Annotated in this window: 68 protein-coding genes and 1 pseudogene; 35 read left to right on the forward strand and 34 right to left on the reverse strand. The window is 73.3% G+C overall.

Annotation, left to right across the window (positions count from 1 at the left end; all coding sequences use genetic code 11):
• Window positions 1-153: 153 nt before the first annotated feature.
• From ABD330_RS22585 to ligD (ABD330_RS22620), 8 genes are all read right to left on the reverse strand, one after another.
• Window positions 154-1,272 (reverse strand): acyl-CoA dehydrogenase family protein, encoded by a 1,119-nt coding sequence (locus tag ABD330_RS22585; RefSeq protein ID WP_344467760.1) that lies wholly within the window; start codon window positions 1,270-1,272, stop codon window positions 154-156.
• Window positions 1,269-2,438 carry an acyl-CoA dehydrogenase family protein gene (locus ABD330_RS22590; protein WP_344467761.1) on the reverse strand — a complete coding sequence of 390 codons (1,170 nt, stop codon included), beginning with the start codon at window positions 2,436-2,438 and terminating at the stop codon, window positions 1,269-1,271. The genes ABD330_RS22585 and ABD330_RS22590 overlap by 4 nt, the downstream gene beginning before the upstream one ends.
• Window position 2,439: 1 nt before the next feature.
• Entirely contained in the window at window positions 2,440-3,678 is a 1,239-nt protein-coding gene (locus ABD330_RS22595; protein ID WP_344467762.1) for an acyl-CoA dehydrogenase family protein, read from the reverse strand.
• Window positions 3,679-3,680: 2 nt separating this feature from the next.
• Window positions 3,681-4,712 (reverse strand): phosphotransferase family protein, encoded by a 1,032-nt coding sequence (locus ABD330_RS22600; protein ID WP_344467763.1) that lies wholly within the window; start codon window positions 4,710-4,712, stop codon window positions 3,681-3,683.
• A gap of 196 nt (window positions 4,713-4,908) precedes the next feature.
• Window positions 4,909-6,366 (reverse strand): catalase, encoded by a 1,458-nt coding sequence (locus ABD330_RS22605; RefSeq protein WP_344467765.1) that lies wholly within the window; start codon window positions 6,364-6,366, stop codon window positions 4,909-4,911.
• A 215-nt stretch (window positions 6,367-6,581) separates the two neighbouring features.
• Entirely contained in the window at window positions 6,582-8,240 is a 1,659-nt protein-coding gene (locus ABD330_RS22610) for an APC family permease (RefSeq protein ID WP_344467767.1), read from the reverse strand.
• Window positions 8,241-8,545: 305 nt separating this feature from the next.
• Window positions 8,546-8,791, reverse strand: a complete 246-nt coding sequence (locus ABD330_RS22615) for a hypothetical protein (RefSeq protein ID WP_344467769.1) — start codon at window positions 8,789-8,791, stop codon at window positions 8,546-8,548.
• 25 nt (window positions 8,792-8,816) lie between these two features.
• Window positions 8,817-9,731 carry a non-homologous end-joining DNA ligase gene (gene ligD / locus ABD330_RS22620; RefSeq protein WP_344467829.1) on the reverse strand — a complete coding sequence of 305 codons (915 nt, stop codon included), beginning with the start codon at window positions 9,729-9,731 and terminating at the stop codon, window positions 8,817-8,819.
• A gap of 157 nt (window positions 9,732-9,888) precedes the next feature.
• On the opposite strand from ligD (ABD330_RS22620), the gene ku reads away from it, so the two are divergent.
• Entirely contained in the window at window positions 9,889-10,878 is a 990-nt protein-coding gene (gene ku, locus ABD330_RS22625; RefSeq protein WP_344467771.1) for a non-homologous end joining protein Ku, read from the forward strand.
• A 46-nt stretch (window positions 10,879-10,924) separates the two neighbouring features.
• On the opposite strand, the gene ABD330_RS22630 is transcribed toward ku, so the two are convergent.
• Both ABD330_RS22630 and ABD330_RS22635 read right to left on the reverse strand, forming a co-directional pair.
• Entirely contained in the window at window positions 10,925-12,331 is a 1,407-nt protein-coding gene (locus tag ABD330_RS22630) for an NADP-dependent succinic semialdehyde dehydrogenase (protein ID WP_344467772.1), read from the reverse strand.
• Between the two features lie 36 nt (window positions 12,332-12,367).
• Window positions 12,368-12,667: a DUF6158 family protein gene (locus tag ABD330_RS22635; protein WP_344467773.1), complete on the reverse strand. Its 300-nt coding sequence runs from the start codon at window positions 12,665-12,667 to the stop codon at window positions 12,368-12,370.
• A 100-nt stretch (window positions 12,668-12,767) separates the two neighbouring features.
• Between ABD330_RS22635 and ABD330_RS22640 the strand changes: the two genes are divergently transcribed.
• Both ABD330_RS22640 and ligD (ABD330_RS22645) read left to right on the forward strand, forming a co-directional pair.
• Window positions 12,768-13,790, forward strand: a complete 1,023-nt coding sequence (locus ABD330_RS22640) for a PHP domain-containing protein (protein ID WP_344467774.1) — start codon at window positions 12,768-12,770, stop codon at window positions 13,788-13,790.
• A gap of 4 nt (window positions 13,791-13,794) precedes the next feature.
• Window positions 13,795-14,688, forward strand: a complete 894-nt coding sequence (gene ligD / locus ABD330_RS22645; RefSeq protein ID WP_425555611.1) for a non-homologous end-joining DNA ligase — start codon at window positions 13,795-13,797, stop codon at window positions 14,686-14,688.
• 8 nt (window positions 14,689-14,696) lie between these two features.
• Here ligD (ABD330_RS22645) and ABD330_RS22650 read toward each other — a convergent pair whose 3' ends face one another.
• The 6 genes from ABD330_RS22650 to ABD330_RS22675 form a co-directional block, all read right to left on the reverse strand.
• Window positions 14,697-15,185, reverse strand: a complete 489-nt coding sequence (locus ABD330_RS22650; protein ID WP_344467776.1) for a MarR family winged helix-turn-helix transcriptional regulator — start codon at window positions 15,183-15,185, stop codon at window positions 14,697-14,699.
• Window positions 15,186-15,264: 79 nt separating this feature from the next.
• Window positions 15,265-15,675 carry a nuclear transport factor 2 family protein gene (locus ABD330_RS22655; protein WP_344467777.1) on the reverse strand — a complete coding sequence of 137 codons (411 nt, stop codon included), beginning with the start codon at window positions 15,673-15,675 and terminating at the stop codon, window positions 15,265-15,267.
• Between the two features lie 5 nt (window positions 15,676-15,680).
• Window positions 15,681-16,487 carry an MBL fold metallo-hydrolase gene (locus tag ABD330_RS22660; protein ID WP_344467778.1) on the reverse strand — a complete coding sequence of 269 codons (807 nt, stop codon included), beginning with the start codon at window positions 16,485-16,487 and terminating at the stop codon, window positions 15,681-15,683.
• A 149-nt stretch (window positions 16,488-16,636) separates the two neighbouring features.
• Window positions 16,637-17,770, reverse strand: coding sequence for an ABC transporter permease subunit (locus tag ABD330_RS22665; protein ID WP_344467779.1), 1,134 nt, complete (start codon window positions 17,768-17,770; stop codon window positions 16,637-16,639).
• The gene (locus ABD330_RS22670; RefSeq protein WP_344467780.1) at window positions 17,767-18,738 is read right to left on the reverse strand and encodes an ABC transporter ATP-binding protein; all 972 of its coding nucleotides are present in this window, start codon (window positions 18,736-18,738) and stop codon (window positions 17,767-17,769) included. Before ABD330_RS22670 ends, ABD330_RS22665 begins: the two co-directional genes overlap by 4 nt.
• On the reverse strand, window positions 18,735-19,238 hold the full coding sequence (locus tag ABD330_RS22675; protein ID WP_344467781.1) for a GntR family transcriptional regulator: 504 nt from the start codon (window positions 19,236-19,238) through the stop codon (window positions 18,735-18,737). Before ABD330_RS22675 ends, ABD330_RS22670 begins: the two co-directional genes overlap by 4 nt.
• A gap of 118 nt (window positions 19,239-19,356) precedes the next feature.
• Here ABD330_RS22675 and ABD330_RS22680 point away from each other — a divergent pair, with 118 nt between their 5' ends.
• Complete coding sequence (locus ABD330_RS22680; RefSeq protein WP_344467782.1) at window positions 19,357-20,886, forward strand: DUF2079 domain-containing protein; 1,530 nt, start codon at window positions 19,357-19,359, stop codon at window positions 20,884-20,886.
• Here ABD330_RS22680 and ABD330_RS22685 read toward each other — a convergent pair.
• Window positions 20,869-21,462: a TetR/AcrR family transcriptional regulator gene (locus tag ABD330_RS22685; RefSeq protein WP_344467783.1), complete on the reverse strand. Its 594-nt coding sequence runs from the start codon at window positions 21,460-21,462 to the stop codon at window positions 20,869-20,871. The genes ABD330_RS22680 and ABD330_RS22685 overlap by 18 nt on opposite strands.
• Before the next feature lie 259 nt (window positions 21,463-21,721).
• Window positions 21,722-22,615: an AurF N-oxygenase family protein gene (locus ABD330_RS22690; protein ID WP_344467784.1), complete on the reverse strand. Its 894-nt coding sequence runs from the start codon at window positions 22,613-22,615 to the stop codon at window positions 21,722-21,724.
• Between the two features lie 391 nt (window positions 22,616-23,006).
• Between ABD330_RS22690 and ABD330_RS32520 the strand changes: the two are divergent.
• The 6 genes and pseudogenes from ABD330_RS32520 to ABD330_RS22715 all read left to right on the forward strand — a co-directional run.
• A pseudogene (locus ABD330_RS32520) lies at window positions 23,007-23,264 on the forward strand (AMP-binding protein); the annotation flags it as partial.
• A 60-nt stretch (window positions 23,265-23,324) separates the two neighbouring features.
• On the forward strand, window positions 23,325-24,458 hold the full coding sequence (locus tag ABD330_RS22695) for an AMP-binding protein (protein WP_425555612.1): 1,134 nt from the start codon (window positions 23,325-23,327) through the stop codon (window positions 24,456-24,458).
• A complete protein-coding gene (locus tag ABD330_RS22700) occupies window positions 24,448-24,669 on the forward strand; it encodes an acyl carrier protein (RefSeq protein ID WP_344467785.1) in 222 nt (73 codons plus the stop codon). The genes ABD330_RS22695 and ABD330_RS22700 overlap by 11 nt, the downstream gene beginning before the upstream one ends.
• Window positions 24,666-25,988 carry a flavin monoamine oxidase family protein gene (locus ABD330_RS22705; RefSeq protein WP_344467786.1) on the forward strand — a complete coding sequence of 441 codons (1,323 nt, stop codon included), beginning with the start codon at window positions 24,666-24,668 and terminating at the stop codon, window positions 25,986-25,988. Before ABD330_RS22700 ends, ABD330_RS22705 begins: the two co-directional genes overlap by 4 nt.
• Window positions 25,989-26,139: 151 nt before the next feature.
• Window positions 26,140-27,870 (forward strand): class I adenylate-forming enzyme family protein, encoded by a 1,731-nt coding sequence (locus ABD330_RS22710; RefSeq protein ID WP_344467787.1) that lies wholly within the window; start codon window positions 26,140-26,142, stop codon window positions 27,868-27,870.
• The gene (locus ABD330_RS22715) at window positions 27,867-29,237 is read left to right on the forward strand and encodes a KamA family radical SAM protein (protein ID WP_344467788.1); all 1,371 of its coding nucleotides are present in this window, start codon (window positions 27,867-27,869) and stop codon (window positions 29,235-29,237) included. Before ABD330_RS22710 ends, ABD330_RS22715 begins: the two co-directional genes overlap by 4 nt.
• A 155-nt stretch (window positions 29,238-29,392) precedes the next feature.
• Here ABD330_RS22715 and ABD330_RS22720 read toward each other — a convergent pair whose 3' ends face one another.
• From ABD330_RS22720 to ABD330_RS22745, 6 genes are all read right to left on the reverse strand, one after another.
• Window positions 29,393-29,869 carry a (2Fe-2S)-binding protein gene (locus ABD330_RS22720; protein ID WP_344467789.1) on the reverse strand — a complete coding sequence of 159 codons (477 nt, stop codon included), beginning with the start codon at window positions 29,867-29,869 and terminating at the stop codon, window positions 29,393-29,395.
• A gap of 20 nt (window positions 29,870-29,889) precedes the next feature.
• Window positions 29,890-32,217, reverse strand: coding sequence for a molybdopterin cofactor-binding domain-containing protein (locus tag ABD330_RS22725; RefSeq protein WP_344467790.1), 2,328 nt, complete (start codon window positions 32,215-32,217; stop codon window positions 29,890-29,892).
• Between the two features lie 98 nt (window positions 32,218-32,315).
• Window positions 32,316-32,747: a hydroxyphenylacetyl-CoA thioesterase PaaI gene (paaI, locus tag ABD330_RS22730; protein ID WP_344467791.1), complete on the reverse strand. Its 432-nt coding sequence runs from the start codon at window positions 32,745-32,747 to the stop codon at window positions 32,316-32,318.
• Window positions 32,748-32,751: 4 nt separating this feature from the next.
• Window positions 32,752-33,816, reverse strand: a complete 1,065-nt coding sequence (locus ABD330_RS22735; RefSeq protein ID WP_344467792.1) for a TolB family protein — start codon at window positions 33,814-33,816, stop codon at window positions 32,752-32,754.
• Entirely contained in the window at window positions 33,813-35,045 is a 1,233-nt protein-coding gene (locus ABD330_RS22740) for an MFS transporter (RefSeq protein ID WP_344467793.1), read from the reverse strand. The genes ABD330_RS22735 and ABD330_RS22740 overlap by 4 nt, the downstream gene beginning before the upstream one ends.
• Before the next feature lie 2 nt (window positions 35,046-35,047).
• Complete coding sequence (locus ABD330_RS22745; RefSeq protein WP_344467794.1) at window positions 35,048-35,965, reverse strand: glycosyltransferase; 918 nt, start codon at window positions 35,963-35,965, stop codon at window positions 35,048-35,050.
• 424 nt (window positions 35,966-36,389) lie between these two features.
• Between ABD330_RS22745 and ABD330_RS22750 the strand changes: the two genes are divergently transcribed.
• From ABD330_RS22750 to ABD330_RS22775, 6 genes are all read left to right on the forward strand, one after another.
• Complete coding sequence (locus ABD330_RS22750; protein WP_344467795.1) at window positions 36,390-37,787, forward strand: exopolysaccharide biosynthesis polyprenyl glycosylphosphotransferase; 1,398 nt, start codon at window positions 36,390-36,392, stop codon at window positions 37,785-37,787.
• 85 nt (window positions 37,788-37,872) lie between these two features.
• On the forward strand, window positions 37,873-38,931 hold the full coding sequence (locus ABD330_RS22755; RefSeq protein ID WP_344467796.1) for a Gfo/Idh/MocA family protein: 1,059 nt from the start codon (window positions 37,873-37,875) through the stop codon (window positions 38,929-38,931).
• Window positions 38,928-39,647, forward strand: coding sequence for an acetyltransferase (locus tag ABD330_RS22760; protein ID WP_344467797.1), 720 nt, complete (start codon window positions 38,928-38,930; stop codon window positions 39,645-39,647). Before ABD330_RS22755 ends, ABD330_RS22760 begins: the two co-directional genes overlap by 4 nt.
• Before the next feature lie 34 nt (window positions 39,648-39,681).
• Window positions 39,682-43,176, forward strand: a complete 3,495-nt coding sequence (locus ABD330_RS22765) for a DUF4082 domain-containing protein (protein WP_344467798.1) — start codon at window positions 39,682-39,684, stop codon at window positions 43,174-43,176.
• Window positions 43,177-43,274: 98 nt separating this feature from the next.
• Window positions 43,275-44,321 (forward strand): glycosyltransferase family 2 protein, encoded by a 1,047-nt coding sequence (locus ABD330_RS22770; protein ID WP_344467799.1) that lies wholly within the window; start codon window positions 43,275-43,277, stop codon window positions 44,319-44,321.
• A 43-nt stretch (window positions 44,322-44,364) separates the two neighbouring features.
• Complete coding sequence (locus tag ABD330_RS22775) at window positions 44,365-45,339, forward strand: class I SAM-dependent methyltransferase (RefSeq protein WP_344467800.1); 975 nt, start codon at window positions 44,365-44,367, stop codon at window positions 45,337-45,339.
• A 158-nt stretch (window positions 45,340-45,497) separates the two neighbouring features.
• Here the strand turns inward: ABD330_RS22775 and ABD330_RS22780 are convergent, their stop codons facing one another.
• The 4 genes from ABD330_RS22780 to ABD330_RS22795 are packed head-to-tail and all read right to left on the reverse strand — an operon-like array spanning window position 45,498 to window position 49,820.
• A complete protein-coding gene (locus tag ABD330_RS22780) occupies window positions 45,498-46,289 on the reverse strand; it encodes a glycosyltransferase family 2 protein (protein ID WP_344467801.1) in 792 nt (263 codons plus the stop codon).
• Window positions 46,286-47,743, reverse strand: coding sequence for an oligosaccharide flippase family protein (locus tag ABD330_RS22785; RefSeq protein WP_344467802.1), 1,458 nt, complete (start codon window positions 47,741-47,743; stop codon window positions 46,286-46,288). Before ABD330_RS22785 ends, ABD330_RS22780 begins: the two co-directional genes overlap by 4 nt.
• Window positions 47,740-49,113, reverse strand: a complete 1,374-nt coding sequence (locus ABD330_RS22790) for an O-antigen ligase family protein (protein ID WP_344467803.1) — start codon at window positions 49,111-49,113, stop codon at window positions 47,740-47,742. The genes ABD330_RS22785 and ABD330_RS22790 overlap by 4 nt, the downstream gene beginning before the upstream one ends.
• Window positions 49,110-49,820, reverse strand: coding sequence for a YveK family protein (locus tag ABD330_RS22795; protein WP_344467804.1), 711 nt, complete (start codon window positions 49,818-49,820; stop codon window positions 49,110-49,112). The genes ABD330_RS22790 and ABD330_RS22795 overlap by 4 nt, the downstream gene beginning before the upstream one ends.
• A 181-nt stretch (window positions 49,821-50,001) precedes the next feature.
• Here ABD330_RS22795 and ABD330_RS22800 point away from each other — a divergent pair, with 181 nt between their 5' ends.
• Together ABD330_RS22800 and ABD330_RS22805 are read left to right on the forward strand one after the other, a co-directional pair.
• Window positions 50,002-50,670, forward strand: a complete 669-nt coding sequence (locus ABD330_RS22800) for a hypothetical protein (protein ID WP_344467805.1) — start codon at window positions 50,002-50,004, stop codon at window positions 50,668-50,670.
• Window positions 50,667-51,476, forward strand: a complete 810-nt coding sequence (locus ABD330_RS22805; protein ID WP_344467806.1) for a WecB/TagA/CpsF family glycosyltransferase — start codon at window positions 50,667-50,669, stop codon at window positions 51,474-51,476. Before ABD330_RS22800 ends, ABD330_RS22805 begins: the two co-directional genes overlap by 4 nt.
• Window positions 51,477-51,692: 216 nt before the next feature.
• On the opposite strand, the gene ABD330_RS22810 is transcribed toward ABD330_RS22805, so the two are convergent.
• The 5 genes from ABD330_RS22810 to ABD330_RS22830 all read right to left on the reverse strand — a co-directional run bounded on the left by ABD330_RS22810 (window position 51,693) and on the right by ABD330_RS22830 (window position 58,983).
• Window positions 51,693-53,510: a DUF4082 domain-containing protein gene (locus ABD330_RS22810; protein ID WP_344467807.1), complete on the reverse strand. Its 1,818-nt coding sequence runs from the start codon at window positions 53,508-53,510 to the stop codon at window positions 51,693-51,695.
• 39 nt (window positions 53,511-53,549) lie between these two features.
• Window positions 53,550-54,809: a glycosyltransferase gene (locus ABD330_RS22815; RefSeq protein ID WP_344467808.1), complete on the reverse strand. Its 1,260-nt coding sequence runs from the start codon at window positions 54,807-54,809 to the stop codon at window positions 53,550-53,552.
• Between the two features lie 108 nt (window positions 54,810-54,917).
• Window positions 54,918-55,739 (reverse strand): alpha/beta fold hydrolase, encoded by an 822-nt coding sequence (locus tag ABD330_RS22820; RefSeq protein ID WP_344467809.1) that lies wholly within the window; start codon window positions 55,737-55,739, stop codon window positions 54,918-54,920.
• Window positions 55,740-55,855: 116 nt separating this feature from the next.
• Window positions 55,856-57,691 carry a cellulase family glycosylhydrolase gene (locus ABD330_RS22825; RefSeq protein WP_344467810.1) on the reverse strand — a complete coding sequence of 612 codons (1,836 nt, stop codon included), beginning with the start codon at window positions 57,689-57,691 and terminating at the stop codon, window positions 55,856-55,858.
• Window positions 57,691-58,983, reverse strand: a complete 1,293-nt coding sequence (locus tag ABD330_RS22830) for a hypothetical protein (protein WP_344467811.1) — start codon at window positions 58,981-58,983, stop codon at window positions 57,691-57,693. Before ABD330_RS22830 ends, ABD330_RS22825 begins: the two co-directional genes overlap by 1 nt.
• Before the next feature lie 248 nt (window positions 58,984-59,231).
• Here ABD330_RS22830 and ABD330_RS22835 point away from each other — a divergent pair, with 248 nt between their 5' ends.
• The gene (locus ABD330_RS22835) at window positions 59,232-60,023 is read left to right on the forward strand and encodes an aldolase (RefSeq protein ID WP_344467812.1); all 792 of its coding nucleotides are present in this window, start codon (window positions 59,232-59,234) and stop codon (window positions 60,021-60,023) included.
• A gap of 131 nt (window positions 60,024-60,154) precedes the next feature.
• Here ABD330_RS22835 and ABD330_RS22840 read toward each other — a convergent pair whose 3' ends face one another.
• Window positions 60,155-60,730 carry a helix-turn-helix domain-containing protein gene (locus ABD330_RS22840; RefSeq protein WP_344467813.1) on the reverse strand — a complete coding sequence of 192 codons (576 nt, stop codon included), beginning with the start codon at window positions 60,728-60,730 and terminating at the stop codon, window positions 60,155-60,157.
• Window positions 60,731-60,896: 166 nt separating this feature from the next.
• Here ABD330_RS22840 and ABD330_RS22845 point away from each other — a divergent pair, with 166 nt between their 5' ends.
• From ABD330_RS22845 to ABD330_RS22920, 16 genes are all read left to right on the forward strand, one after another.
• A complete protein-coding gene (locus tag ABD330_RS22845; RefSeq protein WP_425555613.1) occupies window positions 60,897-61,700 on the forward strand; it encodes a DUF4389 domain-containing protein in 804 nt (267 codons plus the stop codon).
• A 64-nt stretch (window positions 61,701-61,764) separates the two neighbouring features.
• Entirely contained in the window at window positions 61,765-62,292 is a 528-nt protein-coding gene (locus tag ABD330_RS22850; protein ID WP_344467815.1) for a CU044_2847 family protein, read from the forward strand.
• A 3-nt stretch (window positions 62,293-62,295) separates the two neighbouring features.
• Window positions 62,296-64,617: a VMAP-C domain-containing protein gene (locus ABD330_RS22855; protein WP_344467816.1), complete on the forward strand. Its 2,322-nt coding sequence runs from the start codon at window positions 62,296-62,298 to the stop codon at window positions 64,615-64,617.
• Complete coding sequence (locus ABD330_RS22860) at window positions 64,614-65,585, forward strand: AAA family ATPase (RefSeq protein ID WP_344467817.1); 972 nt, start codon at window positions 64,614-64,616, stop codon at window positions 65,583-65,585. The genes ABD330_RS22855 and ABD330_RS22860 overlap by 4 nt, the downstream gene beginning before the upstream one ends.
• 6 nt (window positions 65,586-65,591) lie before the next feature.
• Window positions 65,592-69,107, forward strand: coding sequence for an SAV_2336 N-terminal domain-related protein (locus ABD330_RS22865; protein WP_344467818.1), 3,516 nt, complete (start codon window positions 65,592-65,594; stop codon window positions 69,105-69,107).
• Between the two features lie 112 nt (window positions 69,108-69,219).
• On the forward strand, window positions 69,220-71,016 hold the full coding sequence (locus ABD330_RS22870) for a hypothetical protein (RefSeq protein WP_344467819.1): 1,797 nt from the start codon (window positions 69,220-69,222) through the stop codon (window positions 71,014-71,016).
• A 164-nt stretch (window positions 71,017-71,180) separates the two neighbouring features.
• Window positions 71,181-72,530, forward strand: a complete 1,350-nt coding sequence (locus tag ABD330_RS22875; protein WP_344467820.1) for an NAD(P)/FAD-dependent oxidoreductase — start codon at window positions 71,181-71,183, stop codon at window positions 72,528-72,530.
• 120 nt (window positions 72,531-72,650) lie between these two features.
• Window positions 72,651-73,898: a hypothetical protein gene (locus ABD330_RS22880; RefSeq protein ID WP_344467821.1), complete on the forward strand. Its 1,248-nt coding sequence runs from the start codon at window positions 72,651-72,653 to the stop codon at window positions 73,896-73,898.
• A gap of 437 nt (window positions 73,899-74,335) precedes the next feature.
• Window positions 74,336-76,366, forward strand: coding sequence for a galactose oxidase early set domain-containing protein (locus ABD330_RS22885; RefSeq protein ID WP_344467831.1), 2,031 nt, complete (start codon window positions 74,336-74,338; stop codon window positions 76,364-76,366).
• A gap of 37 nt (window positions 76,367-76,403) precedes the next feature.
• Window positions 76,404-76,934: a hypothetical protein gene (locus ABD330_RS22890; protein ID WP_344467822.1), complete on the forward strand. Its 531-nt coding sequence runs from the start codon at window positions 76,404-76,406 to the stop codon at window positions 76,932-76,934.
• 365 nt (window positions 76,935-77,299) lie between these two features.
• A complete protein-coding gene (locus tag ABD330_RS22895) occupies window positions 77,300-79,351 on the forward strand; it encodes a glycosyl hydrolase family 18 protein (RefSeq protein ID WP_344467823.1) in 2,052 nt (683 codons plus the stop codon).
• Between the two features lie 196 nt (window positions 79,352-79,547).
• Window positions 79,548-79,919 carry a hypothetical protein gene (locus tag ABD330_RS22900; RefSeq protein WP_344467824.1) on the forward strand — a complete coding sequence of 124 codons (372 nt, stop codon included), beginning with the start codon at window positions 79,548-79,550 and terminating at the stop codon, window positions 79,917-79,919.
• An 88-nt stretch (window positions 79,920-80,007) separates the two neighbouring features.
• Complete coding sequence (locus ABD330_RS22905; protein ID WP_344467825.1) at window positions 80,008-80,442, forward strand: PPOX class F420-dependent oxidoreductase; 435 nt, start codon at window positions 80,008-80,010, stop codon at window positions 80,440-80,442.
• Between the two features lie 138 nt (window positions 80,443-80,580).
• Window positions 80,581-83,688: an efflux RND transporter permease subunit gene (locus tag ABD330_RS22910; RefSeq protein ID WP_344467826.1), complete on the forward strand. Its 3,108-nt coding sequence runs from the start codon at window positions 80,581-80,583 to the stop codon at window positions 83,686-83,688.
• The gene (locus ABD330_RS22915; protein WP_344467827.1) at window positions 83,685-84,140 is read left to right on the forward strand and encodes a hypothetical protein; all 456 of its coding nucleotides are present in this window, start codon (window positions 83,685-83,687) and stop codon (window positions 84,138-84,140) included. Before ABD330_RS22910 ends, ABD330_RS22915 begins: the two co-directional genes overlap by 4 nt.
• A gap of 2 nt (window positions 84,141-84,142) precedes the next feature.
• A complete protein-coding gene (locus tag ABD330_RS22920) occupies window positions 84,143-87,271 on the forward strand; it encodes an efflux RND transporter permease subunit (protein ID WP_344467828.1) in 3,129 nt (1,042 codons plus the stop codon).
• The last annotated feature ends 222 nt before the right edge of the window (window positions 87,272-87,493 follow it).

Genomic DNA, 87,493 nt, shown 5'->3' on the forward strand with positions numbered 1-87,493 from the left:
GCCGGCCGGCGGGGTGACCCGCCGGCCGGCCGCTCAGGCGTGTCCCGGGCGACTACCGCGTGGTCGGCGCCGAGGCGTCCGTTCCGCCGCGCGTTCCGTCGGCCCGCCCGCCGCCGGGCTTCGCCCCCGGCGCCGCCGCCCGAGGTATGCCGTTCACTCCACCGGGCCCGGCAGGCCGACCAGGGCCGCCAGCGCGTTGCGGTGCCGGCCGGGGGTGCCCAGGGCGAGCTGGTCGGCCTTGGCGCGCTTGAGGTAGAGGTGGGCCGGGTGCTCCCAGGTCATCCCGATGCCGCCGTGCAGCTGGACGCACTCCTCGGCCGCCCGCACCGCCAGCGCCCCGCAGTGCGCCTGCGCGACCGCCACGGCCACCGCCGCGTCCGGGCTCCCGCCCGCCAGTGCGTCCGCCGCGTAACGCGCGGCCGCCCGCGCGCCGACCGTGTCCAGCCAGAGGTCGGCGAGCCGGTGCTTCAGGGCCTGGAAGGAGCCGAGCGGCCGGGCGAACTGGCGCCGCTCCTTCAGGTACGCCACGGTCGTGGCCAGGCACCACTCGGCGATGCCCAGTTGCTCGGAGGCCAGCAGTCCGGCCCCCGTCAGCAGGGCCCGGTCCAGCGCGGCGGGGGCGGTCTCGGGGCCCGCCAGCCTCCGTGCGGGGGCCGCCTCCAGTGTCACGTCGGAGAGCGGCCGGGTCAGGTCCAGCGAGGTCCGCCGGACGATCCGGGCGGCCGTCGACTCCACGGCGTACAGCCCGGGCCCGTCCGCGCCCACCGCCGGGACCAGCAGCAGACCGGCCGCCGAGGCGTCCGCCACGGAGGTGACCCGTCCGGTCAGCGTCCCGTCGGCGGCGGCCCGGACGCCGCCGGGGAAGGCGCCGCCGGGGGCGGTGGAGAGCGGCACCGCGAGTGCCGCCGTCGTCGTGCCGGCGGCCACGGACGGCAGCAACTCCACTGCGCCGCAAGCCAGTAGCACGGTGGTGGCCAGTACGGCGCTGCCGAGGAACGGCACCGGTGCCGCGCTGCGGCCCAGCTCCTCCAGCACCACCGCCGTCTCGCGCAGGCCGGCCCCGGCGCCGCCGTACTCCTCGGGCACCTGGAGACCGGCCGCGCCCAGGTCGGCGGCGAGGGCGCGCCAGAGCGCGAGGTCGTACGGCTCCGCGCTCTCGCAGCGGGCCAGGACGGCGCCCGGCGGGCAGTGGGCGGCCAGCAACGCCCTGACGCTGGAACGGAGTTCCTCTTCGATCTCGGAGTACAGCAGATCGGGCCCGGCGGTGCTCATCGCGGGACCTCCTTCCAGGGCAGGTCCTTGTCGGTGCGGGGTTCGGCCGGGAGGCCGAGCACCCGTTCGGCGATGATGTTGCGCAGGATCTCCGAGGTGCCGCCCTCGATCGAGTTGCCCTTGGCGCGCAGGTAGCGGTACCCGGCCTCGCGGCCGTTGAAGTCGACCAGCTCCGGCCGGGTCATCGTCCAGTCGTCGTACGCCAGGCCCTCCTCGCCGAGCAGTTCGACCTCCAGACCGCTCAACTCCTGGGCGAGCCGGGCGAACGCCAGCTTCATCGCCGCCCCCTCCGGGCCGGGCTGGCCCTGGGAGAGCTGCTGGCGCAGCCGCTCGCCGGTGAGCCGGGCCACCTCGGCGTCCGTCCAGCTCTTCAGCAGGCGCTGGTGGAGTTCGTGGGTGCGCAGCTCGGGCCGCTGCCGCCAGGTGGCGGCGACCACGCCGACCATGCCGCCCTCGCGCGGCATCGCCTGGCCGCCGATCGCCACCCGCTCGTTGTTCAGGGTGGTCTGGGCGACCTGCCAGCCTTCGCCGACGGCGCCGAGCCGGTGCGCGTCGGGGATCCGGACACCGGTCAGGAAGACCTCGTTGAACTCGGCCTCGCCGGTGATCTGCCGCAGCGGGCGGACGTCGACCCCGGGGTCGGTCATGTCGCAGACGAAGTAGCTGATGCCCCGGTGTTTGGGCACGTCCGGGTCGGTCCGGGCGATCAGGATGGCCCAGCGGGCGGTGTGCGCGCTGGACGTCCAGACCTTCTGCCCGTCCACCGTCCAGGTGTCGCCCTCAAGGACTGCCCGCGTGCCGAGCGCGGCCAGGTCGGAGCCCGCGCCGGGCTCGCTGAACAGCTGGCACCAGACCTCCTCGCCCGTCCAGAGCGGGCGCAGGAAGCGGGACTTCTGCTCCTCGGTGCCGTAGCGCAGGATGGTCGGGGCGGCCATGCCGAGCCCGATGCCGATCCGGCGCGGGTCGTTGTCGGGGGCTCCGGAGGCGGCCAACTCGGCATCCACCAGGGCCTGCTGGGCGCGCGGCGCGCCCAGCCCGCCGAGGCCGGCCGGGAAGTGCACCCAGGCCAGGCCCGCGTCGAAGCGGGCGCGCAGGAAGTCGAGACGGTCGGTGGTCGCGGGGTCGTGCTCGGCGAGCAGCGCGCGGACCCGGTCGAGGACGTCCATCTCAGCCTTCCTTCCGGGACGGCGTCTTCGCCTGGTAGCGCCCCAGCTCGCGGCGGGCCAGCGAGCGCTTGTGCACCTCGTCCGGGCCGTCGGCCAGCCGCAGCGTGCGGTTGCCCGCCCAGAGGTGGGCGAGCGGGGTGTCCTGGCTGACGCCGGCCGCGCCGTGTGCCTGGACGGCCTTGTCGAGGATCCACTCGACCGCCGCCGGGACGGCGATCTTGATGGCCTGGATCTCGGTGTGCGCCCCCCGGTTGCCGACGGTGTCCATCAGCCAGGCGGTCTTGAGCACCAGCAGCCGGGCCTGCTCGATCCGGACCCGGGACTCGGCGATCCAGTCCTGCACCACGCCCTGCTCGGCCAGCGGCTTGCCGAAGGCGACCCGCTCGGTGACCCGGCGGCACATCAACTCCAGGGCCCGCTCGGCCATTCCGATCGCGCGCATGCAGTGGTGGATCCGCCCGGGGCCGAGCCGGGCCTGCGCGACGGCGAAGCCGGAGCCCTCCTCGCCGATCAGGTTGGCGGCCGGGACGCGGACATCCTCGAAGACGATCTCGGCGTGGCCGCCGTGGTCGGTGTCCTCGTACCCGAACACCGTCATCCCGCGCTTCACCGTGACGCCCGGGGTGTCGCGGGGCACCAGGATCATGCTCTGCTGCCGGTGGGTGGCGGCCGTCGGGTCGGTCTTGCCCATCACGATGAAGATCCGGCAGGCGGGGTTCATCGCCCCGGTGATGTACCACTTGCGGCCGTTGACGACGTACTCGTCGCCGTCACGCTCGATCCGGGTGGTGATGTTGGTGGCGTCGGAGGAGGCCACCTCGGGCTCGGTCATCGCGAACGCCGAGCGGATCTCACCGGCGAGCAGCGGTTCCAGCCACTGCTTGCGCTGGGCCTCGTCGCCGAACTGGGCCAGCAGCTCCATGTTGCCGGTGTCCGGCGCGGCGCAGTTGAGCGCGGCGGGCGCGAGCAGGATCGACCGGCCGGTGATCTCGGCCAGCGGCGCGTACTGGAGGTTGGTCAGCCCGGCGCCCGACTCCCCCGGCAGGAAGAGGTTCCAGAGCCCGCGCTCGCGAGCAGCGGCCTGAAGCTCCCCGACGACCGGCGGGATGCTCCACGGTTCGCGCCCGGGGTCGGCGAGTTGGGCGGTGAGCACCGGCTCGGCCGGGTACACGTACTCGTCCATGAAGGCCAGCAGCTGCTCGCGCAGCTCCTCGGTCCGTCCGTCGTAGGCGAAGTCCACGGTCACCGCTCCTTGATCGAGGTGAGGCCGAACTGTACGAAGAGCGGCACGAGTTCGCCGACCCGGTCGAAGCCGCCGCCCACCGTGCCGCCCTGGGTGAAGCGGTAGTGGATGCCCTCCAGCACCACCGCGAGCTTGAACGAGGCGAAGCCGACGTACCAGCCGAGTGCCGAGACGTCCCGTCCGGAGCCGGCGGCGTAGCGGGCGACCAGTTCGGCGGTGGAGGGGAAGCCGGGAGCGAGGGCGGCGCCGGGCAGGATGCCGTCGTACCGGCGGGCCAGTTCGGTGTACATCACGAGCAGCCCGAGGTCGGTCAGCGGGTCGCCGAGGGTGGACATCTCCCAGTCCAGGACGGCCTTGATCCGGTCGTCCGGGCCGACCAGGACGTTGTCGAGCCGGTAGTCGCCGTGCACGAGGGTGGGCGCGGGGGAGTCGGGCAGGGTGTCGGCCAGCTGCTGGTGCAGCTCGTCGATGCCGGCCACCTCGCGGCTGCGCGAGGCGTCCAACTGCCGCCCCCACCTGCGGAGCTGGCGCTCCAGGAAGCCTTCGGGCCGCCCGAAGTCCGCGAGGCCGACGGCTGCGGGGTCGATGGCGTGCAGCTCGACCAGGGTGTCGGTCAGGTGCAGCCCGAGGGCGTGCACCCGCTGTTCGCCGAGGGCGCCGAGCGCGGCGGCGTCCCGGTGCGGGGTGCCCTCGACGTACTCCATCAGGTAGAACGGAGCGCCGGTCACCGCCGGGTCCTCGACCAGCAGCAGCGTCTCGGGCACCGGCACCCGGGTGGGGTGGAGGGCGGCCAGCACCCGGTGTTCGCGCGCCATGTCGTGCGCGGTGGCCAGGACGTGTCCGAGCGGGGGGCGGCGGAGCACCCAGCGGCTGTGGCCGTCCTCCAGCAGGTAGGTCAGGTTCGACCGGCCGCCCTCGAACAGCCGGGCCCGCAGCGGCCCGCGGACCGTGCCCGGCAGCTCGGCGTCCAGGTGCGCGCGCACCTTGGTGAGGTCGAGGCCGGGCGGGGCGTCGGGGTACTCATCGCTCATGGCGTCCTCGGGAGGTCGGAGTGGGTGACTAAGCGCTTGCTTAGCATCTCCGCGAGGCGTCCGTCCTGTCAACGGGGACGGGAGCGGGCAGCACAGAAGGGGCGCGGGGAACTGCGCGAGCTCGGAAGGCAACCGCCTGTACTCTTCCGGTTTCGCGCAGTTCCCCGCGCCCCTATTTTTTGGCCGGCCGGGTGCCTCAGTTTCCGTTGACCTTGGCGGCGATCCGGTCGCCGAGGTCCTTGTCGATGTTGCGCCAGTACTGCAGGGCCCGCTCCAGCACGGGTGCGGAGACCCCGCCGAGCAGGTGGCCGCTGACGTTCGACACCAGGCGGTCCCGCTGGGCGTCGTCCAGTACCTGGCGGACCATGGTGCCCGCCTGCCCCCAGTCGTCGTCCTCGTCGTGCAGCGGGTGCGTCTGGCGGATCATCGCGCCCTGGACGTCCCAGCCGAGCGGTGCGCCCCACAGCTCGGGCTGGGCGGTCGGCCCGCCGTAGGAGTTCGGCGCGTACGGCCGGGCGGTCCGGGCCGCGTCGAAGCGCATCGGGCCGTCCTTGGCGTACGAGTGCACCGGGACGTGCGGCCGGTTCGGGGGCAGCTGGGCGTAGTTGGGGCCGATCCGGTACCGGTGGGTGTCCGGGTAGGAGAAGATCCGGCCGAGCAGCATCTTGTCGGGGGAGACGCCGATGCCGGGCACCAGGTTGGCGGGCTCGAAGGCGGCCTGCTCGATGTGGACGAAGAAGTCCTCCGGGTTCCGGTCGAGGGTCATCCGGCCGACCTCGTGCAGCGGGTAGTCGCCGTGCGGCCAGACCTTGGTGAGGTCGAAGGGGTTGAAGCGGTAGTTCCACGCCTCGTCGAAGGGCATGATCTGGACGTACAGCGTCCAGGACGGCGGATTGCCGCCCTCGATCGACTCGTACAGGTCGCGCCGGTGGCAGTCCGGGTCCTCGCCGGCCAGCCGGTCGGCCTCGGCCTGGGTGAGGAAGTCGATGCCCTGGTCGGTCTTGAAGTGGTACTTGACCCAGAACCGCTCACCGGCCGCGTTGACCCAGCTGTAGGTGTGCGAGCCGTAGCCGTTCATGTGGCGGTAGGTCTTCGGGATGCCCCGGTCGCCCATCAGCCAGGTGACCTGGTGGGCGGACTCCGGGGAGAGGGTCCAGAAGTCCCACTGCATGTCGTTGTCGCGCAGCCCGTTGTCCGGGCGGCGCTTCTGCGAGCGGATGAAGTCCTGGAACTTGATGGTGTCCCGGACGAAGAAGACCGGGGTGTTGTTGCCGACCAGGTCGTAGTTGCCCTGCTCGGTGTAGAACTTGAGCGCGAAGCCGCGCGGGTCCCGCCAGGTGTCGGGGGAGCCCTGTTCGCCCGCGACGGTGGAGAACCGGGCCAGCATCTCGGTCCGCTTGCCCGGCTGGAACAGGTCGGCCTTGGTGAACCGGCTGACGTCCTCGGTGACTTGGAAGTGCCCGTAGGCGCCCGCGCCCTTGGCGTGCACCACCCGCTCGGGGACCCGTTCGCGGTTGAACTGGGCCATCTTCTCGATCAGGTAGTGGTCGTGGAGCAGGATCGGGCCGACCGGTCCGGCGGTCAGCGAGTCCGTGTCGCTCTCGACCGGGATACCGGCGTTGTTGGTGGTGTGCGGGACGGTGGGTTCGGACATGACGGCAAGGCCTCCTTGCGCGGTACGGGCATACCAGCGGGGCCGACGGCTGCTGCGCTGCGGCCTGTCTCCACTGGAACACCGTCCGGCGGGGCTCACAACCGCAGGAACCCGGCCGCAGGAGCCCCGGCCGGAGGCGCCGGGACCGGCGGGAGCCGCAAGGGCAGGAGCCCGGCCGGTGGGGACCGGACGGGCTCCTGCGGGTGGGGCGGGGGTCAGTGGCCGCCCGCGTCGACCACCTCGATGTCCTCCGCGTTCCGCTCGATCTCCTCGGCGGGCAGCGCGACCTTGATCGCCCAGTAGTAGATGCCGAGGGCGAAGACGGCGATCAGCGCCATGTCCCACCAGAGCGGGAGCGCGCCGGTGCCGCCGCCGAAGCCGCCCTGCCAGGAGATCAGGCCCATGCCGATCAGGTAGACCGGGAGCCACTGCGCGGCCTTGAAGTCCAGCCGGGGGGCGTTGGGCAGGCCCTTCTTGATGGCGTACACGGCGTAGCCGCCGAGCAGCACGTAGCCCAGGATGATGGCGTAGCCCAGCTTGGAGAGGGTCTCCCAGCCGGACCAGTAGATGATCAGGCTGGCGACCACGAAGGAGACCGGGGAGACGATGCCGCCGGCCGGCAGCCGGTAGGAGCGCTCGCGGTCCGGCAGGCGGTTGCGCAGCGCGCCGAAGGCGAGCGGGGCGCCGGCGTACATCAGGACGCTCGCCGAGGTGATGAAGCCGACCAGGGTCTGCCAGCTCGGGAAGGGCAGGAAGCAGATCACGCCGGTGGCGAAGGCCATGATCAGGCCGAACCACGGCACGCCGCGCTTGTCGGTGCGCTCGAAGACCTGCGGTGCGTAGCCGTTCTTGCTGAGGCCGTACGAGATGCGCGAGGTCGAGGTGGTGTAGATCAGGCCGGTGCCGCCGGGGGAGACGATGGCGTCGAAGTAGAGCACGATGGCGAGCCAGCCGAGCCCGACGACCGTGGCGAGACCGGCGAACGGGCCGCTGATGCCGGGGAAGTCCAGCTTGTCCCAGCCGCCGGCGAAGGCGGCGACGGGCAGTGCGCCGATGAAGACGACCTGCAGCAGGGTGTAGATCAGGGTGCCGATGGTGACGGAGCCGAGCACCGCGCGGGGGATGTCGCGCTTGGGGTTCTTGCTCTCGCCGGACAGCTGGATCGCCTGCTCGAAGCCGAGCAGGGCGAAGATGATGCCGCTGGTGCTGATCGCGCCCAGGATGCCCTTCACGCCGAACGGCGCGAAGCCGTGCGAGGTGAAGTTGGAGGGGTGGAAGTTGCTGATCGCCAGCACGAAGATGGTGAACAGCGGGACGAAGATCTTGAGCCAGGTGGCCACGTTGTTGGTGCGGGCCAGTACGCGGACGCCGAGGAAGTTCACCGCGACGAAGACGCCCATGAGCGCGACCGCGACGACGAAGCCGCTGACGGTGAGGGTGCCGTTCGCGTTGAGGAAGTGCTTGGCGAAGGACCAGTGGCCGGCGTAGCCGATCATGGCCTCGACCTCGATCGGCGCCACGGTCGCCGCCTGAAGCCAGGAGAACCAGCCGAAGGACATGCCGGCCAGGCCGCCGAAGGTGTAGTGCGGGTAGCGGGCGGTGCCGCCGGCCACGGCGAACAGGCCGCCGAGCTCGGCGTGGACGAACGCCAGCAGCGCGATGGCCACCGCGCCGATACACCAGGAGATGATGGCGGCCGGACCGGCGACGATCACGGCGTTCTTGGCGCCGAAGAGCCAGCCGGAGCCGATGATCGAGCCGACGGATGCCCAGAGCAGCCCGATCAGTCCAACCTCGCGCCGCAGCTTGTTGCTGCGGGTGGGCGTACCGGTCGGCGGGGTGGCTGCGGGGGCGAGTTGGTCAACAGATGCCATGGGGGAGATGACCTCTCGGGGGTGGCAGGGGTTGAGAGTTGCCCCAGGCTAGGCGGAGCATCTTGCTCCGCAACAGCCACCGAATCCGAATAGTTATATTCACTACGCCTTATTCACCATTGCCGCACAGGTAGTCATAAGCGCAGGTCAGAGGTCATTTGAGCATTCTTTGAGCTTTATGAGGGACGGGATTGTTCCGCGCGCCCCCGCATAGGGATGTGACGGATTGCCCGAAGTGCCCGAAGCGATGGTGAGAAGTTATACAGGATTGTCTCGATGGTTCAGTGGGTGCAGTAAACAGCGGTTTACGGCGCGGTCCACACCGTTTCGTCGCCGCCGTCCCAGCCAATGAGACCGGGATCGGTCAGATCGGGGTCCTCGACACCCGCGCGGCGCACGAACTCGGCGACATCCGCGGCGCTGGTGGCGCGTCCGACGGTCCGGCCGTAGATCTCGACCCGGCGGTACGGCCGCGCACCGTGGGTGGGCGGGCGCACCACCACGGGCGGGGTGAAGACGTCCCCGTCCACCGGCTCGTGGGACTCGTTCATGTCTCAAGTATCGCTCGGCGGGCCTTCACGGCTCCCGGACGACGTCCTGCGGGTCCTTGTCCGTCCGCAGCCCGAGGAAGCGCGGGTGGCGCAGCCGTCCCTCCCTGGTCCAGCCGCTGAAACCGACCTGGGCGATCAGCCGGGGCTCGACCCAGTGCGCCCCGCGCTCCGCCACCGGATCGGCGAACGGCGCTGTGGGCCGGGCCAGTTGCTCCAGTGCGGCGCCGAGCGCGCGCAGCGTCGCGGTGTCGAAGCCGGTGCCGACCTTGCCCGCGTAGCGCAGCCGGCCGTCCTCGAAGTGGCCCAGCAGCAGCGCGCCGAAGCCGATCCGGCTGCCCGCCGGGTCCGTCCAGCCGCCGACCACCAGCTCCTGAGCAGCCGAGCACTTGAGCTTGAGCCAGTCGGGTGAGCGGTGCTGCACGTACGGCGCGTCGGCCCGCTTGGCGACCAGGCCCTCCCAGCCCCGGGCGCAGGCGTCGGCCAGCGGAGCGGTGCCGTCGGCGTTGCGGTGGACGGTGAAGCGCAGCGGGCCGCCGTAGCGGACCGCGCGCCGCAGCAGCTGCTTGCGGAAGCGCAGCGGCAGGCCGGTGGTGTCGTACCCCTCCAGGTGCAGCAGGTCGAACAGGTAGTAGGCCACCGCGACCCCGGAGGCCCTGGCCCGGGCGGCGTCGCGCAGCTGCATCCGGCGCTGGAGCCGCTCGAAGCTGGTGGCGCCGTGGTCGAGCGCGACGATCTCGCCGTCCAGCACGAACCGGCGCACCGGCTGCCCGGCCAGCGCCTCGACCAGTTCGGGGTAGGCGGCGGACAGGTCCTTGCCGGTCCGGGAGACCAGCCGGACGAGGTCGCCGTCGCGGTGGGCGAGCGCCCGGATGCCGTCGAATTTGCGCTCCAGCACCCAGCCCGCCCCGAACTCCCGCCGCGTGCTGGGCGTGGCCAGCATCGGGCTCAGCGTCCACGGGTGCTGCTGCGTCGGAGTGGTCACCGTACGGGCCTCCGTCCTCCCTACCAGGGTGCCTCCGAACCGGGGGAGTGGCCCGACGCGGCGCGGGGGAGGAGCATGGACGGGGCTTGCGGAGGTCGCGCACGAGGAGGCCGAGATGGCCAGACCGATCTGGACCGGAACGCTGAGCTTCGGGCTGGTCACCGTCCCGGTGGGCCTGTACTCGGCGACCGAGGACCACTCCCCGCACTTCCGGCAGCTGGAGCGCGGCACCTCCGACCGGGTGCGCAACCTCCGGGTGAACGAGCGCACCGGCAAGGAGGTCGGCTACGGGGACATCGTCAAGGGGTACGAGGTCGCCGAGGGCGAGTACGTGGTGTTCGAGCCGTCCGAGCTGGAGGAGCTCTCGCCCGGCCGCTCCCGGACGATCGAGATCAGCGGCTTCGTCCAGCTGGAGCAGGTCGACCCGGTCTTCTTCGACAGGACCTACTACCTGGGCCCCAAGGGCAAGGAGTACGCGCACGTCTACGCGCTGCTGCTGCGGGCGCTCGCCGACACCGGGCGGGCCGGGCTGGCGAGCTTCTCGATGCGGGGCAAGCAGTACCTGGCGGCCGTCCGGGCCGAGCAGGACCTGCTGGTGCTCCAGACCATGCACTACGCGGAGGAGGTCCGTGACCCGCACCGCGAGGTCGGCAACCTCCCCGAGGCGGCCGAACCGCGGGAGAGGGAGCTGGCCGCCGCCCGGCAGCTGATCGAGGCGCTCAGCACCGACTGGGACCCGGAGGAGTACCACGACACCTACGGCCGCCAGATCCGCGAGCTGGCCGAGGCGAAGCTGACCGGCAGGGAGACGGTCGCGGCGGCGCCCGCTCCCGAGTCGACCAACGTGGTCGACCTGATGGACGTCCTGCAGCGCAGCCTCGCGGCGGCCGACGGGAGCGCAGGCCCGGGAGCCGCGGGGAAGCCGGTCGGCAAGTCGGCCAGGGACGAGCCGGCGGTGGACCTCTCGGCGCTCAGCAAGGCGGACCTGTACCGGCTGGCCACCGAACGGGAGATCCCCGGCCGGTCCTCGATGAACCGGGACGCCCTGCTGCACGCGCTGGAGAGCGCGGCCCGGCCCGGGCGGCGCCTGCGGGCGGTCTCCTGAGCGGCCTCCCGTCCGCCCCTCCCGTCCGCCCCTCGGCCCCGACGCTCTAGGGCTGCCCGACCCAGACGGTGGTCGCGTTGCAGAACTCGCGGATGCCGTGCCCGGCCAGCTCCCGGCCGTAGCCGGAGCGCTTCACGCCGCCGAACGGCAGGGCCGGGTGCGAGGCGGTCATCCCGTTGAAGAACACCCCGCCCGCCTCCAGGTCGCGGATGCACCTGTCCCGCTCGGCGGTGTCGTTCGTCCAGACGTTCGAACTCAGGCCGAACGGCGAGTCGTTGGCCAGCTCCAGTGCCTCGTCCAGGCTGTTCACCCGGTAGAGCGTGGCGACCGGGCCGAACGCCTCCTCGTGGTGGATCCGCATCTCGGGGGTGATCCCGGTGAGCACCGTCGGCGGGTAGTACCAGCCGGCCGCCGACTGGCCGGAGGACCCGTCGGCGTGCAGGCCGGCGGTCTCGGCGGTGGCGCCGTGCGCGAGCGCGTCGGTGACCAGGGACACCAGGTCGTCCCGGCCCTGCCGGGTCGCCAGCGGGCCGATCTCGGTGTCCGGGTCGAACGGGTCGCCGACCCGCAGGGACCGCATCCCCTGGGCGAAGGCGGCGGCGAACCACGGGTAGACGTCGTCGTGGACGATGAAGCGCTTCGCCGCGATGCAGGACTGGCCGTTGTTCTGGGTCCGGGCCCGGACCGCCGTGTGCACCGCCGCCTGGAGGTCGGCGCTCGGCATCACGACGAACGGGTCGCTGCCGCCCAGCTCCAGCACGCTCTTCTTCAACGCGTCACCGGCCACCGCCGCGACCGACCGCCCCGCGCCCTCGCTGCCGGTCAGTGTCACGGCGGCCACCCGGCGGTCGCGCAGTACGCCCTCGACGGCGGCCGACTCGATCAGCAGGGTCTGGAAACAGCCCTCGGGGGCCCCGGCCCGCCAGAACAGCTCCTCCAGTGCGAGCGCCGTCCGGGGCACGTTCGACGCGTGCTTGAGCAGACAGACGTTGCCCGCCATCAGCGCCGGCGCGGCGAACCGGATCACCTGCCAGAGCGGGAAGTTCCACGGCATCACCGCCAGCACCGCGCCGAGCGGCCGGTACCGGACCAGGGCCGCCGCCGCCCCGGCGTCCGCGACGTCCTCCTCGCGCGGCAGCTCGTCCGCGATCAGCGCGGCACCGTGGTCGGCGTACCAGCGCAGGGCCTTCGCGCACTTCGCGGCCTCGGCCCTGGCCTGCGCGAGCGGCTTGCCCATCTCGGTGGTCACCGTGCGGGCGAGCTGCTCCTGTTCGGTCTCGAACACTCCGGCGGCGCGTCTGAGCAGCTCCGAGCGGAACTCGAAGCCGACGGTCCGGTACTCGCGGTAGGCGGCCTCGGCGCGGGCCAGCCGCAGTTCGAGGCCGCCGTGCCCGAGCGGCTCGAAGGTCTCCAGGGTTTCGCCGGTGGCGGGGTTGACGGTTGCGATGGGCATCGGTGACTCCCAGAGGGACCTGCGCGGGCGGGGGCTCTACTCCGGTGCGGCCTCGGCCCGGGCGGCGTGCTCCCGGGAGCGGGAGCCCGACCTCGTCCGCCCGGCCGACACCTGCCGCAGCGGGAAGCGCCGGACGAACTCGGCCTCCAGCTGCCCGGTGCGCAGGGTGTGGCGGCGCAGCGCGTCCTCGGAGCCGTACAGGAAGGTCTCGTGCCGGGTGCGGTGCAGCTGCGCGAGCTCGCGCAGCAGCACGTCGCCCCGCAGCGCGTCGGGCGGGACGCCCTCCGTCCGCTCGGTCGGGTCGGCCGAGATCTCCGAGATGTCGGGGTGCGGCATGGGCGTACTCCTCCGGAATCTGCCCCCTCTGTACCGATTGCCCAGGTAGCGGCCGCCGTAATCGCGTTTCCCCATCCGTCACACCGGGCACGTGGGCCACATGGACCCCGTTCAGGCGCTCGAACGGATCGCGTTCCTGCTGGAGCGCGAGCAGGCCTCCACCTATCGGGTGCAGGCCTTCCGCCACGCCGTCGACGCCGTGCGCGTCCGGCTCGCCGACGACCCCGACCGGCAGACCCTGGCCGCACACGCCACCGCCCTGCCGGGAGTCGGCCCGACCACCGCGCGGGTCATCGCCGACGCCGTGGCCGGCCGGACCCCGGCCTACCTCGCCGACCTGGAGGAGCGGGCCCGCGAGCCGCTCGCCAGCGGCGGCGAGGAGCTGTACGCGGCGCTGCGCGGCGACTGCCACCTGCACTCCGACTGGTCCGACGGCGGCAGCCCGATCGAGACCATGGCCCGCACCGCGCAGGCGCTCGGCCACGAGTGGGCGGTGCTCACCGACCACTCGCCCCGGCTGACCGTCGCCCGGGGCCTGACCGCCGAGCGGCTGCGCCGGCAGCTGGCCGTGGTCGCCGAGCTGAACACCCGGCTCGCGCCCTTCCGCCTGCTCACCGGCATCGAGTGCGACATCCTGGACGACGGGAGCCTCGACCAGGAGGACGAGCTGCTCGGACAGCTCGATCTCGTGGTCGCCTCCGTCCACTCCAAGCTCCGGACGGAACCGATGCTGATGACCCGTCGGCTGCTCGCCGCCGTCCGCAACCCGCACACCGACGTGCTCGGCCACTGCACCGGACGGCTGATCGGCGACAGGCCGCGCCCGGAGTCCCGCTTCGACGCGGCGGAGGTCTTTGCCGCCTGCGCCGGAGCCGGCACCGCCGTCGAGATCAACTGCCGCCCCGAGCGCCGCGATCCGCCCACCCGGCTCCTCAAGGAAGCCGCCGCCGCAGGCTGCCTGTTCGCCGTCGACACCGACGGCCACGCACCCGGCCAGCTCGGCTGGCAACCGTACGGCTGCGCCCGGGCGGCCGAGGCGGGACTCGGGCCCGAACGGATCGTCAACACCTTCACGGCCCGTCAGCTGCACACCTGGACCACCACCCGGCGCACCCCCCGGTGACGCGATGCCCGCCGTGTCCGACCCCACCGCCACCGTCACCGAGATCGAGGGGCGGCGGCTGCGGCTCACCCACCTCGACCGGGTCCTCTACCCGGAGACCGGCTGGACGAAGGCCGCCGCACTCCGGTACTACGCGCTGGTCGCGCCCCGGCTGCTGCCGCACCTGGCCGGGCGTCCGGCCTCCTTCCTGCGGTTCCCCGCCGGGGTGGACGGGCCGCGGTTCTGGGCGAAGAACGTCCCGGGCGGCGCGCCGGACTGGCTGACCACGCTGGACGTCACCCACCGGGAGGGCGAGATGCGGCAGGTGGTGGTCGCCGACCTGCCGACCCTGCTCTGGGCCGCCAACCTCGGCGCCCTCGAACTGCACGTCCCGCAGTGGCGGCACACCCCCGCCGAGCACGACCGGCTGGTCATCGACCTCGACCCGGGGCCCGGCGCCACCCTGGTGGACTGCTGCGCCGTCGCCCTGCTGGCCCGCCGCGAACTGGCGGCCGACGGGCTGACGGCCTGGCCCAAGACCTCCGGCGCGAAGGGGCTGCACCTGCTGGTGCCGCTGCGCCCGGCGCCCGAACGGGCGGCCGCCGACTACGCGCGGGGGCTGGCCGCCCGGCTCCGGGCCGCCCACCCCGAGCTGGTCGTGGACCGGATGGACAAGGCCCTGCGGGCCGGGCGGGTCTTCGTCGACTGGTCCCAGAACAGCAGCGCCAAGACCACGGCGGCGCCCTACTCCCTCCGGGCCGGCCGCCGGCCCGGGGTCTCCGCACCGCTCACCTGGACGGAGGTCGCGGCCTGCCGCCGGCCGGACGACCTGGCCTTCACACCGGAACGGGCCGCCCGCCCCGGAGCCGACCCGATGGCGGGGCTGACCGACCCGGCGAACGCCGGAGCGCTCGGGTAGGGGGAAGGTCAGCCCAGCGGGGGGAGCTGGGCGCGCGCCTGGCGGCCCAGGCGGTCGAGGGCGGCGAGGAGGGCGGCGAGGTCGTCCGGGGGGAGGGCGGGGGAGAGGACCCGGTCGGTCTCGGCGGCGTGGGCCCGGGCGGCCGTGACGAGGGCGCGCTCGCCCTCCGCCGTCATGGTGACCAGCTGGACGCGGCGGTCGGCCGGGGACGGGTGGCGTTCGGCCAGCCCGGCGGTGACCATCCGGTCGATCAGGCGCGTCGCGCCGCCGCTGGTGAGGATCACCCGGTCGCAGAGTTCGCGGATCGGCGCGCCGTCCGGCCGTTCGGCCAGCAGCAGGAGGACCTCGAACATCGAGTGGCTGATGCCCGCCGCCCGCTGGATCGTGCCGGCCAGCAGGCGCTCCAGCAGTGCGGAGGTGTCCAGCAGCACCCCGACCGCCCGGATCCGGGCGTCGGCGGCGGCCTCCGCACCGCTGGTGATCTCCTTCTCCGCCACCGCTCGGACGTCCTTTCGAATAGTCGCTGTGAGCGCCTATCGTCCCGGCTGACCGCACCGGGCGTCCAACCGGGACGGGTCAGGGCGTCATGGCCGCACGGACCAGCGCGGTGTCGACGAACTGCTCGAACCGGACGATCCGGCCGCCGCGCACCACGAAGTGGTGCGCCACCCGGACGTCGACCGGCTTGCCGGTGGCCTTGTTGACGGCGGTGTAGCGGGCGAGCACGACGACGTTCTCGCCGTCCACCACGTAGCTGTCGTCGTGGGCCGTCCAGTCGTCCCAGTCCCGGCCGAGCACCTCCATCACGTGCGAGGTGACACCGGTCGGGGTGCGGTAGGTGCCGGCGAGCGGGAAGCCGGCCATCTCCGTCCACTCGACGTCGTCGGCGAGGGTCGCGCGCAGCGCGGCCAGGTCGCCGGCGGCCGAGGCCAGGTACTGGCGGCGGACGACGGCGGCGGGGGAGTCGTCGTTCAGGAAGTCGGTCATGGTGGTCAGCCCCAGGCCATTTCGCCCTTGGCGACCTTCGGACCGATCTGGGCCGCGATCAGCATGCCCGACCCCGGGTACTGCGCGACCAGCTCCGCGGTGGCCTCCGCGCCGTCGGCGGCGGCCGGGACGATGGTCTCGAAGGCGAGCAGGTAGTCCCGGGTGTAGCGGATCGCGCTCACATCGGCGGCCGTCCCGGGCAGCCGGTGGCCGGGGACGACCAGGGCCGGGTCGAGGAACTCCATCTCGTTCAGCACCTCGATCCACGCGGCGCGCTGCTCGGCCTTCGCGGTGTCGGCCGTCCAGACGTGCTCCTGCTGGAAGAGCAGGACGCCGCCGACGATCGTGCGCTGCTCGGCCTGCCAGAGGAAGTGCCGGTCGGGCAGGGTCGGGTGGCCGCCCTTGAGCTCGAAGAGGCGGCCCTCGAAGAGGAGGTCACCGGTCAGCGGCCGCAGCTCGACCAGCCGGGTCGGGCGGTTGACGCCGACCGGGGCCCAGGCCGCCAGCTTGCCCTCGAACGACTCCCGGATGTGCTCGATCACCAGCGGGGTGGCGAGCAGCTCGGCGTCCGGGAAGGCGTCCGCGACCACCTCGGCGCCCCAGTAGAAGTCCGGGTCGGCGTGGCTGATGACGATCTTGGTCAGCTCCTTGCCGGAGTCCAGGATCGCGGCGACCAGCCGGTGGCCGTCGGCCCGGGTGAAACCGGCGTCGACCAGCATGGCCTCCCGTTCGCCGGTGATCAGGGTCGCGGTCTTGTTCCTGCTGCCGACGGGGAAGTCGAGGTCGAGGATCTGGAAGTCGAGCGGGCTCATCGGAGTCTCCATCGCGGTAGCGGACGTCGTTCACCTGACACAACAGTAACTGAGCAGTCAGGTATTTCGCGGTCGTGCTGTGGCGTGGAGCACATCCGTGCCGGGTGTGCCCGTGTCGCGTGGACGGGGTTCGGGTGGGTCGGGGGCGGTCAGCGCACCCGGCGGATCCAGAGGAAGCAGAAGGCGACCAGCGCGGCGGCGAGCGCCAGGCAGAGCCCGGTCTCGGTCCACAGCATCGGCCACTCGGCGCCCGGCGGCTGGTAGTCGCTGTACGCCTGGACGATCTCGCCGTGGTGGGCGAGGCACGGGTTGTCCGAGCAGACCGTGGTGCCGTCGCGCAGCGTGTCGATCGAGTCGCTCGACAGCGGGATCCGCAGGCCGCTACCGGTGAGGAAGCCGTTCCCGAGGTTGTACGACTCCAGCGGCACACCGGTGTTGATCTGCCCGCCGAACAGCACCACGTGCGGGTCCGTGGGCGCCGCCGCCACGTGGATGCCGACCGCCGCGCGCTTCGCGGGCAGCAGGACGAACCGCAGGTTGTCCACCAGCAGGCGCAGGACGAGCGTCAGCGCGGCGGTCACCGCCATCGACGCGACCACCCGGCGGACCAGCAGGCCGACGGCCGCGCCGAGCGCGACCCCGAGCAGGCAGAACCCGACCGCGGCCGGGCCGGTGGTCGTCCGGGTCAGCCAGGTGAACCAGTGGTAGTAGCCGGGCACCGCGAACCGGCCCTCGACGACGTGCACCCACCAGGTCGAGACCACGGCGAGCACCGTGGAACCGGCCAGCGTCACGGCCAGCGGCACACCGAGCCGGGCGGCCAGCCAGCGGCGCCGCGAGATCGACTGGGTCCAGGCGAGCCGGTGGGTGCCGGTCTCCAACTCCCTTGCCAGCAGCGGTGCGCCGAGGAACAGCCCGAGGGCCGGCGGCAGCGCGAGCAGGATCCAGCCGGTGGTCTGCACCGACTGCTGCCAGCTCTGGTCGAGCCGCTGCACCACGGTGCTCACGCTCGTCGCGTTGCACTCGGGTGGGAAGTAGACGATGTTGCAGTGCTGGAGGTGGTGCGCCTCGACGAAGGAGCTGATCTGCAGGCCCAGGAACAGCATCCAGGCGCAGACGGCGGACAGCACACCGCCCGCGACCAGGAGGGCCGTGCGCTCCTGGCGGCCGCTGAGCCACACGGCGCCGCGCAGCCACCGGCGGGTGCGGGCCGGCGGGTGGCCGGAGCCGGTGGCGGCCGGGTCGGCGGAGGTCGGGTCGGTGGAGGTCGTCATGGTGGTCATCGCAGTGCCGCCTCAGGGGTGGGCCGGGCGCAGGGCGTCAGCAGGGCCGGAGCCTGCGGTGAGCGCAGGTAGCAGAGCAGGAGTTCTTCCAGGGTCGGCCGCAGTACGTCCCAGCCGTCGCCGATGCCCCAGCCGTCCTCGCCCGGGGGGATGCCGTCGCCCTCGGCCGGGCGGATCAGGGCGGTCGCCTGGCGGCTGGTGCGCCGGAGCTCGACCACCTGGTGGCCGGCGAGCGCGGGTACCGGGCCGTCGCCCTCGTGGGCGCCGACGACCAGCCGGTGCGAGGCGAGGAGTTCGTCCACGTCACCGGCGAGCCGGACCCGGCCGCCGCCCAGCACCAGGACGTAGTCGCAGACGCCGTCGAGTTCGGCGAGCACGTGGGAGGAGATCAGGACGGTGGTGCCGTTCTCGACGGCCTCGCCCAGCAGGGCGCCGGTCAGCTCCTGGCGGGAGACCGGGTCGACGTCCGAGAGCGGTTCGTCGAGCATCAGCAGGTCGGGCCGCTTGCCGAGCGCCAGGGCGAGTGCGACCCGGGTGCGCTGGCCGCCCGTCAGCCCGGCGACCCGGGCGGACATCGGCAGGTCGCCCTGCCGGACGATCCGCTCGGCGGCCTCCTGGTCCCAGCCCGGGTTGAGCTCGCGGCCCGCGCGCAGCGTCTCGGCGACGGTCAGCCGGGGGTAGAGCGGCTTGTCCTGCCCCAGGAAGGCGACCCGGCCGCGCGTCTGCGGACTGCCGGGGGCGCCGCCGAACACCCTGACCGACCCGGCGCCGGGAGGCAGCAGACCGGCGGCGAGTGCCATCAGGGTGCTCTTGCCCGCGCCGTTCGGGCCGACCAGCCCGCAGATCCGCCCGGCGGGCAGCCGGAAGTCGCAGTCGCGCAGGGCCCAGCCTCTGCGGTACTTCAGGCCGAGGCCGGTCGCCTCCAGGGCCGGGGCGTCGTCCGCCGGTACAGGTATCTGGTGGCTCACCCGGGCTCCTCGTCGGCCGTGCCGGCCGTGCTGGTGGTACTGGTGGTACTGGTGGTGCTTGTGGTGTCGTCGTGGTCGACGTCCGGACCGCTCGCGCCGGTTGCGGGCTCGCTGAAGACGCTGTCCAACGCGGTGGTGATCAGGGCGGCGGCGTCCTCGCGGTCCAGGCCCGCTGCGCGGGCCCGGCGGACCCAGGCGGCGAGCTCGGTGTGCAGCGCGGAGTCCGCGATCGTCCCCGGCTTGGCGAGCGAACGCCGGACGAAGGTGCCGACGCCCCGGCGGCTGTCGACCAGCCCCTCCCGCTCCAGCTCGCGGTAGGCCTTCAGCACGGTGTTCGGGTTGATCGCGGTGGCTTCCACCACCTCGCGTGCGGTGGGCAGTTGGTCGCCGGGCCGCAGTACGCCCAGCCGCAGGGCGCGCTTGGTCTGCTCCACGATCTGCAGGTACGGGGAGAGTCCGCTGTGCCGGTCGATGAGGTACTCGACCACGCTGGCCGCCATTTCACTAGTGAACTAGTTGAATCCTGCCCACTCCCGAGGTCCGCCGTCAAGCCGGGCCTTGACAGCGGGACGACGGCTGCACACCATTCCACTAGTTAACTAGTGGAATGGTGTGCAGATGATCGACAACCAGGTCGGCCGACCGGTCGCCGCCCGCCCGGCCGCCCGGACCGCGTTCCGCGCGCGGTCCGGTTCCGGCCCGGACCGCCGCCCGCGAACCTGGCCGCGAACCTGGCCGGGACCGCAGCGGATGGCCCTCGCCGTCACCGGGCTGTTCTTCGCGCTGTACACGCTGCTGTCGGTGCGCCGGCACGAACGGATGCTCAGCGCCGGGTACGACCTGGGCATCTTCGAGCAGGCCGTCCGCGCCTACGCGCACGGCCGGGCGCCGATCGCCGAACTGAAGGGCCCGGGCTACAACCTCCTCGGCGACCACTTCCACCCCGTGCTCGCCCTGCTGGCCCCCGCGTACCGGGTCTTCCCCACGCCGGTGACCCTGCTGGTGGCCCAGGCCGCGCTGATGGCACTGGCCTGCCTGCCGCTGACCCGCTGGGCCCACCGGACGGCCGGTCCGGTCGCCGGGCTGGTGATCGGCTGCGCGGCCGGCTGCTCCTGGGGGATCGTCTCGGCGGTCGCGTTCGACTTCCACGAGATCTGCTTCGCGGTGCCGCTGCTGGCCTTCGCCGTGGAGGCGCTGGCCGGGCGGCGCTGGCGGGCCGCCGTGCTCTGGGTGCTGCCGCTGCTGCTGGTGAAGGAGGACCTCGGGCTGACGGTGGCGGCCGTCGGCGCGTACGTGGCCTGGCACGGGCGGCGCAGCCGGCGCACCTGGCACCTGGGGCTGGCCGTGGCCGTCCTGGGACTGGCCGGGACGCTGCTGGAGATGGCCGTCCTGCTGCCCCTGGCCAATCCGCACGGGGTCTTCGACTACTGGCACCAACTGCCCGGCGCGGCCGGCTCGGCGCCGTCCACCGGCGCCGCCGTGCTGCTGCCGCTCAGGCTCGGCTGGCCGCCGGTGAAGTGGCTGCTGCTCGCCATGCTGGCCGCGCCGACCGCCTTCGTCGGGCTCCGCTCGCCGCTCACCCTGCTCTGCCTGCCCACCCTGTGCTGGCGGCTGCTCGCCGACAACGTCCATTACTGGCAGCCGAGTTACCACTACAGTGCGGTGCTGATGCCGATCATCTTCGCGGGTCTGGTCGAGGTGCTCGGACGCCGCCCGGAGCTCCGCTCGGCGGTCCGGCTGAAGCGGACCCTGGCGGGGTGCGCGGCCTTCGCCGTGCTCAGCACCGTCGTCTACCCGCTGCACGATCTGGTGCTGCCCTCGACCTGGCGGACCTCCGCCCACGTCCGGACGGCGCACGCCCTGCTGGACCGGATCCCGGACGGCGTCTCGGTCGCTTCGAGCAACCGGCTCGCGCCCCTGCTGGTCCACCGCACCACCGTGAGCCTGGTCTGCCGGGAGGACGGCCCGTACGCCGCCGCGCCGCCCGACTGGGTGGTCGCCGACCGCACCGACCCCACCGTCAAGACGCCGTGCGCCGCCGCGGTGACGGCCCGGATGCTCGACGCCTACCGGGCCGCCGGGTACCTGACGGTCGCCGAGCAGGACGGCATCACCGTGCTGCAACGGCCGTCAGACCCCCGGCGGTAGCGTGATCCGGGCGACGATCTCGGCGATCCGGCGGGCCGACTCCTCCGCCGGGGCGGCGGCCTGCACGATGCAACTGGCCGTCAGCCGGATGACGGCGTCGACCGCGAGGTCGCGGGAGTAGAGGTCGACGGCGGGCCAGACGTCCTCGATGTAGGCGTTGAGCATGCCGGTGGCGGTGCCGAAGGCGGTCTCGGAGCGGGTGGTCAGATAGGAGAGCAGCCCGTCCTCGTGGCTGCCCGCGCTGGTCAGCATCGCCTTGGCGAGCGGGTTGTCGGCGGCCAGCCGCAGGGTGAAGCCGACGGCCGCCTCGGTGGCGGCCCGCAGGTCGCCGCGGTGGGCGTCCAGGTTCTGCTGGATGCCCAACAGGCAGCGTTCGAGCTCCCGTTGGAACAGGGCCGCACCCACGGCGTCCTTGGACCCGAACTCGGTGTAGACGGTCTGCCTGCTCACCCCGGCCGCCGTCGCCAGCTGGGTCATCCGCAGCCGGTCGAACCCGTCCGCCGCGACCAGGTCGTACGCGGCATCGAGCAGCCGCTCCCGCAGGAGCGAGCGGACCGTCTCTCTGAACCTTGCCATCGCCCCAGCCTAGCCATCCCACGACCCTCCCCACCGCCTCCCCTCAACGCTTCGGGTCCACTTCAAGGGGCGCGGGGAACTGCGCGACCCCGGAAGCAACGGCGCCGCACGTACCCGCCTCCCGCCGTGGCAGCCCCCCTCAACGCTTCGGCTCCACTTCAAGGGCGCGGGGAACTGCGCGACCCTGGAAGCAACGGCGCCGCACGTACCCGCCTCCCGCCGTGGCAGCCCCCCGCTCGCGGACCCAGAGGCGGAGCCGCTAAAGCACGCCCGCCCCCCGCAGCAGCCACCGGTTGCTCCGGCCGACCAGCCCGGCCTGGTCGAGGACGCCGATCACCTTGGCCGCCATCTCCTTCTTGGTGGCGCGCCAGTGCGGGTTGGCGCGGGCGATCCGGCGGCCCTCGCGCGGGTCCACGCCGACGGCGGCGTAGAGGGCGGGGTGGATCAGGCGGGTGGTGGCGAAGTAGATGATCGTGCCGATCATCAGCCGCTCGTAGCGGCGCCGTAGCGGGCCGAGATCCCGCCTGACCAGTTCCTCGCGGGCGTAACGGATGTGCCGGGACTCCTCGATGACGTGGATCCGGGAGACCTGGCGGGTCAGTGCCTGGAGCGTCTCGTCCGCCATCGCCTCGCGCTGGAAGGCGTCGAGGATCTCCTCGACGTACATCGTGCCGCCGAAGGTCTGGCTGTGTGAGGAGGTGGCCTTGAACACCCGCCCGAGCTGGTGGGCCAGGCGTCCGGGGCCGTACGCGGGGACGCCCATCCAGGAGATCATCTTGGCGAACATCACCGAGTGCCGGCACTCGTCGGCGATCTCGGTGAGGGCGTACTGCACGTGGGCGCTGGTCGGGTCGCGGTCGAAGGCGTGCCGCAGCAGCATCTGCATCAGGATCTCCTCGAACCAGATGCCCACGCTGGCGATGCTCGCGATCTCGTGCTTGCTCAGCTCGATCCGCTGACTCTCCGTCAACTTGTCCCAGGCCGGGGTTCCGTAGAGCGAGAGGCGGTGCGGCGGGGAGTAGTACCGGCCCTCGTCCGGCAGTACGGACCAGTCGATGTCCTTGAGCGGGTCGAAGGACAGCTTCGCCGTGGATGCCAGCAGTCGCTCCGCCGTGCGCTGCCGGCTGCGGGCACGTTCCTCGGTCGTGGTCATGAGCCGCTCCTCTGACGCCTTACATAGTTTGAAGTTCTGTCCAGAAGCTAGACATGTTGACCTGTTCTGTCAAGGAGTTCGACAGGGCCTGGCCGGGCGCACGGAGCCGGGCCGGCGGGCCCCCGGGGGTATTCGGGCCGACGGCGGGGGGAGCCGGTTCCTGAAATCGGGAATTGTGTCGATGCCCATTCAATTCCGTGTGTTGACTTTGTGGACATGCTGAAAAGTCGCTGGAACTGCCACGGCAACTTCCGTTGTGGGCATGAACGTTCGAAGGGTAGAGTCCGGAATCGCCGCACAGGAGGACAGCCGGGGGACATCCTCACGAGCATTCTTGGAGGCGGGAATTTCAGGGAACAATGGCGTCGCCGCCGACTTGGTTGACGCGTTCATGGGAGTTGTCCGGCGATATCCGGACCGCCCGGCGGTCGTCCGCCACGGGCAGGTACTGACCTACGCCAGGCTCGGTGGGATGGTCGCCGAGGAGGCGCTCCGGCTCGGCCCCCGGCCGGGAGTGGTGGGGGTGTCCGTCACGCATACGCCGAGAGTCATTGTGTCGTTACTTGCCGTCCTGAAGGCGGGGGGCACGTATTGCCCGATCGACCCGGTATTTCCGGCGGCGCGGCAGCGGACGATGCTGGACGCCGCACAATGCCGGGCCGAGCCGGCCGGGGAATCCGGCCCGGCCGCGCCCGGAGAACTCGCCGGAATGCCGACGCCGTCGGGTGCGGAACCGGCCTACCTGCTGTTCACCTCAGGCTCCACCGGTGAGCCCAAGCCGGTGGTCACCCCGCGCCGGGCGGTCTCGGCCGCCGTGTGCTCGCTGCGCGACCTGTTCGGTCTCACCCCGGTCGACCGCGTGCTCCAGTTCGCCTCGCTCAACTGGGACACCTGCTTCGAGGAGATCCTGCCCGCGCTCACCACCGGCGCTGCGGTGGTCTTCGACGACGAGGCGCACTCGGGCTCGTTCCCCCGGTTCCTGCGGATGGTCGAGCGCGAGCGGATCACGGTACTGGACCTGCCGACGGCCTTCTGGCACGAACTCGTCCGCCACCTGACCGAGAGCCGGGCCGAACTGCCCTCCTGCGTCAGGCTGCTGGTCATCGGCGGCGAGGCCGTCGGCCCGGACCGGCTGGCCGACTGGTGCGCCCTGGACACCGGACGCGTCCGGCTGGTCAACACCTACGGCTGCACCGAGACGACGCTGGTCACCCACGCCGTCGACCTGCACGGCCCGCGGGCCCCGCACTGGGACCTGTCGGCCGGGGTGCCGATCGGCCGGCCGCTCCCGCACGTCCTGGAACGCATCGGCGGAGAGGGCGAGTTGCTCATCGGCGGACCGGCGGTGGCGCTCGGCTACCGGGGCCTGCCGACGGCGACCGAGGCACGGTTCGTCACCGTCGGCAGCGGGGACGGCGCCGCCCGGTACTTCCGCACCGGCGACCGCGTCGCCCGCTCCCCGGACGGGCTGCTCGTCCACCGGGGCAGGCTCGACCAGGAGGTCAAGGTACGGGGCGTCCGGGTCGACCCGGCCGAGGTCGAGGCGCAGATCCTGGGCCACCCCGGCGTCGGCGCCGTGGCGGTGGCCGCCGTCACCGTCGCGGACCGCACCACCCTGGTCGCGTACGTCGTGCCGCGACCGCACGCCGACCCAGGGACCCTGGCCGCCGACGTTCTCGCCCACCTGCGGACCCGGGTCCCCGGCCACCTCGTCCCCGGCCGGATCACCGTCGTCCCCGAGCTCGCCCACACCGCGAGCGGAAAAGTCGACCGGGCGGGGTCGCACCGGCGACACGCGACAACGGCCCGCGCCCGGGCCAAGGAGACCAACGATGAGCGTTGACGGTGTCACCGACATCTTCCGTCGGGTGCTGGAGACCGCGGAGGTCGCACCCGGCTCCGACTTCTTCGCGCTGGGCGGTGACTCGCTGCTCGCCACCCGGGTGCTGAGCGCCGTCGCCCGCGAGTACGGGCCTGAGCTGTCCTTCGAGGACTTCCTGCTCGCGCCGACGCCGGAGGCGCTGGCCGCGAGGATCGGGTGCTCGGCGTCATGAGGGCGGCCGTGGTGGGTGCCGGGCTGGCCGGGCTCACGGCAGCGACCGGGCTTGCGGCGCAGGGCGCCGAGGTCACGGTGTTCGAAGCCCGGGACCGGGTCGGCGGCCGGACCAGGGGCATCGAGGTCGCACCCGGCAGCTGGGTGGACGCCGGTGCGGCGTACCTGGGCGACCGGCACACCGAAGTGCACTCACTGGTCGCCGAGTTGGGGCTGAAGACCACCCCGGCCACGACGGCCGGGGCCAGCCGGTTCACGCTCGGCGGAGCGGGCGGCCGGACCAGGCCCGGACGCTTCCCGCCGCTGGACGCCGTCGCGCTGGGCCGGATGTTCGACCTGCTGGACGAGCTGACCGCCGCCGTCCGCCCCGAGGCCCCCTGGCTCACCCCCGACGCCGCCGCGCTGGACGCCGTCACCGCCGGGCAGTGGGCCGACCGGCACCTCACCCACCCGGACGCGCGGCTGTTCTTCCCGCTCTTCCTGGGCGAGATGATGGCTGCCGACCCCGCCGACGTGTCCGTCCTGCACATGGCCTTCTACCTGCGCTCGGGCGGCGGCCTCCGCTATCTCAACGCGTTCGAGGGCGGCGCGCAGCAGGACCGGATCGCCGGTGGCGCGCACCAGCTCTGCGAGCGGCTGGCCGCCGAACTGGGCGACCGGGTAAGGCTCTCGTCCCCGGTGCGGGCGATCCACCAGGACGAGGCCGGGGTCACCGTGCGGACGGCGGACGGCAGTGTCCGGGTCGACGCCGTGGTGGTCGCGGTGCCGCCGGCGCTCGCGGACGCCGTCGATCACCGGCCCTCTCCGTCGCACCGCCGGGCCGGTGAACGGACGGCGCGCGGCTGCGCGGTCAAGGTGCACCTGGTCTATCCGGCACCGCTCTGGCGTGCCGAGGGCCTGTCGGGGTGGTCGGTCAACTCCGAAGGGCCGCTGCTCTCCACGGTGGACGACTCGCCCGACGCGGGCGGGGTCGGCGTGCTCACCGGGTTCGTCACCGGCGGCGAGGCGCACCGGTTCGCCGCCCGCCCCGCTGCCGAGCAGCGTGCACTCGCCGTCGCCCAGGCCGGGCGGCTCTTCCCGCACCTGCCCGAGCCGATCGGCTTCCACGTCACGGACTGGGTCAACGAGGAGTACAGCAAGGGCTGTTACGCGGCGCTCCTCGGGCCCGGCGAGTGGCTGCGGCACGGACCCCGGCTGACCACCCCGCACCGGCGGGTGCACTGGGCCGGCACCGAGACCAGCACCGAGTACTTCGGGCTGATGGAGGGTGCGATCCGCTCGGGCCGCCGGGCCGTCGCGGAACTCCTCGCCACCTACTGAGCCGGGCTCACACCTTCCCCGGGCGCGCACCCGCCACAGCCGTACACCCGCAACAGCCGTACACCGGCAACAGCCGTACACCCGCAACAGCCGTACACCGGCGTTCCAGAGCCACCGATCCAGCCGTACCGATCCAGTCGGGAGACCCCCCATGAGTGACAGCACGCCCGGCGGGAGAACCCCGCTCGCGCCGCTCGCCGTCCGACAGCAGCTGATGACCGAACCCGACCTGGGTGCCGGCAACTTCCTCGACCACGCCATCGCGCTGAACCCGGGCCGCGCGGTGCCGTACCTGTACAGCCACCACCGCGACCACCGGGGTGCGGTGCTGCTGCGCGGTCACAGCCTGCTCGACCTGGCCGAACTGCGCGACAGGTACGCCAAGTGGTACCGGGCGCACGGTGTGCGCCCGGGCGAGCCGGTGGCCGTCGTGGTCCGCGAGGGGCTGGAACCGCTGCTGCACTTCCTGGCGCTGACCGCGCTCGGGGCGATCCCGGCGATGGTCAACGACGCGATGCGCACCGACACCATGGCCCGCTACCTGGACCACGTCGGGGTGGTCGGCATCGTCGCCGACGATCCCGTCCGGTTGGCCGCCGGCTACCGGGCCGACCCCGCGCTCCGCCCGCGCTTCATCGCGTCGGCCGCCGAGGTACAGGCGTACGACGCCGGTCCGGACGCGCTGCCGGAGGGGTACCCGTACCGGCACGCCCCCGAGGACCTGGTGGCTCTGATCCACTCCTCGGGGACGACCGGCACGCCCAAGGCGACCATGCTGGCGCACCGGCAGTTCTGGGACGGCAAGCAGCCGAGGATGGTCCGCTTCCCGGCGGAGCCGTACGACCGGCTGATGTCGCTGATGCCGCACACCCACGCGGGCGGGTTGAGCTACTTCCTGACCGCGACGCTGTTGGGCCTGCCGACCGTGGTGATGGGCGACTGGCGGCGCGCCGTGGTGGAGCCGGTGATGGAGGTCTTCCAGCCGACCATGGTGGCGTCCTTCCCGCGCACGCTGGTCGAGTTGGCGACCGGGGAGCTGCCGGTGACGGGGGCCGCGAAGGTGCACTCCTGGTTCAACACCGGCGACTCGGCGCACTACGGGCACATCAGGCGGCTGGTCCGGCTCGGTGAGCGGCCGGCCGGTCTGATCAGGCCCTGGCTGCTGCCGAAGCAGGCCGCCGGACAACCAGCCCTGCTGGGTTCGCAGTTCATCGACGGCCTGGGCTCCTCGGAGATGGGGATGGCGCTGTTCGGCCAGGTCACCACGCCGGAGAGCGAGCGCAACGACCGGTGCGTGGGCAAGCCGCTGGAGGTGGTGACCAAGGCCGCCGTGCTGGACGTGAACGGCGTGGAGCTGCCCGACGGCACGGTCGGCCTGCTGGGCGTCAAGTCCCCCTCCCGTACGCCCGGTTACTGGCAGGACCCGGAGCTGACCAGCTCCTTCGAACTGGCCGGTTACTGGCTCACCGGTGATATGGCCCGCCGGGACGCCCAGGGCAGCTTCTACCACCTCGACCGGACGGCCGACGTGATCGACACCGTGGCCGGGCCCGCCTACAGCCTGCCGATCGAGGAGGTGCTGCTCGCCGACTGCGCGGAGCTGGTGCAGGACTGCTCGGTGGTCGGCATCCCCGGCCCGGCCGGGGAGGGCCAGTGCCCGATCGCGGTGGTCCGGTTGCAGGCGGCCGCCCGGGGCCGGGCGGCGGAGGACGTCCGGGCGGCGGCCAACAAGGCACTGGCCGCCGCCGGCCTGGCCCAGCTCGCGGCGGTGAGCATCGCCGTCGAGCCGGAGGACCTCCCGCTCGGGCCGACCGGCAAGGTGCTGAAGCGGGAGCTGCGGGCCAGGTTCGCGACCCTGTTCACGGACAGCCCGGACCGATGACCGGGGACACCGAAGGGCAGCCGTACGTGTACGCCCGGACGGCTCTGGTCGAGCCGGACTGGCGGCGGCTGCCCGGCTGGCGGGACGTCACGGTGGCCCAGTGGCGCGACCCGCAGTGGCAGCGGGCGCACTCGGTGAAGAACGCCCGGCAGTTGAGGGTCGTGCTCGGGGACCGGCTGAGCGAGCACTTCTACGCCGAACTGGCCGCCGACCGCGTGCAGTTCGCCGGCATGTCGATGCTCGTCCCGCCGCAGATGCTGAACACCGTCGCCCCCGGTGCACCGGACGCCCCGGGGGCCTTCACCGAGGCGTTCCTCGCGGACCCGGTCCGGCGCTACCTGCTGCCGGTGCGGTCCGACCGCGATCCGCACTGGCCGAGCCACCCCCGGGCCGCGCGGGACTCGCTGCACGAGACCGAGATGTGGGTGGTGGAGGGCCTCACCCGGCGCTATCCGACCAAGGTGCTGGCCGAGCTGGTCGCCACCTGCCCGCAGTACTGCGGTCACTGCACCCGGATGGACCTGGTGGGCAACTCCACCCCGCAGGTCGCCAAGGCCCGGCTCACACTCCGCCCGCGCGAGCGGCAGGAGCAGATCCTCGACTACCTCAAACGCACGCCGGGCGTCCGGGACGTGGTGGTCTCCGGCGGCGACCTCGCCAACGTGCCCTGGCCGCAGTTGGAGTCGTTCCTGCTCCGGCTGCTGGAACTGCCTTCGGTGCGGGACATCCGGCTCGCCACCAAGGCGCTGGTCGGGCTGCCGCAGCACTGGCTGCAACCCGCGGTCCGGGCCGGGATGGCCCGGGTGGCGGGTGTCGCCTCCCGGCGGGCGGTGAACCTCTCGGTGCACACCCACGCCAACCACGTGCAGTCGGTGACGCCGCTGGTCGCGGAGGCGGCCCGGGCGATGCTGGACGTCGGGGTCCGGGACGTCCGCAACCAGGGCGTCCTGATGCGCGGGGTGAACGCGAGCGCCGCCGACCTGCTGGACCTCTGCTTCGCCCTCCAGGGGGAGGCCAACATCCTGCCGTACTACTTCTACCTGTGCGACATGATCCCCAACGCCGAGCACTGGCGGATCCCCGTCCACGAGGCCCAGCGGCTCCAGGAGGCGGTGATGGGGCAGCTGCCCGGGTACGCGACGCCGCGGATCGTCTGCGACGTGCCGTACGTCGGCAAGCGCTGGGTGCACCAGGCGGTCGACTACGACCGCGAACTCGGCATCTCCTACTGGACGAAGAACTCCCCGGTCGGCCCGGAGCTCGACGGCCCGGCCCGGGCGGCCGGGCTCGGCCGCCGCTACCCGTTCTACGACCCGATCCCCACCCTGCCGGAATCCGGCCGCGAGTGGTGGGAGCGGCACCGCTGACGGCACGGCGCCCAGGTACCCGCCCAGGAGCGGCCCACCCCGACAGGGGCGCGGGGACCTGCGCGCATCCGGGAGTGACGCTGCCGCGCCGACCGCCTCGCGCAGGTCCCCGGGCCCCTGGAGCAGTGTTCCCGGCGGAGCCCGTCGGCGGAGCCTCAGAAGTTCTTCGCTCCGGCCGTGATGGCCTCGCGGATGCGGAAGTACGTGCCGCAGCGGCAGATGTTGCGGATCTCGTCGAAGTCGGCGTCGCCGATCTCGTGGCCGGCGGCGCGGGCCTGGTGGACCTTGGCGACGGCGGCCATGATCTGGCCGGGCTGGCAGTAGCCGCACTGGGCGACGTCGTACGCCAGCCAGGCCTCCTGCATCGGGTGCAGGTCCTTGCCGACGGTGGCGGGCAGCCCCTCGATGGTGGTGACCTGGTCGGTGGGCTGGAGGGCGCCGACCGGGACCGAGCAGGGGTTGAACGCCTTGCCGTTGAGGTGGCTGGTGCAGGCCTGGCAGACGCCCAGCCCGCAGCCGTACTTGGGGCCGGTGACGCCGAGGACGTCGCGCAGCACCCACAGCAGCCGGACGTCGTCCTCGACGTCCACCGAGACCGGCGAGCCGTTGAGAATGAAGGTGTGGTGGGGCACGGTTCGGCTCCTGAGGGGTTCTAGTAGGCGCGGGTCAGGCCGTCGACGGGGGACTGCGGGACGGGCGGGGTGGTCGGCAGCGGGTCGAAGGCCAGCGGGGCCGCGTGGTTGATCGGGAAGTCGGTCGGCATTGTCCCGGTGGCCCGGCCGTAGGCGCAGGCCACCGCGGCCATCGCCGCGCCGACCGCCAGCTCTCCGGCGCCGCCGGGGGTGTCGCCGGTGGCCGGCAGCACCACGATCTGCACGTCCGGCGGGGTGTTCCACTGCCGGGTGTAGAAGTAGTTGTCCCAACTGCCTTCCTGGAAGACACCGTTGGCCAGGTGCAGGCCGGAGGTGAGGGCCAGCGCGATGCCGTCCGTGATGCCGCCCAGCATCTGTGCCTGGAGCCCGAGCGGGTTGACCACGAGGCCGGCGTCCACGGCGCAGACGACCTTGGTGACGCGCGGGCCGGTCCAGGCGTCGGGGATCCGCCGTCCGGTGGCCGCCGGGGTGCAGTCGATCTCGACGAGGACGGCGACCATGCTGTGGTACTCGGGGTGCAGGGCGATCCCCTGGGCGGTGCCGGCGGGCATCGGCCGCCCCCAGGAGCCGAGTTCGGCCACCTTGTCGAGGACCGCCCGCGCGCGCGGGTCCTTGAGGGACTGGCTGCGGAACCGGTACGGGTCCTGCCCCAGCGCGGCGGCCAGCTGGTCGACCACCAGCTCCTGCGCGCAGCGGACGTTGGGGGAGTAGATGCCGCGCATGCTGCCGGTGTTGAAGCCCTTGTCCACCTCGCTGAGCAGCTGGCTGGTGAGGCCGAAGTTGTACGGCGTCTGCTGCGTCAGCTCGAAGATCGTCTCGGAGAACCCGATGTCGCCGACCGGCAGTTTGGCGACCAGGGCGGTGATCACCTCGCCCAGGCCGTGGCTGAAGTCGGTGGCCACCGAGGCGTGCCGCTGCTCGAAGCTGAGCACCTGGCCCAGCGCGTGGGTCGCCCGCACCCGGGAGACGGACATCGGGTGGGTGCGGCCCTGGCGGAACTCGTCGGTGCGGTGCCACATCAGCTTGACCGGCTTGCCCATCAGCTGCGAGATCTCGGCGGCCTCCAGGGCCGCGTCGAAGAACAGCTTGCGGCCGAACGAGCCGCCGCCCTGGGTGACATGGACGGTGACGGCGCCGGGGAGCAGGCCCAGCTTGGCGGCGATCGCGCCCTGGGCGGCGATCGGCGTCTTCAGCGAGGCCCAGATCTCGGCCCGGCCGGGGCGGACGTCGGCGATGGCGCAGTTGGGCTCCAGCGCGCTGTTGCTGGCGAACGCGAAGGTGAAGGTGGAGTCGACGGTGTGCGCGAGCAGGTTCACCGGCGGGACGGCGAAGGGCAGTCCGGCCGCCTTCAGCTCCGCCAGCACGGTGGCGTCGGAGGAGCCGTCCTCGGTGCCCGGGCCCCAGGTCACCTGGAGCGCCCGGACGGCGTCGATGCACTGCCCGAAGGTGGCGGCGCGGACGGCGACGCCGGTGGAGACGGTGGCGATGTCGGTGACGCCGGGCATCGCCCGGACGGCCGCCAGGTTCTGGACGGACAGCGGCGTGCCGTTGATCGTCGGCGGCCGGCAGACCATGGTCGGCAGCGCGCCGGGTACCGAGAGGTCCATCGCGAACTGCTTGCGGCCGGTCACGATGTCCAGTGCGTCGACGCGCGGCTGCGCCGTCCCGATCACCTTGAAGTCGGCCGGCTGCTTCAGGGCCACGCCGACCTGGATCGTGGTCGTGCTGGCGGCGGCGGCCGCCAGCTCGCCGTAGCCGGCCCGCCGCCCGTCGGGTGTGCTGACCACCCCGGCGGCCGTGGTCAGCGTCGAGGCGGGGACGCCGAAGCGGGCGGCCGCCGCGGCCAGCAGGCGCTCGCGGGCGATGGCGGCGGCCACCCGGACCGGCGTGTAGGTGGAGACGGTGGTGCTGGACGCCCCGGTGAACTGGTTGAACAGCAGCTCCGGCCGGGCGTCGGCGAGGGTGACCCTGACCTGGGAGACCGGCAGGTCCAGCTCCTCGGCGATCAGCATCGCGGTGGAGGTGGTGATGCCCTGGCCCACCTCGGCGCGCGGCAGGGCGAAGGCCGCGGTGCCGTCGGCGTTCAGCTGCACGCTGATCAGACCCGAGGTGGGCAGTGTCGCGTCGGTGAGCAGGTCGGTCAGGTCGTACAGGTCGGCCGGCTCCGGCAGGGACGGGACGGCCGCGGCGGCCGGTGTCGGGGCGAGCACGGCCTCCCCGAGCTGCGCGGCCACCAGCAGCGTCGGAGCCGCCACCACGTACCCCAGGAAGCGCCGGCGTCCGAGCCCGGCGTCGGCGCGCCGGGGTGCGGCACCCTGGTCTTCCATCAACTCTCCTCCTGGAGCGGCAGGCGCGAATCGGCAGCGCCGGGCGTGATCACGCCAAGAGTAAGGGGAGGCCGGGACGGCTCCGCCGCCGGGTCCGCTCAGAGCTCCCGGGGCTCCGGCGGCCGGCCCGAGAGCATGACGCTGTGGCCGCGGAACTCCGCGACGATCGGCCCCTCCGGCCTACGGACCGTCACGTCGTAGATCCCGTACCGGCCGTACCTGGTCCTCTCGGCCGCCTCGGCGATCAACTCGTCGTCCACCGCGCAGGGTTGCAGGAAGGTCACCTGGGCGCTCTGGGCCACCGTGGCCGGTCCGTGGGTGTTGCAGGCGTACGCGAACGCCGCGTCGGCCAGCAGGAACAGGTAGCCGCCGTGGGCCGTCCCGTGCCCGTTCACCATCGTCGCGGCCACCCGCATGCTGACGGTGGCCCGGCCGGGTGCGACCTCGTCGAGGGCGATGCCGAGGCTCTGGCAGGTCAGGTCGCGGGCGTACATGTCCCGGGCGCGGGCGACGCAGGGGTCGGGGGTCATCGGGCTACTGCTTTCCGGTGGTGAGCGGGGCGGGTGAGAAGCCTCCGTGCAACAGGAGGGCGGGTGCGCCGGTGCCGTCGGCGGGGACGGTCCACAGGTCGGAGCCGGTGCGCTGGGCGGCGGGCAGCGCGTAGGCGACGGTGGAGTCGTCGAGCCAGGCCGCCTGGTCGTCCACGCTGCGGGTCTCGGCGAGCAGCGTCTCCCGGTTGTCGGCCAGGTCGAGGACGGCCAGCCGCCAGGGGTTGGTGGTGCTGCCCGAGACCCGCTTCTTGAAGGCGATCCGGGTGCCGTCGGGCGAGAGCGAGGGGCACTCCACGTTCTCCCGCAGGACCGTCAGCCGGTGCTGGGCGAGGTCGCCCCGGACCAGGTAGGTCTTCCCGGTGCTGATCGGGGACATGGTGGCGTAGAACGTGTTGTCGTCCGAGGCGAAGGTGACGCCCCAGAAGTTGCGGTCCACCGGCCGGTACGGCTTGCCGTCCTTCAGGACGTCGAAGTCCTCCAGCGTCGGGGTCAGGGCGCCGGTGCGGACGTCCAGGATCGAGGTGCGGGTGGAGAAGGTGTTGGCGGCGTACGAGTCGCCGGAGGTGAAGACCGTCCAGGAGGCCATCCGGCCGTCCGCCGAGATCCGGGCACGGTTGGGGGCCCCGGCGCCGAGGTCGATCTCGCGCAGCTGCCCCAGCGTGGAGTCGAGGATCCGCACGTGGTGGCTCGGGATGGCGCCGTACTCGGTACTCAGGCAGACCACGGTGCCGGCCGCCGCGTAGACCCGCTCGCAGGAGGTCCGGCCCACCGTGCGCGGGCCGGCCGGGTCGGAGCGCCGGACGGTGGCCAGGAAGCCGTAGCCCGGGCCGGGTTCGGTGTCCCGGAACAGGATCTCGCCGGTGGCGCCGGTGAGGTCGAGGTCCTGCGCGGCGGGCGCGGCGCCCGGCCCCTGGTGGGTCAGCACGTCCTGCCGGTGGGCGGCGTGCACGCCGTAGCCGATGCCGAGGGCGGCGAGCAGCACGAAGGCCGCGGCGAAGGCGGTCAGGCGGCCCCGGGTGATCAGCGGGGTCTCCGGTGTGTCGGTCACGCGCTTCCTCTCTTCGTCAGCACGGCGGCGACCGTCAGACAGGCCAGCAGCCCCGTCCCGAACGCCGCCAGCGTCCAGTGCGGCCCCTGGAGCCGGTACGCGAGGCCGAAGAGCAGCGAGGACGCGAACATCCCCAGCGCCTGGAGGCTCTGCATCACCGCGAAGCCGGAGGTGCGGGCGTGGTCGGGCAGCAGCCGGGCCGCGTGGGCCATCAGCGGGGCGTCGGTCGCCGCGTAGAAGGTGCCGTGCAGGCCGAGCACCAGGACGAGGGCCAGTGGCCCGCTGTGCGAGCCCGCGAGCAGGGCCAGCACCAGCAGGAAGCACAGGTGCCCGCCGAGGTAGAGCCGCCAGGGCCCGACCCGGTCGGCCAGCGCCCCGAGCGGCAGCGACAGCAGCAGGTACGGCGCGGCGGTGCCGAGCGCCAGCAGCGGGAACCAGCGGGCCGCCAGGTCGTCCTGCCGCTGGAGCGTCAGGTAGACGAAAGCGTCGCTGATGGTCGCGGTCTCCAGCAGGGTGACGAACAGGCAGGTCCGGCGGAAGGCGGCGTCGCGCAGCAGGCCGAGGCCGGCGCCCAGGGTGACGGCCGGGCGGCCGGGCGCGGCGGGCTCCCGGCGGTCGCGGACGAAGAGCAGCAGCACCAGCACGCCCAGGACGGCCACGCAGAAGCTCGCCACGAAGACCGCGTCGTAGGCGGTGGCGACCACCGACAGCAGGGCGAAGGCGGCCAGCGGCCCGCAGAAGGCGCCGGCGGTGTCCATCATCCGGTGCACCCCGAAGGCCCGGCCCTGGGTCTCGGGGGTGCTGGAGAGCGATATCAGCGCGTCGCGCGGCGCCGTCCGCAGGCCCTTGCCGCTGCGGTCGACGGCCAGCACGGTGCTGAGTCCGGCCAGCGAGGCACCGGCGGCGGGCAGGCCGAGCTTGCACAGCGCGGACAGCGCGTACCCGGCGACGGCGACGGGCTTGCGGGCCCGGAAGCGGTCGGCGAGGTGGGCGCCGGCCAGTCGCAGGAAGACCGAGGCGCCGTTGAACAGGCCGTCCAGGAAGCCGGTCTGGAGCATGCTGAGCCCGAGGACCGAGGTGTAGTACAGCGGCAGCACCGAGGAGACCATCTCGGAGGAGATGTCGGTCAGCAGGCTGACCAGGCCCAGCATCACCACGTTCGCGGCCACCCGGCGGGTGGCGCCGGAGGCCCGGCCCAGTGGTGTGCTCCGGCTGGAGGAGAGGTACACGGTCAGGCCAGGTTCTCGGCGGTCGGGCGGGTGCGCAGCCGGGACGGGCTCAGCAGCGCGGCTGCGGCCCGGCGGCTGCGGCGGTGGCCGAGCAGCCCGCGCGAGAGCTCGCGCAGCAGGGTGGCGGCCCAGAACAGCGCGGCGGCGGGCAGCCCGTGACGGCGGCGGTACAGGCGCACCTTGTTGAGGGTGAGCAGCGTCCACAGCCGGGGGGAGACCTCCGAGTCGCCCTCCAGGTGGACGGCTTCGGCCTCGGGGGCGAGCCGGGTGCTGAAGCCCAGGTCGCGGGCGCGCAGCGCGTACTCGGTCTCCTCGGAGTAGAGGAAGAACGACTCGTCCCAGGGCCCGCAGGCCCGTACGCACGCCCAGGAGACCAGCATCGCGGCGCCGGTGGCCCAGTCGGCGGTGCCGGCGGTGCGGTAGGCGTCCTCGGCCGTCACGATCTCGCCGAGCCTCGGGTAACGCCCGGCCCGCCGGTTGCCGAGCAGCGCCTCGCCGAAGGCGCGCAGCACGGCGGGCTCGCGGCGCAGCGAGTGCGTCAGTTCGCCGCCCTCGCCGGTCAGCCGGGGCACCACGATGCCGGTGCCCGGCTCGTCCAGCCGCGCGAGCATGGCGGCGACGCAGCCCGGGGCCAGCCGGATGTCGGGGTTGAGGATCAGGACGGCGGTGCACGGCTCCAGCCGGGCCAGCGCGGCGTTGATCGCGGCGGCGTAGCCCGCGTTGTAGCCGGTCTGCACCGTCGTGGCGGCCGGGACGGTCTCCTGAAGGACCGTCAGTGTCCGGTCCGACGAGGCGTTGTCGGCCACCGTCAGGTGCCAGTCCACGCCCTTCAGTCCGTCCTCCAGGGAGGCCAGCAGTCCGGGCAGTACCTCCGCACTGTTCCAGGTGACCACAATCACTGCGACTGTCGCAGACCCCATCGAAACCCCTCGGTGCGCCCGCACCGGCCCGTCGCTACCGGCCGGTCGTGGGTGGTGCGGGGCCAAGTATGCGACGGCGGAGGCACTCTGGTCAGGAGATTCGCCGATCGGGCCGCCGGCCTCGGGCCGACGGCGTGCGCCCGGCGTGCGGCGGGGCCCCGGCCGGGCGCATGTTGAATCCTCCGGTCCGCTCTCCACCGGACACCCACATAGTTGTAGAGATTGTTTGTGGTTTGTCCGCCCCGAGCCCGGTCGGGCCGCTACCTTGCTTCCTGGGGATCGCGTGGGGTGCGATGCGGGCAAGTCGGGGCTCTGGTGGGGGATATCGGAGCCTGACGCTCGCTGTTCACGTATGGACAACAATCGTCGGGCGCACCGGCTGGGGGGCAGCATGGCCGTCGAATCGGCCGCATATCCGGACAAAATGCGTAATGTCGTCACACCGCGCGAACTGCGCAGGAAGTGGCAGCATGACCATCTACTCAAACTGATCGTGGCGGACGTGATGTCTGCGGCCACCGCCTCGTTCGTCGTCTACCTGTGCCACGGTCGGTCGGAGGTCTTCACCCTCCTGCCGCTGCTGTGGCCGGCCGCACTGCTCGTCGTACGGGCTTACGGCAAGCGGCAGTTAGGTTACGGATCGGAGGACCACCGGCGCATAGCCCGGGCCGCCCTGGCCCTCGGCGCGCTGGCCGTCCTCGGCTCCGAGCTGGTGCTCGGGCAGGACCGGCTGGTCCACGACGCCGTACTCGGCCTGGCCGGCGCGGCCGCGCTGACCTCGGCGCTGCGCGCCGCCCTGCGGGGCCGGCTGGGGGCCGCCGACGAACCCCGCCGGGTGCTCGTGGTCGGCCATCCGGACGCGGTCGACACCTTCGCCGCCTCACTGGCCGGCCGGGCCGCGCGCGGACTGCGCCTGGTCGGGGCCTGCTACACCGCCCGGCCGACGCTGGGCCCGGCGGCCGATCCGAAACTGCCGGTCTTCGGCGGCCCGGACAACATCCTGTCCGCCGTCCGCCGCACCGGCGCCGAGCTGGCGGTGGTGCTGCCGGACCCGGCGCTGGACGAGCTGGCGATGCGCCGGCTCGGCTGGGCGCTGCACGGCGAGGGCGTCGAGCTGCTGCTCGGCCCGATGCTCGGCGACGTGGCGGCCTCCCGGCTGACCGTCCGGACCGTCGGCGGCGTGCCGATGGTCCACGTCCGGGCACCGGCCCGCTCCGGCGCGGCCCGGCTGCCCAAGGAGATCCTGGACCGGCTGCTGGCCGCCCTGGGGCTGCTCCTGCTCACCCCGCTGCTGCTGGTGCTGGCCGTCCTGGTCCGGTTCAGCAGCCCCGGGCCGGCGTTCTTCCAGCAGCGCCGGGTCGGTCTCGACGGCGAACCGTTCACCATGTTCAAGTTCCGCACCATGCTGCACAACGCCGAGTCCCTCCGGACGGAGCTGGCGGAGCTGAACCTGAACACCGAGGGCCCGCTGTTCAAGGTCCGCAAGGACCCCAGGACCACCGCGCTCGGGCGGTTCCTGCGGCGCTACTCGCTGGACGAGCTGCCGCAGTTGATCAACGTGCTGGCCGGACACATGTCCCTGGTGGGCCCCAGACCGCCGCTGCCGGAGGAGACCCTCGACTACGACGAGGTGACCCGCCGGCGGCTGCTGGTGAAACCCGGTCTGACCGGGCTGTGGCAGGTCAGCGGCCGGTCCGACCTGCCCTGGCACGAAGCCGTCAGGCTCGACCTCTCCTACGTCGACAACTGGTCGCACTCCCTGGACGCGCTGATCCTGCTGCGCACCACCGGCGCGGTGGCCCGGGGCAAGGGCGCCTACTGACATGACCTCAGCACCACATGACGATCCGTCGGACCCACCGCCGGATCCACCGCACTCATCGGCATCTTCGAAGGGACCGCACACCGTGACAGGCGTAGGAACGACCCCCCTGGGGCTCGCCGTGGTCGGGGCCGGGTACTGGGGGCCGAACCTGGTCCGCAACTTCCAGGCCTCGTCCGAGTTCCAGCTGCGCTGGGTGTGCGACCTGGACATCACCCGCGCCGAGCGGGTGCTGGGCGAGTACTCGACGGTGACCGCCACCGACGACTACGCCGCCGTGCTCGCCGACCCGGAGGTGGCGGCCGTGGCCGTCGCCACCCCGGCGGGCACCCACCTGGAGGTCGCGCTGGCCGCGCTGCGGGCCGGCAAGCACGTGCTGGTGGAGAAGCCGCTCGCGGCGACCGGCGCCGAGGGGCGGGTGCTGGTCGAGGAGGCCGAGCGGCGCGGCCTGGTGCTGATGTGCGACCACACCTACTGCTACACCCCGGCCGTCACCCGGATCCGCGAGCTGGTCCGGGCCGGGGAGCTCGGCGACATCCAGTACGTGGACTCGGTGCGGATCAACCTCGGGCTGGTCCAGCGGGACGTGGACGTGCTCTGGGACCTCGCGCCGCACGACCTGTCCATCCTGGACTTCGTGCTGCCCGAGGCCGACCGGCCGGTCGCGGTGGCCGCGCAGGGGGCCGACCCGATCGGGGTCGGCCGGTCCTGCGTGGCGTACCTGACCCTGCAGCTCGCCTCCGGCGCCATCGCGCACGCGCACGTCAACTGGCTCTCCCCGACCAAGGTGCGCACCACCATGGTCGGCGGCTCCAAGCGCACCGTGATCTGGGACGACCTCAACCCGCAGCAGCGGATCTCGCTCTTCGACCGGGGTGTGGACCTCACCGCGCCCGAGGACCTGGACGCCGGCACCCGCCGCGACCTCCAGGTCAGCTACCGGTCCGGCGAGATGGTGGCCCCGGCGCTGGGCGAGAAGGAGGCGCTGCGCGGGGTGGTCGAGGAGTTCGCGGCCTCGATCCGGGAGGGCCGGGCGCCGCTCACGGACGGCCGGGCCGGCCTGCGGGTGCTCGACATCCTGGAGGCGGCCACCCTCAGCCTGGCCCGGGGCGGCGCCCTGGTGCCGCTGGCGGAGCCCTCGTGAGGTATCCGGTCGCACCCGGGTCCCGGCGCAGGGCCCGCCAGGACCTGGTGATCGTCGGCGCGGGCGGCTTCGGGCGGGAGACCGCCGAGGCCGTCCGCGCGGCCGGCGCGCGCTGGCGGCTGCTCGGCTTCCTGGACGACAACCCGGCGCTGCACGGCACGCAGGTGGACGGCGTGCCGGTCCTCGGGCCGGCCGACGCGGTGCACGACCTGCCGCGCGCCCAGGTGGTGCTCTGCACCGTCAACCCGCGCGTCTACACCAGCCGTTCGGACCTCGCGGACCGGCTCCGGCTGCCCGACGACCGGTACGCCACCGTGGTCCACCCCAGCGCGCAGGTCGCCCGGCGCGCGGAGGTGGGCCACGGCTCCGTGCTGCTCGCCCAGGCGGTCGTCACCGCCAGGGCCGAGATCGGCGCGCACGTCGCGGTGATGCCGCAGACCGTGCTCACCCACGACACCGAGGTGGCCGAACTGGTCACCCTCGCCAGCGGGGTACGGCTCGGCGGCGGCGTCCGGCTGGCCCGGGGCTGCTACCTCGGGGCGGGTGCGCTGGTACGCGAGTTCACCAAGGTCGGCGAGTGGTCGCTGGTCGGGATGGGCTCGGTGGTGCTGCACGACGTTCCGCCGCAGGAGGTGTGGGCCGGCGCGCCGGCCCGGTTCCTCCGCGCGGCGGCGGGGACGGCGGCGCGGGCCGGTTCGGCCGCGGCGCCGTCCTGAAGTTCCTTGGCACAGCATCGGGAGTAGAACGAACATGAACATCGGCAACACCATGGGGCGGTCCCCCACCGGAAGTCTCGTCCGACGACATCTCCAAGGATCCGGCGGCCTCGTCCGGTTCCTGCTGGCCATCGCGCTGCTGTTGGCGGTCACCGGTCTCACCGCGCCGACCGCCCACGCCGCCGACCCCTGCGCCACCCCGGTCGTCAACAAGGTGGCGTGCGAGAACTCCAAGCCGGGAAGCCCGGTCTCCGACTGGTACTCCCCGAACGCCTGGGGCCAGATCCAGGGCTTCACCGCCCACGAGAGCTACAAGCCGGGCGACACCGTCGAGTTCAAGGTGCAGTCGCCCGTCCCGTACCAGATCGAGATCTACCGCCTCGGCTGGTACCAGGGCAACCGGGCCCGCAAGATGCCGGCCTCGCCCACCGCGACCTACCCGGCGAAGACCCAGCCCAACTGCCTCTCGGACGCCAGCACCGGTCTGGTGGACTGCGGCAACTGGACCACCACCGTCACCTGGACGGTGCCCAGCGACGCCGTCTCCGGCCTCTACCTCGCCAACATCGAGCAGACCGACGGCAACGGCCTGATGCCGTACCCGATCGTGATCCGCGACGAGTCCAGCCACTCCAGCGTCGTCGTGCAGACCTCGGACGAGACCTGGCAGGCCTACAACACCTGGGGCGGCCAGAACCTCTACGGCGGCTCCGGGCCCGCGCCCGACGGCCGCGCGTACAAGGTGAGTTACAACCGCCCGCTGGACATCGGCGCCGACAACGGCATCTACGGCTCCGAGTACGCCATGATCGGCTGGCTGGAGCGGAACGGGTACGACGTCAGCTACCTGTCCGGCATCGACGTCTCGACCAAGGGCGTGCTGCTCCAGAACCACAAGGTCTTCATGTCCAACGGGCATGACGAGTACTGGAACCAGGCCCAGCGCGACAACGTCACGGCGGCCAAGGCGGCCGGGGTCGACCTGGCGTTCTTCTCCGGCAACGAGATGTTCTGGCGGACCCGCTTCGAGCCGGCCATCGACAGCAGCGGCACCGCCAACCGCACCCTGGTCTGCTACAAGGAGACCAAGCTGCAGATCCCCGGCGTTGACGGCGTGCCCGACCCGAGCGGGCAGTGGACCGGCACCTGGATGGACCCGGTGGGGGCCGGACGCGGCGGCGGCAAACCGCAGAACGCCCTGACCGGCCAGCTGTTCCAGGTGAACGGCTACCGCAACGACGCGATGACCGTGCCCGCCGCCTACGGCAAACTGCGGATGTGGCGGAACACCTCGATCGCCACCCTGCCGGCCGGCCAGGTCGCGACCTTCCCGACCGGCACGCTCGGGTACGAGTGGGACTCGGACATCGACAACGGTTCGCGGCCCCCGGGCTCGATCGACCTGTCCTCGACCACCGTCTCGGTCACCGACGGCAACTACCTGCTGGACAACGGCAACACCTACGGCAACGGGGTCGCCACCCAGAGCCCGACCCTCTACCGCGACCCGGTCTCCAACGCCCTGGTGTTCGGCGCCGGCACCGTCCAGTGGTCCTGGGGCCTGGACACCCTGCACGTGGGCAACGCCACCACCGAGGACCCCCGGATGCAGCAGGCGACCGTCAACCTGCTGGCCGACATGGGCGTCCAGCCCACCACCCTGCAGTCCGGCCTGGTCCAGGCGAGCGCCTCGACCGAGACCACCGGCCCCACGGTCGTGGTGACCACACCGGCGCCGGGCATCACCGTGCCCGTGCTCAAGCCCGTCACCGTCTCCGGCACGGCGCTCGACCTCGGCGGCGGCCAGGTGGCCCGGGTCGAGGTCTCCGTCGACGGCGGCACCACCTGGAAGGGCGCCACCGGCACCACCTCCTGGACGTACACCTGGACGCCGATGACCCAGGGCGCGACGCAGGTCATGGTCAGGGGCGTGAACGACTCCGTCATCACCGGCACGGTCACCACCGTCCCGCTGACCGTCGGTCCGCAGCAGTGCCCGTGCACCATCTGGCCGACCTCCGCCGTCCCGGCGCACACCGACTCCGGCGACGCCGGCGCGATCGAGGTCGGCGCCAAGTTCCGTACCACGGTGAACGGTTCGATCACCGGCGTGCGGTTCTACAAGTCGGCGCTGAACACCGGCACGCACACCGGCAGCCTCTGGAGCTCCGACGGCACCCGGCTGGCCACCGGCACCTTCACGGGCGAGACCGCCTCCGGCTGGCAGCAGCTGGTGTTCGCCACGCCCGTCCCGGTCAAGGCGAACACCACCTACATCGCCTCCTACTACGCCCCGAACGGCCACTACTCCTACGACGACGGCTACTTCACCGGGAAGGGCGCCGGGATCGACCCGATCAAGGCGCTCAGCTCCGGAGCCGACGGCAACAACGCGCTCTACACCTACAACACCGGCGGCGGCTTCCCGACCAGCAGCTACCACGACTCGAACTACTGGGTCGACGCGGTGCTGGACACCTCGGGCGACACCACCACCCCGCCGGCCGTGACCGGGTCCACCCCGGCCGCCGGCGCCACCGGGGTCGCGATCACCGCGGCGCCGACGGTGACCTTCAACCACAGCATCGACACCGCCGCGCTCCAGTTCACCCTGACCGCGACGGGCGGCGCCGCCGTCCCGGCGACGGTCGGCTACGACAGCGCCACCGCCACCGCCACCCTGCGCCCCACCGGGCAGCTGGCACTGAACACCGGCTACACCGCCACGGTGAAGGCCAGCGACCCGTGGGGCAACCCGATGAGCGCGCCGCTGACCTGGTCGTTCACCACCAGCGCCACCCCGCCCACGGTCACCTGCCCGTGCTCGCTGTGGAACTCCGCCACGGCGCCGGCCTCGATCGACTCGGGTGACCCGACCGCCGTCGAACTGGGCACCCGCTTCAGCTCCGCGATCAACGGCTGGATCACCGGGGTCCGCTTCTACAAGTCCGTCGCCAACACCGGCACCCACACCGCGACGCTCTGGAGCAACACCGGTACCCAGCTCGCCACCGGCACCTTCAGCGGCGAGACGGCCTCCGGCTGGCAGCAGCTGACCTTCGCCACCCCGGTGGCGATCACCGCCAACACCAGCTACGTGGTGTCGTACTACGCCCCGAGCGGCCACTACTCGGCGACCGGCGGCTACTTCACCTCCGGCTACTCCTCCTACCCGATGCGGGCCCCGGCCGACGTCTCCGGCAGTGCCAACGGCATCTACCGGTACGGGTCGACCGGCTTCCCGACCAGCACCTTCACCTCGACCAACTACTGGGTGGACCCGGTCTTCACCAACGTGAAGCCCTCCAACGCCCCGGCCACCAACGGCTCGCTGCAGCTCCCGCTGCTCAGCTCCGTGCTGAACCCGGTCGGCGGCCTGCTCGGAGGACTCCTCGGCGGCCTGACCAGCGGCCTCACCAACGGTCTGAACGGCGGGCTGCAGGGCGGCCCGACCACCGCCACCCCGGGCGTCGAGCCCGGGGCGCTCACCCCCGCCCCCGCCCCCGTCCTGCACCAGCCCGCCGGCTGAGCCGGGACCGACCCGTCCGACCCGGTCCGCCCCCGTCCACCGACGGGGGCGGACCGCCCACAGCCCGCCGCCTCCCCCACCGAAAGGACGACACCGTAGTGAGCACCGTGAGCGTGGTGATCCCGTGCTACAAGTACGGGCACTATCTCGCCGACTGCGTCAGCAGCGTGCTGGACGAGCAGCCGGGCGTCGACGTCCGGGTCCTGATCATCGACGACTGCTCGCCCGACGACTCGGCCGAGGCCGCGCTGAAGCTGGCCGCCGGCGACCCCCGGATCGAGGTCCGGGTCCACGAGGTCAACAAGGGGCACATCGCCACCTACAACGAAGGCCTGCTGGGGTGGGCCGACGGCGACTACACCGTGCTGCTCTCGGCGGACGACCGCCTCACCCCCGGCGCGCTGACCAGGGCGGTCGCGCTGCTGGACGCCCACCCGGAGGTCGGCTTCGTCTACGGCCACCCGATCCACTTCCAGCACGGCTCACCGCTGCCCCCGGCCCGTACCGAGCTGCGCGGCACCACGGTGTTCCCCGGCAAGTGGTGGCTGGAACGCCGGTTCAAGGAGGCGCACGGCTGCATCACCTCCCCCGAGGTGGTCGTCCGGACCTCGCTCCAGCAGGAGGCCGGCGGCTACGACCCCGAACTCCCGCACGCCGGGGACATCGAGATGTGGATGCGGCTCGCCTCGCGTGCCGACGTCGGCTACCTGCGCGGCGTCGACCAGGCGTACTACCGCAAGCACGGCGGCAACATGTCCGCCACCGAGTTCGGCGGCCAGATGGACGACCTGCGCCAGTGCAAGGCCGCCTACGACGCCGTCGTCACCGGCTGCGCCGACCGGCTCCCGGACGCGGCCCGGCTCGCCGACACCGTCAACCGCAAGCTGGCCCGCTTCGCACTGCGGCGGGCCGTCCGCGCCTACGACCGGGGGCGCACCGCCGAGGTGCCCGAGGCCGAACTCGTCGCCTTCGCCGCCGAGTGCTGGCCCGCGTACCGCAGCCTGCCCGAGTACCACGGCCTCCAGCTGCGCCGGAAGGTCGGCGCCCGGGTGATGCCCTACCTGCAACCGCTGATCCTGACCGCCGTGGTGGCCAAGGTGCGGGAGCGGCTCTGGTGGCGCTCCTGGCGCCTGCGCGGCATCTGAGAGTTCTCGGCGGGTCGGACAGCTGAAGTTCGGAGAGGGAAACGTGTTCGGGAATCTGGTCAACCGTCATGACGCACTCAGGGTCGGCCGCAAACTGCGCCGGGGACAGCTGGACAGGCTGGTCTCCAAGGTGCGGGTGCGCGGCACCGAGCGGGTGGTGACCCACTGGTCCGCGGTGGACCCGTCGTTGCAGGAGTGGTGGGCCGTCCCGGCGGTGGTCCGCCGCTGGAACACCTTCGCCAGCGGTGACCCGGAGGTCGGCTTCCCGGAGCACGTCGCCCGGACCTGGCTGTCCGGCCGCACCGGCCTGCGCGCGCTCTCGCTCGGCTGCGGCACCGGCGGCAACGAGGTCATCTGGGCCGGCACCGGCGCCTTCGAGCAGATCACCGGGGTCGACATCTCCCCGGACCGGATCGAGTACGCGACCGGCCAGGCCAAGCAGCTGGGCTTGGACGACGTGCTGAGCTTCCGCACCGCCGACGTCAGCGAACTGCTGCGGGCCGGCGAGAAGTACGACATCGTGCTGGGCCTCCAGTCCCTGCACCACTTCGACCGCCTCGACGAGACGATGGACCTGATCGCCGGGCTGCTCAACCCCGGCGGGCTGCTGATCGTCGACGAGTTCGTCGGCCCGACCAAGTTCCAGTGGACGGACGGCCAGCTGCGCGCGGTGGACGCCCTGCTCGCCGAACTCCCCGAGGAGCGCCGCAGGCTGGCCGACGGCCGGCTGAAGCGCAGGGCGGTCCGCCCGAGCCTGCTGTCGATGCGGCTGGACGACCCCTCGGAGGCGGTCGACGCCGCCCGGCTGCTGCCCGCGCTGCGCGAGCGCTACCAGGTACTGGAGGAACGCCCTTACGGCGGGACGGTGCTGCACGTCGCCCTGTCCGGCATCGCGCAGAACTTCCGCGACGGCACCCCCGCCACGGCGGCCCTGGTGGAGCGCTGCTTCGCGGCGGAGGACGCTGTCCTGGCGGAGCTGGGGCACGACTTCGTCTTCATGGTCTGCGAACCCAGGTAAGAGGCTCCGCCCGTAGGCAACAGGTCAGCCACATCAGGGGCGCGAGGAACTGCGCGAGATCGGAAGGGTGCGGGCCTGTTGCCTTCCGATCTCGCGCACGCAGTTCATCCAGCAGAGCCTCGCGCCCCTGGATTCGTGCATGGTCGACCGGGCGGGGATCAGTCCGCCCAAGTGCTCCAGTAGCTTTCGGGGTTGACCAGGTACCGCACGGTCGGCACCGGCAGGTGGGCCACCGTGCGGCTGCGGCTGTACCGGAAGACCAGCTCCCAGTCCTCGCGCGGGACGACCTGCGGGGGCCGCCGCAGCCGGCTGAACCGCAGCGACCGGGTGCGCCGGGCGACCACCGCGTTGGTGTCGAGGAAGCCCTCCTCCGCCGCGTGCCGCCGGTCGAAGGGGACGGAGAGCACGTCCAGCTCGCTGCCGTCCGGCCGGATCCGCCGCAGCGCGGTGTAGACCGCGTCCGGGCCGCCGGGTGCCCGCAGGGCGGCCAGTGCCACCGCGAGGTGGTCCGGCTCCCACTCGTTGTCGTCGTCGAGGAAGGCCACGAACGTCGACGAGGTCAGCCGGATCCCCACGTTGCGCACCACCCCGGCCACCGCGGTGTTCCGCTCCAGGCTCACCGCGAACAGCCGTGGATCGTCCGGGAGTTCGGGCAGGCCGGCGCCGTCGTCCACCACGATCACCACCTGGTCGGTGACGGTCTGCGCCAGGGCCGCCGCCACCGCCCGCCGCAGGCCCTCGGGCCGGCGGAAGGTCGGGATCACCGTCGCCACCAGGGCGGTCGGACGCGGCCCGAGGGCGGCGGCCAGGCGGCGTACCTCGGCGTCCTCCCGGCGGCGCAGGCCGACAGCCGTCCAGCCCAGCACGGCCTTGTTCCGGGTCTCCATCAGCCGCAGGAAGCCGAAGGTGTCGCGCAGGGCCTGCTTGCCCCGCCGCAGGACCGCCGTCATCGGAGTTCGCCTTCCAACTGCGGGGCCGGTACCGGGACCGGCGCCGGATCGGTCTTCAGCAGCCGCCGCATCGGCAGCACCACCGGCACGTAGGTGGCCAGTGCCACCGCGCCCGCCACGAACATGCCCCAGCGGGTCCCGCCGCACCAGCGGAAGACCGCCAGGGACTCCGCCGCCATCACCAGCCCGCCGAGGAACGGCCGGGTACAGGCCCGCAGCACCACCCCGCCCCGGATGCCCGTCCGGCGCAGCCCCCAGACGAAGGCGGGCGCCGCCACCACCGCCGCGACCACCAGGTGGCCGGCGCCGACCCCGGCGATGCCCCAGAGGTGCGCGCCGAGCAGCAGCGCCGGGACGAGTGCGGCCAGCCACATGCCCTGCACGCCGATCAGCGAACTGCGCCGCCCCGCCGCCGCCAGGCAGTCGTACGCCAACTCGTAGGCGATCCGCAGCAGTCCGAGCAGGGCGAGGAAGCGCAGCACGTCGGCGGCGGGTGCCCACTTCGCGCCGTAGATGGTGTCGACGGCCGGAGCCGCGAGGGTGGCGAGCAGGACGCACGGCGGTACGGCCGCCGCCATCAGCAGGCCGAGCCCGCGCCCGAACGCGTCGGAGAGCGCCGCGGGGGAGTCCGCCACCCGGGAGAAGCCGGCGAAGGAGATCCGCCGGGCCGCCTCCGAGATGCTGCGGACGGGCCAACTGGAGACGTTGAACGCCAGTTGGTAGAAGCCGAGCGCGACCGGGCCGAGCAGCGCGCCCGTCACCACCGAGTCCACGTTCAGCATGGCGAGCACCAGCAGGCTGGCCCCGGCCAGCGGCAGTCCGAAGGCCACCAGGGCCCGCGCCTCGGCGCCCTTCCAGCCCGGCCGCAGCGCCCCGGGCACCGCGACGGCGCAGCCCGCCAGCCCGCACAGGTTGCCCGCCAGCGCCCCCCACGCGAAGCTCATCGCGCCAGCGCCGTGGTAGGCGAGGACGAGTGTGGTCACCGTGGTGACCAGGAAGTTGAGCAGGTCCAGCACCATCCGGGCGCCTTGCCGGAACTCCCGCGCGATGATCTGGTTGGGCACGCACGCGACGCCGTCGATGACGACCGACAGGCAGAGCACCCGCAGCATCGAGGTGGCGTCGGGGGAGCCGAGCAGCCGGGCGGTGACCGGGGCGGCGAAGTACAGCACCCCGTACAGCGTGGTGCTGGACAGCACCGAGAGGGTCAGCACGGTCGGCGCGAACTCCCGCACGTCCCGGTCCCAGCGGACGACCGCCAGGCTGACGCCCATCTCGTTCGCGGACAGCAGCACGCCGAGCGCGACCATGCCGGTCGCGTACAGCCCCCACTCGCGCGGCCCGAGCACCCCCCGGGCCAGCACCACGCCGGCCGCGAAGTTGCCGATACGGATCACCACGGTGTTGAGCAGGCTCAGCCGGGCGCCCGACCGTACCCTGTCGGCGAGCGTCACCGGCCGGCCCCCGTCGAGTCCCCTGCGGGGGAGGGGAAGCGGCAGCTCCCGAGGAAGCTGCCGCCCGCGCCCAGCAGGAGGAAGAACATGCCGGCGAACATCGGGAACCCCAGGGAGTCGAAGGTCGCGCTGGTGACCAGGGCGACGGCGGCGGCCGCGACGAAGCACTGCGCCAGCTCGCGCGAGGAGTCGTCCCGGCACAGGCGGCGCGCCGCGCCGCCGGTGTGCAGGCCGGTGAGGAAGACGAACAGCAGCGCCAGGATGCCGAACACGCCGAGTTCGGCGGCGGTCAGCAGGTACATGTTGTCGGTGAAGAAGTAGAGCTCGGGCAGGAAGGTGCCCATGCCGTGGCCGAACCACGGCGAACTCTGCATGTACTCCCAGATCTTGGCGTAGTCGCCGGTCCTGGCCTGGGTGCTGCTGTCGGTGTTGCTGAAGAACGAGCTGAACAGCCCGGTCAGGGTGGACAGCAGGCCCGGCACCGCGACGCCCATGCCCAGCACCCCGGCCCCGACGGCGCCCAGTACGTAGCCCCGGCGCCGTGCCGACCAGGCGGGCAGCAGGGTGAACAGCGCGACCGCCACGCCGATGATCCCGGTCCGCGAGATCGACAGCGGCAGCGCGCCGCCGATCAGCACCACCGGCAGCCAGCGGCGCAGCTTGCCCGAGGCGAACCGCGCCGGGTCGAAGGCCTGTTGGACGGCGAACGGCAGCAGCATCGACAGCATCCCGCTGAACTCCAGCGGGTGTCCGGTGGTCCCCCGGGGCCGGGTGAAGGCACCCCGGCTCATCGGCGCCACCCCGGCCGAGCTCTCCTGCAGGCCCGGGATGTGCAGCGAGGCCGCGATGTTGGTGTGGGTGAGGAAGTCGTACCAGCCGAGCAGCGCGACGATGCTCGCGCAGACCACCAGCCGGCGCAGCAGCACCTCCAGCCGGGCCCGGTCCCGGATGCCGGCCGAGGAGACCACCACCAGGCTCGTCCACACCAGTAAGGCGATCAGCCCCCGGTCGGCGCCCTGCATCTCCTTCGTGATGGCGGGCCGCCCGGCGCAGGCGATGTACCCCAGCAGGATCGCCGACGCGTACACCACCATCGCCCGGCGCGGCGCCCGGGTGCCCTTGGCGGGCGTGATGCGTTCGGTCAGCCAGGCCGCCAGGAACCACATCAGCGCCATCAGGGCGACCACGTTGGCCGGGGTGCCCACGCCGCCCATGCCCGGCAGCACCAGGTTGGACGGGATGAACATCGCCAGCAGCACGTAGCCGGTCAGCACGGTCACGGCGTCCACGCCGTACGCGCCCCGCGGCGCGGCGGCCGGTAACGGCCGGGCGGGGGCCTGCGCCTTGGTCAGGACGTCCCGGTCCGTCATGCGGTGCTGCTCCCGGCGGGTACCGACTCCTGGGCCTGGGCGGGCAGTTCCTCAGCGGCCTGCGCGGCGCGCCTGCGACGCCCGAACCAGGCCCGCCGCCGGATGCCGAGCAGGTTCTCGGTCAGGAAGGCGGACAGGAAGGCGATGGCGAACCCGCCCATCGCGATCAGCGCGACGGACTGCAGCTTGCTCTTCGTCTGCGCCTGCGGCGCCTGCGGCGGCACGATCACCGTGGAGGCGATCTGCGCGCCCGCCGGGGCCTGCTGCTCGCTCTGCATGGTCTTGAGCTGCTCGGCGGTGAAGGTGTTCAGGATGTCGATCGACTTCCGCACCTGCACCGGGTCCGTGCCGGTCACCGTCAGCGTCAGGAACGGGCCCATCGCGTTGTCGGCCAGCTTCACCCCGTACGTGCCGGTGAGCCCGCGCTTGGCCAGCGCCTTGGCGGACTCGTCCGAGGCGAGCCGGCGGCCGAGGAAGTCGGCCGTCACGGTCAGCGCCTGACTGAAACTCAGGAACGGATTGCCGTTGTTGGGCGGTAGCGCCGCCACGTCCGGCGAATTCAACAGTGATATCGAGCAGTCCGACTGGTACGTCGTAGGCAGTACGGCGTTGGCGACGGCCGACAGGCAGATCGTGATCACCACGATCGGCAGTGTGACGTACCAGCGCTTGCGGATCACTCGTAGGACCTCGCGCATGTCCAACATCTCTCCCCCTGGGGCCGTGCCTTCCCCCAGTGTCGCAGTGCTTCTGGGCAGGACCGACCGGCTCCCTCAAGCCACCCCGGGACGAGCGTAGTTGGAACGGCGATCCGGTGGAGAACAATCCTCGAACTGCCGTCATCCCGTTCGACGGGGTGAGAGCATGACCGTCGGGGTGGGGGTGACCGTGTCTTTCCGTCAGGTTCTGCGCGCGCTGGTGCGCCGTTGGCTGGTGCTCGTGCTCGCGGCCGGGTTGTCGCTGGCCGGGGCGCTGGTGGTGGTGAAGCCCGGGGTGGTCTACATGTCCACGGCCGTGGTCCGGGTGAAACCGCCTGAGACCCGGCAGGACCCGACCGGCCTGACCGACTTCCGGCCGTCGCTGGCGATCATCGGCGCCGCCGTGGTCACCGTACTGAAGAGCCAGTCCGGCGCGGCCGAACTGCGCCGTGCCGGGGTCAGCGGCGCGTACGACCTGGCGCCGCGCAACACCGGTACCACCAAGACCGAGGCGTACGTGGTGCCCACGGTGGAGATCAGCGTGCGCGGTACCGACCCGGAGCAGGCCGACCGCGAGGTCGACATCGTCATCAAGGCCTTCGGCGCTCATCTGCGGACGATGCAGGACGGCCTGAACGTCCCGCAGCAGCGCTACATCACCAGCGACGAACTGGTCCCCGCGACCGCTCTGCCGGTGATGGGCGTCAAGAGCCGGGGCCTGGTCGGCGTCGCCGCCCTCGGCCTCGTCGGCGGGGTGGCCGCGGCGCTCTGGACGGACGAGTACCTGCGCGGCCGCCGCCCCCGGACCAGGGCGCCGCTGCTGCGGCGCCGCACCATGCCCAGGGGAGTGGCGACTTGACGGGAACGTACGGAACCGGACGCGCGGGGGAGGCCGGGGAGGCCCGGCGGATGGTCCTCGGCGGGACACCCGCCGACGGCTGGGACCTGGCCGGCCTGCTGCTGCGGGTGAAGGACCGGCTCACCGGGCCGCCGGCGCGGCCGCTGGTGGTCGCCTCCAGCAACCTCGACCACCTGCACCACTTCGGCCGGGGCGGCGCCCACGCCGGAGTGGTCGAGCGGGCCGAACAGGACGCCGACTGGCTGGTGCTGCTCGACGGCATGCCGCTGGTCTGGCAGGCCCGCCGGCTCACCGGCAGCCCCTGGGAACGGCTCACGGGGGCGGACCTGCTGCCCGACCTGCTCTCGGTCGCCGCCTCGGCCGGCGCCCGGGTGGGCTTCCTCGGCGGACAGCCGGAGACCCACCGGCTGCTCGCGGCCCGCCTCGCCGAGGAGTGGCCCGAACTGGTGGTCGCCGGGTACTGGGCCCCGAGCCGGGCCGAACTCACCGCGCCCGGCGGCGCGGCGGAGCTGGCCGGGCAGGTCCGGCTCGCGGCGGTCGACCTGCTGGTCGTCGGCCTCGGCAAACCCCGCCAGGAGGCCTGGCTCGCCGACCACGCCGTCACCAGCGGCATCCGGGTCGGCCTCGCCGTCGGCGCCGCCGCCGACTTCCTGGCCGGCGTGGTCGACCGCGCCCCCGACCGCTGGCGCAACAGCGGCCTGGAGTGGCTCTACCGCCTCGTCCTCGAACCCCGCCGCCTGGCCCGCCGCTACCTCCTCCAGGGACCCCGGGCGGCGTTGCGCCTGCTCCTCGCCTCGCGCGGCTGAGAGGTCCCTGCGGGGGCTGTGCGCACGCGGGCAACCGGACCGGGCGGGGGAGATGTTCGCGCAATCGCGCACCTGTGGGGGGGCCTGTTCGCGCAGTTCTCCCCCAGCCTTCGGCCGGGAGGTGCCCCCACGCGCCCCTGGAGGACCCCGATCCTGAAAGGGAGCCCCGCATCCGTAGTCGTGCGGGTTCCCCCTCGGAGGGAACCCGCAGGCAGGTCAGCCCAGCGTGTACGCGTGGGGCTGGTAGGCCGTGAAGGTGTCGGTGAAGGTGCCCTGGTGGGCGGTGAGGGTACGGCCGTCGTCGGTGCGGACCGGGCCGGTGTACCCGCCCGGGACGGTGAAGGTGGCGGTGGACGGGCCGCCCTGGGGGAGGGTGGCGCTGTCGGTGGCCACGGCCAGGACGGCGGTGCGGCCGCCCGCCCGGCGCAGGGTGGCGGTGACCGGTGCGCCCCTGGTCGTCGCGCCGACCAGGACGGGCGGGGCGTTCCAGTACGCGGCGTACGTCCGGGCGTCCGCGTCCACCGCCTTGACGGTCGCGGCCGAGGCCGCGTCCCGCAGGCAGGCGTCCACCTGGGGCCAGGACACGAAGGAGTGGCAGAACCAGCTGATCCCGGTGGCGCCGTTGACCAGCGCCGCCCAGGCCGCCGCGCGGACCTGGGCCGGTGAGGCGGCCTTCGCGCCGGTCGGGGTGGCGGAGCCGGCCTGCATCTGGACGGGTGTCTCCAGGAAGACCCAGACCGGCTTGCCCGGCGAGAGCAGCCTGGTCCGCGCGGCGGTGGTCCCGTACGTCCGGACGCCCTTGGTGCCCGCCGGGGAGGACGGGTCGCTGACGCCGTAGAAGTCCACCGAGACGATGTCGGCGGTGGCCGTGTACTGGCTGAAGTCCGTCGGGCAGCCGGGGCTGCGGGCCCCGCCGGCCACCCCGGTACCGAAGTTGACCAGCACCGGCCGGGTGGCGTCCTGCCGCCGCAGGCTCGCGGCGAAGCCCGCCAGCTGCGCCGGGGGCAGGCAGCCGGCCCCGGTGGCGGTGCCGTCCGGCGCGTTCATGTCCGGTTCGTCGGCCAGCTGGTAGCCCGCCAGGGTGCCGCCCCCGGCCTGCGCCGCCCGGGCGGCCAGCGGCAGGTCGGCGGTCGTGCACGGCCACTGCGCGGCGCCGCCCGCGCCGCCCGGCGCGGGGTCGCAGGCGTGGCCGCCGGCGATCACCGCCATCCCGGCGGCGGCCGCCGCCCGGATCTGCCCGTGGTCGTCGGCGGGCCAGCCCCACAGTCCGACGAAGGTGTTCACGCCGAGCGCGCGGAAGGCGTCCGCGTCGTCCGCGCCCTGGTACGGCGTGACCGGGTCCTGCATCCAGACGCCGACCGGCAGCCGGGACGGATCGCTCCAGGCTGCGGTGGCGGCCCACTTGGACCAGTACGCCGGGGTGAAGGCGTCGGGCACGTGGGTCACCGACTCGTCGGGGGAGAAGACCACGTCCACGTAGTAGTCGGTGTTCAGGTGCGACTGGCCGGGGAAGGCCGTCGCCGTGCCGCTCGCGAAGCCGCCGCCGACCGCCGTGAGCGGGCCGGAGGCCAGGACGACCGGGCCGCCGTCGAAGGCGTCCGGCGCGGCGGCGTAGTGCCCGGCGGGCGCCAGGTAGGACACGGTGTACGTCGCCCCGGCGGTGATCCGCACCGGCTGGGAGAGGTCGGCCTGCTGCCAGCCCGTGTCGCTCTCGTGCGCGAACGCGACCTGGGCCAGCTGCCGGCCCTGGGCGTCCCAGAGCGCGCCGACGTGCACGCCGGTGTTCCCGGCGCCCTTGTAGAACCGGATGCCGGTCACCACGCCGGGCAGGGTCGAGGTGAACCGCACCCCCAGCGTGGTGGCGGCCGGGTCGTCGAAGGCGGGTGTCTGCGGCACGGCCGACCCGAAGATGCCGGTCGGCGCCCCGGCCGGCCGGGCCGGGGGCGGCGGCGGGTGGTGCACCCCGCCGCCCGGGGTACAGGAGCTGAGGCCCAGCAGGGCCAGGGCCAGCACTGCTGCGGTACGACGTCGCACGCGGATCTCCTAGCCGGCACCGGATCAGGTCACGGGTGGTCAGACCTGCGGCGCGCCCTCGACCAGTGCGAGCAGGTCGCCCGCGCGTGCCTGCCACGAGTCTGCCGCCACGGCGGCCCGCCGCAGCTCCGCCGCGCGGACCTCCTGCTCGCCGGACCGGTCCGCCTCCGCCAGGGCCGCCCCGACGGCGGCGACGAACGCCTCGGTGGAGTCCGCGACGGCGATCTGCCCGGCGTAGCGCCGTACTTCGGGGAAGTCGGTGCTCACCACCGGCAGGCCCAGCGCCAGGTACTCCTTGAGCTTGATCGGGTTGCAGTGCCGGACCCAGTCGTTGTCCAGCCACGGCATCAGGGCGACGTCGAAGCCGCGCCCGTAGGCCGGGATCTCCGCGTACGGCTTGAAGCCCAGGTGGTGCACGTTGGGCAGCGCGGTGAGCGCCGCCAGGTCGTGCGTGGTGGACCCGACCAGCACCAGCTGGGCGTCCGGGTACTCCTTGGCGACCCGGGCCAGCAGGTCGAAGTCGACCACGAAGTCGTCCAGCGCGCCGAAGAACCCGATCCTCGGGTGCGGGACGGCCGCCAGGTCGGCCGGCTCGGCGGCCGGCGCGGCGAAGTGCTCCAGGTCGACGCCGTGGTCGAGGAACACCGCGCGGTCGCCGGTCAGTTCGCGCTCGGCCGTCATCAGCTCGGTGCTGACGTAGAGCACGTGCCGGGCGCGGCGCATCAGGCTGCGCTCCAGCAGCTCGACCGAGGCCGTGTCGGCCTCGGGGAAGGCGGAGTGCCGGTCGGAGCGGTTGTAGACCAGCACCCGGTGCGGCAGGTGCTCGACCACGTCCGCCGCCGTCGGGATGGTGGCCACGACCACCTCGGTGGCCATGCCCAGGCTCCGGGCCGCCAGCCGGACCTGCCAGGCGATCAGCCGGGCGTTCAGCGCCCGCGCCGTCGCGCTGCCGTAGAACGGCAGCAGCACCGGCGTCATGACCGCGAACCCGGGAATCTCCGGCACCGGCCGCTGCACCTTGCGGGCCATGCTGCGGGCCTTGCGCAGGATCCGGCGCAGCGGCTGCGAGCTGCGCCCCGGCAGCGGCATCCGCATGGCGATGCTGTTCACGAAGAGCACCGGCCGCTGCCGGGCCAGGTTGAGCATCAACTGCACGTCCGAGTGGGCCCTGTTGTGGTACCACCAGTCCTGCGCGGCGAAGCAGACGTAGCCGTTCGTCCGCGTCTTCCCGCCGCTCGTGCGCCCGCCGCCCACGGTGCCTCGGCCCATGTTGCCGCCGCCCACGTCACTGCCCCCCACGATCCCGGTCTCCCTCCGGTCCAGACCCCCCGGTCCCGGCCAGGTTAGCGGCCGGGGGTCCTGTTGTGGGCGGTTCGCCGGATTCGGCCGCCGGGCCGGCCGGCCTGCTCAGCTCTTGATGAACTCCAGGAGGTCGGCGTTGAGTTCGTCCTGGTGGGTGACGAACAGGCCGTGGCTGGCGGTCGGGTACTCCTTGTAGGTGCTGTGCGGGACGAGCTGTACCGTCCGGCGCGCGGTCAGGTCGACGTCCGCGGCCGAGTCCGCGGCGCCGTGGACGATCAGCACGGGCACGGTGATCTCCCGCAGGCCGGCCCGGAAGTCGGTGGTGACGTGGCTGCGGAACAGCTCGGTGGTCGCCCGGGGGGAGGCCGAGAGGCACTGCGCGATCGTCCACTCGATCAGCGCGGGCGACACGGCGTTGCCCAGGTGCGTCCCGTACCAGACCTGCGCCTGCTGGGCGAACCAGTTGGGCCGGTCCCGGCGCAGCTGGGCCAGGGAGCCCATCAGCACCGCCTCCGGTGCGCCGTCCGGGTTGTCCTCGGTCTGCATCAGGAAGGGCAGTGTCGCCGAGACGAAGGCGACCTTCGCCACCCGGCTCTCGCCGTGCCGGGCCAGGTAGCGGGCGATCTCGCAGCCGCCCATCGAGTGGCCCACCAGGGTGACCTCGCGCAGGTCGAGGCGTTCCAGCAGCGCGGCCAGGTCGTCGGCGACCGTGTCCATGTCGTACCCGCCGGACGGCCGGTCCGAGCGGCCGTGGCCGCGCCGGTCCAGCGCGATGCAGCGGTAGCCGCGCTCGGTGAAGTACGGGATCTGGTACTCCCACATGTCGGCGTTGAGCACCCAGCTGGAGACCAGGACGATGGGCTGCCCCGTGCCGTAGTCCTCGTAGGCGAGCCGGGTTCCGTCGGTGCTGGTCTCGAAGTACGGCATGTCGGCGCTCCTGCCGGTCGCGGTGTCCGGGGCGGGTGTTCCGCCCCTGGAACAGGAGTCTGCCGAGTCCGTGCGTACAGCGAATCAGTCATCCGTAGGTAACCCCGGCAGGCCCCTCAGACGCCGCCGGTCCGGGCGAGCGCGGTGAGGGCCGCGAGGGCGGCCTTCGGGGTGCCGTCCTGGCGGACCAGGCCGAACGGCCCGGCGGTGCCGCCCGCGTCGCTCCAGCAGAACAGGAAGACCGGGCCGACGAACGGCCACGGATCGGAGCCGAGCGAGCCGGAGCCGGCCGGGACGCCGACGGTGATGGACCGGAAGACCTGGCTGATGATCGCCGCCTGGGTGGGCTCGTCGACCTGTCCGTACGCGGTGGCGACGCCCGGCGGGGTGAGGGTGGCGGACCGGCCCGTGGCGGCCGCGACCGCGCTGCCCCAGAGCTGGCCGGCCGGGCCCTGCACGACGCTGCCGGCGGCGTAGGAGTGGGCCGGGGTGAACCCGGTCACCGGGACGGTGGTGGCGGCCGCCGTGGCGGTGGTGACCGCCGCGGAGGTGGTCACGGTGAGCGGGGCGGGCACGGCCTGGACGGTCAGGACCGTCCCCGCCGGGATGGTCAGGGCCGTGCTGGTGGCGGCGAGTTGGAGCGACGTGGCCGGTGTCCCCTTGGCGAGGCCGGCCGCCAGGGTGCCGACGGGCGGCAGCACCGTCCACCCGCTGCCCGGGCTCACCGCGCCGACGTAGCTGCCGGCGGGCAGGCCGGGCGCGGCCAGCTGGTAGCCGAGGTCGGCCGCGGCGGCGCTCGGGCCGCTGACGGCCAGCGTGCCGGCGGTCGCGGCGGCGGCGGGCCAGGACACGGTGGCCGCGCCGGTCGGCGCGCCCACCTCGGTGATCCACATCGGCTTCGCCCCCTCGCCGTTGTCCTTCATGATCTGGCGCAGCGCCGGGACGGTGGCCCAGCCGCCCCAGACCGCCGCCTGAGCGGCCGGCAGCAGCGGCTGGGTGTACGGGTGGATGGCCAGCGCGTCCCACATCGGCCGCCCGGCGGCGCGGGCGTAGGCCTGGGTGAGGAACACGTCCGGCGGGTACTGCACGTTGCCGGTGCGGACGGTGTGCCCGGTGGCCGCCGGGACGGCGGGGAAGGCGCCGAGCCAGGCGGGCGGGACGACGGTGTAGCCGAGCCCGGCGGCGGCCGAGGTGATCACGGTGCCGACCGGCCAGCCGTCGGCGGTGCCGGTGAGGATCCCGTACGCGTCGGCGGCCGTGGCGGTCGGGCAGCTGACGGTGGCGGAGACCGCCCCGGCGGGGACGGCGGCCCAGGAGGCGGTCCGCGCGGTTCCGGCGGTGCCGAACTCGGTCGCGGTGGCCAGGGTGCCGCCCAGTACCAGGGCCTTGGGGTCGGCGGCCTTGATCGCCGGGTAGGCGGCGACCGCGAGGTCGGCGAAGCCCCAGGGGGACTGGTAGCCCCACCCGGCGGCCGTGTTCGCGCCGGTGTCGAGGTTGGGCTCGTTCCACAGCTCGAAGACGTGCACGCCCTTGGCGGCGTAGTGGGCGGCCGCCTGCCCGCAGTACTCGGCGTACAGCTGCGGGTCCGGGGTCGGCCAGGGGCTGTTCAGCGGGGCGGTGCCGGCCGCCCGACGGGCCCAGACCGGGGACTCGTTGAGCAGCACCACCAGGTTCATGCCGCCGGCCAGCATGGCGTCGGCGGTGACGTCGGGGTTCGACCAGTCGAACACGCCCTGGCTCGGCTCGACCGTCCACCACTCGGCGTCCATCCGGACCCAGCTGATCCCGGCGGCCCGCATGCTGGCGATCTCGGACTGCCGGGCGGACGGGGACAGCGCGGCGAACCAGTTCTGGTAGCCGGAGCCGAGTGCGACGCCGATCGCCAGGTTGCCCGGCCGGGCGTCCGGGCCCTTGGCCCGCGCCCAGCCCCGGGCGGAGAAGGTGCGCAGCATCAGTTCACCAGCCTGGTGATCCAGCTCGCCCCGCCCGCGGTGCCGCTCGCCCCGGAGCCGGCGCCCGCGCCGCCCGGGCCGCCGGTGGAGGCCACCGCGCCGCTGCCGCTGTAGCTGCTGTGGACGAGCATCAGCGGTCCGCCCTGACCGCCGCCGCCCCCACCGGCGTTGCCGCCGGCCGCGGCGCCGCCCCGGCCGCCGTAGGAGATGATCGAGCCGTTGTTGACCAGGTTGCAGGCCGCGATGAACAGCGGGCTGCCGCCCGCCCCGCCCGCGCCGCCGGCCGCCGAGCCGTCCCCCGCGCCCGCCCCGCCGCTCGCGCCGCCGGGGAAGAACTGCGTGGTGCCGGTGACGTTCGGGCCGAACGCGGCCATCTGCGCGGCCCAGGGCAGCGCCCGGGGCAGGCTGTACCCGGCGGGCAGCGAGGAGACCCCGGCCGCGCCCCCGGCGGTCGCCCCCGACTTCGCCGCGCCGCCCTGGCCGGCCGACTTCCCGCTCTGGCCCAGCACGTTGGCCCCCGCCGCGCCGGCGCCGGTGCCCCCGGCCGGACCCCACGCGCCGGGCAGCAGCGAGCCGCCGGCGGCCTTGGCCGCGCTGCTGTTGGTGTAGACCGCCACGCCGCCGGTGGCCGCGATGCTCACCAGGCCCGAGCAGAACAGCCGGAACGGCGGGGTGTCACCGCCGCCCAGCTGGAGTGTGATCCCCGGCGCCACGGCGAGCGAGGAGAGGTAGACGTCCCGCAGCAGCCAGTAGTAGCTGCCGGACTTGCCGAGGAAGGACGGGTAGGTGGCGGTCCCGTCGAGGACGGCCGGCCCGTCGCTGCCGTCGCCGTAGACCCCGAACCCGCCACCCGCCGAGGTGCCGCCCTGGCCGTAGACGGTGCTGCCGTTGTCGTCGCTGAAGAAGCAGCTGATGTCGACCTGGTGCGGTCCGGTCTGGAACAGCGGCGGGGTGCCGCCGGGCAGCCAGGTCACCCCGGAGAAGCTGATGGTGTGTCCGGTGCCGTCCTGGGTGGCGATGACGGTGGGCTCCGTCGCCACGGACCCGGTCGGCCAGTTGGTGAACGTGAAGACCGTGTCGCCGGTGACCGTGCAGGTGAAGGTGGCGGCCGCCGAGAGGTCCAGCACCGCGCTGCCCGACACGTTGCCGAGCGCGACGGTGCTGGTGCTCGGGTAGACGGGCGTGGCGGCGGTGGCCGCGGACGCGGTCGGGGCGGTGACGGCGCCCGCCCCCAGCGCGGCACCTCCGACGCCGGCGGCGGACAGCAGGATGGAGCGACGAGTCGTACTCACGCGGTCAGGACCCCCGAGGACAGTGCCGGTATCGGCGAGTACGTTACTGGACCGGCTTCCGTCGATGGAACACGGGTTCGATCACCCGGGGGGCTCGGGTGGGGTGCGCGGTGACGGGGCAGGGTCGACACAGGACACCGTGTGTCCTATCGTCGACAGAGTGTCCTGACGATGCGTCATCGACGTATCGAGGATGCGTCACCGATCCGTGAGGAAGCGTCACCCGACCCGGGGGAGAGAAGGACGTCATGGCAGACACGTTCGGTGCCGGCAAGGCGGACCTGGTCGACCTGGCCCACCGCAGGATGCAGACCGAGATCGCCGACAACACCTGGACGGCACGGGAGAAGCTGGCGCTCACCTGCCGCATCCTGTTCGACGCCGGCCACGACTCGGGCCTCGCCGGGCAGATCACCACCCGGGCGGAGGCCCCCGGTACCTACTGGACCCAGCGCCTCGGGCTGGGCTTCGACGAGGTGACCGAGGCCAACCTGCTGCTCGTGGACGAGGACCTGAACGTCCTCGAAGGCGACGGGATGGCCAACCCCGCCAACCGGTTCCACAGTTGGGTGTACCGGGCGCGGCCGGACGTCAACTGCATCATCCACACCCACCCGCTGCACGTCTCGGCGCTCTCGATGCTGGAGCAGCCGCTGGCGGTCTCCCACATGGACCTGACCCCGCTCTACGACGACTGCGCCTTCCTGCCGGAGTGGCCGGGCATCCCCGTCGGCAACGAGGAGGGCGAGCTGATCACGGCGGCCCTCGGGGACAAGCGGGCGCTGCTGCTGGCCCACCACGGCCAACTGGTCGCCGGGGCAACGGTCGAGGAGGCGTGCGTGCTGGCGGTGCTGTTCGAGCGCGCCGCGAAGCTCCAGCTCATGGCGATGGCGGCCGGGACGATCCGCGAGATCCCGCCGGGGCTCGCCCGCGAGGCGCACGACTGGACCAGCACCCACAAGCGCAGCCAGGCCTCCTTCGCGTACTACGCGCGCCGTGCGTTGCGGGGGCACCCGCTGTGCCTTGGCGGCTCCGCCTAGGCCCTTCGGGGGTGGGTGGGGGCCGTGCGGGCGGGGGAGTGCGGGTTCGTGCCTTCCGAATCGCGCAGTTCTCCCCCAGCCTTCGGCCGGGAGGGGCCCCCACGCGCCCCTGGACCCGTGCCGAGGCGCGGCTAGGGGAGTTCGGGGACGTGGTCGGTGGGTTGGGCGGGGGCGTCGTGGATCACGATCAGGACGGCGGCGGGGTCCTCGCCGAGGCGTCTGGAGCGGTGCGGCAGTTCGGAGTTGAAGTAGACGCTGTCGCCGGGGCCGAGCGGGATCCGCCGCTCGGGGAACTCCAGCTCGACCCGGCCCGCGTGGACGAAGAAGAACTCCTCGCCCGCGTGGGACTTGAACGGTGCGTCCGCCGGGTCGGCCGTCGGGTACATCATGAACGGCACCATCCGCTTGCCGCTCAGCCCGGTGGCGATGCCCTCGTAGTGGGCGGCACCGGGGGCGGCACCGGCCGTGAACGGCGTCCGCTCGCCCGCCCGGACGACCGTGACGAGCTCGGGCTCCACCTCGTCCGAGAACAGCCGGCCCACGTCCACCCGGAGGGCGTGCGCCAGCCGCAGGGCCGTCGAGATGGACGGGACGCTCACCCCGCGCTCGACCTTGGAGAGGTAGCTCTTCGTCACCCCCGCCTGGGCGGCGAGCGCCTCCAGGCTGAGCCGGTTCTGCCTCCGCAGTACTCTCAGACGACTGGTCATGCGGTGCCTCCCACCCCGGAATCCGTGATCCAGTATCCCACCGTCCCGGTGCCGCCCGGCCGCCGCTGCCGCCACCTGTACGGCCCACCGGCCGGGCCGACCGGCCGTCGGGCTGTCAGTTTGGGAACGGACAGCGGACTTCGCGGCACAGAGGGAGCAGGCCATGGTGGCAGCAGGCGTGTGGAGCGTCCCCGACCCGGGGCAGGCCGAGTGGCTGCCGGTGCTCGACATCCCCGAGCCCGCGCCGCAGCGCCGGCTCACCGTGCTGCTGCGCTGGCTCCTGCTGCTTCCCCAGTTCGTCGTGCTGTGGGTGCTCTCGATCGTGGCCACGCTCGCCGCGATCGTCGGCTGGTTCGCGGCGCTCTTCACCGGGCGGCTGCCCGAGCCGGTGGCGGGGTTCCTGGCCGGCTACGTCGGCTACCAGGCCCGGGTCGCCGCGAGCGCGATGCTGCTGGTCGACCGGTATCCGCCGTTCTCGCTCGCCGCGCCCGCCGGCCACCCCGTGCAGATCGAGCTCCGCCCGGGGAGGCTGAACCGGCTGGCCGTGCTGTTCCGGCTGATCCTGATGTTCCCCGCCGTGATCATCGAGAGCCTCGTCTCCAGCGGCTGGTTCGCGCTGTCCTTCCTGATCTGGCTGGTGGTCCTGATCACCGGCCGGCTTCCCCGGCCGCTGTTCGAGGCCACCGCCGCCACCCTGCGGTACTCCGTGCGGCTGAACTCCTACGTACTGATGCTGACCTCGGCCTACCCGAAGCACCTGTTCGGCGACGCCGCGCTGTACCCGGCGACGGAGCAGGTGTACTCCGCCACCCGCCCGCTGCGGCTCAGCGGCTGGGGCACCGCCTTCCTGGTGCTCTTCCTGCTGGCCGGGATCGGTTCCGACATCGCCTCGTCCTTCGGGACCACGTCGGGTGACAGCAGCAACCCCGCCGTCCGGACCGCCCACGTCACGGGCCACCGCGCCCGCTGACCGGCCCGGGCCGGATTGTCGGAACCGGCTGCGCGGATGATCAGGACTCGGCAGAATCGTCGTCATGTCGGACTACATCGAGTTCTCCTTCGACGACGGATCGTCAGTCATGCTGCGAACCTTCCCGGTATCCCGGGAGCAGCCGGAGGCCCCCCAGCCGAGCCCGCAGCCCCAGCCGAGCCCGCCGCTCGGCGCGCCCCCGCTGCCGCCGGGCCTCGGCGGCGCCCGCCCGGTGGGACGGCCGGCGGGGGAGGGCGAGCAGCCCGCGAAGGTGACCCGGCTCGCGCAGGACGCGCTGCGCAGTGCGCTGCGCCCGCTGGTGCCGCTGCTCCAGGAGGTGCACAGCACCATGGCCTCCGTCCCGTACCGGCCGCACGAGGTGTCGGTCGAGTTCGGCGTCCAGTTCGGCTCCGACCTCAAGCTCGGGATCGTCAGCGGCAGCGGTGAGGCCAGCCTGACGGTCTCCGCGACCTGGCAGCTCCCGCCGCGCACCCGCGCCGTCGGCGAGCCCGCCGAGAGCCCGCACGCCCTGGGCGAGAGTGCCGTGGGCGAGAGCGCCGTCGCCGGTGTCGCGCTGCCGCAGGCCCGCTGAGTCGTGGGGTGGTTCGACCTCGACGCCGACAGTGCCGAGCCGACGCTGCGGGCGGCGCTCGCGACCGTCCTGGACACCTCGGCGGCCCGGCCGGTCGGCGGCGGGGTCTTCCTGGCCGGCCGGTCCGTGCTGACCTGCGCGCACGTGGTGAACGCGGCCCTGGGGCGGTCGATGTTCGAGCCCGGCCACCCGGGTGACGCGGTCATCGGGCTGGTCTTCCCGGGCGGCGGCGCCGACGCGGTGGTCCGGACCTGGATCGCACCCCGGGCCCCCGGCGGCGGCCCGGCGGTGCCCGGCGCGCCCGAATGGCAGGGCGACCTCGCCGTGCTGGAGCTCACCACCCGGCTCCCCGGCCGGGTCCGCCCGCAGCGCTGGAGCCGGATGGCCCGCAGTCAGAAGGTCCGGGCCTGGTACGGCACCGGACACCGGGTCTCCTACGTCGACACCACCGTCAAGGTCTGCGAGCCGGACGCCTCCTACCTCGACGCCGACGCCGCGACCGGTCCGGGCATCGAGCCGGGCTACAGCGGCGGCCCGCTCTGGTCGTACGAGCAGGAGGCGGTGGTCGGCCTGGTGGTCGGGCAGCTCTACGGGACGCAGGACGGGCCGGGCCGCAGTTACGCGGACCGCGCCTTCGCCCTGTCCTGGCAGACCATCCGGACCGAGTTGGAGCACGCGCTCGGCCCCGCCGGGCTGAGCGCCCTGCTGCCGCCCGAGCCCGGCGCCCGGCCGGTCCCTCCCGGCCGGGACGCGCACCGCCGACTCGCCTTCCTGGTGAGGGAGTTGCTGTCCGACCCGGCGGAGCGCGGCCTGCACGCCCGGTACGTCGCCGAGGCCTGCGGCCTGCCCGCCGGGCCGGCCGGCAGCGCGCCCGAGCCCGAGCTGCTGGCCGGGACGCTCTGCGCCGCGCCGCGCGCGCTCGCCGCCCTGGTGGAGAGCCTGGTGCGCGAACGCCCGGCCGACGCCGAGCGGTTCCTCGCGGCGGGCCGGGCGGCCGGAGCCCCCAAGCTGCTCTCCCCGGGCGAGTACGACTGGCTGGTCGACCTGCTCGGCGAGCAGCCCGGTCCCGGCCTCGCCGAGGCGGCGCGGGCGGTGCTGCCCGCGATCGTCCTGCCGCGCCAACGCGCCGGGGCGGAGCGGGACTTCGCGGAGGCGCTGATCGAACGGCTGGAGGCCTACACCGGCGGCAACTCGGTCGCCGCACCCGGCCGGCCCCGCCCGCCCGCCCTGCTCAAGGTCGCCGAGTACGGCGCGGCGGCGCTCGACCAGGCCGCCGAGGCGGCCGACCACGGTGCGGGCGAGTGGAGTACGGCCGACCGCAGCGGGGGCGAGGAGCTGCGCTCCTGGTCCCGGCGGGTCGCGCGCCGGCTCGGCACGCCGCGCGCCGTCCTGGACGAGTACGCCGCCGAGGCCGCCGAGTGGGCCGCCCGTGGCCGGGCGGCCCGGCTCACGGCCGCCGCGCCGCGCGTCGCGGTCCGGCTGACCCGCTACGAGCACGGCAGCCGGGGTGCGGCCGGGCGGTTCCGCTGCGCGCTGTGGACCGACCCCGGCGACGGCGAACTGCGCGCCGTCCCGCACCCCGGCTCGCACCCGCTCGGGCCGGACGAGGTCGCCGGGCTGGTCCGCGCCACCCTCGCGGTCTGGGACGAGCCCGAGGAGTCCGGCACCGGCGACCGGCCGGGCCCGGTGGTGGAGTTCTTCCTCGACGAGCCCGAACTCGGCCTGCCCGCCGAGGAGTGGGACAGCGCCGACCCGGACGACCCGCTGGCCGACGGCGAACCCGAACCGCTCGGCATGGCCCACCCCGTGGTGGTCCGGCTGGCCGCCTCGCTCTCGCCGCTGCGCGAGCGCGAACGGGCCAAGGCGCTGCGCCGCCGCTGGCTCGGCCGGGACCGGGGCGAGCCGCTCCGGCTGACCGCCGGCGGGCAGGAGCCGCGCCAGGTCAAGGGCGCGGTCTACCGCGACCTGGACCTCGCCCGGATCGTCGTCGGCACCCCCGACCGGGCGGGCCGCCCGGCCGTCGCGGCGCTCTGCCTGCGGCTCGGCGTCCCCGTGGTGCTCTGGGACCGGCACGCCGTGGGGGAGACCCCGGCGGCGCACTTCGGCGAGATCGCCCCGGCCGGCCCCGCCGACGGGCTGCCCGAACGGGTGCGCAGCTACCGGGCCGCCGCCTGGGCCGACGCCACCGGCTGGCCGGCCCGGCCGGTGCTCGCACTGGAGGACCCGCACCGGCCGCCGCCGCCGGTGCTGGAACTCGCCGACCCGGACGAGGACTGGGCGCAGGACGGTTTCGACAGCAGCTACGAGGAGACGAGCACGGTATGAACAGCCGGCCCCCCGCCCCGGACTGGCGCCTGTTCCAAGGCGACGGCGTCCCCCGCATGCCCGCCATGCCCGAGGCCCCGCCGTGGCGCAGCTTCGGCCGCGTCCCCGAGGAGCCCTCGGCCCAGGTGCCGGCACCCCGCCCGTACCTGATCAGCCGCGCCGAGGCCGACGTGGTCAACGCCGCCCTCCACCTGCGCCGGCCGCTGCTCGTCACCGGCCACCCCGGCACCGGCAAGTCCTCGCTGGCCTACGCCATCGCCCGGGAGCTGAGCCTCGGCGAGGTGCTGCACTGGCCGGTCAACAGCCGCTCCTCCCTCCAGGACGCGCTCTACCGCTACGACGCCATCGGCCGGCTGCGGGAGAGCACGCTGGTGCGCGAGCGCGGCGGCACCGAGCCGGACATCGGCAGCTTCCTGCGGCTCGGGCCGGTCGGCACCGCGCTCGTCCCGGGGAGCCGGCCGCGCGCACTGCTGGTGGACGAGCTCGACAAGGGTGACGTCGACCTGCCCAACGACCTGCTCACCGTCTTCGAGGACGGGGCGTACGAGATCCCCGAGCTGTCCCGGCTGCCCGAGGAGAGCGCCGAGGTGGAGGTGCTCACCGCCGACAGCGACGGCGGCCGGGCCAAGGTGGTGCGCGGCCGGGTCCGCTGCTCCGAGTTCCCGGTCGTGGTGATCACCAGCAACGGCGAGCGGGACTTCCCGCCCGCCTTCCTGCGCCGCTGCCTGCGGCTGGACCTGCCCGACCCGGACGAGCAGCGGCTGCGCGACATCGTCGCCGCCCACCTCGGTCCGGACGCGCTCACCCGGGCCGAGGACGTGCTGACCGCCTTCCTGGAGCGCCGGGCGCACGGCGAGCTGGCCACCGACCAGCTGCTCAACGCGGTGTTCCTGCGCAAGGGCGGGCTGAGCCTGGACGCCGACGGGCTGCTGGACGCGGTGCTGCACCGCCTCGGTGGGGCGGTCTGAGCGGACATGGCCCTTCGGACGGCGCTGCGCCGGACACTGGACGTGCTGGTCGGCGCGGGAGTCGAGCTGGCTCCCGAGGAGCTGCTCGACGCGCTCTGGCTGGCCGCCCGGCTGCCGTCCGCCGAGCCCGCGGCCGAGGCCGAGCCCGGACCGGCGGCCGGCGGGCCCGCGGCGACGCCCGGGCCCGGGCCGGCCGAAGCAGCGGAAGACGGCGCGGGCCCGGGAGACGTGACCGGGCCCGCCCCGGCAGCCGCCGAACCGGAGCCGGCCCCGCACCCCCTGCACGCGACCGTGGCCCCCGGCGCGCCCGTCCGCGAGAGCGCCGACGGCCCGGCGCCGGCCTCCCGGCTCCGGGCGGCGCCGGCGGCGCAGCGCGCCCAGGCCGTCCGGGTTCCCGAACGCCGGGCCTTCCCCGACGAGTTGGGACTGGCCCGGGCCCTGCGGCCGCTCAAGCTGCACCGCGCCAGCCGCTGGCGCACCGAGCTGGACGAGACGGCCACCGCCGCCGAGGCCGCCGAGACCGGCCTGCCGGACGCGGTGCTCCGCCCGGCCCGCGAACGCTGGCTGCGCTGCGACCTGGTGGTCGACGACGGCGTCTCGATGCTGCTCTGGCGCCGCACCGCCGCCGACCTGCGCCTGCTGCTCGAACGCAGCGGCGCCTTCCGGCAGGTCCGGGTGCTCGGGCTGCGAACCCGGGGTACGGAACCCGTCCGGCTGAGCGCCGCGCCGTACCGGGACGCGGCCGACGGGGACCCGGCCCTGCTCGACCCCGCCACCCTGGCCGACCCGACCGGGCAGAGCCTGGTGCTGCTGCTGAGCGACGGCGCCGGGGCCGCCTGGCGGGACGGGCGGATCCGGGACGTGCTCGACCGCTGGGCCCGCTGCGGCCCGACGGCCGTGCTGCACACCCTGCCGCGCCGGATGTGGCCGGGCTCCGGCCTGCCCGCCGAGTACTGGACGGTGTGCACGCCCCGGCAGGGCGCCGCGAACGCCGACTGGCGCGTCCAGGACCCGTACCTGCCGTACGGCGCGCCCGGCCGGCCGGGCGTCCCGGTGCCCGTCCTCGAACTGACCCCGGCCGCCCTGCGCGACTGGTCCCGCCTGCTGGCCTCCTCCGGCGGCCAGGCCCGGCTGGCGCTCTGGGAACCGGGGCCGCCGCGCAGGCCCCGGCCGGCGGTGCCCCGGCAGGCCGCCGACCCCGACCGGGCCGCGGTCGCCCGGCTGGAGCACTTCCGGGCCGCCGCCTCGCCGCAGGCGTACCGGCTGGCGGCGCAGCTGGCCGCCGTCGCGCCCGTCACCGTCCCGGTGATGCGCCTGGTGCAGGCCGCCGGCCCGCAGCCGGCCGACCCGGTGCCGCTGGCCGAGGTCTTCCTCGGCGGGCTGGTCCGGCCGGTGCCGGGCACCGGCCGGGAGCCCGCCCACCACCGGCTGTTCGACTTCCCGGCGGTGGTGAAGGACCGGCTGCTCGACGACCTCCCGACGGCGGAGCTGGTCGAGGTCGGGCACCGGGTGAGCCGGCAACTCGAAAGCCTGGCCGGGCGGTCGCCCGACTTCCCGGCCTGGCTGCTCGGCCCGGCCGACCGGCCCGGCGACACCGCGCGCGCGGACGGCGCGCCCTTCGCCTGGGCGGCCGGCCCGCTGCTGCGCCGGCTGGGGGTCGGGCCGGAGGCGGCCGAGCGGGTGGCCGAGACCTGGTGGCGGCCGTCCACCGGGTCGCCGGGGTGGCCCCCGGCCGCCGTGGCACTGGCGGAGCGCGGCCGGCTGCGCCCGCCGGACCCCGACGACCCGGCCGTGATCGGCCCGTACCGGGTGCTCGGCCGGCTGTCACCGGACACCGAGAACTGGCTCTACGCCGCCCGGAAGAAGGGCGGCGAGCTGGTGGCCGTCCGGACGGCCGGACCGCGCCCGCGCAGCCAGCGCGCCTGGGGCCTGCTCGCGGACGAGGTCGAGAACCTCAACAGCCTCAGCCCCCGTTACAGCACCCCGCTGATCACCTGGGACACCCGGGACAAGGCCGGCTGGCTGGCCACGGCCGTGCCGCTCACCTCCGGTGACGTCCCGGCGCCCACCCTGCGGGAGTTCGTCGAGGCCTGCGGGCCGCTCAGGCCGACCAGGTTCCTCTGGCACCTGGCGCTGCACCTGGCGACCGCGCTGCGCGACTCGGCGGCCAAGGGCCTGCTGCACGGCCACCTGAGCCCGGACCGGATCCTGCTCACCGAGCACGCCCCCCTGATCACCGGCTGGCAGCACCAGCCCGGCCGGTGGTCCGCACTGCCGCCCGCCGACGCGTTCTCGGAGGCCTACCGGGCGCCCGGGGAAGGGAAGTTGTCGCAGCAGGCCGACATGTTCTCGCTCGGCGCCGTGCTGCAGTACGCCTGGACCGGGCGCGACCCGGGGCGCGGCAGCGCCGACCCGCCGACCTTCGAACTGAGGGCGGACCTGCGCCACACCCGGCAGCGCTGGCGCACGGTCCTGGCCGCCTGCCTCAGCCACGACCCGGCCGAACGGCCCGGGATCGACGCCCTGGTGGGCGAGTTCGGCCGCGCGCTGGCCCCCGGCTCCGAGGACGTCCCACTGACCGCCTGGATGTCGCCGAGGGGCCGGGAACTGCTGGGCTCCGTCAACTCCCGGGGCATCCAGCCCGGCGGGCCGTCCGCCGCCGTCCCCGGGCCTGCCGACCCGGAGCCCGCCGACGGCCCGCCGAGGCTGCGGGCCGCCCGGGTCCGGGCGGACCCGCCGCCCAGGCCGGCCGGAAACCGGCACATCACCGTGCTCTGCCCCGCCGTCGGCGTCGGGCTGGCCACCACGGCGGCGATGCTCGGCGGAGCCCTGGTGGAGCGGAACGCGGCCGCCGACAAGGAGGTGGTGGTACTCGACTCGGGACGCGGCGCGGACGCCCTCGCGGCCTGGGGGCAGCGCAAGGTCCCCAGCGGCCTCTGGGGCCTGGTCTACTCGAACTCCCGGCCCGGTGCGCACAAGCCGCGCGACTCGGGCCGCCTGGACCTCGGGGAGGACTGGTTCCGCCAGCGCGGCTACCTGGCCGCCGGGCCCGGTGGCGTGCACCTGCTCGCGGGCGAGCGCGGCGAACTCCGGCCCTGGGGCCTGACCGGAGCCGAGTACGCCGACCTGCTCTTCGGGCTCGAACGGTACTTCGCCACCCTGGTCACCTCCGTCCGCGCGCCCTCGCTCGACGGCCACGTCCACGACGTCCTGCGCCGGACGGACCAGCTGGTGGTCGTCACCGGCCCGCAGTCCGGCTTCGTCCGGGAGACGGCGAGCCTGCTCGGGCTGATCCGGGACGAGGGCCACCAGGAGCTGGTGCGGTCCAGCGTGGTCGCGGTCTCCTACGACCGGCCGAGGCGGGCCCGGGGCCTGTCCATGGTCGAGCGGCTCTGCCGGGAGGTGGTCACCATCCCGTACGACGAGGGCCTGAACTGGGGAGACTTCGTCGGCCTGGAGGAGCTCGCCCCCGAGACCTGGCAGACCTTCCGGCACCTCGCCGACCTGGTCTCCGGCGACTGAATAGCCGTCAACGGCCTTGCCGGGGGATGCGCCTGACGGCACGGAAGATCCGCTCGCTAGGATCCCCGGGACCGGCCCACTGGGCCGGACGGTCACAAGGGGGAACTGAATCTTGAGGACGATACTACGGGGCCTGGTCGGGGTCACCGGGGCGATCGCGGTCTCGGGGCTGCTGCCGCTGCAGGGCGCCGTCGCCGCCGCGCACGACCAGCCCGGCCAGCGGGTACTCACCCTGAGCGCGGGCTGCCACGACGCGGGCAGCCAGCAGTACCACGACTGGGCGACCACGCCGGCGAACCTCCAGGGCGGCAACGACACCGGCACGCACTGCGGGATCAGCGTCTACACCGGCTACTTCAACGCGGCGATGGACATCCAGCTGACGCTCTCCGCCGCCTCCGTCGCCGCCTCCGGCTACACGCCGCAGCAGCTCGGGCAGATGCTCTCGGTGCGCAGCAACTTCGAGCGGGTCGACACCCCGAGCGTGGTCTGGCAGGGCCGCCACTGGACGGCCGGCCCGGACGGCTCGCTCACGCTGGACATCCCGGACTGCAACAACCGCTGCCGCTCGAACGGCGAGACCATCGATCTCGACATCTCCGGCGCGCCGCTGTCGGACACCGTCGCCCTGAACGGGCGGCTGACGCTGACGGACAGCGCCAACGCCATGACGACCTCGGAGCCGGTGTCGCTCAACTACACCGGCAACGGCGGCCACATCACCCTCGGCACGCCCGGCACCTTCGTCCCGGTCCCGCCCGCGCGGCTGCTCGACACCCGCTACGGGACGGGCGCGCCGAAGGCCAAGGTCGGGGCCGGCCAGTCCGTCGGCGTCCAGGTCACCGGGCAGGGGGGCATACCGGCCGACGGCGTCACGGCGGTGGTCCTGAACGTGACCGCCACCAACCCGACGGCGGGCAGCTACGTCACCGCGTACCCGGACGGCTCGACGCGTCCGACGGCGTCGAACCTGAACTTCTCGGCCGGGCAGACCATTCCGAACCAGGTCACCGTCCCCGTCACGAACGGCAAGGTCGACCTCTACAACCGCGCCGGGTCCGTCGACCTGCTGGCCGACATCAGCGGCTACTACCGGGCCGGGGACAGCGGTTCGCGCTACACCGGGATCGGTCCGCTGCGGATGCTGGACACCCGTGACGGCACCGGCGCCCCGCAGGCCAAGCTCGGGCCGACCCAGATGATCAGCCTGGACGTCGTCAACGGCTCGGGTGTGCTGCCGGTCCTGCCGGGCGGTGTCACGGCCGTGGTCCTGAACGTGACCGCCACCAACCCGACGGCGGACAGCTACGTCAGCGTCTACCCGGACGGCTCGACGCGTCCGACGGTGTCGAACCTGAACTTCTCGGCCGGGCAGACCATTCCGAACCAGGTCACCGTCCCCGTCACGAACGGCAAGGTCGACCTCTACAACCGCGCCGGGTCCGTCGACCTGGTCGCCGACCTGAGCGGCTACTACTCCGCCAACGGTTCGCTGTTCGTGCCCACCGGCCCGACCCGGGTGCTGGACACCCGGCAGGGCATCGGCGGCTACGGGACGCCGTTCGGCCCGGACAAGGCCAACCAGGTCGTGCCCAACTCGTGGCAGTACGGCGTCCCGCCGTACGCGGTCACGGACGTCGTGCTCAACGTCACCGCCACCGACGCGACGGCCGGCAGCTACCTCTCGGTCTTCCCGGCGATCCCGGCTCCGCCGAGGCCGAACTTCTCGAACCTCAACTTCGGTGCGGGGCAGACCATCCCGAACGCCGTGACCAGCTCGCTGGGCGACGGCACCACCGCCTTCGTCGGCGGCGGCGTCGGGGTCGTCAACGACGGTCTGGACATCTACAACCGGGCCGGCTCCGTGAACGTGGTCGCCGACATCGGCGGCTACTTCACGGCCGGCTGACCGGCTCGGACCCGACGGGCCGCGCTCCCCGCACACGCGGGGGCGCGGCCCGTCTGCGTCCGGTCCCGTCCGCACCTGACTTCGCCTTCGCCTGCCCCCGGCCGCGTCCGGTTTCCGGCTCTGCCGGGTGACAGTCCGAAGGTGTCTCAGTTACTGTCTGTAGCATGATGGTTGAGGGTGGGATCCGAGGTCGGGGCACGGCCGTGGTGATCGGCGGCGGGCTGGCCGGCACGCTGGCGGCCTGGGCGCTGCGCGGGCACGCCGAGCGCATCGTGGTGGTGGAACGCGACCGCTACCCGGCGCGGCCCGACTTCCGGGCCGGGCTGCCGCAGGGCCGGCACGCGCACCTGGTGCTGGAGGCCGGGCACCGCGTCCTGGAGGAGCTGATGCCCGGGATCCGGGAGGAGCTGCTGGCGGCGGGGGCCGTCCGGGTCCCGCTGGCGCCCGCGCTGCGCTGGCTCAGCTCGGCCGGCTGGATGGCGGAGTTCGAGAGCGAGATCGCCTTCCTGTCCTGCACCCGGCCCCTGCTGGACCACACGGTGCTGGACCGGGTGCGCGGCGAGTCCTCGATCGAGTTCCTGGAGGGCACCGAGGTCACCGGACTCCTCGGCACGGCCCGGGCGCTGACCGGCGTCCGGGTCCGGGAGCGCGGACAGAACCCGGGCGAGGCCCGCGAGATCCCGGCCGAGCTGGTGGTGGACGCCTCCGGGCGGTCCTCCGCGCTGCCCTCCTGGCTGGCCGAACTCGGCTGCCGCCCGGTGCCCGAGGAGCGGGTCGACGCGGGCGTCGCGTACGCGAGCCGGCTCTTCCACCGCCCGCCCGGGCTGGAGCTCGACTACTCCGCCCTGTACCTCCAGACCAAGGGGCCCGAGGCACCGCGCCTGGGCGTCCTGCTGCCGGTCGAGGGCGACCGCTGGATCGTCAGCGTGGGCGGCATGCGCGGCGCCGAACCGGAGCCCGGCGAGGCGGGGTTCGACCGGCAGCTCGGTCTGCTGCGCGATCCGAGCATGCGCGAGCTGCTCGCCGGGGCCGAACCCGCGACCGACGTCCGGGGCTTCCGTCCCGGCCCGGGCGTCCGGCGGCGCTACGACCGCAGCGCCCCCGAGGGGCTGGTGGTGACGGGCGACGCCGCGTGCACCTTCAACCCCGTGTACGGGCAGGGCGTCACCGTCGCGGCCCTCGGCGCCCGGGCCCTGGGGGCGGCCGTCGCCCGGCACGACGGCATCGGCCACGCGGCGGCCGCCGCGGGCCGCAGGGGCGTCGCCGCCGCGTCCAGGAACGCCTGGACGATGTCCGCCAGCGAGGACGTGCGCTTCCCCACCACCACCGGCGGCCCGACCGGGGCCCTGGTCCGCTTCCAGCACCGCTATCTGGACAAGGTGCTGGCCCGCGCCACCACCGATCCGCTGGTCTGCTCGGCCTTCCAGAACGTGATGTCGCTGGTCTCCCCGCCGGCCGCGCTGTTCCACCCCGCCGTCCTCGCCTCCGTGCTGCGCGGCGGTGCTCCCCGCTGAGCGGTGCCCCGCGCGCTCCCGGTCCACCGGCCGTGCGGGCAAGGCGATCTACCGCCGTCCGTCCGTCGGCGGTAGTGTCCACCGCACTGTCGGGGTGGGTGTCGCGCACGGGGGAGCCGAGTGTCTGTCGACGATGACCAGGTGTCGCTGCGGTCTTCGGAGCCGTCGCCCCCGCCGGGGCCCGGGGCGGAGCAGCCGCCGGACCCGGCGGGCGCGACGACCGCGCAGGAGCTGGTCCACCGGCTCCGCCTGCTCAAGAGCTGGTCCGGCGACCTCTCGCTGCGCGAGCTCCAGCGGCGCAGCGGCCTGCCGCGCAGCACGATCGCCGACGCGCTGGACCCGCGCCGCACCCGACTGCCGCCGCTGGGCCGGGTGCTGGCCATCGTGGAGGCGTGCGGCGCCTCGAAGGGCGCGGTCGAGGAGTGGGAGGCCGCCTGGCGGCGGATCCAGCTGCGGCCGCCCCTGGCCGCCGACCTCCCGCCCGGTGACCCGGTGCTGCCCGAACCCGGCAGCGAGCCGGAAGACGAGCTGGAGGACGGGCCCGAAGACGAGCCGGGGGACGGGCCGGGGAATGAGGTTGAGGACGGGCCCGGGAGCGGGCCCCGGAGCGGCGGCCGCGTCCGGGGCCGACGCCGGCCCGTGCTGTTCCTCGTGGCGGCGGCGCTCACCGCGGCCGCCCTGCTCGGGTGGTCCGCCAGTACCGACCGTGCGGAGGCGCCCGTGGCCTCCACGAGTTCGGCCGACGGCCGGATCGGCTACGTCGCCCGGACGGCCGACGACTTCCAGATCCTGGGTACGTCCGGCGTCGACCTGGCCGTCCTGCACCCCGTCGCGGCCGGTGACGCGCTGGTCGTCAGCATGATGCTCACCAGTACCAGCGCCGGTCCGGTCAAAGTGACCGACACGGCCGGCAACGGTTACAGCCTGGTCGGCGACGTCGTCGACGCCTACTGGCACCGCACGATGGTGTTCGCGGCCTTCCACGCCAAGCCGCTGAACACCGCCGACCGGATCAGCTTCGGCTACCCGAAGTCCAGCAAGTACCAGATCGCCGTCGACGAGTTCCAGGGCCTCACCGCCGCCGGACCGCAGGCCACTGCGTCCTCGGTCTACGACCACAACTCCACCGGGTTCAGCACCAGCGCCCACCCGTTGGCGTGCGCTCCGGACGACCTGCTGCTCAGCGCGGTGGGGACGAACTCCGGCCCGGCCCCGATCTTCGCGTCCGGCTGGCAGACGCTGCCCGTGCTCAAGCTCTCCTCCTACCGCCTGACCACCGCCTACCGCTTCGTCACCAGCGCCGAGAAGTGCGCCGCCACCGGCACCACCACGGCCCAGTGGGAGGCCACTGCGCTCACCTTCCACTGAGCAGGGCGCGCCCAGGGGGCACCCCTGGGCCGCGTCCACGGGACGCACACCGCACCGGTTCCGATCCGTGACATTTTCCGACATTCCCCCATGCGCGGACCGACTAGGATCGCCGTCGAAGACGCGTCCGATCCCATCGCGTCCTCTGCCTCACCCCGTACCTCGCGTCAGGACCGCAACGGCGTACCGCTGTCCGGCGCGCGCTCGCGTTCCCGCACCTCGTTCGTGGGCACCGCATTGCACCGCACCGCACGTCACCGCGTCGCACGGCACCTGCCGCACCACTTCGGCTGCCCCGCCGTCCTGTCCCGGCCGGGCGGGCCGCCGGTCCGGTGGTTCATCCGGGCCCGGCCCCGACCGCCGCCGATCCACCCCGCTTGGAGGAACCTCCTGTGCAACGGACGTCCCGTCACAAGGCCGGCCTGGCTTATCTGGCCATGTTCTCGCTGCTGGCGCTGATGCTCGCCGCGCGCCCGGCGTGGGCCGGTACCAACCTGGTCGCCAACCCGGGGTTCGAGCAGCTCGACTCCACCGGCTTCCCGGTCTGCTGGGAGAAGTCCGGCTGGGGCAACGGCACGGTCGCGTACAGCCGCACCACCGCCGCGCACGGCGGCAGCACCGCGATGTCGATCACGGTGACCGGGGTCACCACCGGTGACGACAAGCTGCTGATGACGGAGAACGCGTCCTGCGCGCCGGCCGTGACGCCCAAGCACCAGTACGACCTCGGGCTCTGGTACAAGTCCACCACCCCCAACACCGTGGTGACCGCCTTCCGGCACGACACGACCGCCGGCTGGCAGTACTGGACGGACCTGGAGACCCTCCCGGCGACGGCGGCGTACCAGCACACCACCGTGCGCACCCCGGCCGTCCCGCCGAACACCGACCGGATCTCCTGGGGCGCCACCGTCTACGGCACCGGCACGCTGGTCACCGACGACTACACCATGCAGGACACCACCGTCCCCGTCACCGGCGGTACGTGCACGGCCGGCGCGGCCTGCACCACCGGCTCGTGGCAGGTGCTGCCGTTCCTGAACCCGGTGCGCAGCATGCACGCCATCGTGCTGCACAACGGCAAGGTGCTGCTGATGGCGGGCTCGGGCAACGACCCGATGGCGTTCGCCGCCGGTACGTTCAGCTCCGCCGTGTACGACCCGGCGAGCGGCAAGTTCACCCAGATCGCCACTCCCACCGACATGTTCTGCTCCGGGCACGTGCAGCTGCCGGACGGCCGGGTGCTGATCATGAGCGGCACGAAGGCCTACCCGGCCGCCGACGGGAGCCACGGGTACGAGGGGCTGACCAGTTCGTACATCTTCGACCCGGTCGCGCAGACCTACACCCGGGTCAACGACATGAACGACGGCCACTGGTACCCGTCCGCCACCGAGATGGGTGACGGCGACGTCATGACCTTCGGCGGCCTGAAGGCGGACTCCTCGGGCAGCGTGACCGCCGAGCTGTTCTCCAACGCGCAGCAGAAGTGGCTGGCGAGCAGCCAGGTCAACCAGACCTGGTCGTACTTCGGCCTCTACCCGGCGATGATCCTGATGCAGGACGGCCGGCTGTTCTACTCGGGCAGCCACGTCTTCGGCAACGGCACTCCGGGGACGGGCGCCTCGATCTACAACTACCAGGCGAACACCATCACGCCCGTCCCGGGCCTGCAGAGCAAGGACACCCGGGACCAGTCGATGAGCGTGATGCTGCCCCCGGCCCAGGACCAGCGGGTCATGGTGATGGGCGGCGGCAACATCTACACCAACGTGGACGCCGGCCGGCAGACCGACCTGATCGACCTGAAGGCCGCCAGCCCGGCCTACCAGCCGGGCCCGCTGCTGCCGCAGGGCACCATGAGCAACGGTGCGAAGGAGACCGGCGCCCAGGGCAAGATGTACGTCTCCTCGGTGCTGCTGCCCGACGGCAAGGTCTTCGAGACCGGCGGCGGTCTGCACAACCGGACGGACCCGGTGTTCGAGGCGTCGATGTTCGACCCGACCACCAACACCTTCACCCCGGGCATGGCCACCGACCCGATCCCGCGCAGCTACCACTCGGCGTCGTTCCTGCTGCCGGACGGCCGGGTGATGTCGGTCGGCGACAACCCCGGTGACGGGTCGTTCAACATGCACGTCTCGGTCTACACGCCGCCGTACCTGCTGCACGGCGCCCAGCCGAAGATCACCTCGGTGGCCAACCCGATGTGGTCGTACGGCTCCAGCCAGAAGGTCACGGTCGACTCGCCGATCGTGCGTGCCGAGCTGATCCGCCCGGCGGCGGTCACGCACTCCTCGGACCCGAACCAGCGGTTTGTCGACCTGCCGCTCACCGTGAACAGCGGCGGCAGCGTGAACCTCAACGTGACCAGCAACCCGAACCTGGCGCCGCCCGGGTACTACATGCTCTTCGTGGTCAACGCGAACGGCGTGCCGTCGGTGGCGCAGTGGGTCCACCTGATGTGACCGGCCGACCCGCAGCACGCAGAGAGGAGTCCTCCCGATGACCGATCGCACTCCGTCCCACCGGCGGCGCGGCGGCAGCCGCGGCCGCCGGGTGGCGGCAGCCGTCCTGGGCACCGGCGCGGCTGCCGCGCTGGCCTTCGTGCTGGCCACCGGCGGCGCCGCGTCCCGTCCGGCCGCTGCCGGGCCGCCGCCGCAACCGCCCGCCCCCCATGTGCTGAACTTCGCCAACGAGGTGCAGGCACCGGCCCAGCAGGCCGCCACGCCTGAGGCGTCCCCGGGCCGGCCGTCCGCGGCCGCCCCGGCCCCGGCCCGGCAGCCGGCGGCGGGCCCGACCGAAGTCCCGGTCGCGGCCGACGCGGACGGCTGCGACCACGCCTACGGCCAGATCAACCAGTGCGTCCCGCGCGCCTTCCCGGCCGGGGTGCAGGACACGCCGGCGGCCCGCTGCGGGTGGCTGGTCGCGCACGGTTACCACGCACTCGCCGTCCACGCCCGGGACGACCTCGGGTTGGACAGCAACGGCGACGGGGTGGCCTGCGGTCCGGGCGACGCCGGAGCGGCCGCCTGACGCGGACTTGAGATCCCGGGGCGGACGCGGCCCCGGACGACGAAGTGGCTGGTCGGTCAACCGACCAGCCACTTCGTGCGTCCGGCGGCGCCCGCCCGGCCCGGACGGGATCCCTTGACAGCCCATTTGGTCTAGTCCACCCTGTGTGCCGGACCCCACTGCCGGCCGGCCCCCACGCCGCCCGGATCCGGGTGCCTGCCGGTAACCCGCCTGCTGGAAGGGCGAGTTACCCACAGTTCCGATGCCCCACCGCACCACCCCCGCACCCTGCTCCACTGCTCCTCTGCTCCCGTCTGCCGCCTCCCCGACGATCTCCGGTTGGCGGACGGGGTCCTGTATGCCCCCACGTGACAGGAGAGCTCAGCATGCGCAGATCCAACCGATCGGCACTGGCGGTGACTTCGGCGGCGGTGCTGCTGGGTGCCGCCATGTCGCTCCTGGGCGTGCACAACGTCCAGGCCGCCTCGCCGCGGACCCCCACGGCCGCGCCGACCAACACCACCGGGGCGCCCGCCACCTCGGGCGGGCTCAAGGTGGCGTACTACGACCAGTGGTCGGTCTACGCCAACGCGTTCTACCCGAAGAACGTCGACACCTCCGGGATGGCGGGCAAGCTCGACTACCTGATCTACGACTTCGAGAACATCGACCCCACCAACCTGACCTGTTTCGAGGCCAACTCGGCCGCCTCGCAGGACGAGAACAACCCCAACGCCGGTGACGGCGCGGGCGACTCGTTCGCCGACTACGGGAAGAGCTACGGCGCCGACCTCAGCGTCGACGGCACCGCCGACGCCTGGAACATGCCGATCGTCGGGAACTTCCACCAGCTCCAGGAGCTGAAGAAGAAGAACCCGCACCTCAAGGTCGTGCTGTCGCTGGGGGGTTGGACCTACTCCAAGTACTTCTCCGACGCGGCGGCCACCGACGCCTCGCGCAAGAAGCTGGTCGGCTCCTGCATCGACATGTTCATCAAGGGCAACCTGCCCTCGCAGGGCGGCTACGGCGGCGCCGGCACCGGCAAGGGCATCTTCGACGGCTTCGACATCGACTGGGAGTACCCGGGCGGCGGCGGGCACACCGGCAACCACGCGACCCCGGCCGACAAGCAGAACTTCACCGCGCTGCTGGCGGAGTTCCGCACCGAGCTGAACGCCCAGGGCCTCGCGGACGGGAAGACCTACTCGCTCTCGGCGGCCCTGCCGGCCGGCCAGGACAAGATGCGGTACGTCGAGACCGACAAGATCGGGCAGTACCTGACCTTCGGCGACCCGATGACGTACGACATGCACGGCGGCTGGGAGCCGACCGGGCCGACCAACCACCAGGCCCCGGTCTACCAGAACCCGGCCGACCCCTCGAACCCGATCCCGCCCGGGACGGCCAAGTACTCGGCGGACGAGGCGATCAAGGCCTACACGGTCGGTGATCCGCAGTACTCGATCCCCGGCGGCTTCCCGGCGGGCAAGCTGAACATCGGCGTGCCGTTCTACTACCGGGGCTGGACGGGGGTGGCGGCCGGCGCGAACCACGGCCTCTACCAGAGCGCCAGTGGCCCGGCGGCGGGTGCGGCCGACTCCGGGAACGTGGCCGGGGTCCGGATGTACAAGGAACTCTCCGGCATCGTGGACAACCCGGCCGACACCTTCTGGGACCCGGCGGCCCAGGCCTCGTACTTCTACGACGGCACCAACTTCTGGTCCGGCGAGAGCACCAGGTCCGTCCAGGCCAAGGCCGACTACCTGCACTGCAACGGGCTCGGCGGGACGATGATGTTCTCGCTGTACGACCTGGACCCGGCGGCGACGCTGTTCAACGCGGCGGTGGCGGACACCAACGGCTCGGCCGCGAGCTGCCCGGCGCCCTCGCCGAGCCCCTCCTCCTCGCCGTCGTCCTCGCCTTCGTCCAGCCCGAGCCCGTCCTCCTCCCCGTCGTCGTCCCCGTCCCCGTCGTCGAGCCCGTCCTCCTCGCCCTCCTCCAGCCCGTCCTCCTCGCCGTCCCCGTCCTCCTCGCCGACCGGCTCCGGCGGGATCGTGGCCAACGGCGGCTTCGAGTCCGGCGGCCTGTCCCCGTGGACCTGCACCGGCAACCTCGGCACGGTGGTGGGCAGTCCGGTGCACTCCGGCACGCACGCCCTCCAGGGCATGCCCAGCGGGTCCGACGACGCTCAGTGCTCGCAGACCGTCACGGTGAAGCCCAACACCACGTACACGCTGTCCGGTTGGGTGCAGGGCAACTACACCTACCTCGGGGTGACCGGCTCCGGCGCCGACACCTCGACCTGGACCTCGGGCACCGGCTGGTCGCAGCTGTCGACCAAGTTCACCACCGGCGCCGCCGTGAGTTCGGTGACCGTCTGGGTGCACGGCTGGTACGCACAGGGGAACTACTACGCCGACGACATCAACGTCAGCTGATGTGAGCCCCGGAGGGCGGAACCATCTGAAATCCAGGTGATTCCGCCCTCCTCTGTTCTCGAACGACCTGAACGGGTCATATTCTGGCCGGGAATCCCCTGCTGACGCCCAGTGGCATTCACTACAGTTGCCATCCGGAGCGGCTGGACGCGGAGCCATCCGCCCTCATCCACCGGATCGAGCAAGAGGAGCCCCCATGCCACGTCTGCGTACCGCCCTGGGTGTCGCGCTGCTGAGCGCCGCGGCCACCGTGACCCTGTCCGTCGCCCCGGCCCAGGCCTCGCCCGGCGGCACCTCCAACGTCTGCGGCAGCTCGTCGACCCCGGCCGGCTGGGTCGACGTCCAGTGGTGGCACAGCTCCGGCTGCGGATCGTGGGACTTCAGCCCCAACACCAAGCAGATCGAGCAGCTCACCGGACTGCCGGTCGGCACCAGCGTCAACGCCTGTAGCACCACCTACCCGCCGGCCGGCTGGGCCATCGTCGGCTCCTACTACAGCAGCGGCTGCCAGGTCGGCTCGGTGCCCAGCTTCAACCCCAACACCTGGACCCTGACCCGGGTCTCCTGACCGTCCTGGTGTCGGACCGGGCGCGGGCGCGGACGGCTGCGTAGGGTGGGCCGGGCCGACTGACCCCCCATCAGCAGAGGAGGCCCCGATGGCCGACGAAGCCGCGCTCCGCGCCCTGTTCGCCGCCCGCAAGGGCGGCGTACTGGCGACCCTCAAGCGGGACGGCCGCCCGCAGCTGTCCAACGTCATGTACGCCTACGACGAGGCCGCGGCCCTGATCCGGGTGTCCGTCACCGAGGACCGCGCCAAGGCCAGGAACCTGCGCCGCGACCCGCGCGCCAGCTTCCACGTCACCAGCGCGGACTTCTGGTCCTGGGCCGTCGCCGAGGGCACCGCCGAGCTCACCCCGGTCGCGGCCGCCCCCGACGACGCCACCGTCGAGGAGCTGGTGGACCTCTACCGGACACTCAGCGGTGAACACCCGGACTGGGACGACTACCGCGCCGCCATGGTCCGCGACCGCCGGATCGTGGTCAGGCTGCACGTCGAGCGCTACTACGGACAGGCCCCGGACGCGGGCTGACCCGCGGTCGCCGGGCCGAACGACACGCGAACGGACGCCACACGCGGTCGTACGACTACTCCGGGTGCATGATTGGCCACGTTGGGTCCTGGTGGATCGGCGTGGCAGCGCGCCGGAGCAGGCTAGGTGGTGCCGACCGTGCGGTGGATCGTCGTATCGAGCATCCGGCTGGCGGCCGCGGTGGCGGCGGCCGCCCTGGTCGTCCTGTTCCTGGGCACCGCCGTCCTGCGCCACGCGCCCGTCGACACCCTGCCGGAGTTCCTGCCGCCGCACGTCCAGGTCCAGACCGAGGCGCTCGGACTGTCCGCCAACGAGGTCGAGCAGCTGATCACGGTGCCGCTGGAGGACGAGTTCAACGGCCTGGCCTTCCTCGACCACCTGCGCTCGCAGTCCAGACCGGGCCTGTCGGCGATCGACCTCACCTTCAAGCCGGGCACCGACATCTACCAGGCCCGCCAACTGGTCACCGAGCGGGTGGCACAGGGCCCCGCCGTCGTCCAGGTCGGCACCCCGCCGGTGATGATCCAGCCGCTGTCCGCCCAGAGCCGGGCCATGATGGTCGGCCTGTCCTCGAAGACCGTGTCGATGATCGACCTGTCCACCCTGGCCCGCTGGCGGATCCGCCCCCGGCTGCTCTCGGTGCCCGGCGTCGCCAACGTCACCATCTGGGGCCAGCGGGACCAGCAGCTCCAGGTGCTGGTCGACCCGGCCCGGATGCACCAGCAGGGCGTCACCCTGACCCAGGTGATCAACACGACCGGCGACGCGATGTGGACCTCCCCGCTCTCCTTCGTCGAGGCCTCCTCCCCGGGCGCCGACGGCTTCATCGACACCCCGAACCAGCGGCTCTCGGTCCAGCACATCCAGCCGATCAGCACCCCCAAGGACCTGGCCGCGATCCCGCTGGAGGAGACCACCGACAAGAAGGTGCTGCTCGGCGACGTGGCGACGGTGGTGATGGACCACCCGCCGCTGCGCGGTGACGCCGCCCTGGCGGGCGGGCCCGGCTTCCTGCTGGTGGTCGAGAAGTTCCCCGGCGCGGACACCCTCGCGGTGGCCAAGGGCGTGGAGAGCGCGATGGCCGACCTGACGCCCGGCCTGTCGGGCGTCACCGTCGACACCGGCGTCTTCCGCCCGGCCACCTTCATCGAGACCGCGCTGCGCCACATCGGCTGGGCCGCGCTGGCCGGGCTGGTGCTCCTGGTGGTCTGGCTGGGCCTGTGCTGGCGGTCCTGGCGGGTGGCCCTGATCGCGCTGGTGGGCGTCACCCTGCCGCTGGTCGCCGCCGCCGACGTCCTCTACCTCAGCGGTGCCACCTTCACCACCATGACGCTGGCCGGCCTGGTGGTCGCCCTGGGCGTGGTCGTCGACGACACGGTACGGACAGTGGCCGCGATCCGGCACCGGCTGTCCGAGCCGGGCGGGCCCGGCCCGGCGCCGTCCCGGGCGGAGCTGATCGCCGAGGCGGTGCCGACGCTGCGCGGCCCGCTCGGCTTCGCGCTGGCCGCCATCGCGCTGGCGGCCGTGCCGCTGCTGTTCCTCGGCGGCCTGGGCGGCTCACTCACCCGCCCGATGGTGACGGCCTACCTGCTCGCGGTGCTGGCCGCGACCCTGGTCGCGATGACCGTCGTCCCGGCTCTGGCCCACCTGCTGCTGCGGAAGGCGCCGCCCCGGCGCGAGAGCCCCCGCCCGGTCCGCCGGGCCGGGCGGCTGCTCGGCCGGGCACAGCTGCGCTTCGTCCGGCGGGCGGGCTGGGTGTACGGGTCGGTCGCCGTGCTGGCGGTGTGCGGACTGGCCGTCCTGCCGCAGCTGGGCACCGGCGGGCTGATCCCGCAGACCCAGGACCGCAGCCTGCTGGTCCGCTGGCAGGCCGCGCCCGGCACCTCGCTGCCGGCCATGCAGCAGGCCACCGCGGCGGCCGGGGACGCACTGCGCGCCGTCCCCGGTGTCGCGGGCGTGGCCAGCGACCTCGGGCAGGCCCTGATGGGCGACCAGCAGGTCGACGTGGACTCGGCCCAGAGCTGGATCACCCTGGCCCCGAACGCGGACTACAGCGCGACCCGGGCGGCCGTCGAGCGCCGGCTCACCGAGGCGACCGGTCTGCGCCACACCCTGCTCACCTACCCGCAGGCCGCCCTCGACGCGGGCCGCACCCAGCAGGGCCCGCCGCTCTCCGTCCGGCTGTACGGGACGGACCAGCAGGTGCTGGCCGCCCAGGCCGAGCGGATCCGGCAGTCGCTGGCCGGCCTGCACGGCGTCGTCGGCGCGCAGGTGAACCTGCCCGCCCAGGTGCCGTCCATCAAGATCGACACGAACATCGAGGCGGCGGCCGCCCAGGGCCTCAAGCCCGGCGACATCCGGCGGGCCACCGCCGTGCTGCTCGCCGGGATCCCGGTCGGCAGCTACTACCAGCAGCAGCAGATCTTCGACGTGTCGGTGTGGAGCGAGCCGGCCGGCCGGCAGAACCTCTCCGACGTCCAGCACCTCCTGCTGGACGCCCCGAACGGCCGGCAGGTCGCGCTCGGCGACGTCGCCGCCGTGTCCGTGCAGCCGACCGCCACCGAGGTCGACCACGACCAGGCCTCCCGCTACCTGGACATCACCGCCGACGTACGCGGCACCGACCTCGACCCCCTGGTGGACCGGGCCCGGACGGCCGTCCAGGCCCTCGGCCTGCCACTCGGCTACCACGCCGAGGTCTCCAGCGACCTCGCCCAGCGGCAGAGCGGCGACCTGCGCACCCTGCTGTACGTGCTCGCGGCCGCCGCCGGCATCCTGCTGCTGCTGCACGCCGCGCTGCGCGGCTGGGGCCGGGCGGCCCTGCTGTTCGTCACCCTGCCGCTGTCGGCGGCCGGCGGCGTGCTGACCGCGCTGGTGGCCGGCCGGTTCCTGACGGCGGGGGCGCTGATCGGCTTCCTCGCCGTCCTCGGGCTCGCACTGCGCGGCGGCATCCTGCTGCTCCGCACCATCCAGCGGCTCGAACAGCTGCACCCGGAGAGCCCACGGGTCGACCTGGTCCTGCAAGGCACCCGACAGGTCGCCCTGCCGTCGCTGGTGACGGCCGTCGGCCTGGCGCTCGCCGTCCTGCCGTTCGTCGTACGCGGCGACATCGCGGGGATGGAGGTGCTGCGGCCGCTGGCCCTGGTGGTGCTCGGCGGCCTGCTGAGCTCACTGCTGGTGACCTGGTTCCTGCTGCCGGGCCTCTACCTGCGGCTGGTCCCGCGCTCCCCGGCCGGTGCCGCGTGACCGCGCCGCGCCGCTACCGGGCCGCCGCGCTGCTGCCCGCGGCGCTCGCGCTCGGCGGGTGCTCGCACGGCTCGGCCGGCCCGGTCGTCGCGGCCCACCCGGCGAGCCTGGTCGCCATCCCGGGCAGCACCCTGCACCAGGTGGTGCTGACCGAGGACTCGGCCCGCAGGCTGGGCGTCCGGACGGAGCCGGTCCGCCCGGCACCGGCCGCCGCCGACGCCGCCTCGGGCCTGACGGCCGTCGCGACCACCGCCCTCGTCTACGACCCGCAGGGCGCCTCCTGGACGTACACCCCGACCGGGCCGCTCGCCTACACCCGCAGCCCGGTCACCGTCGACCACGTCAGCGGGAACGTCACGGTGCTGCGCGCGGGCCCGCCGGCCGGGACGCCGGTGGTGACCGTCGGGGTACCGGAACTGCTCGGCACCGAGTACGGCGTCGGAGAGGAATGACCGTGGCACGCAGGACGGCGATGCGCGCCATCGTCTCGTGGAGCCTGAGGTACCGGCTGCTGGTGGTCGCCGCAGCGGTGGCGATGATGGTGGTCGGCATCACCACCGTCCGCGACACCCCGGTGGACGTGTTCCCCGAGTTCGCGCCGCCGCAGGTGCAGATCCAGACCGAGAGCCTCGGCCTGTCCACCTCGGACGTCGAGTCGCTGGTCACCGTGCCGCTCGAACTGGCGATGAACGGCATGCCGGGCCTGGACCACCTGCGGTCCACCTCGGTGCCGCAGCTCTCCTCGATCGTCATGGTCTTCAAGCCCGGCGCCAACCTCCTGCACGCCCGCCAGCTCGTCCAGGAAAGGCTGGCCACCGTCCGTCCCACGCTGCCCAAGTGGGCCAGCCCGCCCGTCATGCTGCCGCCGGTGTCGGCCACCGCCCGGGTGCTCCAGATCGGGATGACCTCGGACCAGCACTCCGTCATGGAGCTCTCCAGGCTCGCCTACTGGAACGTCAAGGCCCGGCTGCTGCGGGTGGACGGCGTGGCGGACGTGTCGATCTGGAACGAGCGGCAGCCCACCCTCCAGGTCCAGGTCGACCCGGCGAAGCTGGCGGCGCAGCACAGCACCCTGGACGAGGTGGAGCGCACCACCTCCGACGCGCTGGACTCGGGCGCGCTCCAGTTCTCCACCGGGTCGGTGGTCGGCGCCGGCGGTTCGCTGGACACGGCCGACGGGCAGCGGCTCCAGGTCGAGCACGGGCTGGCGGTCCGGACCCCGGAGGACCTCGCCAAGGTGCCGCTGGAGGACCAGGCCGCGCACGGGAACGTGGTGCCGCTCGGTTCGGTGGGCCCGGTGGTCCAGGACTACACGCCGATCATCGGCGACGCCGTCATCAACGGCCGGCCCGGGCTGCTGCTCGTCGTCGAGAAGCTGCCCTGGGGAAACACCCTCAAGGTGACCAGCGGAGTGGAGGACGCCCTCAGAGCGCTCCAACCGGGGCTGCCCGGAGTCACCTTCGACGCCACGATCTTCCGCCCGGCCACCTTCATCGAGGACTCGATCCACAACCTGCGGACCTCGCTGCTGCTGGGCTTCCTGCTGGTCGTCGTGATCCTGGTGCTGTTCCTGTTCGAGTGGCGGGTCGCCCTGATCAGCCTGGTGACCATCCCGCTGTCGCTGACCGCGGCGCTGCTGGTGCTGCGGGCCGTCGGCGCCACCGTCAACACCATGGTCCTGGCCGGGCTGATCATCGCGCTCGGCGCGGTGGTGGACGACGCGATCATCGACGTGGAGAACATCCTCAGACGGCTGCGCGAGGCCCGCAGCGAGGGCAGCCGGGTCTCCACCGCCTCGGTCATCCTGGAAGCCTCGCTGGAGGTCCGCAGCCCGATCGTCTACGCGACGCTGATCATCGTGGCGGCCGCCGTCCCGGTGTTCCTGCTGCACGGCCTGACCGCCGCGTTCTTCCGTCCGCTCGCGCTCGCCTACACCCTGGCGATCGTGGCCTCGATGGTGGTCGCCCTGACCGTCACACCCGCGCTGACCCTGCTCTTCCTGCGGCGTGCCCCGCTGCGGCGCGGCCAGTCCCCGCTGGTCCGGTGGCTGCAACGGCTGTACACCTCGGTGCTGTCACGCATCGTCGCCCGCCCGCGCGCCGCCTACGCCGGGTTCGGCGTGGTGATCCTGCTGGGCGCGCTGGTGGTGCCGCAGCTCGGGCAGTCCCTGTTCCCGACCTTCAGACAGCGCGACCTGCTGATCCACTGGGACGCCATCCCCGGCACCTCCGACGCCGAGATGCAGCGCACCACCACCCAGCTGAGCCGTGAACTGCTCGCGATCCCCGGGGTGCGCACCTTCGGCGCCCACATCGGCCGCGCCAAGCAGGGCGAGGAGGTGGTCGGGATCAACGCCGCCGAGGTCTGGATCAGCACCGACCCCTCGGCCGACTACACGAAGACGGTCAACGCCGTCCGTACCGTGGTGAACAGCTACCCCGGGCTCTACCGGGACGTGGAGACCTACCTCAACGAGCGCATCGAGGAGGTCCTCACCGGCTCGAAGGAGGCCGTCGTCGTCCGGGTCTACGGACAGGACCTGGCGGAGATGCGCAACACCGCGAACGCGGTGCTCGGGAAGGTCGCCGAGGTGCCCGGCGTGGTCGACCAGCACGTCGACCTGTCCGTCGACACCCCGCAGATCCAGATCCAGGTCGACCTCGCCAAGGCCGCGCAGTACGGGCTCAAGCCCGGCGACGTGCGGCGGCAGGCGGCCGCCATGGTGGCGGGCCAGGAGATGGGCAACGTCTTCCGGGACAACCAGGTCTACGGCGTCTACGTCTGGAGCACCCCCGACACCCGCGCCAGCACCACCGCGATCGCCGACCTCGCCCTCAACACCGCCTCCGGCGCGACCGTGCGCCTGGGCGACCTGGCCACCGTCAGCCTGCGCTCCGACCCCTACCTGGTCACCCGCGACCAGAACTCGCGCTACCTGGACGTCGGCGCGAACGTCCAGGGCCGGGACCTGTCGGCCGTCGTCCAGGACATCAAGACCCGGTTGAAGGGCGTGGCGATCCCGCAGGGGTCGCACTACACGCTGCTGGGGGAGTACCAGGAGCGGCAGGCCGCCCAGAGCAGCCTGTTCACCACCGCGCTCATCGCCGCCGCGGCGATCCTGCTGCTGCTCCAACTGGCCTTCCGGTCCTGGCGGCTGGCCACCTTCGTCTTCCTCACGCTGCCGATGGCACTGGTCGGCGGTCTGATCGCGATCTGGATCGGCGGCGGCGTCATCACCATCGGCGCGCTGGTCGGCTTCTTCACGGTCTTCGGCATCGCCGCCCGCAACGGCATCCTGCTGATCAACCACTGCCAGCACCTGGAACGGCAGGAGGGCGAGGGCTTCGGAGCGGCCCTGGTGGTGCGTGGCGCCCGGGAGCGGCTCGCGCCGATCCTGATGACCTCGCTCGCCACCGGGCTGGCCCTGGTGCCCCTGGTGGTCCTCGGAGCCAGGCCGGGCCACGAGATCGAGTACCCGCTCGCCGTCGTCATCCTGGGCGGCCTGGTCACCTCGACCCTGCTCACCCTCTTCGTGGTGCCCTCGCTCTACCTCCGCTTCGGCCACCCGCGAGTGCGCGCGTGACCGCCGAACGCCCGTGGCCCGCCGGCTGAAGACCGGCTCACCGAGGCCACCGCCGTGCAATCCGGCCGGCATCCCCCGACCCGGGCCCCTGGAGGACCGACCTGTTGACTTCCTCCCCGGCGTGAACGCCGGGGATTCCCCTCAGCCTCGCGGCTGAGCCGCTGCGTGTGAGCGCTGCGGTGGGACGACTTCCTGCTTCACCGACGACTGCCCGCCCGGAGT

It is taken from the genome of Kitasatospora kazusensis, from assembly GCF_039529945.1.
GTDB classification, from domain to species: domain Bacteria; phylum Actinomycetota; class Actinomycetes; order Streptomycetales; family Streptomycetaceae; genus Kitasatospora; species Kitasatospora kazusensis.

Excerpts from the sequence above, each read along its gene's own strand:
- ABD330_RS22585 (WP_344467760.1), bottom strand. The coding sequence starts at position 1,272 with ATGAGCACCGCCGGGCCCGATCTGCTGTACTCCGAGATCGAAGAGGAA.
- ABD330_RS22590 (WP_344467761.1), bottom strand. The coding sequence starts at position 2,438 with ATGGACGTCCTCGACCGGGTCCGCGCGCTGCTCGCCGAGCACGACCCC.
- ABD330_RS22600 (WP_344467763.1), bottom strand. The coding sequence starts at position 4,712 with ATGAGCGATGAGTACCCCGACGCCCCGCCCGGCCTCGACCTCACCAAG.
- ABD330_RS22605 (WP_344467765.1), bottom strand. The coding sequence starts at position 6,366 with ATGTCCGAACCCACCGTCCCGCACACCACCAACAACGCCGGTATCCCG.
- ABD330_RS22610 (WP_344467767.1), bottom strand. The coding sequence starts at position 8,240 with ATGGCATCTGTTGACCAACTCGCCCCCGCAGCCACCCCGCCGACCGGT.
- ABD330_RS22615 (WP_344467769.1), bottom strand. The coding sequence starts at position 8,791 with ATGAACGAGTCCCACGAGCCGGTGGACGGGGACGTCTTCACCCCGCCC.
- ligD (WP_344467829.1), bottom strand. The coding sequence starts at position 9,731 with ATGCTGGCCACGCCCAGCACGCGGCGGGAGTTCGGGGCGGGCTGGGTG.
- ku (WP_344467771.1), top strand. The coding sequence starts at position 9,889 with ATGGCCAGACCGATCTGGACCGGAACGCTGAGCTTCGGGCTGGTCACC.
- ABD330_RS22630 (WP_344467772.1), bottom strand. The coding sequence starts at position 12,331 with ATGCCCATCGCAACCGTCAACCCCGCCACCGGCGAAACCCTGGAGACC.
- ABD330_RS22635 (WP_344467773.1), bottom strand. The coding sequence starts at position 12,667 with ATGCCGCACCCCGACATCTCGGAGATCTCGGCCGACCCGACCGAGCGG.
- ABD330_RS22640 (WP_344467774.1), top strand. The coding sequence starts at position 12,768 with ATGGACCCCGTTCAGGCGCTCGAACGGATCGCGTTCCTGCTGGAGCGC.
- ligD (WP_425555611.1), top strand. The coding sequence starts at position 13,795 with ATGCCCGCCGTGTCCGACCCCACCGCCACCGTCACCGAGATCGAGGGG.
- ABD330_RS22655 (WP_344467777.1), bottom strand. The coding sequence starts at position 15,675 with ATGACCGACTTCCTGAACGACGACTCCCCCGCCGCCGTCGTCCGCCGC.
- ABD330_RS22660 (WP_344467778.1), bottom strand. The coding sequence starts at position 16,487 with ATGAGCCCGCTCGACTTCCAGATCCTCGACCTCGACTTCCCCGTCGGC.
- ABD330_RS22665 (WP_344467779.1), bottom strand. The coding sequence starts at position 17,770 with ATGACCACCATGACGACCTCCACCGACCCGACCTCCGCCGACCCGGCC.
- ABD330_RS22675 (WP_344467781.1), bottom strand. The coding sequence starts at position 19,238 with ATGGCGGCCAGCGTGGTCGAGTACCTCATCGACCGGCACAGCGGACTC.
- ABD330_RS22680 (WP_344467782.1), top strand. The coding sequence starts at position 19,357 with ATGATCGACAACCAGGTCGGCCGACCGGTCGCCGCCCGCCCGGCCGCC.
- ABD330_RS22685 (WP_344467783.1), bottom strand. The coding sequence starts at position 21,462 with ATGGCAAGGTTCAGAGAGACGGTCCGCTCGCTCCTGCGGGAGCGGCTG.
- ABD330_RS22690 (WP_344467784.1), bottom strand. The coding sequence starts at position 22,615 with ATGACCACGACCGAGGAACGTGCCCGCAGCCGGCAGCGCACGGCGGAG.
- ABD330_RS22695 (WP_425555612.1), top strand. The coding sequence starts at position 23,325 with ATGCCGACGCCGTCGGGTGCGGAACCGGCCTACCTGCTGTTCACCTCA.
- ABD330_RS22700 (WP_344467785.1), top strand. The coding sequence starts at position 24,448 with ATGAGCGTTGACGGTGTCACCGACATCTTCCGTCGGGTGCTGGAGACC.
- ABD330_RS22705 (WP_344467786.1), top strand. The coding sequence starts at position 24,666 with ATGAGGGCGGCCGTGGTGGGTGCCGGGCTGGCCGGGCTCACGGCAGCG.
- ABD330_RS22710 (WP_344467787.1), top strand. The coding sequence starts at position 26,140 with ATGAGTGACAGCACGCCCGGCGGGAGAACCCCGCTCGCGCCGCTCGCC.
- ABD330_RS22715 (WP_344467788.1), top strand. The coding sequence starts at position 27,867 with ATGACCGGGGACACCGAAGGGCAGCCGTACGTGTACGCCCGGACGGCT.
- ABD330_RS22725 (WP_344467790.1), bottom strand. The coding sequence starts at position 32,217 with ATGGAAGACCAGGGTGCCGCACCCCGGCGCGCCGACGCCGGGCTCGGA.
- paaI (WP_344467791.1), bottom strand. The coding sequence starts at position 32,747 with ATGACCCCCGACCCCTGCGTCGCCCGCGCCCGGGACATGTACGCCCGC.
- ABD330_RS22745 (WP_344467794.1), bottom strand. The coding sequence starts at position 35,965 with ATGGGGTCTGCGACAGTCGCAGTGATTGTGGTCACCTGGAACAGTGCG.
- ABD330_RS22750 (WP_344467795.1), top strand. The coding sequence starts at position 36,390 with ATGCGTAATGTCGTCACACCGCGCGAACTGCGCAGGAAGTGGCAGCAT.
- ABD330_RS22765 (WP_344467798.1), top strand. The coding sequence starts at position 39,682 with ATGAACATCGGCAACACCATGGGGCGGTCCCCCACCGGAAGTCTCGTC.
- ABD330_RS22780 (WP_344467801.1), bottom strand. The coding sequence starts at position 46,289 with ATGACGGCGGTCCTGCGGCGGGGCAAGCAGGCCCTGCGCGACACCTTC.
- ABD330_RS22790 (WP_344467803.1), bottom strand. The coding sequence starts at position 49,113 with ATGACGGACCGGGACGTCCTGACCAAGGCGCAGGCCCCCGCCCGGCCG.
- ABD330_RS22795 (WP_344467804.1), bottom strand. The coding sequence starts at position 49,820 with ATGTTGGACATGCGCGAGGTCCTACGAGTGATCCGCAAGCGCTGGTAC.
- ABD330_RS22820 (WP_344467809.1), bottom strand. The coding sequence starts at position 55,739 with ATGCCGTACTTCGAGACCAGCACCGACGGAACCCGGCTCGCCTACGAG.
- ABD330_RS22825 (WP_344467810.1), bottom strand. The coding sequence starts at position 57,691 with ATGCTGCGCACCTTCTCCGCCCGGGGCTGGGCGCGGGCCAAGGGCCCG.
- ABD330_RS22835 (WP_344467812.1), top strand. The coding sequence starts at position 59,232 with ATGGCAGACACGTTCGGTGCCGGCAAGGCGGACCTGGTCGACCTGGCC.
- ABD330_RS22840 (WP_344467813.1), bottom strand. The coding sequence starts at position 60,730 with ATGACCAGTCGTCTGAGAGTACTGCGGAGGCAGAACCGGCTCAGCCTG.
- ABD330_RS22850 (WP_344467815.1), top strand. The coding sequence starts at position 61,765 with ATGTCGGACTACATCGAGTTCTCCTTCGACGACGGATCGTCAGTCATG.
- ABD330_RS22860 (WP_344467817.1), top strand. The coding sequence starts at position 64,614 with ATGAACAGCCGGCCCCCCGCCCCGGACTGGCGCCTGTTCCAAGGCGAC.
- ABD330_RS22865 (WP_344467818.1), top strand. The coding sequence starts at position 65,592 with ATGGCCCTTCGGACGGCGCTGCGCCGGACACTGGACGTGCTGGTCGGC.
- ABD330_RS22875 (WP_344467820.1), top strand. The coding sequence starts at position 71,181 with ATGATGGTTGAGGGTGGGATCCGAGGTCGGGGCACGGCCGTGGTGATC.
- ABD330_RS22885 (WP_344467831.1), top strand. The coding sequence starts at position 74,336 with ATGTTCTCGCTGCTGGCGCTGATGCTCGCCGCGCGCCCGGCGTGGGCC.
- ABD330_RS22890 (WP_344467822.1), top strand. The coding sequence starts at position 76,404 with ATGACCGATCGCACTCCGTCCCACCGGCGGCGCGGCGGCAGCCGCGGC.
- ABD330_RS22895 (WP_344467823.1), top strand. The coding sequence starts at position 77,300 with ATGCGCAGATCCAACCGATCGGCACTGGCGGTGACTTCGGCGGCGGTG.
- ABD330_RS22900 (WP_344467824.1), top strand. The coding sequence starts at position 79,548 with ATGCCACGTCTGCGTACCGCCCTGGGTGTCGCGCTGCTGAGCGCCGCG.
- ABD330_RS22905 (WP_344467825.1), top strand. The coding sequence starts at position 80,008 with ATGGCCGACGAAGCCGCGCTCCGCGCCCTGTTCGCCGCCCGCAAGGGC.